The organism is Pseudomonas putida (genome assembly GCA_041879295.1).
In the GTDB taxonomy this organism is placed as follows: domain Bacteria; phylum Pseudomonadota; class Gammaproteobacteria; order Pseudomonadales; family Pseudomonadaceae; genus Aquipseudomonas; species Aquipseudomonas putida_Y.
Genome location: CP047152.1, coordinates 368,459 through 483,801 on the forward strand (window position 1 = coordinate 368,459; position 115,343 = coordinate 483,801).

The 115,343-nt window shown below is 62.3% G+C and carries 94 protein-coding genes and 1 tRNA gene (2 of these 95 running past the window's edge); 45 read left to right on the plus strand and 50 right to left on the minus strand.

Annotated elements, in window-relative coordinates; translation table 11 throughout:
• A protein-coding gene (gene gbcA / locus GST84_01675; protein XGB11135.1) for a glycine-betaine demethylase subunit GbcA crosses the window boundary here: on the minus strand, positions 1-171 show its start. It extends 1,122 nt beyond the left edge of the window; 171 of the gene's 1,293 nt are visible here — the first part of the coding sequence; it begins with the start codon at positions 169-171; the stop codon falls past the left edge of the window.
• A 295-nt stretch (positions 172-466) separates the two neighbouring features.
• Here gbcA and gbcB point away from each other — a divergent pair, with 295 nt between their 5' ends.
• From gbcB to GST84_01700, 5 genes are all read left to right on the plus strand, one after another.
• Positions 467-1,567, plus strand: a complete 1,101-nt coding sequence (gbcB, locus tag GST84_01680; protein ID XGB11136.1) for a glycine-betaine demethylase subunit GbcB — start codon at positions 467-469, stop codon at positions 1,565-1,567.
• A 116-nt stretch (positions 1,568-1,683) separates the two neighbouring features.
• A complete protein-coding gene (locus GST84_01685) occupies positions 1,684-2,424 on the plus strand; it encodes an RHS repeat-associated core domain-containing protein (protein XGB11137.1) in 741 nt (246 codons plus the stop codon).
• Positions 2,425-2,567: 143 nt separating this feature from the next.
• On the plus strand, positions 2,568-2,798 hold the full coding sequence (locus tag GST84_01690; protein XGB11138.1) for a hypothetical protein: 231 nt from the start codon (positions 2,568-2,570) through the stop codon (positions 2,796-2,798).
• A complete protein-coding gene (gene zapA, locus GST84_01695; GenBank protein ID XGB11139.1) occupies positions 2,795-3,097 on the plus strand; it encodes a cell division protein ZapA in 303 nt (100 codons plus the stop codon). Before GST84_01690 ends, zapA begins: the two co-directional genes overlap by 4 nt.
• A 180-nt stretch (positions 3,098-3,277) precedes the next feature.
• Positions 3,278-5,215: a HAMP domain-containing protein gene (locus GST84_01700; protein XGB11140.1), complete on the plus strand. Its 1,938-nt coding sequence runs from the start codon at positions 3,278-3,280 to the stop codon at positions 5,213-5,215.
• A gap of 34 nt (positions 5,216-5,249) precedes the next feature.
• Here the strand turns inward: GST84_01700 and GST84_01705 are convergent, their stop codons facing one another.
• Positions 5,250-6,290, minus strand: a complete 1,041-nt coding sequence (locus GST84_01705; GenBank protein XGB11141.1) for a threonine aldolase — start codon at positions 6,288-6,290, stop codon at positions 5,250-5,252.
• Between the two features lie 338 nt (positions 6,291-6,628).
• Here GST84_01705 and GST84_01710 point away from each other — a divergent pair, with 338 nt between their 5' ends.
• From GST84_01710 to fdhA, 7 genes are all read left to right on the plus strand, one after another.
• On the plus strand, positions 6,629-7,882 hold the full coding sequence (locus tag GST84_01710; protein XGB11142.1) for an aminotransferase class I/II-fold pyridoxal phosphate-dependent enzyme: 1,254 nt from the start codon (positions 6,629-6,631) through the stop codon (positions 7,880-7,882).
• 15 nt (positions 7,883-7,897) lie between these two features.
• A complete protein-coding gene (locus GST84_01715; protein XGB11143.1) occupies positions 7,898-9,148 on the plus strand; it encodes a sarcosine oxidase subunit beta family protein in 1,251 nt (416 codons plus the stop codon).
• A gap of 14 nt (positions 9,149-9,162) precedes the next feature.
• Positions 9,163-9,498, plus strand: coding sequence for a sarcosine oxidase subunit delta family protein (locus GST84_01720; GenBank protein ID XGB11144.1), 336 nt, complete (start codon positions 9,163-9,165; stop codon positions 9,496-9,498).
• Entirely contained in the window at positions 9,495-12,509 is a 3,015-nt protein-coding gene (locus GST84_01725; GenBank protein XGB11145.1) for a sarcosine oxidase subunit alpha family protein, read from the plus strand. The genes GST84_01720 and GST84_01725 overlap by 4 nt, the downstream gene beginning before the upstream one ends.
• 170 nt (positions 12,510-12,679) lie before the next feature.
• The gene (soxG, locus tag GST84_01730; GenBank protein XGB11146.1) at positions 12,680-13,312 is read left to right on the plus strand and encodes a sarcosine oxidase subunit gamma family protein; all 633 of its coding nucleotides are present in this window, start codon (positions 12,680-12,682) and stop codon (positions 13,310-13,312) included.
• A gap of 12 nt (positions 13,313-13,324) precedes the next feature.
• Positions 13,325-14,182 carry a formyltetrahydrofolate deformylase gene (purU, locus tag GST84_01735; protein ID XGB11147.1) on the plus strand — a complete coding sequence of 286 codons (858 nt, stop codon included), beginning with the start codon at positions 13,325-13,327 and terminating at the stop codon, positions 14,180-14,182.
• Positions 14,183-14,487: 305 nt separating this feature from the next.
• Positions 14,488-15,687 carry a formaldehyde dehydrogenase, glutathione-independent gene (gene fdhA / locus GST84_01740; GenBank protein ID XGB11148.1) on the plus strand — a complete coding sequence of 400 codons (1,200 nt, stop codon included), beginning with the start codon at positions 14,488-14,490 and terminating at the stop codon, positions 15,685-15,687.
• Between the two features lie 159 nt (positions 15,688-15,846).
• Here the strand turns inward: fdhA and GST84_01745 are convergent, their stop codons facing one another.
• Complete coding sequence (locus GST84_01745) at positions 15,847-16,635, minus strand: hypothetical protein (GenBank protein ID XGB11149.1); 789 nt, start codon at positions 16,633-16,635, stop codon at positions 15,847-15,849.
• A gap of 200 nt (positions 16,636-16,835) precedes the next feature.
• Between GST84_01745 and GST84_01750 the strand changes: the two genes are divergently transcribed.
• The gene (locus tag GST84_01750; protein ID XGB11150.1) at positions 16,836-17,411 is read left to right on the plus strand and encodes a DUF2780 domain-containing protein; all 576 of its coding nucleotides are present in this window, start codon (positions 16,836-16,838) and stop codon (positions 17,409-17,411) included.
• A gap of 85 nt (positions 17,412-17,496) precedes the next feature.
• On the opposite strand, the gene GST84_01755 is transcribed toward GST84_01750, so the two are convergent.
• On the minus strand, positions 17,497-18,384 hold the full coding sequence (locus GST84_01755; GenBank protein XGB11151.1) for an acyltransferase: 888 nt from the start codon (positions 18,382-18,384) through the stop codon (positions 17,497-17,499).
• Between the two features lie 181 nt (positions 18,385-18,565).
• Here GST84_01755 and GST84_01760 point away from each other — a divergent pair, with 181 nt between their 5' ends.
• The 4 genes from GST84_01760 (at position 18,566) to creD (ending at position 22,766) form a co-directional block, all read left to right on the plus strand.
• Positions 18,566-19,066 (plus strand): ATP-dependent zinc protease, encoded by a 501-nt coding sequence (locus GST84_01760; protein XGB11152.1) that lies wholly within the window; start codon positions 18,566-18,568, stop codon positions 19,064-19,066.
• A gap of 147 nt (positions 19,067-19,213) precedes the next feature.
• Entirely contained in the window at positions 19,214-19,894 is a 681-nt protein-coding gene (gene creB / locus GST84_01765; GenBank protein XGB11153.1) for a two-component system response regulator CreB, read from the plus strand.
• Positions 19,894-21,330 (plus strand): two-component system sensor histidine kinase CreC, encoded by a 1,437-nt coding sequence (gene creC / locus GST84_01770; GenBank protein ID XGB11154.1) that lies wholly within the window; start codon positions 19,894-19,896, stop codon positions 21,328-21,330. The genes creB and creC overlap by 1 nt, the downstream gene beginning before the upstream one ends.
• 107 nt (positions 21,331-21,437) lie before the next feature.
• Positions 21,438-22,766 carry a cell envelope integrity protein CreD gene (gene creD / locus GST84_01775; GenBank protein ID XGB11155.1) on the plus strand — a complete coding sequence of 443 codons (1,329 nt, stop codon included), beginning with the start codon at positions 21,438-21,440 and terminating at the stop codon, positions 22,764-22,766.
• A gap of 149 nt (positions 22,767-22,915) precedes the next feature.
• Here creD and GST84_01780 read toward each other — a convergent pair whose 3' ends face one another.
• The 5 genes from GST84_01780 to aceE form a co-directional block, all read right to left on the minus strand.
• The gene (locus GST84_01780; GenBank protein ID XGB11156.1) at positions 22,916-23,539 is read right to left on the minus strand and encodes a glutathione S-transferase; all 624 of its coding nucleotides are present in this window, start codon (positions 23,537-23,539) and stop codon (positions 22,916-22,918) included.
• Between the two features lie 3 nt (positions 23,540-23,542).
• Entirely contained in the window at positions 23,543-24,211 is a 669-nt protein-coding gene (msrA, locus tag GST84_01785) for a peptide-methionine (S)-S-oxide reductase MsrA (GenBank protein ID XGB11157.1), read from the minus strand.
• A 166-nt stretch (positions 24,212-24,377) separates the two neighbouring features.
• Entirely contained in the window at positions 24,378-27,068 is a 2,691-nt protein-coding gene (locus tag GST84_01790; protein ID XGB11158.1) for an EAL domain-containing protein, read from the minus strand.
• A gap of 507 nt (positions 27,069-27,575) precedes the next feature.
• Positions 27,576-29,219 carry a dihydrolipoyllysine-residue acetyltransferase gene (aceF, locus tag GST84_01795; protein ID XGB11159.1) on the minus strand — a complete coding sequence of 548 codons (1,644 nt, stop codon included), beginning with the start codon at positions 29,217-29,219 and terminating at the stop codon, positions 27,576-27,578.
• Between the two features lie 13 nt (positions 29,220-29,232).
• Entirely contained in the window at positions 29,233-31,878 is a 2,646-nt protein-coding gene (gene aceE, locus GST84_01800; GenBank protein XGB11160.1) for a pyruvate dehydrogenase (acetyl-transferring), homodimeric type, read from the minus strand.
• Between the two features lie 383 nt (positions 31,879-32,261).
• On the opposite strand from aceE, the gene glnE reads away from it, so the two are divergent.
• From glnE to GST84_01840, 8 genes are all read left to right on the plus strand, one after another.
• Positions 32,262-35,195: a bifunctional [glutamate--ammonia ligase]-adenylyl-L-tyrosine phosphorylase/[glutamate--ammonia-ligase] adenylyltransferase gene (gene glnE / locus GST84_01805; GenBank protein ID XGB11161.1), complete on the plus strand. Its 2,934-nt coding sequence runs from the start codon at positions 32,262-32,264 to the stop codon at positions 35,193-35,195.
• Between the two features lie 202 nt (positions 35,196-35,397).
• Positions 35,398-36,447 (plus strand): lipopolysaccharide heptosyltransferase II, encoded by a 1,050-nt coding sequence (gene waaF / locus GST84_01810; protein ID XGB11162.1) that lies wholly within the window; start codon positions 35,398-35,400, stop codon positions 36,445-36,447.
• Positions 36,448-37,506 carry a lipopolysaccharide heptosyltransferase I gene (waaC, locus tag GST84_01815; GenBank protein ID XGB11163.1) on the plus strand — a complete coding sequence of 353 codons (1,059 nt, stop codon included), beginning with the start codon at positions 36,448-36,450 and terminating at the stop codon, positions 37,504-37,506.
• Positions 37,506-38,630 (plus strand): glycosyltransferase, encoded by a 1,125-nt coding sequence (locus GST84_01820; protein ID XGB11164.1) that lies wholly within the window; start codon positions 37,506-37,508, stop codon positions 38,628-38,630. Before waaC ends, GST84_01820 begins: the two co-directional genes overlap by 1 nt.
• Entirely contained in the window at positions 38,627-39,433 is an 807-nt protein-coding gene (rfaP, locus tag GST84_01825; GenBank protein ID XGB11165.1) for a lipopolysaccharide core heptose(I) kinase RfaP, read from the plus strand. The genes GST84_01820 and rfaP overlap by 4 nt, the downstream gene beginning before the upstream one ends.
• Complete coding sequence (locus GST84_01830; GenBank protein ID XGB11166.1) at positions 39,433-40,167, plus strand: heptose kinase; 735 nt, start codon at positions 39,433-39,435, stop codon at positions 40,165-40,167. Before rfaP ends, GST84_01830 begins: the two co-directional genes overlap by 1 nt.
• Positions 40,164-40,916 (plus strand): lipopolysaccharide kinase, encoded by a 753-nt coding sequence (locus tag GST84_01835; protein ID XGB11167.1) that lies wholly within the window; start codon positions 40,164-40,166, stop codon positions 40,914-40,916. The genes GST84_01830 and GST84_01835 overlap by 4 nt, the downstream gene beginning before the upstream one ends.
• Entirely contained in the window at positions 40,916-42,358 is a 1,443-nt protein-coding gene (locus GST84_01840) for a serine/threonine protein kinase (protein ID XGB11168.1), read from the plus strand. Before GST84_01835 ends, GST84_01840 begins: the two co-directional genes overlap by 1 nt.
• An 18-nt stretch (positions 42,359-42,376) precedes the next feature.
• Here the strand turns inward: GST84_01840 and GST84_01845 are convergent, their stop codons facing one another.
• From GST84_01845 to GST84_01880, 8 genes are all read right to left on the minus strand, one after another.
• Positions 42,377-45,163, minus strand: a complete 2,787-nt coding sequence (locus tag GST84_01845; GenBank protein XGB11169.1) for a hypothetical protein — start codon at positions 45,161-45,163, stop codon at positions 42,377-42,379.
• A 66-nt stretch (positions 45,164-45,229) separates the two neighbouring features.
• Positions 45,230-45,415: a hypothetical protein gene (locus GST84_01850; protein XGB11170.1), complete on the minus strand. Its 186-nt coding sequence runs from the start codon at positions 45,413-45,415 to the stop codon at positions 45,230-45,232.
• Positions 45,412-46,524 carry a PepSY domain-containing protein gene (locus tag GST84_01855; protein ID XGB11171.1) on the minus strand — a complete coding sequence of 371 codons (1,113 nt, stop codon included), beginning with the start codon at positions 46,522-46,524 and terminating at the stop codon, positions 45,412-45,414. Before GST84_01855 ends, GST84_01850 begins: the two co-directional genes overlap by 4 nt.
• 56 nt (positions 46,525-46,580) lie before the next feature.
• Complete coding sequence (locus tag GST84_01860; GenBank protein XGB11172.1) at positions 46,581-49,013, minus strand: TonB-dependent siderophore receptor; 2,433 nt, start codon at positions 49,011-49,013, stop codon at positions 46,581-46,583.
• 251 nt (positions 49,014-49,264) lie between these two features.
• The gene (locus GST84_01865) at positions 49,265-50,221 is read right to left on the minus strand and encodes a DUF4880 domain-containing protein (GenBank protein XGB11173.1); all 957 of its coding nucleotides are present in this window, start codon (positions 50,219-50,221) and stop codon (positions 49,265-49,267) included.
• The gene (locus tag GST84_01870) at positions 50,218-50,736 is read right to left on the minus strand and encodes an RNA polymerase sigma factor (GenBank protein XGB11174.1); all 519 of its coding nucleotides are present in this window, start codon (positions 50,734-50,736) and stop codon (positions 50,218-50,220) included. The genes GST84_01865 and GST84_01870 overlap by 4 nt, the downstream gene beginning before the upstream one ends.
• 370 nt (positions 50,737-51,106) lie before the next feature.
• On the minus strand, positions 51,107-51,817 hold the full coding sequence (locus GST84_01875; protein ID XGB11175.1) for a 3'-5' exonuclease: 711 nt from the start codon (positions 51,815-51,817) through the stop codon (positions 51,107-51,109).
• A complete protein-coding gene (locus tag GST84_01880; protein ID XGB11176.1) occupies positions 51,814-53,751 on the minus strand; it encodes a CBS domain-containing protein in 1,938 nt (645 codons plus the stop codon). The genes GST84_01875 and GST84_01880 overlap by 4 nt, the downstream gene beginning before the upstream one ends.
• A gap of 116 nt (positions 53,752-53,867) precedes the next feature.
• On the opposite strand from GST84_01880, the gene GST84_01885 reads away from it, so the two are divergent.
• The gene (locus tag GST84_01885) at positions 53,868-54,413 is read left to right on the plus strand and encodes a response regulator (protein ID XGB11177.1); all 546 of its coding nucleotides are present in this window, start codon (positions 53,868-53,870) and stop codon (positions 54,411-54,413) included.
• A 46-nt stretch (positions 54,414-54,459) separates the two neighbouring features.
• Here GST84_01885 and GST84_01890 read toward each other — a convergent pair whose 3' ends face one another.
• Positions 54,460-56,637, minus strand: a complete 2,178-nt coding sequence (locus GST84_01890) for a malate synthase G (GenBank protein XGB11178.1) — start codon at positions 56,635-56,637, stop codon at positions 54,460-54,462.
• Between the two features lie 440 nt (positions 56,638-57,077).
• Here GST84_01890 and GST84_01895 point away from each other — a divergent pair, with 440 nt between their 5' ends.
• On the plus strand, positions 57,078-57,596 hold the full coding sequence (locus tag GST84_01895) for a glycine cleavage system protein R (GenBank protein XGB11179.1): 519 nt from the start codon (positions 57,078-57,080) through the stop codon (positions 57,594-57,596).
• A 224-nt stretch (positions 57,597-57,820) separates the two neighbouring features.
• Here the strand turns inward: GST84_01895 and rarD are convergent, their stop codons facing one another.
• The 4 genes from rarD to GST84_01915 form a co-directional block, all read right to left on the minus strand.
• Positions 57,821-58,708 (minus strand): EamA family transporter RarD, encoded by an 888-nt coding sequence (gene rarD, locus GST84_01900; GenBank protein ID XGB11180.1) that lies wholly within the window; start codon positions 58,706-58,708, stop codon positions 57,821-57,823.
• A gap of 64 nt (positions 58,709-58,772) precedes the next feature.
• On the minus strand, positions 58,773-59,747 hold the full coding sequence (locus tag GST84_01905; GenBank protein XGB11181.1) for a serine/threonine protein kinase: 975 nt from the start codon (positions 59,745-59,747) through the stop codon (positions 58,773-58,775).
• A gap of 101 nt (positions 59,748-59,848) precedes the next feature.
• The gene (locus tag GST84_01910; protein XGB11182.1) at positions 59,849-60,613 is read right to left on the minus strand and encodes a LysR family transcriptional regulator; all 765 of its coding nucleotides are present in this window, start codon (positions 60,611-60,613) and stop codon (positions 59,849-59,851) included.
• Positions 60,614-60,662: 49 nt separating this feature from the next.
• The gene (locus GST84_01915; GenBank protein XGB11183.1) at positions 60,663-61,394 is read right to left on the minus strand and encodes a ComF family protein; all 732 of its coding nucleotides are present in this window, start codon (positions 61,392-61,394) and stop codon (positions 60,663-60,665) included.
• Between the two features lie 89 nt (positions 61,395-61,483).
• Here GST84_01915 and bioB point away from each other — a divergent pair, with 89 nt between their 5' ends.
• The 9 genes from bioB to GST84_01960 all read left to right on the plus strand — a co-directional run bounded on the left by bioB (position 61,484) and on the right by GST84_01960 (position 71,877).
• Positions 61,484-62,542: a biotin synthase BioB gene (gene bioB, locus GST84_01920; protein ID XGB11184.1), complete on the plus strand. Its 1,059-nt coding sequence runs from the start codon at positions 61,484-61,486 to the stop codon at positions 62,540-62,542.
• 1 nt (position 62,543) lies between these two features.
• Positions 62,544-63,716 carry an 8-amino-7-oxononanoate synthase gene (gene bioF, locus GST84_01925; GenBank protein XGB11185.1) on the plus strand — a complete coding sequence of 391 codons (1,173 nt, stop codon included), beginning with the start codon at positions 62,544-62,546 and terminating at the stop codon, positions 63,714-63,716.
• Entirely contained in the window at positions 63,709-64,440 is a 732-nt protein-coding gene (locus GST84_01930) for an alpha/beta fold hydrolase (GenBank protein ID XGB11186.1), read from the plus strand. Before bioF ends, GST84_01930 begins: the two co-directional genes overlap by 8 nt.
• Complete coding sequence (gene bioC / locus GST84_01935) at positions 64,433-65,251, plus strand: malonyl-ACP O-methyltransferase BioC (GenBank protein XGB11187.1); 819 nt, start codon at positions 64,433-64,435, stop codon at positions 65,249-65,251. Before GST84_01930 ends, bioC begins: the two co-directional genes overlap by 8 nt.
• A gap of 10 nt (positions 65,252-65,261) precedes the next feature.
• Positions 65,262-65,942, plus strand: coding sequence for a dethiobiotin synthase (gene bioD / locus GST84_01940; protein XGB11188.1), 681 nt, complete (start codon positions 65,262-65,264; stop codon positions 65,940-65,942).
• 169 nt (positions 65,943-66,111) lie between these two features.
• Positions 66,112-66,408 (plus strand): pyrroloquinoline quinone biosynthesis protein PqqE, encoded by a 297-nt coding sequence (locus GST84_01945; GenBank protein XGB11189.1) that lies wholly within the window; start codon positions 66,112-66,114, stop codon positions 66,406-66,408.
• Between the two features lie 287 nt (positions 66,409-66,695).
• Positions 66,696-68,501: an acyl-CoA dehydrogenase gene (locus GST84_01950; GenBank protein XGB11190.1), complete on the plus strand. Its 1,806-nt coding sequence runs from the start codon at positions 66,696-66,698 to the stop codon at positions 68,499-68,501.
• Positions 68,502-68,690: 189 nt separating this feature from the next.
• Complete coding sequence (locus GST84_01955) at positions 68,691-69,974, plus strand: diguanylate cyclase (GenBank protein ID XGB11191.1); 1,284 nt, start codon at positions 68,691-68,693, stop codon at positions 69,972-69,974.
• A gap of 124 nt (positions 69,975-70,098) precedes the next feature.
• Positions 70,099-71,877 carry an acyl-CoA dehydrogenase gene (locus GST84_01960; protein ID XGB11192.1) on the plus strand — a complete coding sequence of 593 codons (1,779 nt, stop codon included), beginning with the start codon at positions 70,099-70,101 and terminating at the stop codon, positions 71,875-71,877.
• 275 nt (positions 71,878-72,152) lie between these two features.
• Here GST84_01960 and GST84_01965 read toward each other — a convergent pair whose 3' ends face one another.
• A complete protein-coding gene (locus GST84_01965) occupies positions 72,153-73,076 on the minus strand; it encodes a LysR family transcriptional regulator (protein XGB11193.1) in 924 nt (307 codons plus the stop codon).
• A 210-nt stretch (positions 73,077-73,286) separates the two neighbouring features.
• Between GST84_01965 and GST84_01970 the strand changes: the two genes are divergently transcribed.
• Together GST84_01970 and GST84_01975 are read left to right on the plus strand one after the other, a co-directional pair.
• The gene (locus GST84_01970) at positions 73,287-74,567 is read left to right on the plus strand and encodes an aminotransferase class III-fold pyridoxal phosphate-dependent enzyme (protein ID XGB11194.1); all 1,281 of its coding nucleotides are present in this window, start codon (positions 73,287-73,289) and stop codon (positions 74,565-74,567) included.
• Positions 74,568-74,713: 146 nt separating this feature from the next.
• Positions 74,714-74,872: a YqaE/Pmp3 family membrane protein gene (locus GST84_01975; GenBank protein XGB11195.1), complete on the plus strand. Its 159-nt coding sequence runs from the start codon at positions 74,714-74,716 to the stop codon at positions 74,870-74,872.
• Between the two features lie 61 nt (positions 74,873-74,933).
• Here GST84_01975 and GST84_01980 read toward each other — a convergent pair whose 3' ends face one another.
• From GST84_01980 to GST84_02025, 10 genes are all read right to left on the minus strand, one after another.
• Positions 74,934-76,757, minus strand: coding sequence for a prolyl oligopeptidase family serine peptidase (locus GST84_01980; GenBank protein ID XGB11196.1), 1,824 nt, complete (start codon positions 76,755-76,757; stop codon positions 74,934-74,936).
• Positions 76,723-77,883, minus strand: coding sequence for a pyrroloquinoline quinone biosynthesis protein PqqE (pqqE, locus tag GST84_01985; protein ID XGB11197.1), 1,161 nt, complete (start codon positions 77,881-77,883; stop codon positions 76,723-76,725). Before pqqE ends, GST84_01980 begins: the two co-directional genes overlap by 35 nt.
• Positions 77,855-78,130, minus strand: coding sequence for a pyrroloquinoline quinone biosynthesis peptide chaperone PqqD (pqqD, locus tag GST84_01990; protein ID XGB11198.1), 276 nt, complete (start codon positions 78,128-78,130; stop codon positions 77,855-77,857). The genes pqqE and pqqD overlap by 29 nt, the downstream gene beginning before the upstream one ends.
• Entirely contained in the window at positions 78,127-78,882 is a 756-nt protein-coding gene (gene pqqC, locus GST84_01995) for a pyrroloquinoline-quinone synthase PqqC (GenBank protein XGB11199.1), read from the minus strand. The genes pqqD and pqqC overlap by 4 nt, the downstream gene beginning before the upstream one ends.
• Positions 78,883-79,044: 162 nt before the next feature.
• Positions 79,045-79,956 carry a pyrroloquinoline quinone biosynthesis protein PqqB gene (pqqB, locus tag GST84_02000; protein ID XGB11200.1) on the minus strand — a complete coding sequence of 304 codons (912 nt, stop codon included), beginning with the start codon at positions 79,954-79,956 and terminating at the stop codon, positions 79,045-79,047.
• A gap of 79 nt (positions 79,957-80,035) precedes the next feature.
• The gene (pqqA, locus tag GST84_02005; protein XGB15694.1) at positions 80,036-80,107 is read right to left on the minus strand and encodes a pyrroloquinoline quinone precursor peptide PqqA; all 72 of its coding nucleotides are present in this window, start codon (positions 80,105-80,107) and stop codon (positions 80,036-80,038) included.
• A gap of 159 nt (positions 80,108-80,266) precedes the next feature.
• Entirely contained in the window at positions 80,267-82,567 is a 2,301-nt protein-coding gene (gene pqqF, locus GST84_02010; protein XGB11201.1) for a pyrroloquinoline quinone biosynthesis protein PqqF, read from the minus strand.
• Positions 82,568-82,708: 141 nt separating this feature from the next.
• On the minus strand, positions 82,709-83,503 hold the full coding sequence (locus GST84_02015) for a carbon-nitrogen hydrolase (protein ID XGB11202.1): 795 nt from the start codon (positions 83,501-83,503) through the stop codon (positions 82,709-82,711).
• A 14-nt stretch (positions 83,504-83,517) separates the two neighbouring features.
• Positions 83,518-85,200 carry an NAD(P)-binding protein gene (locus tag GST84_02020; protein ID XGB11203.1) on the minus strand — a complete coding sequence of 561 codons (1,683 nt, stop codon included), beginning with the start codon at positions 85,198-85,200 and terminating at the stop codon, positions 83,518-83,520.
• Between the two features lie 886 nt (positions 85,201-86,086).
• Positions 86,087-86,548: an AsnC family transcriptional regulator gene (locus tag GST84_02025; protein ID XGB11204.1), complete on the minus strand. Its 462-nt coding sequence runs from the start codon at positions 86,546-86,548 to the stop codon at positions 86,087-86,089.
• A 187-nt stretch (positions 86,549-86,735) separates the two neighbouring features.
• On the opposite strand from GST84_02025, the gene GST84_02030 reads away from it, so the two are divergent.
• Positions 86,736-87,290 carry a serine acetyltransferase gene (locus GST84_02030; protein XGB11205.1) on the plus strand — a complete coding sequence of 185 codons (555 nt, stop codon included), beginning with the start codon at positions 86,736-86,738 and terminating at the stop codon, positions 87,288-87,290.
• Positions 87,291-87,853: 563 nt separating this feature from the next.
• Here GST84_02030 and GST84_02035 read toward each other — a convergent pair.
• From GST84_02035 to rpsU, 5 genes are all read right to left on the minus strand, one after another.
• Positions 87,854-87,930 (minus strand) — tRNA-Ile (locus tag GST84_02035).
• A 16-nt stretch (positions 87,931-87,946) separates the two neighbouring features.
• Positions 87,947-91,690 carry an EAL domain-containing protein gene (locus tag GST84_02040; protein XGB11206.1) on the minus strand — a complete coding sequence of 1,248 codons (3,744 nt, stop codon included), beginning with the start codon at positions 91,688-91,690 and terminating at the stop codon, positions 87,947-87,949.
• 127 nt (positions 91,691-91,817) lie between these two features.
• Complete coding sequence (gene rpoD, locus GST84_02045; protein XGB11207.1) at positions 91,818-93,668, minus strand: RNA polymerase sigma factor RpoD; 1,851 nt, start codon at positions 93,666-93,668, stop codon at positions 91,818-91,820.
• A 67-nt stretch (positions 93,669-93,735) separates the two neighbouring features.
• Positions 93,736-95,718 (minus strand): DNA primase, encoded by a 1,983-nt coding sequence (locus tag GST84_02050; GenBank protein XGB11208.1) that lies wholly within the window; start codon positions 95,716-95,718, stop codon positions 93,736-93,738.
• Between the two features lie 301 nt (positions 95,719-96,019).
• A complete protein-coding gene (rpsU, locus tag GST84_02055) occupies positions 96,020-96,235 on the minus strand; it encodes a 30S ribosomal protein S21 (GenBank protein ID XGB11209.1) in 216 nt (71 codons plus the stop codon).
• Between the two features lie 204 nt (positions 96,236-96,439).
• Between rpsU and tsaD the strand changes: the two genes are divergently transcribed.
• Positions 96,440-97,465, plus strand: coding sequence for a tRNA (adenosine(37)-N6)-threonylcarbamoyltransferase complex transferase subunit TsaD (tsaD, locus tag GST84_02060; protein XGB11210.1), 1,026 nt, complete (start codon positions 96,440-96,442; stop codon positions 97,463-97,465).
• Positions 97,466-97,482: 17 nt separating this feature from the next.
• Here tsaD and plsY read toward each other — a convergent pair whose 3' ends face one another.
• Positions 97,483-98,052 (minus strand): glycerol-3-phosphate 1-O-acyltransferase PlsY, encoded by a 570-nt coding sequence (gene plsY / locus GST84_02065; protein XGB11211.1) that lies wholly within the window; start codon positions 98,050-98,052, stop codon positions 97,483-97,485.
• Between the two features lie 74 nt (positions 98,053-98,126).
• On the opposite strand from plsY, the gene folB reads away from it, so the two are divergent.
• Together folB and folK are read left to right on the plus strand one after the other, a co-directional pair.
• A complete protein-coding gene (folB, locus tag GST84_02070) occupies positions 98,127-98,483 on the plus strand; it encodes a dihydroneopterin aldolase (protein XGB11212.1) in 357 nt (118 codons plus the stop codon).
• Positions 98,474-98,983: a 2-amino-4-hydroxy-6-hydroxymethyldihydropteridine diphosphokinase gene (gene folK / locus GST84_02075; protein ID XGB11213.1), complete on the plus strand. Its 510-nt coding sequence runs from the start codon at positions 98,474-98,476 to the stop codon at positions 98,981-98,983. The genes folB and folK overlap by 10 nt, the downstream gene beginning before the upstream one ends.
• Positions 98,984-99,190: 207 nt before the next feature.
• On the opposite strand, the gene GST84_02080 is transcribed toward folK, so the two are convergent.
• The 11 genes from GST84_02080 to lptD all read right to left on the minus strand — a co-directional run bounded on the left by GST84_02080 (position 99,191) and on the right by lptD (position 113,171).
• Positions 99,191-100,297: a multifunctional CCA addition/repair protein gene (locus tag GST84_02080; GenBank protein XGB11214.1), complete on the minus strand. Its 1,107-nt coding sequence runs from the start codon at positions 100,295-100,297 to the stop codon at positions 99,191-99,193.
• 55 nt (positions 100,298-100,352) lie between these two features.
• Positions 100,353-101,921, minus strand: coding sequence for a SpoVR family protein (locus tag GST84_02085; GenBank protein XGB11215.1), 1,569 nt, complete (start codon positions 101,919-101,921; stop codon positions 100,353-100,355).
• Entirely contained in the window at positions 101,918-103,189 is a 1,272-nt protein-coding gene (locus GST84_02090; protein XGB11216.1) for a DUF444 family protein, read from the minus strand. Before GST84_02090 ends, GST84_02085 begins: the two co-directional genes overlap by 4 nt.
• Positions 103,190-103,344: 155 nt before the next feature.
• Positions 103,345-105,267, minus strand: a complete 1,923-nt coding sequence (locus GST84_02095) for a PrkA family serine protein kinase (GenBank protein ID XGB11217.1) — start codon at positions 105,265-105,267, stop codon at positions 103,345-103,347.
• Between the two features lie 282 nt (positions 105,268-105,549).
• Positions 105,550-105,882, minus strand: a complete 333-nt coding sequence (gene glpE, locus GST84_02100) for a thiosulfate sulfurtransferase GlpE (protein XGB11218.1) — start codon at positions 105,880-105,882, stop codon at positions 105,550-105,552.
• A 14-nt stretch (positions 105,883-105,896) separates the two neighbouring features.
• Entirely contained in the window at positions 105,897-106,763 is an 867-nt protein-coding gene (locus GST84_02105; GenBank protein XGB11219.1) for a symmetrical bis(5'-nucleosyl)-tetraphosphatase, read from the minus strand.
• On the minus strand, positions 106,763-107,143 hold the full coding sequence (gene apaG, locus GST84_02110) for a Co2+/Mg2+ efflux protein ApaG (protein ID XGB11220.1): 381 nt from the start codon (positions 107,141-107,143) through the stop codon (positions 106,763-106,765). Before apaG ends, GST84_02105 begins: the two co-directional genes overlap by 1 nt.
• A 140-nt stretch (positions 107,144-107,283) precedes the next feature.
• Entirely contained in the window at positions 107,284-108,087 is an 804-nt protein-coding gene (gene rsmA, locus GST84_02115) for a 16S rRNA (adenine(1518)-N(6)/adenine(1519)-N(6))-dimethyltransferase RsmA (GenBank protein ID XGB11221.1), read from the minus strand.
• Positions 108,084-109,073: a 4-hydroxythreonine-4-phosphate dehydrogenase PdxA gene (gene pdxA, locus GST84_02120; protein ID XGB11222.1), complete on the minus strand. Its 990-nt coding sequence runs from the start codon at positions 109,071-109,073 to the stop codon at positions 108,084-108,086. Before pdxA ends, rsmA begins: the two co-directional genes overlap by 4 nt.
• The gene (gene surA, locus GST84_02125; GenBank protein ID XGB11223.1) at positions 109,070-110,389 is read right to left on the minus strand and encodes a peptidylprolyl isomerase SurA; all 1,320 of its coding nucleotides are present in this window, start codon (positions 110,387-110,389) and stop codon (positions 109,070-109,072) included. The genes pdxA and surA overlap by 4 nt, the downstream gene beginning before the upstream one ends.
• On the minus strand, positions 110,370-113,171 hold the full coding sequence (gene lptD / locus GST84_02130; GenBank protein ID XGB11224.1) for an LPS assembly protein LptD: 2,802 nt from the start codon (positions 113,169-113,171) through the stop codon (positions 110,370-110,372). Before lptD ends, surA begins: the two co-directional genes overlap by 20 nt.
• Positions 113,172-113,301: 130 nt before the next feature.
• On the opposite strand from lptD, the gene GST84_02135 reads away from it, so the two are divergent.
• The 3 genes in view from GST84_02135 to GST84_02145 are tightly spaced (at most 1 nt apart) and all read left to right on the plus strand, a layout consistent with a single transcriptional unit that may run on beyond the window.
• Positions 113,302-114,321, plus strand: a complete 1,020-nt coding sequence (locus tag GST84_02135) for a phosphotransferase (GenBank protein XGB11225.1) — start codon at positions 113,302-113,304, stop codon at positions 114,319-114,321.
• Positions 114,318-114,989 carry an NTP transferase domain-containing protein gene (locus GST84_02140; protein XGB11226.1) on the plus strand — a complete coding sequence of 224 codons (672 nt, stop codon included), beginning with the start codon at positions 114,318-114,320 and terminating at the stop codon, positions 114,987-114,989. Before GST84_02135 ends, GST84_02140 begins: the two co-directional genes overlap by 4 nt.
• A gap of 1 nt (position 114,990) precedes the next feature.
• Positions 114,991-115,343, plus strand: partial view of a DnaJ domain-containing protein gene (locus tag GST84_02145; protein XGB11227.1) — the beginning only. The gene runs 415 nt beyond the window's last position; only the first 353 of its 768 coding nucleotides appear in the window; the start codon lies at positions 114,991-114,993; its stop codon lies beyond the right edge, outside the window.

A 115,343-nucleotide genomic window follows, 5' to 3' on the forward strand; every position in this document is an offset into this window, starting at 1 on the left:
CAACCATTCTTTATGGAAGATTTCCTGCATGTCGATCTGGAACAGACGCTCGTCGGTGTAGAAAGGCTGGGGTAGCGAGTAGGTGCGCTCGCGGGTCTGCAACATCTCGGCGGTGGCCTTGCGTGCAGGTTCAAGTGGATCGCCCAGGCTCAGGGTTGCGGTGACGTCCATCGTGTATTCCTCGGGGCCGTATGCGGCCGGCAAAAGGTGGCTAATCGTTGTTGTGGTGCCGCAAGGCTGCTTCAGATAAAACAGCTAGTTCTTTTGCCGTGGAGTGTGCGTCCGAAGACGCCGCGAACCGTATCCATGGGCGACATGGCCGATTTGAATAACGACGCGCCAGCCCTTGTGCCACGGGGCTGGTCGCGATAAGCACGTCGATGTCGCAGGCAGGAATGTACGTCGTCTTCAGCTTGCGCATTATCGCAGCCATGAAAAGGGCCATAGTCGGCCGCTGGAGAAGAACATGTCCGATACCTTCCTCAATCCGGTCACTACCCAGACCTGGGCCAACGGCCGCCACATTGTGCGCTGCGTCAAGGTCATCCAGGAGACCTGGGACGTGCGCACCTTCTGCTTCATGGCCGACCAGCCGATCATGTTCTTCTTCAAGCCGGGGCAGTTCGTCACCCTGGAGCTGGAGATCGAAGGCAAGCCCGTGATGCGGTCCTACACTATCTCCAGTTCGCCGTCAGTGCCCTACAGCTTCTCGATCACCGTCAAGCGCGTGCCGGGCGGCCTGGTGTCCAACTTCCTGCACGACACCATGCACGAAGGCCTCGAGCTGCCGGTGCACGGCCCTGTGGGCCTGTTCAATGCCATCGACTTCCCGTCGGGCAAGGTGCTGTACCTGTCGGGCGGTGTGGGCATTACTCCGGTGATGTCCATGGCGCGCTGGTTCTACGACACCAACGCCAATGTCGACATGGTGTTCGTGCACAGCGCCCGTTCGCCGAAGGACATTATCTACCACCGCGAGCTGGAGCAGATGGCTTCGCGCATCCCCAACTTCAGCCTGCACATTATTTGCGAAAAGCATGGCCTGGGCGAGCCGTGGGCGGGGTACCGCGGTTACCTGAATCAGCGGCTGATGGAGCTGATTGCGCCAGACTACATGGAGCGAGTGGTGTTCTGCTGCGGCCCTACGCCGTACATGACAGCGGTCAAGCGCCTGCTCGAAGCGGTCGGTTTCGACATGGCGAATTACCACGAAGAGTCGTTTGGCGCGACGCCGGCGGAAGCCAAGGCCGATGCCGTGGAGCACGCCGAGCAGGCGGCCGATGCACCGGAGCTGGATGCGTCCGACCTTAATCTGGTGGAGTTCATCGGTAGCGAAAAGAGCATCCGCATCGCCCCGGGCGAGACCGTGCACGCGGCGGCAGCCAAGGTTGGTCTGATGATTCCGAAAGCCTGCGGCATGGGTATCTGCGGCACCTGCAAGGTGCTCAAGCTGGGCGGCGAGGTGGAGATGGAGCACAACGGCGGGATTACCGAAGAAGACGAAGCCGAGGGCTACATCCTGTCGTGCTGCAGCGTGCCGAAAGGGGATGTGCGGATCGATTACTGATTCGAGATATCGGGGCTGCTTGCGCAGCCCTGTTCTATTGCAGGACTGGCATTTTTGCCAGTTTCAGAGTGCCTGGTGGCCGAGTAAGGTTGCCTGAAACCACTCTGGATGACTGTATGAACCAAAGCAATTCGCTTGCCGTGAGTATGTGCCGCTCAGCGCCATATGATCCCTACGGCGCGCAATTTGGCAATCATGCTTCTCTACTCGCATTCAATGGAGAGCTGCGCGACGCCCCCACTGGCAATTATCTGCTTGGCAATGGCAGAAGAGCATATAGCCCAACCTTGAGGCGATTTTTGTCTGCAGACCAACTAAGCCCGTTTTCCAAAGGTGGCATCAACGCTTATGCCTACTGCCTGGGAGACCCGCTCAACAGGCATGATCCAAGTGGAACGTCCAGCCTCTGGGTGCTGGCTAAACGAGTTGTATGGTTTGGATCGCGAATCAAAGCATTTTTTTCTGGCCGCGATCGGTTGAAGACGTTGGGCGAGGGCGCTACATGGTTGGCCGGCATCGGCGGCGCCATGGCCTCTTACGGAGTACCCGGTGCCAAAGAGTTGGCTGCTGTTGGCAGCGTCGTGAGGTTCAGCGTTAAAGTCGTTTCGGTCGGTAAGGCTCTGAAGAAGCATGTTGATCATTTGATCCCTGCCTCAGGACCTTATGTGATGGATCTGGCTGGTGCCGAATTTTCGCCGTTTGTTGGCCCATTTGCCGGTAATCCTCAAATTGACTCGCAAGCCAGTAAGTCGGTCGGACCGGTGGGGCTGCAAAGCGGCTTCAGTTCCTCAGCAATGCCCCCCCGCCCCATGCCCGTACCTCGGGCGAAGTTTGTGAGGCAGCTATCTTTTTCCTGACCGGCGGTTGACTCAAGTCGGAACAAGGTGCCGGTTATCCTGTCAATCTGCGGGTTCGACACCTTATGAATCCGATATTTAATGGCGATAGGGCGCACTTTTCTTTATCGTGTGTGCCCCTCGCAACAACCTGAGATAGACCCATGCTGGAAGCTTCCCTGAATCAAATCGAGCAACTGGTCAGCGACCTGATGCAGAAAAACGCTCAACTCATCGAGCAGAACACCGCCCTTGGCCAGGAACTGGCCCAGGCCAAGGAAGAGAACGAAACCCTGCAACTGTCGCTGATGGAGCAGGAAGAGAAGAACGGCGCTACCGCAGCACGCATCCAGGCCCTGGTCGAGCGTGCCAGCGCGGGCGTTGTTGGCGCATGAGACTGCAGGAGCAGCCGATCAATGTCGTGTCGATTCTCGGCATCGACTATTCGATCAAGGCGCCCGAAGGCCAGGAAGAAACCCTGGCCCAGGCGGTACGGATGCTCAACAAAGCCCTTAACGAGACCAAGCGTCAGTACCCGACCTTGATCGGTGACAAACTGCTGGTGCTGGCTGCCCTTAACCTGTGCTCCAAACAGGTTGAGCTGCAGAAAGAGCATCAGCAGACCCTTGCGCGTACTCAAGCGCAGATCGACGCCACGGTGGATGCCATCGTGCGGACCATTGCAGAGCAATAAGACCGCACACTTTCCCCTGTAGGAGCGGGTTTACCCGCGAATGCGTCAGTGGCTTCAACATCGCGTTCGCGGGTAAATCCGCTCCTGCGGGGTGCATCTGATTGCTTCAGATCACTGGATTAACTGGATACGCAAGTGTATACACTTTCCGCAGAACAATAATGTGCGGGGAGTAGGGGCATGCGTATCTGGCGTAAGAGCATCCAGTTGCAATTGATCACCAGCATGGGCGCTGCCTTGCTGGCGAGCATCCTGGTGGTGGTCATTATCTTCACCGTGGCGCTCAACCGTCTCACCGACCGCTACCTGGTCGACACTGCCCTGCCCGCCAGCGTCGAGGCCATCCGCAACGACATCGAGCGCATGCTGGGGCAACCGTTGGTCGCTGCCGCGGACATTGCCGGTAATACTCTGCTGCGCGACTGGCTTGCTGCCGGTGAAGATCCCGCGCAGGCACCCCAATTCATCGAATACCTGGCCGCCGCCAAACAGCGCAACCACGCTTTTACTGCGCTGTTCGCCTCGACCGAAACCGGCCACTACTACAGCGAGAAGGGCCTGGACCGTACCCTCAGCCGCAGCAACCCCAAGGACAATTGGTTTTACGGTTACATCGACAGCGGCGCCGAGCGGTTCATCAACATCGACATCGATGGTGCCACCGGCGAGCTGGCACTGTTCATCGATTATCGTGTGGAAAAGGAAGGCAAGCTGGTGGGTGTGGCCGGCATGGGCCTGCGCATGACCGAGTTGTCGAAGCTGATCCACGATTTCAGCTTTGGCGAGCACGGCAAAGTGTTTCTGGTGCGCAACGATGGTTTGATCCAGGTGCATCCCGATGGTGCCTTCAGTGGCAAGCGCCAGCTTGCCGAGCAGCTTGGCGCGGACGCAGCCAAAGGTGTCATGACCGGAGGCGCGAGCCTGCGTAGCAGCCGCTTCAGCCGTGACGGTGAGCGCTACCTGGCGCTGGGCTTGCCCTTGCGCGACCTCAACTGGACCCTTGTGGCCGAAGTGCCAGAGTCGGAAATTTACGCGCAAATGCATCAGGCCGTCTGGCTGACCAGCCTGATCGGTGGCGCCGTAGCGTTGGTGTCACTGCTGTTGGTGGTACTGCTGGCGCGAGGCCTGGTGCGGCCGATCCGCCGCGTTACCGCTGCATTGGTTCAGATTGGCGGTGGAGCGGGGGATCTCAGCCACCGTCTGGACGATTCGCGCCAGGATGAGCTGGGTGACCTGGCCCGTGGTTTCAACCGCTTTCTGGACAGCCAGCGCAGCCTGATCGGCGAGGTGTTGAGTACCTCCGAGCGGCTGCGGCGGGCCGTGGAGCAGGTAACCCAGGTGGTGGACAACACTGCCGAGCGCTCCGGGCGCCAGCAGGAGATGACCGAAATGGTCGCCACTGCTGTACACGAGATGGGCCTGACCGTGCAGGACATCGCCCGTAATGCCGGCGATGCGGCCCAGGCGTCGCAGTCGGCACGAGACGAGGCGTTGCAGGCGCGCGAGGTGGTGCAACGATCCATTCGTGGCATCGAGGGCATGTCGGGTGACATCGGCAAGGCGGCCGATGCGGTCAGCCAACTGGCTGACGAAGTCGCCTCGGTCGATGAAGTGCTCGCGGTAATCCGCAGCATTTCCGAGCAGACCAACCTGCTCGCGCTGAACGCTGCCATCGAGGCCGCGCGGGCAGGGGAGATGGGGCGCGGGTTCGCTGTGGTGGCCGATGAAGTACGTACGCTGGCCCGGCGCACACAGCTGTCCACCGATGAAGTGCAGCAGATGATCCAGCGCCTGAAGCTGGGGGCAGGTTCGGCGGTGAGTTCAATGCAGGCAGGGCAGCAGGCTACCGGCAGCGGCGTGGAATCGAGCCAGCGCACCGGGGCATCGCTGAGCGCGATTACCGACCAGGTAGAGCACATCAGTGACATGAATCACCAAGTGGCCACGGCTACCGAGGAGCAGTCGGCGGTGACCGAGGAAATCAACCGGACGGTGCAGGGGATTTCCGATTTGGCGCGTGAGACGGCGGCGGAGGTGCAAGGGTGCCGCGAGGAGTGCCAGGCGTTGCGTGGGTTGGCTGATGACCTGGCGCGGCAGATGGGTGGGTTCAGGCTTTAGATCGCCGGGGCCGCAAGGCGGCCCCAGCACTCGCTCAGCCACCAATGATCGTGCGGATATCCGCGGCCAGCTCACGCACCCGCGCTTCTTCGGTATCCCACGAGCACATGAAGCGCGCGCCACCGCTGCCGATAAAGGTATAGAAGCGCCAGCCCTTGCCCCGCAGCGCCTCGATGGCGTGCTCCGGCATCTGCAGGAACACCCCGTTGGCCTCCACCGGGAACATCAGCTCTACCCCCGGCAGGCCACTGACCAACGATGCCAGCAGCTGCGCGCAATGATTGGCGTGGTTTCCATGGCGTAACCAGGCGCCATCTTCCAGCAGCCCGACCCATGGCGCCGACAAGAAGCGCATTTTCGACGCCAGTTGCCCGGCTTGCTTGCAGCGATAATCGAAGTCTTCGGCCAACTGGCGGTTGAAGAACAGAATCGCCTCGCCCACCGCCATGCCGTTCTTGGTGCCGCCAAAGCACAGCACATCCACACCGGCCTTCCAGGTCAGTTCGGCCGGGCTGCAGCCCAGGAAAGCACAGGCGTTGGTAAAGCGTGCGCCGTCCATGTGCAGGTTCAGGCCCAGCTCCTTGCAGGTGGCGCTGATCGCCTTCAGCTCGTCTGGGCGGTACACCGTGCCCACTTCCGTGGCCTGGGTAATGGTCACCACGCGCGGCTTGGGGTAATGGATATCCTGGCGTTTGAGCGCCACTTCGCGGATCGACTGTGGCGTCAGCTTGCCGTTGACGCTGGCCGCTGTCAGCAGCTTGGAGCCGTTGGAGAAAAACTCCGGCGCACCGCATTCGTCGGTTTCGACGTGGGCGGTCTCGGAGCAGATCACGCTGTGGTAGCTCTGGCACAGCGACGCCAGGGCCAGGGAGTTGGCCGCGGTACCGTTGAAAGCGAAGAACACTTCGCAGTCGGTTTCGAACAGATTGCGGAAGTACTCCGATGCACGCTCGGTCCACTGGTCGTCGCCGTAGGCGCGGTCGTGGCCGCGGTTGGCTTTTTCCATCGCCGCCCAGGCTTCGGGGCAGATGCCGGAATAGTTGTCGCTGGCGAATTGTTGGCTCTTGTCTGTCATGGCACGGTCCTGTGAACGACGCAGAACAGCACTCTAAACCATCGATTCAGCACTTGCCTATACAACCCGTGCATCGGCTGATTTCTGTGTTGTCCGGGCTGGCCCTTTCGCGGGTGAACCCGCTCCCACAGGGCGCCGCAAGCCTTCAGAGCGCGACCGTACCTGTGGGAGCGGGTTCACCCGCGAAAGGGCCAGCACAAACAGCACAACAGCGAATGTCGTAAACGCGCCATTGCAAGGCGTGCGCAGGCATCTGACCCGACCCCACCAGTCATAACATCGCCACAAAGGGCCACAGTGCCCCACGACAAAAAATGATCGCTGCCGGGAGATACACAATGTTCAGCAAGCAAGACCAGATCCAGGGTTACGACGATGCACTGCTGGCGGCGATGAATGCCGAAGAACAGCGCCAGGAAGATCACATCGAGCTGATCGCCTCGGAGAACTACACCAGCAAGCGCGTCATGCAGGCCCAAGGCAGCGGCCTGACCAACAAGTACGCCGAAGGCTACCCGGGCAAGCGTTACTACGGTGGCTGCGAGCACGTAGACAAGGTAGAGGCCCTGGCTATCGAGCGCGCCAAGCAGCTGTTCGGTGCCGACTACGCAAACGTCCAGCCGCACTCCGGCTCGTCGGCCAACGGCGCGGTCTACCTGGCCCTGCTGCAAGCCGGTGACACCATCCTGGGCATGAGCCTGGCCCACGGTGGTCACCTGACCCACGGCGCCAAAGTGTCCTCCTCGGGCAAACTGTACAACGCTGTCCAGTACGGCATCGACACCAACACCGGCCTGATCGACTATGATGAAGTCGAGCGCCTGGCGGTCGAGCACAAGCCGAAAATGATCGTTGCCGGTTTCTCGGCCTACTCCAAGACCCTCGACTTCCCACGCTTCCGCGCCATCGCCGACAAAGTGGGCGCACTGCTGTTCGTCGACATGGCCCACGTTGCCGGCCTGGTTGCCGCTGGCCTGTACCCGAACCCGATCCCGTTCGCCGACGTGGTCACCACCACTACCCACAAGACCCTGCGCGGTCCACGTGGCGGCCTGATCCTGGCCAAGTCGAACGAAGAGATCGAGAAAAAGCTGAACGCCGCTGTATTCCCGGGCGCCCAGGGTGGCCCGCTGATGCACGTGATCGCTGCCAAGGCGGTGTGCTTCAAGGAAGCGCTGGAGCCTGAATTCAAGGCCTACCAGCAGCAAGTGATCGAAAACGCCCAGGCCATGGCCAAGGTGTTCATCGACCGTGGCTACGATGTGGTTTCCGGTGGTACCGACAACCACCTGTTCCTGGTCAGCCTGATCCGTCAGGGCCTGACTGGCAAAGACGCCGACGCCGCCCTGGGTCGTGCGCATATCACCGTCAACAAGAACGCCGTGCCGAACGACCCGCAGTCGCCGTTCGTCACTTCGGGTCTGCGTATCGGCACCCCGGCCGTCACCACCCGCGGCTTCAAGGTCGCTCAGTGTGTGGCATTGGCTGGCTGGATTTGCGACATCCTCGACAACCTCGGTGACGCAGACGTCGAAGCCGATGTGGCGAAGAACGTCGCGGCCCTGTGCGCAGATTTCCCTGTCTACCGCTGAGTGGAGTCACACACCATGCAACGTTACTCGGGCTTCGGCCTTTTCAAGCACTCCCTCAGCCACCACGAAAACTGGCAGCGGATGTGGCGCACGCCAACCCCTAAAAAGGTTTACGACGTGGTTATTGTCGGTGGTGGCGGCCATGGCCTGGCCACGGCCTACTACCTGGCCAAAGAGCACGGCATCACCAACGTTGCCGTGATCGAGAAGGGCTACCTGGGCGGCGGCAACACCGCCCGTAACACCACCATCGTGCGTTCCAACTACCTGTGGGACGAGTCGGCGCACCTGTACGAGCACGCCATGAAGCTGTGGGAGGGCCTGTCCCAGGACCTCAACTACAACGTGATGTTCTCCCAGCGCGGTGTTTACAACCTGTGTCACACCCTGCAGGACATGCGTGACTCCGAGCGTCGGGTCAGCGCCAACCGCCTCAACGGCGTGGATGGCGAGCTGCTGAATACTGCCCAGGTTGCGGCCGAAATCCCGTACCTGGACTGCTCCAAGAACACCCGCTACCCGATCCTCGGCGCCACCGTACAGCGCCGTGGCGGCGTTGCCCGTCACGATGCCGTGGCCTGGGGCTTCGCCCGCGCTGCCGACGCCTTGGGTGTCGACCTGATCCAGCAAACCGAAGTGATCGGCTTCCGCAAGGAAAACGGCGCGGTCATCGGTGTGGAAACCAACAAAGGCTTCATCGGCGCCAAGCGCGTCGGCGTGGTCACCGCCGGTAACTCCGGGCACATGGCCAAGCTGGCCGGCTTCCGCCTGCCGCTGGAATCGCACCCGCTCCAAGCGCTGGTATCCGAGCCGATCAAGCCGATCATCGACAGCGTGATCATGTCCAACGCCGTGCACGGCTACATCAGCCAGTCCGACAAAGGCGACCTGGTGATCGGTGCCGGTATCGACGGCTGGGTCGGCTACGGCCAGCGCGGTTCGTACCCGGTGATCGAGCACACCCTGCAGGCCATCGTCGAGATGTTCCCCAACCTTTCGCGTGTTCGCATGAACCGCCAGTGGGGCGGCATCGTAGACACCTCGCCGGACGCCTGCCCGATCATCACCAAAACCCCGGTCAAGAACATGTTCTTCAACTGCGGTTGGGGTACTGGCGGCTTCAAGGCGACCCCCGGTTCGGGCAACGTCTTCGCCGCGAGCCTGGCCAAGGGCGAAATGCACCCACTGGCCGCGCCGTTCTCCATGGACCGTTTCTACAACGGCGCACTGATCGACGAACACGGCGCCGCCGCCGTCGCCCACTAACCGGAGACACCGTCATGTTGCATATTTTCTGTCCCCACTGCGGCGAGCTGCGCTCCGAAGAAGAGTTCCACGCCTCTGGCCAGGCACACATCGCCCGCCCGCTGGACCCTAACGCCTGCTCCGACGAGGAGTGGGGTACCTACATGTTCTACCGTGACAACCCACGCGGTATTCACCATGAACTGTGGGACCACGTTGCCGGCTGCCGCCAGTACTTCAACGTCACCCGTGACACCGTGACCTACGAAATTCTGGAAACCTACAAGATTGGCGAGAAGCCGCAAGTGACCGCCAATGGCAAAGCCGCCAGCGCCACGTCGACCGTCAAAGGCCAAGGGGAAAAAGTATGAGCCAGACCTATCGCCTCGCCAGCGGCGGCCGTATCGACCGCAGCAAGGTCCTGAACTTCACCTTCAACGGCAAGACCTACCAGGGTTATGCCGGTGACAGCCTGGCCGCCGCGTTGCTGGCCAACGGCGTCGACATTGTCGGCCGTAGCTTCAAGTACTCGCGCCCGCGCGGCATCATCGCCGCCGGTACCGAAGAGCCGAACGCCATCCTGCAGATCGGCTCCAGCGAAGCTACCCAGATCCCCAACGTGCGTGCCACCCAGCAGGCGCTGTACGCAGGTCTTGTCGCCACCAGCACCAACGGCTGGCCGAACGTCAACAACGACGTCATGGGCATCCTCGGCAAGGTTGGCGGCAGCATGATGCCGCCGGGCTTCTACTACAAAACCTTCATGTACCCCAAATCGTTCTGGATGACTTACGAGAAGTACATCCGTAAAGCCGCCGGCCTGGGCCGTGCACCGCTGCAGAACGATCCTGACAGCTACGACTACATGAACCGGCACTGCGACGTGCTGATCGTCGGCGCCGGCCCTGCTGGCCTGGCTGCGGCATTGGCCGCTGCGCGCAGCGGTGCCCGCGTGATCCTGGCTGACGAGCAGGAAGAGTTCGGCGGCAGCCTGCTCGACACCCGCGAAACCCTCGACGGCAAGCCTGCCGCCGACTGGGTCAACGCAGTGGTCAAAGAGCTGGAAAGCCTGCCAGAAGTGACCCTGCTGCCACGTGCCACGGTCAACGGCTACCACGACCATAACTTCCTGACCATTCACGAGCGCCTCACCGACCACCTCGGCGATCGCGCCCCGATCGGCCAGGTTCGCCACCGCGTGCACCGCGTTCGCGCCAAGCGTGTGGTACTGGCTGCCGGCGCCCACGAGCGCCCGCTGGTGTACGGCAACAACGACGTGCCGGGCAACATGCTGGCCGGTGCTGTTTCCACCTATGTTCGCCGCTATGGCGTGGCCCCGGGTCGCAAGCTGGTACTGTCGACCAACAACGACCACGCCTATCGCGCCGCGCTGGACTGGCACGACGCAGGCCTGCAAGTGGTCGCCATTGCCGACGCCCGCCACAACCCGCGTGGTTCGCTGGTTGAAGAAGCGCGTGCCAAAGGCATTCGCATCCTCACCTCCAGCGCCGTGGTCGAGGCCAAAGGCAGCAAGCACGTCACCGGTGCCCGTGTGGCGGCCATCGATGTGCAGGCGCACAAAGTCACCAGCCCAGGCGAAGTCCTCGAGTGCGACCTGATCGCGTCCTCGGGCGGTTACAGCCCGATCGTGCACCTGGCTTCGCACCTGGGCGGTCGCCCGGTATGGCGTGACGATATCCTTGGCTTTGTGCCGGGCGATGCGCCGCAGAAGCGTGAGTGCGTCGGTGGTATCAACGGCGTGTATGCCTTGGGCGATGTGATTGCCGATGGCTTCGAAGGCGGCGTCCGCGCAGCCACTGAGGCCGGTTTCAAGGCCACTGTCGGCACCCTGCCAAAAACCGTGGCGCGCAAGGAAGAGGCCACTGTGGCACTGTTCCTGGTGCCGCACGACAAAGGCACCAAGGGGCCGAAGCAGTTCGTCGACCAGCAGAACGACGTGACCGCAGCCGGTATCGAACTGGCCACCCGTGAAGGCTTCGAGTCGGTCGAGCACGTCAAGCGCTACACCGCGCTGGGCTTCGGTACCGACCAGGGCAAACTGGGCAACATCAACGGCCTGGCCATCGCCGCCCGTTCGATCGGCATCACCATCCCGGAAATGGGTACCACCATGTTCCGCCCCAACTACACGCCGGTCACTTTCGGCGCGGTAGCGGGCCGTCACTGTGGTCACCTGTTCGAGCCCGTGCGCTTCACTGCCCTGCATGCCTGGCACGTGAAGAATGGCGCCGAGTTCGAAGACGTCGGCCAGTGGAAGCGCCCGTGGTACTTCCCGAAAGCCGGCGAAGACATCCATGCTGCCGTCACGCGTGAATGCAAGGCAGTGCGCGACAGCGTCGGCCTGCTGGACGCCTCGACCCTGGGCAAGATCGACATCCAGGGCCCGGACGCGCGCGAATTCCTCAACCGCATCTACACCAACGCCTGGACCAAGCTCGACGTGGGCAAGGCCCGCTACGGCCTGATGTGCAAGGAAGACGGCATGGTCTTCGACGACGGCGTAACCGCCTGCGTCGGCGACAACCACTTCATCATGACCACCACCACCGGCGGCGCTGCCCGCGTGCTGCAGTGGATGGAGCTGTATCACCAGACCGAGTGGCCAGAGCTGAAGGTGTATTTCACTTCGGTCACTGACCACTGGGCCACCATGACCCTGTCCGGCCCTAACAGCCGCAAGCTGCTGAGCGAGCTGACCGACATCGACATGGACAAGGAAGCCTTCCCGTTCATGACCTGGAAGGAAGGCAACGTCGGTGGCGTGCCGGCCCGTGTGTTCCGTATCTCGTTCACCGGCGAGCTGTCGTACGAAGTGAACGTGCAGGCCAACTACGCGATGGGCGTGCTGGAACAGATCATCGAGGCCGGCAAGAAGTACAACCTGACCCCGTACGGCACCGAGACCATGCACGTACTGCGTGCAGAGAAGGGCTTCATCATCGTGGGCCAGGACACCGATGGTTCGATGAACCCGGACGACCTGAACATGAGCTGGTGCGTTGGCCGCAACAAGCCGTTCTCGTGGATCGGCCTGCGTGGCATGAACCGCGAAGACTGCGTACGTGAGAACCGCAAGCAGCTGGTGGGCCTGAAGCCGGTCGACCCAACCAAGTGGCTGCCGGAAGGCGCCCAACTGGTGTTCGACCCGAAACAGCCAATCCCGATGGACATGGTCGGCCACGTCACCTCCAGCTACGCGTCCAACTCCCTGGGCTACTCGTTCGCCATGGGTGTGGTCAAAGGCGGCCGCAAGCGCATGGGCGAGCGTGTCTACTCGCCGCAGGCGGATGGCAGCGTGATCGAGGCGGAAATCGTGTCTTCGGTGTTCTTCGATCCGAAGGGTGAGCGGCAGAACGTCTAAGGCCCCCGGTCCAACCGGTGCCAGGCGTGGAATGAGGACTCTGTGGGAGCGGGCGTGCCCGCGAAGAGGGCGGTGAATTCAACATCGCATTCGCGGGCATGCCCGCTCCCACAGGATGGCCGTCTCCCGCAGGCATCGTGGTCGAATCCAGAATTCAAGGCAGGTAAGAAATGAGCGCTATCAACGTCTTCCAGCAAAACCCCGGCGCCGAGGCCAAAGCCCAGTCGCCACTGCACCATGCCGACCTGGCCAGCCTGGTAGGCAAAGGCCGCAAGAACGCAGGCGTGACCCTGCGTGAACGCAAGTTCCTCGGCCACCTCACCCTGCGCGGTGATGGCCACAACCCGGAATTCGCCGCCGGCGTGCACAAGGCCCTTGGCCTGGAGCTGCCAGTGGCGCTGACCGTGGTCGCCAACAAGGATATGTCGCTGCAATGGGTCGGCCCCGACGAGTGGTTGCTGATCGTACCCGGCGGTCAGGAGCTGGCAGTCGAGCAAAAGCTGCGCGCGGCCCTTGAAGGCCAGCACATTCAGGTAGTCAATGTCAGTGGCGGGCAAAGCCTGCTGGAACTGCGCGGCCCGAACGTGCGCGACGTGCTGATGAAGTCCACCAGCTATGATGTTCACCCGAACAACTTCCCGGTGGGCAAGGCTGTGGGCACCGTGTTCGCCAAGTCGCAGTTGGTGATCCGCCGCACTGCAGAAGACACCTGGGAGCTGGTGATTCGCCGCAGCTTTGCCGACTACTGGTGGCTGTGGCTGCAGGACGCTTCTGCCGAATACGGCTTGAGCATCGAAGCTTAAGGAGACCAGAACATGAGTCGGGCACCGGATACCTGGATTCTCACCGCCGACTGCCCGAGCATGCTCGGTACCGTCGACGTGGTGACGCGTTACCTCTTCGAGCAGCGCTGCTACGTGACGGAGCACCACTCCTTCGATGACCGGCAGTCGGGGCGCTTCTTCATTCGCGTCGAGTTTCGTCAGCCGGACGATTTCGACGAGGCGGGCTTCCGGGCCGGCCTCGCCGAGCGCAGCGAAGCGTTCGGCATGGCCTTCGAGCTGACCGCGCCCAACCACCGCCCCAAGGTGGTGATCATGGTGTCCAAGGCTGACCATTGCCTGAATGACCTGCTGTATCGCCAGCGCATTGGCCAATTGGGTATGGATGTGGTGGCCGTGGTGTCGAACCATCCGGACCTCGAACCCTTGGCGCATTGGCACAAGATTCCTTATTACCACTTCGCACTCGACCCCAAGGACAAGCCCGGGCAAGAGCGCAAGGTGCTGCAGGTGATCGAGGAGACCGGTGCTGAGCTGGTTATTCTTGCCCGCTATATGCAGGTACTGTCGCCCGAGCTTTGCCGCCGTCTGGATGGTTGGGCGATCAATATTCACCACTCGCTGTTGCCGGGTTTCAAAGGCGCCAAGCCTTATCACCAGGCCTACAACAAGGGTGTGAAAATGGTCGGTGCCACGGCGCACTACATCAACAACGACCTGGATGAAGGGCCGATCATTGCCCAGGGTGTCGAGGTGGTGGATCACAGTCACTATCCCGAAGACCTGATTGCCAAAGGGCGGGATATCGAATGCCTGACATTGGCGCGAGCGGTGGGTTATCACATCGAGCGACGGGTGTTCCTCAACGCCAACCGGACTGTGGTTCTCTAACACCTGTTCTGGCCTCTTCGCGGGCAAGCCCGCTCCTACAGGTACTGCGCCGCCTTCGGGCCCAGCACAGTCCTTGTGGGAGCGGGCTTGTCCACGAAGAGGCCAGTGCAGTTATGCGCCTCGGTATCTCCCTCATATCCTCCGACGACAGCCCTGCCGCGAAAAGGCATCTCCCTGTCGCTTCCAGTCAGTGCGTCCGGCCCCATCCGGCCCACAATTCCCTGCATTCCAGTAGTACATGCCGCCCACGGATGGCGGCGCTTCAACCAACGCTGCATAAATAATAATCAAGCGAGGTACAAGCAATGTCTGGCAATCGTGGAGTGGTATATCTCGGCGCCGGCAAGGTCGAAGTGCAACACATCGACTACCCGAAAATGCAGGACCCGCGCGGCAAGAAAATCGAACATGGCGTCATCCTGAAGGTGGTCTCCACCAACATCTGCGGTTCTGACCAGCACATGGTCCGTGGCCGCACCACTGCCCAGGTCGGCCTGGTCCTGGGCCACGAAATCACCGGTGAAATCGTCGAGAAGGGCCGCGATGTCGAGCGCATGCAGATCGGCGACCTGGTATCGGTCCCGTTCAACGTCGCTTGCGGCCGCTGCCGTTCCTGCAAAGAGATGCACACCGGTGTCTGCCTCACCGTCAACCCGGCGCGCGCCGGCGGTGCCTACGGCTACGTCGACATGGGCGACTGGACCGGCGGCCAGGCCGAATACGTGCTGGTGCCATACGCCGACTTCAACCTGCTGAAGCTGCCTGAGCGCGACAAGGCCATGGAAAAGATCCGTGACCTGACTTGCCTGTCCGACATCCTGCCCACCGGCTATCACGGTGCCGTGACTGCTGGCGTTGGCCCAGGCAGCACTGTCTACGTTGCCGGTGCTGGCCCGGTCGGCCTGGCCGCCGCTGCCTCGGCGCGCTTGCTGGGCGCCGCCTGCGTAATCGTCGGTGACCTCAACCCGGCCCGCCTGGCCCACGCCAAGTCGCAGGGCTTCGAAGTGGTCGACCTGTCCAAGGACACCCCGCTGCACGAGCAGATCGTCGACATCCTCGGCGAGCCGGAAGTGGACTGCGCTGTCGACGCCGTAGGCTTCGAGGCCCGTGGCCACGGCCATGAAGGTGCCAAGCACGAGGCCCCGGCCACCGTGCTGAACTCGCTGATGCAAGTGACCCGCGTAGCCGGCAACATCGGTATCCCGGGCCTGTACGTAACCGAAGACCCAGGCGCGGTGGATGCCGCTGCCAAGATCGGCGCACTGAGCATCCGCTTTGGCCTGGGCTGGGCGAAATCGCACAGCTTCCACACCGGCCAGACCCCGACCATGAAATACAACCGCCAGCTGATGCAAGCGATCATGTGGGATCGCATCAACATTGCTGAAGTGGTGGGTGTGCAGGTGATCAACCTGGATCAGGCGCCGGAAGGGTATGGCGAGTTTGATGCGGGTGTGCCGAAGAAGTTTGTGATTGACCCGCATAAGATGTGGGGCGCGGCGTAAAAAGCGCTAAATAGAAAGAGCCCCTCGATTCAGAGGGGCTCTTTTATGGCTGTTCTGGCTTATCGCATCTCAGCCAGCATCTGCACTTGTGATCGCGTTACTTTCGACAGCTGGTATAACGCTGCTCACATAACGCTCTTGGGTCGACTTTACTTCACGCTAATCTGCTAGCAACTCTCGGATGCGGGTTCCCTCTTGGCGCAATTGTTCGATATTCCGGCGAAGTTCTTCAGGGACATGCATGTCTCCACGTTCCAACCTTCTGAGTACCTGTTTCAACCGGCGATATCTATCGTGCATAGCCTGTAGCCTAACTCGGTATGCTCGAGCTTGATCTGGCGGAAGAGCAGCTTTTATCTCAGGCTGGGGTTCAGGTATCGGATATCTAGGTGGTCTAGGGGGGGGCAGAAATTTCGGGCCTTTATCAGTGGGCAACAGGGTAGGTGTGACAATGCGCTGATGCCCGGTTGGCAACTGCTCGGAATAGCTTGGAAGCGCTCCAAGGTTATAAGTGGGCGGAGTACCTGATGTCGAAAATACTGCGGGATGGGAGGTAAAGTAAGGCGGAGCATCCCGATGATAAGGTGTGTTGACTTGGGCCGGACTATCGAGTTGAAGCAGTGTCTGTGAGCGTGTCCGGGGCAATGGAAGTCGCCGCTTAACAATAGCTGCGCGTACACCGACATGGCCCGTGGGGTCACTGTTGTTGACTGGGTCGTTGCCGCAGTAGCAGTATGAATTAATGCCCCCTTCAGCAAATGGGCTTAAGCTGTCAGGTGATATGAAGCGCATCAGTTTGGTTTCATATGCTCTATATCCGGAACCTAGAAAGTAAAGCCCTGTCAGCGCGTCAGGGAACTCACCATTAAATCCTTGACATGCTTTTCCCGACGGCAATGTCGTTGCGTAACCATAGGCAGTATAGGTATGTGTTTGGTGTTTACTCATTGAATTTGACCTATAGCGGCTGTGAATTCACATTCGGCAGTGTCTGCCAATCCAGCGGAGTCCGCTACTGACAGAAATATCAGGTAGGCGATGCCGGCCCTTAATGGCCAAGAGTCCCGATAATTGACTTGGAACAAACCCCAAAACCACAAGTCAAATCGTCGTTTCCCAGGCCATCCCGGCCAACGAGGTCCCTCCCGATGAAAGCAATCACCCTGGCAACCCTGATGACCCTGGCCGCAAGCCCGGTGTTCGCCTTCAACCTCAGCGACGCCGCCAACGCCGTGTCCGCCATGCAGAACCAGCAACAACAAGGCCAGATACAGGCACCCGAAGCGCAGGCCAATTTGCTCAACACCTTGGGCAGCCAGTTGAACATTACCCCTGAACAGGCGGTAGGCGGAGCAGGAGCCATGCTGGGGCTGGCACGCAACAACCTTAGCAGCGATGACTATGGGCAACTGACCAAGGCGGTGCCAGGGCTGGACCTGCTGGCCGGTGCAAATGCGCTGGGCGGGTTAAGTGGGTTGGGTGATTTGCTGGGCAAGAGCAGCGAGAGCCAGTCGGCGTTGAGCAACGCACTGGGCAACAACGTGGAAAACCGTAGCGACCTGGACAATGCGTTCAAGGCGCTAGGCATGGATACCGGGATGATCGGGCAGTTTGCGCCGCTGCTGCTGCAGTACCTGGGGCAGCAGGGGATTGCCGGGGCGTTGTTGCAGAATCTGGGGAGTTTGTGGACCACACCGGCGCCATTGGCTCAGCCCTCGGTCTGAAGGTCGGGTGAGGATTCTTGCGCAGTCTGCCCGGGCCTCTTCGCAGGGTGCCCGCGAAGAGGCCCGGGCAGACACTTGAAAATTATCAGCTCATTTCCTGCCGCAGCTGCTCGATCCGCTGGTCCTTCGCCACCCACAGCTGGTTCACCCAAGCCTGCACCGTCTGCCGAAACTCGGGATCATTCTCGTAATCCCCCGCCCACAACGCCGGGTCCAGCTCCCGCACCTGAATGTCGATAATCACCCGGCTGATGCTGCCATTGAGCAAGTCCCAGAACCCCGGTGCTTTGTTGCCGGGGTACACGATGGTCACATCCAGCAGGGCATCCAACTGCTCGCCCAATGCCGCGAGCACAAACGCCACACCACCCGCCTTGGGCTTGAGCAGGTAGCGATACGGCGACTGCTGCTCCTGGCGCTTGGCTTCAGTAAACCGGGTGCCCTCCAGGTAATTGACCACGGTCACTGGCTGGCGCTTGAACAGCTCGCAGGCCGCCTTGGTGATTTCCAGGTCCTTGCCCCTGAGCTCCGGGTGCTTTTCCAGAAACGCCTTGCTGTAGCGCTTCATGAACGGGTAATCCAGCCCCCACCAGGCCAGGCCCAGCAACGGCACCCAGATCAGCTCCTTTTTCAGGAAGAACTTGAAGAACGGTGTACGGCGGTTGAGGCTTTCGATCAGCGCCGGGATGTCGACCCAGGTCTGGTGGTTGCTCACGGCCAGGTACGAGGTGTCCCTGCGCAGGTTTTCCACACCGCGGATGTCCCACTGGGTAGGGATGCACAGGGCGAAGATGGCTTTGTCGATTTCCGACCAGGTTTCGGCCACCCACATCACCGCCCACGACGCGTAGTCGCGGCCACGGCCTGGCAACACCAGCTTGAGCAGGGCGAAGACCAGCAGCGGGCAGATCAATACCACGGTATTGAGCAGCAGCAGGGTGGTAGTGAGAATGCCGGTCAGCAGGCGACGCATAAAGAGACTCTTGTTGTGGGAGATAAACGGTTGGCAATGATAAGCAGGGCGGTGGCCTACGCCAAATGTCCAATGCCCGGCGGCGGGAACAAATGTTTCACGTTATGTTGTTTAGTCTTGTGTAAGCGAACCTCTCTTGCCAGTGCAGTCTAAGCACTGACCCTTTCAAGGAAGCCTGCCTGTGAAACCACTGCTTGCCCTGTTGTCGTTGTTGGCGCTGCCGGTAATGGCAGCCGAACCCACTATATACGGCCGTTACGAGAACATTGCCCTGCCTGAACTGGGCGAAACCCTGAAAGCCAAGATGGATACCGGCGCCTTCACCGCGTCGCTGTCGGCCAAGGATATCGAGCTGTTCACCCGCGATGGCGACGAGTGGGTGCGCTTCCGCCTGGCGACCAAGGACTCGGACGGCAAGGTTTACGAGCACAAGGTCTCGCGCATCAGCAAGATCAAGGGCCGTGCCGATGAAGAGGACGAAGGGGATGCGCCAGAGGTCTCCAAGCGCCCGGTGGTCGACCTGGAGCTGTGCCTGGGGGATGTGAAGCGTACCGTCGAGGTGAATCTGGTGGACCGCAGCAACTTCAACTACCCGCTGCTGGTGGGTTCCAAGGCACTGCGCGAGTTCAAGGCGGCGGTAAACCCGGCGAAGAAGTTCACTGCTGGCAAGCCAGGCTGTTGATCTGAAGCGTGCGCCATACAATGTAGGAGCGGGCTTGCCCGCGAACACACATAATGTGGTGTCAGGCACCGGCTTCGCCGGTGTTCGCGGGCAAGCCCGCTCCTACACTGAGATGTGCCAACCTTCAAAACCGCAAGGCCGGACGCCATGCCTCATATCCTCATCGTCGAAGACGAAGCCGCCATCGCCGACACCCTGGTCTACGCCCTGCAGGCCGACGGTCACAGCACCGAATGGGTAACCCTGGGCAGTGCCGCCCTCGACCAGCAGCGCCAGCGCCCGGCCGACCTGGTCATCCTCGACATCGGCCTGCCCGACATCAGTGGCTTCGAAACCTGTCGCCAGCTGCGCCGGTTCACCGAGGTACCGGTGATGTTTCTCAGCGCGCGGGACGGTGAAATCGACCGCGTAGTGGGCCTGGAAATCGGCGCCGACGACTACGTAGTAAAACCTTTCAGCCCTCGTGAAGTGGCAGCGCGCGTTCGGGCGATCCTCAAACGCATGGCCCCGAGGGCCGAGGTTGTCGGCGAAACCACCTTGTTCCACCTCGACACCTTGCGCATGCAGATCACCTACCGCAGCCAGCCGCTCACGCTGACCCGGCATGAGTTCCGCTTGCTGCAATGCCTGCTCGAACAACCGCAGCGGGTGTTCAGCCGCGAACAGCTGCTCGACGCTTTGGGCGTGGCCTCCGATGTGGGCTATGAGCGCACCATCGACAGCCATATCAAGAGCCTGCGCGCCAAGCTGCGCCAGGTAGCGGGTGAAGCCGAGCCGATCCAGACCCATCGTGGCCTCGGTTACAGCTATAGCCCGGAGCACGCCTGATGCGCTTGGGTATTCGCATCTTCCTGGTGTACTTCCTGTTCGTCGGTTTGGCCGGTTACTTCTTGCTCAATACCGTACGCGAACAGATTCGACCGGTAGTGCGCCAATCCTCCGAAGAAACATTGGTAGACACTGCCAACCTGCTGGCAGAAATCCTGCGGGATGACGTCAAGGCCGGCACCCTGAACGAGGGCCGCTTGCTCGAGGTGCTCGAGGCCTACGGCTCGCGCAGCCCGGGCGCACAGATCTGGGGGCTGGCCAAGAACCAGGTCAGCCACCGCATCTATGTCACTGACGCCAAGGGCATCGTGTTGCTGGACTCCAGTGGCGAGGCCCTGGGCAAGGATTACTCGCAGTGGAATGACGTGCTGCTGACCCTGCGTGGCCAGTATGGCGCCCGCTCCACCCGCAGCGACCCCAACGACGAAAGCACCTCGGTGATGCACGTTGGCGCGCCGATCATCGACAACGGCAAGATCATCGGCGTTGTCACCGTCGCCAAGCCCAATAGCTCATTGCAACCCTACATCGACCGCTCCGAGCGGCGCCTGCTCAGCCTGGGGCTAGGGCTGATCGGCCTGGGCTTGCTGATCGGTGCGGCTCTGTCGTGGTGGCTTGCGCGCTCGCTGCGCAAGTTGGCAGGTTATGCGCAGGCGGTCAGCGAAGGGGAACGTGCGGAGCTTCCGCATTACAAGGGCGGCGAGCTGGCGAACCTGGCACAGGCAGTGGAGCGCATGCGCACCCAACTGGAAGGCAAGGCCTATGTCGAGCGCTACGTGCACACCCTGACTCACGAGCTGAAAAGCCCGCTGGCGGCCATCCGTGGTGCTTCGGAGCTGTTGCAGGCCGAGGACATGCCCGCTGATCAGCGGGCGCGCTTCGCCGGCAATATCGAGCGCGAGAGCGAGCGGTTGCAGCAGATGATCGAGCGGCTGCTCAACCTGGCCAGGGTCGAGCAGATGCAGGCGCTGGAGGACGAGCAGCAGGTGGCGCTGGCGGCGTTGGTCGATGAGTTGCTGCTGGCCCATGCAGCGCGTATCGAAGGCGCCCGTTTGCAGGTACGTCAGCGGGTGCCTGCCATTTTGCGCTTGCTCTGCGATCCGTTTCTGATGCGCCAGGCGTTGGCCAACCTGCTCGACAACGCACTGGACTTCACCCCGGAAGGGGGCACGCTGCTGTTCGACCTAGAGCGCGATGGCGAACGGGTGGCGTTGAGCTTGTTCAACCAGGGGCAAGCGATACCGGCCTACGCCATCGGGCGGGTCAGCGAGCGGTTCTACTCGCTGCCGCGACCCGGGAGCGGGCGCAAGAGCACCGGGCTGGGGCTGAACTTCGTGGCCGAGGTGATGCAGTTGCATGGCGGGGCATTGGCGGTGGACAACGTCGATGGCGGGGTGCGCGTGCGGTTGTGGCTGCCGGTTCGGCGCATCAGCTGAGACAGCCGGGGCTGCACAGCAGCCCCAAATACACTCAAATCACACAGTCTCTCCACAAAGCCTCCACGCAAGGCGCAGACACTGCGCCCACTGCCACAGGAGGCCACATGAACAAGACCCTCGGTTTCAAACTCGGCATGATCGCCATGCTGATGTTGCTGTTGCTCATCCCGCTACTGCTGATCAACGGCCTGATCGACGAACGCCAGGCCATGCGCGACGGCGTGCTGCGCGATATTGCCCAGAGCACCAGCTTCGACCAGCAACTCAGCGGCCCGCTGCTGGTGGTGCCGTACCGCAAGTACCAGCGCCGCTGGATCGAAAAGGACGGTGAGCGTACCCAGGAAACCAGCACCATCGCCGGCCACCTGTACTTCCTGCCGGAAACCTTCGACGCCGACCTGGGTGTGGACACCGAACTGCGCGCCCGCGGCATCTACCAGGCCCGGTTGTTTCACACCAAAGGCCGTATCAGCGGCCGCTTCAAGCTCCCGGCGCATTGGGGGATCGACAAGGACTTTGACGACTACCGCTTCGACACGCCGTTCCTGGTGGTGGGCATCAGTGATATCCGTGGTATCGATAGTGGTCTGGAGCTGAGCATGGATGAGCAAAAAGTGCCGTTCGAGGCCGGCACCCAGCTCGACTGGATGCGTGGCGGCGTGCACGCCAGCCTGCCGGGGCTGGACGGGCTACAGGCGCGAGCGTTCAGCTATGGCTTTGACCTGGCGCTGCAAGGTACCGGCCAGTTGCACGTGGTCCCCGTGGGCCGTACCAGCAGCGTGGACATGCGCGCCAACTGGCCGCACCCGAGCTTCGTCGGCAACTACTTGCCCAACCGCCGCGAAATCGATGCTCAAGGCTTCAGTGCCCATTGGCAAACCTCGTTCTTTGCCACCAACCTTGAGGATGCCATACGCCAGTGCGCTATCGCCGGGCAGTGTACGGATTTCAGTGAGCGCAGCTTTGGCGTGAGTTTTATAGACCCGGTGGACCAGTACCTGAAAAGCGAGCGGGCGATCAAATACGCGTTGTTGTTCATTGCCCTGACCTTTGCCGGCTTCTTCCTGTTCGAAGTAATGAAGAACCTGAGTGTGCACCCCGTGCAGTACATCCTGGTGGGCGTGGCGCTGGCGTTCTTCTATCTGCTGCTGCTGTCGTTGTCCGAGCACATTGGCTTTGGTCTGGCGTATGGGCTGTCGGCTTCGGGCTGTGTGCTGCTGATCGGCTTCTACCTGAGTCATGTTTTACGCAGCCTGTGGCGAGGGGTGGGTTTTGCAGCGGGTTTGGCGGCGTTGTACGCGCTGCTCTTCGGGCTGCTGAGTGCCGAAGACTATGCCCTGCTGATGGGGTCGCTGTTGTGTTTCGGCTTGCTTGGGGTGTTCATGGTGCTGACCCGGCGGCTGGACTGGGCGCGTGTGGGGAGGGCGGCATGAGGGAGGATAGAGAGATCGGGCGCTGGTTGGCGCTCAGGATCGGGCTGTTGTTTCCTGTGATACCTAGGTGAAGCTTTCGCGGGCAAGCCCGCTCCCACAGGTACGGCGCACACTACCTGTGGAGCGGGCTTGCCCGCGAAGGGGCCCTGTCAGGCCACTGGCGCTGTAGCGACCATCGATGGCCGCTTGACCACCTCGGCATACCACGCCGCCAACCCAGGCTGGTGCTCGCGCCAGCCAAACCCGGGCTGACGCAAATCCAGATAGCCCAGCGCACAGGCCACGCCAATCGCCGCCAGGTCGAAGCCGGAGATCAGCTCCGGCAAGTGCTCCTGCTCCAGGTTGGCCAGGCTACGGCGGATCTTGTCACCCTGTGCCTGCAGCCAGCCATCCCAGCGCTTGTCTTCTGGCCGCAGGAAGCTCTCATAACGGCTCGACACCGCCGCATCCATGATCGCATCGGCCTGTGATACCAAGGTCATGCGCCGCCAGCGCGCCGAGCCTTCTCGCGGCAGCAGCGGCAGGCCTACGTGCTGCATGTCGAGGTACTCGCAGATTACCCGGCTGTCATGCAGCACGGTGCCGTCTTCCAGGCGCAGGGCCGGGATCTTGCCAATCGGATTGTCCAGGTTGAGCTGCGGGTCGCCGCTCACCGGGCTGATGTTCACCGGCTGCAACTGCACACGCTCAAGCTGGCCGGTCTCGTGCAACACCACCATGACCTTGCGCACGAAAGGCGACAACGGCGAGTGGAACAGGGTCATCGTGCTCATGCGTCAGTTACCTTGCAGGCTGGGTGGCAGGCACACGCCGGTGCCGCCGATGCCGCAATAGCCGTCCGGGTTCTTGGCCAGGTACTGCTGATGGTAGGCCTCGGCGAAATATACGGTCGGTGCCTGGTCGATTTCGGTGGTGATCTCACCGAAGCCGGCCTTGCTCAGCTCGGCCTGGAAGGCGTCGCGGCTGGCCTTGGCCTGTTCCAGCTGTTCCGGGCTGGTGCAGTAGATGGCCGAGCGGTATTGGGTGCCGATGTCGTTGCCCTGGCGCATGCCTTGGGTGGGGTTGTGCAGCTCCCAGAACATTGCCAGCAGTTCGCGGTAGCTGACCTTGTCCTTGTCGAACACCACCAGCACCACTTCGGTGTGGCCGGTCAGGCCCGAGCAGACTTCTTCGTAGGTAGGGTGCGGGGTGAAGCCGCCGGCGTAGCCGACCACGGTGCTGACCACACCTTCACGCTGCCAGAAGCGGCGCTCTGCGCCCCAGAAGCAACCCAGGCCGAAGATGGCGAAGTCGATGGCGCCTTCGAAGAATGGGCCGAGCAGCGGGGTGTCTTTGAAGACGTAGTGGAACTCGGGCAGGCTCATTGGCGTGTCGCGGCCAGGCAGGGCCTGTTCCGCAGTTGGCATGACGTTTTTGTTCACCAGGATTTCCGAACGCAGGACCATGGCCGTTCCTCTGTATGTCATTGAGATGGGGGCTGGGGCCTTCGCGGGTAAACCCGCTCCCACAGTTGCCCCCACAAATACCGAATACTGTGGCGTACCTGTGGGAGCGGGTTTACCCGCGAAAGGGCCCGAATGGCTTCTATAGTGCCCGAGGATTACGCAGCTGTCAGGCCACCGGGCCACGCGGATAGCGCTTCAGCCGCTCGGCCAGCTCGCGCCCGGGAATCGGCCGGTCGAACAGGTAACCCTGGCCAACGTCGCAGCGGTGGCGGCGCAGGAACGCCAGCTGCTCCGGCGTCTCGATCCCTTCGGCCACCACCTTCAGCTTCAGGTTGTGGGCCATGGCCACCACCGCCGAGGTGATTTCCATGTCGTCCTGGTTGTCGGGGATTTCGTTGATGAAGCTGCGATCGATCTTGAGGATGTCGATCGGAAACTTCTTCAGGTAGCTCAGCGACGAATAACCGGTGCCGAAGTCGTCCATGGCCAAGGTCAGGCCCAGAGCCTTCAGCTCGTCCAGCTGGCGGTGGGTGTCTTCGCTGGCTTCCAGCAGCAGGCCTTCGGTCAACTCCAGCTCCAGCAGGTGCGGGGGCAGGGCTTCTTCCTTGAGGATGGTGCTGATCGACGCCACCAGGTCCGGGTCGGAGAACTGTTTGGGCGACAGGTTAATGGCTACATGCAGGTTGCCCAGGCCGGCCTTGCGCAGTTGCTGGCTCATGCAGCACGCCTGGCGCACTACCCATTTGCCGATAGGGATGATCAGGCCGGTTTCCTCGGCCACGCTGATGAACTGGTCCGGGCGGATCATGCCGCGTTCGGGGTGGTTCCAGCGCAGCAGCGCTTCCAGGCCCAGCAGGCGACCGCTGCGCAGGCACAGCTTGGGCTGGTAGAACACTTCCAGTTCGTTCTGGGTCAGGGCTCGGCGCAGGTTGTTCTCGACGAACAGCTTGTAGCTGGCTTCGGCGTTGAGCACTTCGGTAAACACCTGTACCTGGTGTTTACCGTTGGCCTTGGCCTTGTGCAATGCAAGGCCGGCATTCTTCATCAGGCTGGCCGGGTCGACGCCGTGCAACGGTGCACAGGCCAGGCCTACCGAGGCGGTGACGTTGATCAGCTGGTTGTCGACGAACATCGGCTTGTCGAGGGTGCACAGCAACTGCTGGGCAACGCCTTGGCCATCTTCAAGGCTGGTGTCGTCGAGCAGCACGGCGAATTCGTTACTGGCAAAGCGCGCCAGGATGCCACCGCTGTGCAGGCTGTTGCGCAGACGCCTGGCCAGGCTGATCAGCAGCTTGTCGCCGGTTTGGTGGCCAAGGCTGTCGTTGATGCGCTTGAAGTTGTCGATGTCCACCAGCAGCAGGCACATCGAGCTTTCGCCATCGCGGGCGAAGCGCTCGTCCAGGCTGCGGATGAACGCCGGGCGGTTGCCCAGGTTGGTGAGGTTGTCGGTGTAAGCCAGGCGTTCGATGCGTTGCTGGGCCAGCTTGGTCTGGGTGACGTCTTCGTAGATGCCGATGTAGTGGGTCAGCTCACGGTTGTCACCGTATACCTTGGAGATCGACAACTGGCCCCAGTACGGCTCCAGGTTCTTGCGCCGGCTCTTGAACTCGCCCTGCCAACTGTTGCCCATGGCCAGGCTCGACGGCGAGTCGAACAGCAGTTCGCTGAGGTTCTCCAGTGCCGGTAGCTCACCCAGCTGGCGGCCCTGCACTTCGTCGGTACTGTACTGGGTGATGGCGGTGAAGCTGGGGTTGACGTACTCCACCCGGCCGTCGCGATTCACCAGCAGGAAGGCACTGGCGCTTTGCTCGACCGCACGCTGGAACAGGTGCAGGGCGCTGGCCGCGGCACGCCGTTTGTGGTTTGTGATCACTTGGGCGAACTGGTCGGCCAGCTCGCCGGCAAAGGCAATCTCGTCCGACTGCCAGGCCCGTGGCTGGCCGGTTTGCTCCAGGCACAGCACGCCAATCACCTGGCCATCGACACGGATGCTGGCGTCGAGCATGGCCTTGTTTTCCGGGCGCATGCTTTGCGCCAGGGCGCGGGTGCGCGGGTCGTGGCCGGCGTTGTGAGCGTCGATGGCGCGGCTTGCGTGCAGTGCATCCAGGTAGTCCGGGAAGCGGCTGGCATCGATAGCTTCGGGCTGGCGGTGCTCTTGCGCGTCGCGGTACCAGGCGATGATCGGTTCCAGGCGTTGGTCTTCCAGGTGCCAGATGCTGGCGCTGTCGACCTTGTAGATTTCGCAGGCGCTCTGGGTAATCAGCTGGGCCGCTTCGAACAGCGAGTTTCCCGCGCTGTAACGCTGGCGGGCAAGGCGCAGGATAAGGTCCTGCTGGCCGCGTACGCGCTCCAGGTGCTCCAGCTGTTCTTGCTGCGTGCGCTGGTTCTGTTGCAGGGCCAGCTGCAGGCGGTTGTTGCGTGACTCCAGGTCGCTGGCGCCAAGTTCGCCGCTATCTTCCTGCTGATCGTCGAGCACGCTCAGGTAGCCGCGCAACAGTTGGCGGTTGTGTTGCTTGTAGGCTTCACCCGCCTCCAGCAGGCGTAGCGAGGTGTTCGGCGTGTGCAGGGTGTAGCGCACGCGGTAGTAGCCGCGCTGGGCCAGTTGCAACTGGATTTCGTCGTGCAGCCGGTAGCGTGCTTCGGGTTCCATCAGGCTGGCGTAGGGCGCGTCAATCAGGGCGCACAGCTCGCCGGGTTGCATGCCGAACTGGCGCTCACAGGCCGGGTCAAGGTAGAGCATGGCCCAGGTGGCTTCGTTGAGCCGTTCGAAACGCAACATGCCGAGCCGCGAGGGCACGGGTAATTGCGTCACGACCTCGGCCGCCACACGGCTGGCGGCATCGGGTTGGCTTTTCATCGAAGACTCGCTTGAAGAGGGAACGCTGCCTTTTGGCTGCGGCGAATTTGGCAAGGTTGCATCATGTCCCGAGGGCTGGCAAGCGGCCATGCTTGATGCTGTGGACAGGTTATCGGCGGGTGGGGCGGAAAACTTAGATCGCCTTGGGATTTTTGCCGCCTGGGAGATCGAGCGCCGCCCGCGCGGCGCATCGCGAGCTACGCTCGCTCCTACGTTTGTTTCGGGCCAGTACAGCCTGTGGCAGGCGCACGCGACCGCCGTGTTAGTACGACGCTATATCGCGCCATGTATCAAGGCGATCGCGCGCAAGTCCCACAGGAAAATTGGCCCGAAATAAACGTAGGAGCGAGCGTAGCTCGCGATGCGCCGCGCGGGCGGCGCTCGGTCTCCCAGGCGGCAAAACCCTATCGGCGGACAAAAAAAGCCCCGCCAATCGACGGGGTTGAGGTACGAGCGTGGCAGCTCGAAAAGGGAACTGCCCCTCGCAAGGAGGGGCAGTGTGCTGCCTTACAGCAGCATGGTGCGGATATCGCCCAGCACGTCGCCCAGGCGCTTGGTGAAGCGCGCGGCGGCAGCGCCGTTGATCACACGGTGATCGTAGGACAGCGACAGCGGCAGCATCAGCTTTGGCTGGAAAGCCTTGCCATCCCAGACTGGCTGCATGGTCGCCTTGGAGACGCCCAGAATAGCCACTTCCGGCGCATTGACGATCGGCGTGAAGCCGGTGCCGCCAATGTGGCCGAGGCTGGAGATGGTGAAGCAAGCGCCTTGCATCTCGTCGGCCGACAGCTTCTTGGTGCGCGCCTTCTCAGCCAGTGCAGCGGCTTCGGCAGCCAGTTGCAGCAGGCTCTTCTGGTCGACGTTCTTGATCACAGGGACCAGCAGGCCGTCCGGAGTGTCCACGGCGAAGCCGATGTGCACATACTTCTTGCGGATGATGGCCTTGCCGCTTGGCGCCAGCGAGCTGTTGAAGTCCGGCAGTTCCTTGAGCAGGAAGGCGCAGGCCTTGAGCAGCAGTGGCAGCACGGTCAGCTTCACCCCAGCCTTCTCGGCCACGGCCTTCTGCGCAACGCGGAAGGCTTCCAGCTCGGTGATGTCAGCGGAGTCGAACTGGGTGACGTGCGGCACGTTCAACCAGCTGCGGTGCAGGTTGGCAGCACCGACCTGCATCAGGCGGGTCAGGGCCACTTCTTCCACTTCACCGAACTTGCTGAAGTCCACGGCAGGGATCGGCGGGATGCCGGCGCCGCCGGTTGCGCCAGCGGCGGCCGGGGCTTCCTTGGCCTTCTGCATCATCGCCTTGACGTATACCTGCACGTCTTCTTTCAGGATGCGGCCATGCGGACCGGTGGCGGCAACAGCGCCCAGGTCGACACCAAATTCACGGGCCAGCTGGCGAACCGCCGGGCCAGCGTGAACCTTGGCATTGCTGCCAGCGGCCGGTGCGGTAGCAACCGGTGCAGCGGCAGCGGCCGGGGCAGCAGCTGGAGCGGGTGCGGCAGCCGGAGCAGCCTCAGCCTCAGCCTTGGCCGGGGCAGCAGCAGCTGGAGCCGCTGCAGCAGGCGCAGCGCCAGCAACCTTGAGCTTGAAGATCAGGTCGCCAGTACCGACTTCGTCTTCCAGCTTGCACAGAACTTCTTCAACCACGCCAGCAGCCGGCGACGGGATTTCCATGGAGGCCTTGTCGGACTCCAGGGTAATCAGCGACTGGTCAGCTTCGACGGTGTCGCCGACTTTGACCAGCACTTCGATGATCTTGGCTTTGCCCGACGAACCGATGTCCGGCACGTGGATGTCCTGCACGCTGGCAGCAGCCGGAGCTGCAGCCGGAGCAGGGGCGGCTTCGGCGGCCGGAGCCGGCGCAGCTGCCTGAGCAGGAGCGGCAGCAGCCGGCGCCTCAGGGGCCGCAGCAGCGGCGCCCTCGGCTTCCAGGACCAGCAGCTCGTCGCCTTCTTTCAGGCGGTCGCCCAGCTTGACCTTCAGCTCCTTGATGACGCCGGCCTTGGGCGCCGGGATTTCCATGGAGGCCTTGTCGGACTCCAGGGTCAGCAGGCTCTGGTCAGCCTCGATACGGTCACCGACCTTGACGAACAGCTCGATGATTTCACCTTCACCGCTGCCGATGTCAGGTACGCGAATGAGTTCGCTCACTTAAAAATACTCCTCAGCAGTCCAGTGGGTTGCGCTTGTCCGGGTCGATACCGAACTTGACGATAGCGTCTGCAACAACCTTGGGTTCGATCTCGCCACGGTCAGCCAGGGCTTCCAGGGCAGCCAGCACCACGAAGTGGCGGTCGACTTCGAAGAAGTGACGCAGCTTCTTGCGGCTGTCGCTGCGACCGTAACCGTCGGTACCCAGGACTTTGAACTCTTTGCTCGGTACCCACTGGCGAATCTGCTCGGCGAACAGCTTCATGTAGTCGGTAGAGGCGATGACCGGGCCTTTGCGACCGTTCAGGCACTGCTCGACGTAGGTCTGCTGTGGCTTCTGGCCAGGCTTCAGGCGGTTGGCGCGTTCCACGGCCAGGCCGTCGCGACGCAGTTCGTTGAAGCTGGTGACGCTCCACACGTCGGCACCGACGTTGAACTCTTCACGCAGGATCTTCGCGGCTTCGCGGACTTCGCGCAGGATGGTGCCGGAGCCCATCAGCTGTACGTGGTGTGCGGCTTCGCGGGTGTCCTCTTCCAGCAGGTACATGCCCTTGATGATGCCTTCCTCGACACCGGCCGGCATGGCTGGCTGCTGGTAGGATTCGTTCATCACGGTGATGTAGTAGAAGATGTCCTGTTGCTCTTCGGTCATCTTCTTCATGCCGTCCTGGATGATCACCGCCAGCTCGTAGCCGTAGGTCGGATCGTAGGTGCGGCAGTTCGGGATGGTGCCCGCCATCATGTGGCTGTGACCGTCTTCGTGCTGCAGGCCTTCACCGTTGAGGGTGGTACGGCCGGCGGTACCGCCGATCAGGAAACCACGGGTGCGGCTGTCGCCAGCGGCCCAGGCCAGGTCGCCAATACGCTGGAAACCGAACATCGAGTAGAAGATGTAGAACGGCAGCATCGGCTGGTTGTGGCAGCTGTACGAGGTACCGGCAGCGATGAACGACGACATGGCGCCGGCTTCGTTGATGCCTTCCTCGAGGATCTGGCCCTTCTTGTCTTCGCGGTAGAACATCACCTGGTCTTTATCGACTGGCTCGTAGAGCTGGCCGACCGACGAGTAGATGCCCAACTGGCGGAACATGCCTTCCATACCGAAGGTACGGGCTTCGTCCGGGATGATCGGAACGATGCGCTGGCCAATGTCCTTGTCCTTGACCAGCTGCGCCAGAATACGCACGAAGGCCATGGTGGTGGAGATTTCGCGGTCGCCCGAGCCGTCCAGGATCGCTTTCAGCGTTTCCAGTGGCGGGGTCGGCACGCTGAAGCTCTTGGCACGGCGCTGCGGTACGAAGCCACCCAGGGCTGCGCGGCGCTCGGCCAGGTACTTGGCTTCGGCAGAACCTTCTTCCGGCTTGAAGAACGGCAGGTTCTCCAGGTCGGCATCCTTGACCGGGATGTCGAAGCGGTCACGGAAGTGACGCAGGCTGTCGACGTCGACCTTCTTGGTGTTGTGCGCGGTGTTCTTGGCTTCGCCAGCACCGGTGCCGTAACCCTTGATGGTCTTGGCCAGGATGACGGTCGGCTGCTCTTTGTGGTTCACAGCCTGGTGATACGCCGCGTAGACCTTGTACGGGTCGTGACCGCCACGGTTGAGCTTCCAGATCTCTTCGTCGGACAGGTCTTCGACCATGGCCTTGAGTTCCGGGGTGTTGAAGAAGTGCTCGCGAACGTACGCGCCGTCTTTGGCTTTGTAGTTCTGGTATTCGCCGTCGATGACTTCGTCCATGCGGCGCTGCAGGGCACCGTTGGTGTCCTTGGCCAGCAGTGGGTCCCAGAAACGGCCCCAGACGACTTTGTTGACGTTCCAGCCACCGCCACGGAACACGCCTTCGAGTTCCTGGATGATCTTGCCGTTGCCGCGAACCGGGCCGTCGAGGCGCTGCAGGTTGCAGTTGATGACGAAGATCAGGTTGTCCAGCTTCTCGCGGCCGGCCAGGGCGATTGCACCCAGGGATTCCGGCTCGTCGCACTCACCGTCGCCCATGAAGCACCAGACCTTCTGCTTGCCGGCCGGGATGAAGCCACGGGCTTCCAGGTACTTCATGAAGCGTGCCTGGTAGATCGCCTGGATTGGGCCCAGACCCATCGAAACGGTCGGGAACTGCCAGAAGTCAGGCATCAACCATGGGTGCGGGTACGAAGACAGGCCGTTGCCGTCCACTTCCTGACGGAAGTTGTTCATCTGGTCTTCGCTGATACGGCCTTCCATGAAGGCACGGGCGTAGACGCCTGGCGAAGCGTGGCCCTGGAAGAAGACCAGGTCGCCGCCGTGTTCTTCGGTAGGGGCCTGGAAGAAGTAGTTGAAGCCGATGTCGTACAGAGTGGCACTGGAGGCGAAGCTAGAGATGTGTCCGCCCAGGTCCGAGTCTTTCAGGTTGGTACGCATGACCATGGCCAGCGCGTTCCAACGCACCATCGAGCGAATGCGGCGTTCCATGAACAGGTCGCCAGGCATGCGTGCTTCGTGGGTGACAGGGATGGTGTTGCGGTATGGCGTGGTGATCGCATACGGCAGCTGGGAGCCACTACGGGTGGCCAGCTCGCCCATACGGGTCATCAGGTAATGAGCGCGGTCTTCGCCTTCTTTGTCGAGGACCGACTCCAGGGCATCCAGCCATTCCTGGGTTTCGATTGGATCGAGGTCTTGCATGGCTTGCTCCAGGGCGGAAAGGCAACCAGAATCGATTGCCTGAGATTGCGACTGGCCTTATGGGCAGACGTCGTGAATTCTTGGATTACCGGGGTGTCTTCCGGCGCGTTGTAGTTTTACTACATTTGCTTTCGCATTTCATGCTTTTACACGACACGAGTAGTAGTAAAACTACATTTGTGCGACGTTTGGTCGCACCTTGGCTTGTGAGGAAAAACGTTCATGTTGGTTGGCATTGTGTCGCGAACGGGTGGTTCTTGATGTTTGTTGCCAAGTTTTCGTTTTTTTCAGCTATTTCCAACTTTTGTACGACAGTCCAACCGTGGTCCGGCTTCCCCTTGGCCGCTTTTTCCCCTCTATTTCACGCCGATCAAGGATAGACCATGCGCCTACCTTTGCCCTCCGATCTGCCTGCCACCTTGCAGCCGCTGGTCACTCGCAACCAGCAGTTCATCAGCGATGCCGTGGCCGGCCACCCCGAACTCGACCTGCAGGCCTGGAGCCCGCTGCACCGGCAGCAGTTCGACCAGGTGGCTGCTGCCAGCGAGTTCGTGCTCAGCCTGGCCCAGCGCGAGCCCGCCATGCTGTTCGCCCTGCTGGCCAGTGGCGAGCTGGAGCGGCGATACGCCCCGGGTGAGCTGCGCGGGCAAATCGCCGCAACAGCCCAGGCGGCACAGAGCGAGGACGAGCTGGCGCGCAATCTGCGCCGCGCGCGCAACCGCCAGCAGTTGCGCATTATCTGGCGCGACATTACCCGTCAGGCGGAACTTGGCGAAACCTGCCGGGACCTGTCGGACCTTGCCGATGCGGCCATCGACGAAGCCTACCAATGGCTGTACCCGCGCCATTGCCAGCAATTCGGGACGCCCATCGGCAACCGCAGCGGCCAGCCGCAGCACATGGTGGTGCTGGGCATGGGCAAACTGGGAGCGGTAGAGCTTAACCTGTCGTCGGACATCGACCTGATCTTCGGTTTCCCCGAGGGCGGTGAAACCGAAGGGGTGAAGCGCTCGCTGGACAACCAGGAGTTCTTCACGCGCCTGGGCCAAAGGCTGATCAAGGCGCTGGACCCGGTTACTGTCGACGGCTTTGTGTTTCGCGTTGACATGCGCCTGCGTCCCTATGGTTCGGCGGGTGCCCTGGTGCTCAGCTTCAATGCACTGGAGCAGTACTACCAGGACCAGGGCCGCGACTGGGAACGTTACGCGATGATCAAGGCGCGAGTGGTGGCCGGCGATCAGGCGGCCGGCGCGCAGTTGCAGGAAATGCTGCGCCCGTTCGTGTACCGCCGCTACCTGGACTTTTCCGCAATCGAAGCGTTGCGCACCATGAAGCAGCTGATCCAACAGGAAGTGCGGCGCAAGGGCATGGCCGAGAACATCAAGCTGGGTGCCGGTGGTATTCGCGAAGTGGAGTTCATCGCCCAGGCCTTCCAGCTGATCCACGGCGGGCGTGACCTCAGCCTGCAGCAGCGGCCGTTGCTCAAGGTGCTGGCCACCCTGGAAGGCCAAGGCTACCTGCCGCCGGCGGTGGTGGCCGAGCTGCGCGAGGGCTATGAGTTCCTGCGCTATACCGAGCACGCCATCCAGGCCATCGCCGACCGCCAGACGCAAATGTTGCCGGAAGGTGAAACCGATCAGGCACGAGTGGCCTACATGCTCGGCTTTGCCGACTGGCAGAGCTTCCATGACCAGTTGATGTACTGGCGTGGCCGCATAGACTGGCATTTCCGCCAGGTCATTGCCGACCCGGATGATGAAGACGGTGAAGGCGAACTGGTGGTGGGTGGCGAGTGGTCGCCGTTGTGGGAGCAGGCGCAGGATGAAGAAGCCGCTGGCCGGCAATTGCAAGAGGCTGGCTTCAAGCAACCCGCCGAAGCCTTGAGGCGCCTGGCCGGGCTGCGTTCCAGCCCGCAGTTGCGCTCGATGCAGCGCATCGGCCGTGAGCGACTTGACGCATTCATCCCACGGCTGCTGGCCCAGGCGGTGGAGCATGACAACCCTGACCTGGTGCTTGAGCGGGTGCTGCCATTGGTCGAGGCTGTGGCAAGGCGTTCTGCCTACCTGGTACTGCTGACCGAAAACCCCGGTGCCTTGCGCCGTTTGCTGACGCTGTGCGCCGCCAGCCCGTGGATTGCCGAGCAGATTGCCCTTTACCCGTTGCTGCTCGACGAACTGCTCAATGAGGGCCGCTTGTTCAGCCCGCCCTTGGCGCCAGAACTGGCCAGCGAGCTGCGCGAGCGCCTGACGCGCATCCCCGAGGACGACCTGGAGCAGCAGATGGAGGCGCTGCGCCATTTCAAGCTGGCCCACAGCCTGCGCGTGGCTGCCTCGGAAATCAGCGGCAATCTGCCGTTGATGAAAGTCAGCGATTACCTGACCTGGCTGGCTGAAGCCATCCTCGACCAGGTGCTGGCCCTGGCCTGGCGCCAGACCGTGGCCCGCCACGGCCAACCCAAGCGCAGCGACGGCAGCCTGTGCGACCCAGGTTTCATCATCATCGGTTACGGCAAGATGGGCGGCCTGGAGCTAGGCCACGGTTCGGACCTGGACCTGGTCTTCATCCATGATGGCGATCCGCAGGCGGAAACCGACGGTGCGAAGCCTATCGACAGTGCGCAGTTCTTCACGCGTCTGGGGCAGCGCATCATCCACTTGCTGACCACCCAGACCAACTCGGGCCAACTGTACGACGTGGATATGCGCCTGCGCCCGTCCGGCGCCTCGGGCCTGCTGGTCAGCTCGCTGGGCGCCTTCGAGCGCTACCAGCAGAACGAAGCCTGGACCTGGGAACACCAGGCGCTGGTGCGAGCCCGCGTGCTGGTGGGTTGCAAGCAGGTGGGTGCGGCGTTCGAAGGTGTGCGCGCCAAGGTTCTGGGCCAGGCGCGCGACCTGGAAAAACTGCGCGACGAGGTGAGTGAAATGCGCGCCAAGATGCGTGACAACCTCGGTACCAAGGCTACGGCTGCCGGTACCGCGGCGAACGCCTTCGACGCCGGTGTACCCTTCGATATCAAGCAGGATGCCGGCGGTATCGTCGATATCGAATTTATGGTGCAATACGCCGCTTTGGCCTGGTCCCATGACCATCCGGCCCTACTGCGATGGACCGATAACATCCGCATTCTGGAAGAGCTGGAGCAGGCGAACTTGATGCCGGCCAGTGACGCGGTGCTGTTGCGTGAAGTGTACAAGGCGTTCCGCTCGGCCTCCCACCGCCAGGCCTTGCAGAAGCAGGCCGGGGTGATCGATGCGGCGCAGTTTGCCGATGAACGCCGTGAAGTGCGGCGGATCTGGGGTGAGTTGGGTTTAAGCTGATACCGTGTTGGCTTATTCGTGGGCAAGCCCGCACCCACAGGTACTGCGCAGGCCCTGAGCAGTGTGCAATCCCTGTGGCAGCGGGCTTGCCCGCGAATAGGCCATGTGAGTGGTACACTGTCCGCCACATAGCCTGAATATAAAGAGGGGAGGCCAGGCTGTACCGCAGCCTGTAGCCTCCCCGAGCGTTTCTGGACTAAGCATGAGAATACTGATCATTGGCCCCAGCTGGGTCGGCGACATGGTGATGGCGCAAACCCTGTTCCAGTGCCTGAAACAGCAGCACCCCGACTGCGTGATCGACGTGCTGGCTCCTGAATGGAGCCGGCCGATCCTCGAACGCATGCCTGAAGTGCGTCAGGCCTTGAGCTTCCCGCTCGGCCACGGCGCGCTGGAGCTGGCCACGCGGCGGCGCATCGGCAAGTCCCTGGCCGGCCAGTACGACCAGGCCATCCTGCTGCCCAACTCGCTCAAGTCGGCGCTGGTGCCCTTTTTTGCCGGCATTCCAAAACGCACCGGCTGGCGTGGTGAAATGCGCTTCGGCCTGCTGAACGATGTGCGCAAGCTGGACAAGGCCCGCTACCCGCTGATGATCGAGCGCTTCATGGCCCTGGCTTACGCGCCCGACACCGAGCTGCCGCAGCCATACCCCCGCCCCAACCTGCAGATCGAAGCGCAAAGCCGTGACGCCGCCCTGGCCAAGTTCGGCCTGGAACTGGACCGTCCGGTACTGGCGCTGTGCCCTGGCGCCGAGTTTGGCGAAGCCAAGCGCTGGCCGGCAGAGCACTATGCCGCTGTGGCCGATGCGATGATTCGCCAAGGCTGGCAAGTGTGGCTGTTTGGCTCGAAGAACGATCATCCGGTCGGTGAGCAGATCCGCGACCGGCTGATTCCGGGGCTCCGTGAAGAGTCGTCCAACCTGGCCGGTGAGACCTCGCTGGCCGAGGCCATCGACCTGATGTCCTGCGCCCATGCCGTGGTGTCCAACGACTCCGGCCTGATGCACGTGGCCGCTGCGCTGAACCGTCCATTGGTGGCGGTGTACGGCTCGACTTCACCCGGCTTCACCCCGCCGCTGGCCGAACAGGTGGAAGTGGTGCGCACCGGTATCGAGTGCAGCCCGTGCTTTGACCGCACCTGTCGCTTCGGCCATTACAATTGCCTGCGTCTGCTGGAACCGGGCAAAGTGATCGCCGCCCTGCACAGCCTCAGCGGACCGGACCTGATCGATACCGTGGCCGAGGTCGACTAAGTGCGGGTACTGATCATCAAGACCTCGTCGCTGGGGGATGTAATCCACACCCTGCCGGCGCTTACCGATGCCGCCCATGCCATTCCCGGCATCCGTTTCGATTGGGTGGTGGAAGAAGGCTTCGCCGAAATCCCCGGTTGGCACCCCGCGGTCGACCAGGTCATCCCGGTGGCGATCCGTCGCTGGCGCAAGAACCTCTGGCAAACCATCAAGAGTGGCGAGTGGAAGGCGTTCAAGCAGCGCGTGCGCGAGCGCAAGTACGACCTTGTGATCGACGCCCAGGGCCTGGTCAAGTCGGCCTGGTTAACCCGTTACGTGAAGGCACCCGTAGCCGGCCTGGACCGCTACTCGGCGCGCGAAGGCTGGGCCAGCCGCTTCTACGACCGGCCTCTGTCGGTCGCTACCGGCCAGCACGCGGTGGAGCGGGTACGCCAGCTGTTTGCCATGGCCTTGGCCTATGACCTGCCAGAAGGCATCGGCAACTACGGCCTGGACCTCGACCGCCTGCAACTGCCGCCGGCTGCGCCCTATGTGGTGTTCCTGCATGGCACCACCTGGGCGACCAAGCATTGGCCCGAAGCCTACTGGCGCGAACTGGCCGAGCGCATGGGCCGGCGCAAGCTGGAAGTGCGCCTGCCCTGGGGTAATCCGGCCGAGAAGGCGCGGGCCGAGCGAATTGCCCAAGGCTTGAACAACTGCCAGGTGCTCCCCAAATTGAACCTTGCCGGCGTCGCTCGTGTACTGGCGGCGGCAAAGGCCTGCGTTGCGGTCGACACCGGCCTTGGCCACCTGGCGGCGGCACTCGATGTGCCTACTCTTTCGCTGTTTGGCCCTACCAACCCGGGCCTGACCGGCGCCTACGGACGGACCCAGATTCACCAGGCCAGTGACTGGCCTTGCGCTCCCTGCCTGCAGAAGAAGTGCACCTACAAACCGAGCGCCGATGACCTGGCCCGGTTCGATCTGAAACGCGAGTGGCCGCTGTGCTTCACTCGCTTGAATCCCGAGCATGTGGCGAGCCGCTTGAGCGCGTTGCTGCTGGCTGAGGATGTCCGTTGATGCAACTGGCTTTCGTGCTTTACAAATATTTCCCCTTCGGCGGGCTGCAGCGCGATTTCATGCGCATTGCCCTGGAATGCCAGAAGCGGGGCCACCAGATCCGCGTGTACACGCTGATCTGGGAGGGTGATATTCCACCGGGTTTCGAAGTGCTGGTGGCGCCGGTGAAGGCGATCTTCAATCACCGCCGCAACGAGAAGCTCAGCGCCTGGATGGCCGCCGACCTGGCCAAGCGCCCGGTCGACCGCCTGATCGGCTTCAACAAGATGCCGGGGCTGGACGTGTACTACGCCGCCGACGGCTGCTTCGAAGACAAGGCGCAGACCCTGCGCGGTGGCTTGTACCGTCGCTGGGGCCGCTACCGGCACTTTGCCGAGTACGAGCGTGCGGTGTTCGCCAAGGACGCCCATACCGAAGTGCTGATGATTTCCGAAGTGCAGCAGCCGCTGTTCATCAAGCATTACGGCACCCCGGTAGAACGCTTCCACCTGCTGCCGCCAGGCATTTCCCAGGATCGCCGTGCGCCGGCCAATGCCGCCGAGATCCGCGCCGAGTTCCGCAAGGAATTCAACCTGGGGGATGACGACCTGCTGCTGGTGCAGATTGGCTCAGGCTTCAAGACCAAAGGCGTGGACCGCAGCCTCAAGGCACTGGCCGCGCTGCCGTCAGCCTTGCGCAAACGCACCAGGCTGATGGTGATCGGCCAGGACGACCCCAAGGTATTCCAGCTGCAAAGCGCTACCCTGGGCTTGGGCGACCAGGTGCAGTTCCTCAAGGGCCGCAGCGATATCCCGCGCTTCCTGTTGGGCGCCGACCTGCTGATTCACCCGGCTTACAACGAGAATACCGGTACGGTGCTGCTCGAAGCGTTGGTCGCCGGCTTGCCGGTGCTGGTGTCCAAGGTGTGCGGTTATGCCCACTACATTGCCGAGGCCGACAGCGGCCTGGTGCTGGACGAGCCGTTCGAGCAAGAGCAGCTCAACGGCTACCTGCAGCGCATGCTCGAAGACCCGCAGGCCCGCGCCAGCTGGTCGCGCAATGGCCTGGCATTTGCCGATAGCGCCGATCTGTACAGCATGCCGCAGCATGCTGCCGACGTGATCCTGGGGCAAAGAACCGCATGAAGCTGATATTGGCCGAACCCTTCAAACGCCTGTGGGCCGGGCGTGATGCCTTCGACGCCGTGGAGGCGTTGCAAGGCGAGGTCTATCGCGAGCTGGAAGGGCGCCGCACACTGCGCACCGAAGTGGCTGGCGAGGGCTTTTTCGTCAAGATCCACCGTGGCATCGGCTGGGGCGAGATCTTCAAGAACCTGCTCACCGCCAAGCTGCCGGTGCTCGGTGCCGGCCAGGAATGGCGGGCGATCCAGCGCCTGCACGAGGTGGGTGTGCCGACCATGACCGCAGTCGCCTACGGCGAGCGTGGCAGCAACCCGGCCACGCAGCACTCATTCATCATCACTGAAGAACTGGCGCCGACCATCAGCCTGGAAGACTTCAGTATCGACTGGGTCAAGCAGCCGCCCGAGCCGCGTCTTAAGCGTGCACTTATCGCCGAGGTGGCGAAGATGACCGGCGGCATGCACCGCGCCGGGGTCAACCACCGCGATTGCTACATCTGCCATTTCCTGCTGCACACCGACCGACCGGTGACGGCGGATGACTTCAAGCTGTCGGTGATCGACCTGCACCGCGCGCAAACCCGTGCCAGAATCAGCCGCCGCTGGCGCGACAAGGACCTGGCTGCGCTGTACTTTTCGGCCCTGGACATCGGCCTGACTCAGCGCGACAAGCTGCGCTTCCTGCGCGGTTACTTCCAGCGTCCGCTGCGGCAGGTACTGAAGGACGAAGCCGCGCTGCTCGCCTGGCTGGAGCGCAAGGCACAGAAACTCTACGATCGCAAGCAACGCTATGGGGATGCACTCTGATGGCGAGTTGGACACTGGCGCCGGGGTACGAACACCTGGCGGCGGACTTCGGCAGCCTTGATGCGGTATTTGCCCTCCAGGGCGAACGCCTGACCCGCGACCCGCTCAGTGAGGTGGTACGCATCGAACGTGACGGGATCAACTACTACGTCAAGCGCTACACCGGGGCCGGCAAGCACATGCGACGGTATCTGGGGCGGCCACGCATCAAGGCCGAATGGCAAAACCTCAAGCAGTTCGCCAAATGGGGTATCCCCACCGCCGAAGTCGTGGCCTGGGGCCTGGAGCGCAACGGCCTGGCCTTTGGCCGTGGCGCGATGATCACCCGTGAACTGCCGCGCACCGAAGACCTGTCGGCCCTGGCCGAACAAAACGATCCGCGCTTGGCCGACCGCACCTGGGTCGACCATATCAGCCGTCAACTGGCGCGCCATACCCGGGTCATGCACGAGCACCGCTTCGCCCATAACGATTTGAAGTGGCGCAACCTGCTGGTCGATGACCAGGGCACGCTATTCTTCATCGACTGCCCCACCGGTGACTTCTGGCGCGGATTCATGTGGCGCCACCGGATGATCAAAGACCTGGCATGCCTGGACAAAGTGGCCAAATACCACCTGTCAGCTACCCAGCGCCTGCGCTTCTACCTGCAATACCGTGGCCGTGACCGGCTGAATGTGCGTGACAAGAAGCGCATTCGTCGGGTACTGGGCTTTTTCGAGGGAAGGGAATGACCGATTACCTGGCCAGCGCGGACCTCGCGCTGCTCAAGCGCCATGGCCTGGACGATTTCGAGGCGCTGTGGACGCTGCAACTTGATGCAGTGGACGAACCCAACACCGGTCGCGGTGGCTGGAGCAGCGTCTTCCGTCTGGAACTCGAAGGCAAGGGCTACTACCTCAAGCGCCAGAGCGACTACCTGACCCGGACCTTGCACCGGCCGTTCGGCGAGCCCACCTTCGCCCGCGAATTCCGCAACATCAGTCGCTACCAGAAGCTGCGCATTCCGGCATTGCAGGCGGTGTTCTACGGCGAGCGCAAGCAGGGTGGCAAGCACCGGGCCATCCTGATGACCCGCGCTCTGGACGAATGGGCCGACCTCGAAAGCCTGCTGGCGCAATGGTCGCGGTTGGGTGAGGCCGAGCGCACCGGCATCCTGCAGGCCTGCGGCCAGCTGGCGCGTACCCTGCACAGTGCCGGGCAGGTGCATGGCTGCTTCTACCCCAAGCACATTTTCTTGCGCCAACGGCGCGACGGCTGGGATGCGCAACTGATCGACCTGGAAAAGACCCGTCCCCTGTTGCTCGGCATGCGTGACCGTCTCAAGGACCTGGAGCCACTGCTGCGCCGCGCCCAGGCGTGGAGCGTGCAGGATGTACGTACTTTGCTGGCTACCTACCTGGGGCAGCCCGCCGACGGCGCGCTGGTCGATACCTGGCTGCAACGGTTGACGCAACGCCGTCGTGAAAAAGAGGCCCGCTGATGCGTTTGTCTGAATTGAAGGATGCCGGGCGCAGCCCATCGCTGCCCCTGAGCATCACGTTGGTTGATGCCGCCGGCAGCGCCGACTTGCAATTGCTCAGCCTGCTGCGCGTGTTGCCGGGCCAGCGTTATGTGGGCGCTGGTGTCTGGCGTGGTACACCGGTGCTGGCGAAGTTGCTGGTCGGTGGTAACGCCGCACGGCATTTCCAGCGCGAACTGCAGGGTGTGAAATTGCTGGCCGAACAAGGCCTGACCACGCCGAAGCTACTGGCCGACGGCCTCAAGGAAGGCGAGGGCGGCTGGCTGCTGTTCGAGTTCCTTGACGGTGCCCAAAGCCTGGCCGATGCCTGGGCCGCAGTGGAAAACCTGCCAGTGTTGGCGGACGAGCAGCACCTGGTACTGGGCGAAGCGCTCACGGCTGTGGCGCACATGCACGCCCAAGGCCTTTGGCAGGAAGACCTGCACCTGGACAACCTGCTGCGCCATGCCGGCAAGCTGTATCTGATCGATGGTGCGGGCATAAGGGCGGAAACACCCGGTCAGCAGTTGTCGCGTCCACGCGTGCTGGAAAACCTCGGGGTATTCTTCGCCCAGTTGCCCAAGCGCCTGGAGCCGTTCATAGAAGAGCTGCTGGTGCATTATCTGTTGGCCAACGCCGAGCATGCGTTGCCGCTGGAAGCCCTGCAGAAGCAGGTGGACAAGGTGCGCAACTGGCGGCAGAAGGACTATCTGGACAAGGCTGGCCGCGAGTGCAGCCTGTTCAGCGTCCAGCGCACCCTCTCGGGCTTGCAAGCGATCCGCCGCAGTGAGGTCGAGGCCATGCAGCCTGTACTGGAGCAGGCCGATACGCTGATCGACAAGGGCCATTTGTACAAGACCGGTGGCGCTGCCAGCGTGGCGCGCATCGAGGTCAATGGTCGCCAGTTGGTGATCAAGCGCTACAACATCAAGAACACCGCGCATTGGTTCAAGCGCTTCTGGCGCCCGAGCCGGGCCTGGCATTCCTGGATTGAAGGCCACCGCCTGGAGTTCCTCGACATCGCCACGCCACGCCCCCTCGCGGTGCTGGAACAGCGGGTGCTGGGCCTGCGCAGCCGTGCCTACCTGGTCACCGAGTATGTCGACGGCCCGGACCTGACGGCATGCTTCGCGCCCTACGTCGAAAGCGGCGATGCGCCCGAGGAGCAGGTGTATGCCTTGGTGCACGTGATGCAGCAACTGATTCGCGAGCGCATCAGCCACGGCGACTTCAAAGGCCATAACCTGTTCTGGCACAACGGCCAGTGGTCGCTGATCGACCTCGATGCCATGTGCCAGCACGCCACCCAGCTCAGCTTCGCCCCGGCCTATGCCCGTGACCGGGCGCGGCTGCTGCGCAACTGGCCCAATGGCAGTGCCTTGCATCAGCGGCTGGACCGGCTGTTGCCAAAACTGGTCGACTGAGGCCGCCGGTTCCGGCTGTCAGTGGGCCGGCGGTGGTTGATCTGGCAGTGTCAGCCAGTCACTGCTGCGCCCTGCCTGGCGAACGCGTATCAGCCACTGGCCGTTTTCGTGGCGCAGCACCGCCCACGGCACCACACCGGCGTTGCTGGCAACGGCAATCTGCAAGTGGTAATGATTCGGCAGCAAGTGGCGGCGCACAGGCAACTGCCCGTCCTTGAGCGCCAGGTACAGCTGATCGTCAGCCTGAAAAAGCCCTTGTTCGGTGTTTACCGGCAGGCCGGCCACAGGCGTTTGTAGATAGCAGTCCTGCAGTAATTGCTTCAGGTCGGGCAGCCCGTCGTACCAGAGCACCGGTGAGTCGATGACCCACTGCCCGTCGGCTTTGCGCTTGAGCGGTTGCTGCAGATAGGCATCTGGCTGGTCAGGGTCAATGGCTCGCCAGCGGTAGCCGTCGAAGCTGACCCGGTAATAGCGGTTGTCGTTGTCCTTGACGAAGTACAGCGATTGCCCACCAAACGCCGAGCTTTGCTCGTAGACACCTTCACCGTAGATACCGTCTATGCGATAGCGCAGGCTGCTGCTGCCCGGTTGTACCTGGAGGCGTGCGGGCAGCGGCAGTGGCGGTTGTTTGGGGATCCCGCGCAGGGATCGGCGTAGCACTCTGGAACCCAGAAAGCTGGTACCGGCATCGTTGAGGTGGCTAAGCGCCTGATAGGCATGCCGCATCACCCCTTCGACATCCTCTTGCTTGAAGGCCTCGGCGCCGTCCCAGATATCGATTGCCATGCGGCCGATCGACAGCACCAGCAGCGCACGGTTCGGCAGCAGCAGGCTGATGAAGTCCAGCAAGCGCCAGCTCAACGCCATGACCGACTCCGCATTCACTTCGCTGGTCGTCATGCTGTCGGCATCGGCCTGGGCGATCAGCGCCCGGGCCTCGGCCATGTAGTAGTCGAAGAAAAGGTCGTCTTTGACCTCGGGCGTGGTCAAATGCGTGCTCAGGCGCCCCTTGTCCAGCAACCGCTGCACCGTGGCGGCAGGCAGCAATGGCAGGCGCTGGGCTACGTATGCTCTCAACGTGGGCTGTTGGCGCAATGTGCGAAGCAGTTCGCGGGTCGTGCGAAACCGGCGCCAGGCCCTGCGGTCCGGGGCATCCGGGGTGTACAGCACGCATGCCGGAGACTTGTAAGGGATGCTGTTGAGCAGAAGCACGCCCTGCAAGGTATGACCCATGATGTTCAGCTGCCGAACAGTGACCGGGTAGCCTGCTACCGGCGCGCGCAAGGCATTGTGTGGTTGGTCCAGCACTGCGCGCACCCAGTTGTAACCATGTTCGAAAGGGTCTTCGCCAAAGTGCCCGGCGTAGCGCGCCTTGACTGCTTCAGCGTGCATGCGTGCACGGTTGACCTTGCTGTGCGCAGTCAGGCGCCATTTGCCCGCTCTGGAACTGATCAGTTGGGTGTGCAGGTACTTTGCGTAGCTGTCACCCACGTTCAGTTCCCGGACCATGTGCTTGACATACTGCGGCGTGAGCCCGGCGGGCATGGCTTTGTCGTGGGCGTGGATCACCCGGGCAGTCAGCCAGTAGTCGGTGTCGAACCACGGCAAGTTCTTGAGGGCGATCTCTTCGAGCGTGTTGATTTCCTCGACCATTTCCACCATCTCGTGGCCCACGCGTCGCATGCCTACATAGGTGACATAGGACGAGAGGGCGAAGGGATGCATGATGGCGCCCGTGCGGCGGGCGCGCACGACGATGATTTTGATCTCGCGAGGATCTGTGTCGTACCCCAGGTCATGGCTCAGGCGCTCGCGAAGGCGTGCGTTGGCCCAGGCCAGCAGGCTATTGCGTTGTTTGAAGTCGTTAAGGCTCAGTACTCCCGGGGCAGCAGCCTGCTCGGCGATTGCTACCAGCGTTTGCATTGCCTGCATCATATGGCTCAGGCCTTGCGCAGGTGTATTGCGCAGCCAGTTGGGCAGGTTCTTCTCAAGCAATTGGGAGTAGCGTGTTTGCAGGATGGGTTTGGCGCCGACTTCGTGCCATAGCACCAGGGCTTTATGTATTCGGGTGTGCTGGTCGGGTGAGTCGTTGCTCCACAAGCCGGTGTCACTCAGGCGTTGGCGTTGGGCTTCTACAACGCTGTCGATCTGGGCCTCCAGCAGGCTGTCGGCGTACCAGTCATAGCGCAGGCGCTGCGACCGGCGAGCGCGGTCCGCCTGCGTGTCAGTGTACAGATGCAGCAGCGGTCTGCTCTGGAGTGGGTCTTCCAGACGCTCGCAAAGCTCCAGGTGCAGTGCGGCAAGGGAGTCGAAGGCCTCGATGCCTTGTGACAGGCTGCACAGCAAGGCAGCGCCTGCGGCATCCTGAGGCGTGAGCATAGGGCCTTCGGTGGTACCGGCAACGATGATCAGTGTGCCTGGCAGGTAGCTGCGCCAGTTGGGCCTTATACCTTCCAGCAGCACGCGATACACCTGTGGCCTGCTGGCCAGTGGAAGATGCCTGCGCTGCGAGGGTAGCGGTTGTTCCAGGCAGGCCCGCAGTTGCTCGGCCGACCCGTTGGCCAAGGTCTGGTCGCCCAGGCGCAACTCAACCTCGGTCAGCATCAGCGCCTTGCGCAGTGCCAGCAGTTTTTGTCTGGGGGTTTCGCCTTGCTCATCGGCCGTGGTCCAGAAGCTGGCCAGTTCGCCGTGCAGCCAGGTGCGCGTGTCGGGGTTGATGGGGTGTTGAAGGTCGAGGGTCGGGAGGCCGTCGAGCAGGTCACCGATCTGTCGGTCGATCTGTTCCAGTTGTTCGAGGGGGCGCATGGGGCGGATCCTTGGTTGAGGAAACCCCATGCTTGGCAATAGCTGCGGTTGCGTGGTGGTAGCGGGCTAGCGCCCCCGACGCCAGAGTAGCCCGCGCAGGCTCAGCAGGACCGGCAGGCCCAGGCCGGCCCATGCCAGAACGTCCCAGCCACCGTCGCCGAGCAGCGCAGCGAACAGGCCCAGGAAGCCAAGCAGGGCAATCAACGCTGGCCAGGCGAAGAGGCGTGCAGTGGCTTGCGACCTGTGGCTCATGCGCGCGCCTCCCTGGGTTTGCGCAGCTTGCCCCACCACAGGTAGAGGCCGCTACCGAGCACGATGATTGTCAGCACGTCCAGTAACGCCCAGAGGATCTGCATCGGTCGCCCGCCGTAATCGCCGAAATGCAGTGGCTGCGACAGGCCCATCGCATCCATGTACCAGGGACGGTCGCCTACCGCAGTCACTGCAAGGGTGCGAGCATCGATCAGTACCGGCGTGAACAGGTGCGAACTCAGGTGGGTGGCACCGTTCATGAACACCGCATAGTGGTGCTCGCTGGAGAAACGCGTGCCAGGAAACGCGATGAAGTCCGGGCGCATGCCCGGTGCGGCCTGTTCGGCAATGTCCAGCAGGCGAGTGGCTGGGGCGCGCTCGACGAGCGGCGGGGCGTCGCGGTAGGGGGCAACCATCGCAGCCAGGCTGTCGTTGCGCCAGGCCGCGATGACCAGGTCGGACAGGGCGCTGATTACCCCGGTCACGCTCACCGTCAATGCCCAGGCCAGGGTGACCACGCCGATCAGGTTGTGAAGGTCGAGCCAGCGCAGGCGGCGGGATTTTTTGTGGCGTACGGTGCCGAACTCCAGGCGGCGCATGAATGGCGCATAGAGCACGGTGCCGGAAACGATGGCGACAATGAACAATACGCCCATTAAGGCCAGCAGCAGCTTGCCCGGCAGTCCTGCGAACATGTCCACATGCAGGCGCAGCATCATCATCATGAAACCGCCGTTGGCGGCCGGCATGGCCACCGCCTCGCCGGTGCGAGCATCGAGCATGAAGGTGTGCGACAGGTTGGGGTCGGTGCCGGCGGTGGCGGCGGTAATGGCGACCACGCCGTTGGGCTCGTCTTCATCGTAGCCGACGTACTGCATGACCTCGCCGGGGCGATGTTGTTCGGCCTTGAGCACCAGTTGCTGCAGGTCGAGGTGCGGGGTGCCTGCCGGCATTTCACGCAGTTCGGGGGCGTCGCCTAGCAGGTGTTCGAGTTCGTGGTGGAAGATCAGCGGCAGGCCGGTGACTGCCAGCAACAGCAGGAACAGGGTACAGACCAGGCTGCTCCAGGTGTGGATCAAGGACCAGCGGCGGATGGTGGGGCTTTTCATCACGGTACCGATTGTTGTCGGTTGGAACCCGGGGCCGCAAGGCGGCCCCTGCTCACTCAGAACTTGTAAGTGGCGCTGGCGACAACGCTGCGCTCATCGCCGTAGTAGCAGTAGTACGCGTCACAAGTAGAGAGGTAATCCTTGTTCAGCAGGTTGGTGGCGGTGACCGCTACCGACGCGCCCTTCAGGCTGCCGTTCAGGCGACCCAGGTCGTAATGCACCGACCCGTCGAAGACGGTGTAGGCCTTGGCCTTGCCCAGGTAGGTATTGCCTTGGTCGCCGTAGGTATTACCGGTATAACGCGCGCCCAGGCCGATGCCGAAGCCGTCGAGCACGCCCGAGTGCCAGGTATAGTCGCCCCAGATGGACGCTTGCTGGTTAGGCATCAGTTGCAGGCGGTTACCTTTGAAATCGCCATCCTGCACCTCGGACTTGGCCAGGGTGTAGGCGGCAATCACCTTCAGGTTGTCGGTCACATCGGAAACCGCTTCCAGCTCAAGGCCGCGGACTTTCACTTCACCGGTCTGGCTGGTGATGGTCACACCACCGACCGTGTTGGTGACCGAGACATTTTTCTGAGTCAGGTCGTACACGGCTGCCGACAACAGGGTGTTGGACCCCGGCGGCTGATACTTCACGCCCAGCTCCCACTGTTTGCCTTCGGTGGGCTTGAACGAGTCCGAGGCCGACACACTGGCATTGCTGGACGGCTGGAACGACTCGGCATAGGACAGGTACGGCACGAAGCCCGAGTCGAACACGTAGCTGATGGCTGCGTTGCCGCTGAACTTTTTGTCCCGCTGGGTATTGGTGGCATCGCCCTGGTTGAAGAACTTGGTGCCGGTATGCACCCAGTCTTCACGACCGCCCAGGGTCAGGCGCCAGTTACCAAGCGCCATCTGGTCCTGCACGTACAGGCCGGTCTGACGGGTTTTCTGGTTGTAGTCATAAAACGCGGTCGAGCGATCCGGGCGAGTGATCGGCAGTCCGTAGACCGGGTTGTTGACGTTGCTGTCCGGCACGTTGAAGTCGAAGATCGACAGGTAGTTGGTGTTGATGCGCTGGTGGTCCAGGCCGATCAACAGCATGTGGTCGATGTCCCCGGTAGCGAAGTCCGCCTGGAAGTTGTTGTCCACCGCAAACTGGCTGATGTCTTCATCAGTGTTGGTGGACATGCGGCTGACAGTGCCATCGTCCTGCACCGGCGGCGAGCTCTTGTTGTAACTGCCAGGGGTGATGGTCTGGAACGACAGGTCCGACTTGGTGTAGCGCAGGTTCTGGCGGAACTGCCAGACGTCATTGATGCGGTGTTCGAAGGCGTAACCCAGCGCGTAGTACGTGCGGTCGTAGAACTCGTAATCCGGGTCACCCAGGTTCTTGTGGTGTGAGATCTTGCCGAATGGCATGTCGATCTTGGTGCCCTGGATGGGCCGGAACTGGCTGGTGGCACCGGTATCGTCACGGGTGAACTGGGTGAGGAAGGTCAGCGTCGTGTCTTCGTCAATGTTCCAGGTCAGGCTTGGGGCGATGTTGTAGCGCTTGTTGTCGATGTGGTCAATCTGGGTGCCACTGTCACGGATAACGCCGCCGACGCCATAGAGAAAGCGACCTTCATCGTCGATCTTGCCGGTGCTGGCGAAGTTGATCTGGCGATGGTTGTCGCTGCCGTATTGAAGCTCGATTTCGTGAGCGCTTTCGGCTTGCGGACGGCGGCTGACCATGTCCAGCAGGCCACCAGGTGGGGTCTGGCCGTAGATCGAAGAGGCCGGGCCGCGCAGCAGGGCGAGGCGGTCGAGGTTCCAGGTTTCGGCTTTCGGGTTGGCATACACGCCGCGTGGCAGCGGCAGCCCATCCAGGAACTGCGTTGGCTCGAAGCCGCGCACGCGCATCCAGTCATAGCGCGTATCGCTGCCGAAGCTGGCGGAGACGATACCTGGCATGTAACGCACTGCATCATCCAGGCTGTGTACACCGCGGTCTTTCATTTGCTCGCGGGTGGCGACAGAGATGGAGCGGGGGACTTCCACAAGTGCCGTGTCAGTCTTGGTGCCAGCAGCGGTGCGTGAAGCCACGTAGCCTTCAACCGGGCCCCAGGCGCTTTCGCTGGCGCTGGTGGCATTGACTGTGGTTTCCGGCAAGGCCAGGGTGCCATCCGGCACGGCCACCAGGCTGTAGCTGCCCGCACTGCTTTGCTGCAACTGCAGGCCGGTACCGCTCAGGGCGGCTTGCAGGGCGCCCAGGCCGTCGTATTGGCCGCTGACCGGGGCCGAGGTACGGCCGCTGACCAGTGCCGGGTCGATGGCCAAGGCAATGCTGGCCTGGCTGGCGATCTGGTTGAGAGTGGTGGCCAGTGGCGCGCTTGGCAGATTGTAGGCGCGCGACGTGGATTGCTCGGCGGCGAACAAGGCAGGGCTGGTCAGCGGGGCAGCCAGGCCGATGGCCAGGGCCACCAGGCTGGGGCGCAGGATATGATCAACGGCACGGGACATGCGGCGGTTCCTCGACGGGTAAGTGCTTGCTGCTTCCTTGCCGAGCGAGATCTGAAAAGTGACAGGGTGAATCTGAAAAATATTGAGAATTATTTAAAAGAGGTTTTGCCAGCACCGCCCACTTCGCGGGTGAACCCGCTCCTACGACCACCCCGATGTGTGTCCACCACCGCGCAGGAGCGGGTTTACCCGCGAATACGGTGGCGGCGGCAGCGGTGAACGGCTGGTGGAGATTGGCCAGCAGGCCCGGCCTATTTGGAAGTGACGTTCACCCACCACTGGGTATGCCGCTCGATCTTCACCGGCAACGCCGGCACCAGCGAGGCGAGCGCCAGGTCGGTGTTGGTCAGCGGGAAGCTACCGGTCACGCGCAGGTCGGCGACCTTGGCATCCACCCCGAGGTAGCCGCTGCGGTACTGGCCCAATGTGGCGAGCAGGTCGGCCAGGCGTACGTTGTCGACCACCAGCATGCCGCGGGTCCAGGCACCGGCACCGGCGGGCACCGTGCCAACCTGGCCGAGGCCGTTGGCGTTCATCAACACTTGCTGGCCTTCGTGCAGCACCTGTTCGTCGCCGCTGTCATGCGGCATGGCGGCGACCGAGGCTTGCAGCACTTCCAGGCGCGTACCGCCGACTTCGCGGCGCACCAGGAAGCGCGTGCCCAGTGGCCGCAAGCGACCGTCTTCAGTGCGGACCAGCAGCGGGCGTGGGTCCTGGTGGCCGGTTTCGACCGAGATTTCGCCCTGGTGCAGCACGATCACCCGTTGTGCGCCGGCATAGTCGATGTCCACGGCGGTGTGGGTGTTCAGGCTGAGCAGTGTGCCGTCTTCCAGGCGCAAGGTACGCAATTCACCCGTGGCGGTGCGCTGGTCGGCCAGCCAGTAGCTGGGTGCCAGTGACGGCGCGCCGACCCATGCCAGCAGCGCCCCGAGCAGAAACGTGCCGGCCAGCCCGCCGCCAACCTTGCCAATGCGCCGCCGCAGGCTGGCGCGCGATTGCAGCAGCGCCTGGCGTGCCGGGCCAGCCGCCGCGCTAACGCGCTGTTCCATGGCGCCGAGCTGGCGCCAGGCACGCGCGTGCTCTTCGCTGGCGGCATGCCAGCGCATGAATTCATTGCGTTCATCAGGCGTGCCGCTGCTGTCGCCGAGGCTGAGTTTCCAGGCAATCGCGGCTTTCAGAACCCGAGACGAAACTGGGACGTTGCTCACGTCGGCTCCCCGTACAGGGCTACGTAGCACTGGCGCATGCCTTGGGCGATGTACTGGCGCACCCGTGATACCGAAACACCAAGGCGCTCGGCAATCTCGGCATGGCCCATGCCGTCCAGACGGCTGTGCAGAAACGCCGCGCGAGCCTTGCTCGACAGCTTGCCGAGCAGGCGGTCGATGGCTTTGAGATCTTCAAGGATCAGGTGCTGCATTTCTGGCGAGGGCTGTTCGGCTTCAGGGATCAATGCCAGCTCGGCCAGGTAGGCTTGTTCCAGCGCGGCGCGGCGGAAGTGGTCGAACATCAGCCCTTTGGCCACGGCGGCCAGAAACGCGCGGGGTTCGCGGGGTGTGTCCAGTTGCTCACGACCGAGCAGGCGCACGAAGGTGTCCTGGCTCAGGTCTTCAGCACGTTGGCGGCAGGCCATGCTGCGTTGCAGCCAGGCGAGCAGCCAGCCGCGGTGGTCGCGGTACAGCGCACCGACCAGATCGGCGTGTGGGCTCTGTGCAGAAGACAAGCAGCGTCCCCCCGGAACGAATGCATTAACTAACGATAATTATTCGCGATTGTGGCAGAGGGGAGAGGGTGGTGCAATGGACGCTTATCGGATTGCCATCATGGGGCTTGGTTTGAGTTGTGTGGCGCCAGTGAGATCCAGCGCCGCCCGCGCGGCGCGCATCGCGAGCTGCGCTCGCTCCTACGTTTGTTTCGGGGCCAGTAACGCCTGTGCCAGGCGCGCGCGATCGCCTTGTTCGTACGACGCGATATCGAGCCATGCGCCAAAGCGTTCGCGTGCAGATCCCACAGGAATGATTGGCCCGAAACAAACGTAGGAGCGAGCGCAGCTCGCGATGCGCGCCGCGCGGGCGGCGCTGCACATCCCGCCTCTACAAACCGTGATTCTGCATCTTGCGCCGTCGCCACCCGCGCAACCGTTGCTCCAGCTGCAGCGGGCTGTCCAACTGCTGGCGTCTGGCCTGGCTGAACAGGATCAGCGCCAGTTCTGCGGTCACCTGGGCATCGGCGCTGGCGTGGTGGCGCTCTTCAACCTGCAAGCCAAACCGCGCTACCCAGTCATCCAGCCCGGCCTCGCGCAGCACTGTGTCGGGGTTGAGCATCGGCGCCAGTTCGGCAATATCGAGGAACGGCGACTGCAAGCGGTAACCCAGGCTCTCCTTCAGCGCACGCGCCAGCATGCGCTGGTCGAATGGCGCGTGAAACGCCAGCACCGGGCTGTCGCCAATGAAATCGAGCAAATCCAGCAGGGCCTCGGCCGGGTCGCAACCGGCAGCCAGGGCGCTAGGGCCCAAGCCGTGGATCAGTACGCTGGCGTTGGTCTTCTGCAAAGGCCGGTGCAGCGTGCGTTCGAACTGCTGGGCAAAGTCGATGGCACCGTCTTCGATGGCCACCGCCCCGATCGACAGCACCTGATCACGGTTGGGGTTGAGCCCGCTGGTCTCCAGGTCCAGCACCACCCAGCGCTGCTCGCGCAGGGTACATACCCCCAGCGGCACGGGCTTGGGCAATCGGGCCAGGCGCTGGCGTGTGGTGTGGTCCAGTTCGGGTGCGCTGGGGCGCAGCCAGGTAAACAGGCTCACAACTGGTACCGCAAGGCCAGGCTGCTTTGCAAGCGTTGGGCCTGGCGCAGGGACTCGCGCAGGATGCGGCGGTCAAGGTGGTTGAGGCTGTCCGGGTCGACCCGGTTGGAATAGGGCAGGTTATCGCGTATCTGGCGCTGGTGCTGCTGCATGCGGGTTTGCTGGATGAAGTGGTAGGCCTCTTCATAGGCGGCGCCGTCCAATGGCTCGATCACGCCCTTGGCCACCAGTTGGCGCAGGCGCTCCAAGGTATTGCAGGCACCTATGCCATTGGCCAGGGCCAGCAAACGGGCACCATCGACGAAGGGCGTCAGCCCCTGGACCTTGAGGTCGAGGGTCGCCGCCTTGTCGTTGCCCTGGCGTGTCAGCACGAACTCGCGCAACCGTCCCACCGGAGGGCGTTGGCGCAGGGCGTTGTCAGCCATCATGCGCTGGAAGATGCGGTTGTCGGCTACCTGTGCCAGCAGGCCTTGGCGCAGTTGCTCGCAACCTTGCTCGTCACCCCACACCACCCGCAGGTCGAAGTAGATGCTCGAACCCAGCAGGTTCTCCGGGCTGGCTTCGCGAACAAACCCGGCAAAGCGCCGCGCCCACTCGCTGCGCGACAGGCACAGTTCGGGGTTGCCGGCCATGACGTTACCCATGCACAGGGTGAAACCGCACTGGGCCAGGCACTGGTTGATGTATTGCGCCAGCGGCAACAGGCGAGCGCGGATGGCGTCGGCCTCGGCGCTGTCGACCGCTTCGAAGAGGATGCCGTTGTCCTGGTCGGTGTGCAGGGTCTGCTCGCGTCGCCCCTCGCTGCCAAAGCACAGCCAGCTGAATGGCACGCCCGGGTCGCCACGTTCGGCCAGGGCCAGTTCGATGACCCGGCACACGGTATGGTCGTTGAGCAAGGTAATGATCTGGGTGATCTGCGTCGACGATGCGCCATGGGCCAGCATGCGTTCCACCAGCTGGCTGATTTCACCGCGCAGCGAGACCAGCGTATCCAGGCGTGGCGCATGGCGTATGGTGCGCGCCAGGTGAACCAGATCGACCCGTTGCAGTGAGAACAGGTCGCGCTCGGATACCACCCCGCACAGGCGTCCGTTTTCTACCAGACATACATGGGCAATATGCCGCTCGGTCATGGCCATGGCGGCATCGAAGGCACTGGCCTGGGGTGGGAGGTAGAACGGTTTGGCTGTCATGTGCCGGTCGATGGCGGCGCCCAGGTCGGCATCTGTTGCTGCCACCACCTGGCGCAGGTCGCGCAAGGTGAAAATACCGATGGGGTAGCGTTGCGGGTCGACCACCACGATGCTGCCCACCTGCTGCTCGTGCATCAGCCGCACGGCTTCGCGCAGGGGCGTATCGGCGCTGCACACCACCGGGTGACGCATGGCCAGTTCACCCAGGGGGGTGTTCAGCGAGTACTGGGTGCCGAGGGTTTCCACAGCGCGCTGGCGTACTTGCTGATTGACCTGATCAAGCAGGCTGCTGACACCGCGCAGGGCAAAATCCCGAAACACTTCAGACATCGAGAACACGCGGATGAATGCGGCCTTGTTCAGTTGCAGGCAGAAGGTGTCTTCACCGGCCAGGTGCTCGGTGCGGGTTGCCCGCTCACCCAGCAGGGCTGCCAGCGGGAAGCACTCGCCGCTGGTGATCTCGAACGTGGTCTCGACACCCGGTTTGGCCAGATGCTGGCGCTCGCCAACCACGCGGCCCTGCTTGACGATGTAGAAGTGCTCGACCGGCCCGTCAGCAGGTTTGACGATGCTTTCACCGCAGGCGTAGAAGCGCAGCTGGCACTGCTCGACCAAGAAGGCCAGGTGGCTGTGCTCCATCTGGTTGAACGGCGGAAAGCGCTGCAGGAACTGCAATGTGCCCTGGATGTTTTGCAGTACTGCCGTCTTGCCCGCCTGGCTGTAGGCGTCCTTTTTACTCATGAAACTGACCGTATCGCTATGCCGAACTATATATATCTATATATAGGTACCGGCCATGTTGTTCTCTGCCTCCATGGTCGGCTTGCGGCGAGGTGGTGCCCATTGGACGTAAGTCTATGAGCGCCCCTGTCAGAGACCCGACGAAAGGAGAAACGGGTTACGCAAGTACTGCGGTCCTAATGCTGAAGCGGAATTATTTTGACGAGACAAGCATGCCCGAGCACACCGACATCCTGAGCGACGCCGAGCGCGAGGCCTTGGCCGTGATAAACCAGAGTGCGCCTGTGGCTGCCAGGCCGTTGGTGCTTGTGGTGGATGACAACGCGGTTAACCGGGAGGCGCTGATTCTGTACCTGAAAAGCCGGGGCATCGATGCGGTTGGGGCGGATGGGGCCGAGGAAGCCAGGTTGTACCTGCACTACCAGAAGCGTATCGGGTTGATGATTACCGATTTGCGCATGCAGCCTGAAAGTGGGCTGGACTTGATCAGGACAATTCGCGCGTCGGAGCGGGCGGCGTTGTCGATCATTGTGGTGTCGGGCGACACCGATGTGGAAGAAGCAGTGGATGTGATGCACCTGGGCGTGGTGGATTTCCTGCTCAAGCCGGTGGATTTGGGCAAGCTGTTGGAGCTGGTGAAGAGAGAATTGAAAATGGATTGATGCGCAGTGGGGGCCGCAAAACGGCCCCCCTTGGCGCAGATGTAACTTACAACCCGTTACGTGCCTTGAACTCGCGGCGACGGCGGTGCAGTACCGGCTCGGTATAACCGTTCGGCTGCTTGCCACCTTCCACCACCAGCTCCACTGCCGCCTGGAACGCCACGTTGTCGTCGAAGTTCGGCGCCATCGGACGGTACAGGGCGTCGCCAGCGTTCTGCTGATCGACCACCACGGCCATGCGCTTGAGGCTTTCCAGCACCTGTTCCTGGCTGACCACGCCGTGGCGCAGCCAGTTGGCCAGCAGCTGGGCGGAGATGCGCAGGGTGGCACGGTCTTCCATCAGGCCGACGTTGTTGATGTCCGGCACCTTCGAGCAACCCACGCCCTGGTCGATCCAGCGCACCACGTAGCCGAGGATGCCCTGGGCGTTGTTGTCCAGCTCGTTGCGGATCTCTTCGGCCGACCAGTTGGTGTCCGCAGCCAGCGGAATGGCCAGAATGTCGTCCACCGACGCCGGGGTACGTGAGGCCAGTTCACGCTGGCGCGCCTGTACGTCCACCTTGTGGTAGTGCAGGGCGTGCAGGGTGGCGGCAGTTGGCGACGGCACCCAGGCGGTGTTGGCACCGGCCAGCGGGTGGGCGATCTTCTGCTCGAGCATGGCTGCCATCAGGTCAGGCATGGCCCACATGCCTTTGCCGATCTGCGCCCGGCCTTGCAGGCCGGTGGCCAGGCCAACGTCGACGTTGTTGTTTTCGTAGGCGCCGATCCACTTCTCGTTCTTCATGGCACCTTTGCGCACCACGGCGCCGGCTTCCATCGAGGTGTGGATTTCATCGCCAGTGCGGTCAAGGAAACCGGTGTTGATGAACGCCACGCGCTCGGCGGCTGCCTTGATGCAGGACTTGAGGTTGACCGTGGTACGGCGCTCCTCGTCCATGATGCCGACCTTGACGGTGTTGCGCGGCATGCCCAGCAAGTCTTCGACCTGGCTGAAGATCTCGGCGGCGAAGGCCACTTCCTCAGGGCCGTGCATCTTCGGCTTGACGATGTACACGCTGCCGCTGCGGGTATTCTTGCGGGTGGTGTTGCCGTTGAGGTTGTGCAGGGCGATCAGGTTGGTGAACAGCCCGTCCTGGATACCTTCGGGGATTTCGTTGCCTTGGGCATCGAGGATCGCCGGGTTGGTCATCAGGTGGCCAACGTTGCGCACGAACAGCAACGAACGACCGTGCAGGGTCACGCTGCCGCCGTTAGGCGCCGCGTACTCACGGTCCGGGTTCATGGTGCGGGTGAAGGTTTTGCCACCCTTGCTCACGCTTTCGGCCAGGTCGCCTTTCATCAGGCCCAGCCAGTTGCGGTAGACGATGACCTTGTCGTCAGCGTCTACGGCTGCAACCGAGTCTTCGCAGTCCATGATGGTGGTCAGTGCCGATTCCATCAGGATGTCTTTGACACCAGCGGCGTCGGTGCTGCCGACCGGGGTGCTGGCATCGACCTGGATTTCGAAGTGCAGGCCGTTGTGCTTGAGCAGCACGGCAGTGGGTGCCGCGGCGTCGCCGTGGAAGCCGATAAGTTGCGCATCGTCGCGCAGGCCAGTGTTGCTGCCGCCTTTCAGGGCAACAACCAGTTTGCCGCCTTCGATACGGTAGCCCGTGGAGTCAACGTGCGAGCCGGCTGCCAGTGGCGCGGCTTCGTCGAGGAAGGCGCGGGCGAAGGCGATGACCTTGTCGCCGCGCACCTTGTTGTAACCCTGGCCTTTTTCGGCACCGCCTTCATCGCTGATGGCGTCGGTGCCGTACAGGGCGTCGTACAGCGAACCCCAGCGAGCGTTGGCGGCGTTCAGGGCGAAGCGGGCGTTCATCACCGGCACGACCAGTTGTGGGCCGGCCATGTGGGCGATTTCTTCGTCCACGTTCTGGGTGGTGGCCTGGAAATCGTCGGCTTGTGGCAGCAGGTAGCCGATTTCCTGGAGGAATGCTTTGTAGGCTACGGCGTCGTGGGCCTGGCCTTTGCGTGCCTGGTGCCAGGCGTCGATCTTGGCTTGCAGCTCGTCGCGCTTGGCGAGCAGGGCTTTGTTCTTTGGAGCGAGGTCATTGATGATCTTCTCTGCACCCGCCCAGAACTGCTCGGCGACGATGCCGGTCCCGGGGATGGCTTCGTTGTTCACGAAGTCGTACAGGACCTTGGCGACCTGAAGGCCACCGACTTGAACGTATCCAGTCATTGCTTGCCTCACTCTGCTCAGCTATTTCGCTCTTCTGTATTAAGCCTGTAGCGCTTCTCTAAACACGGCACCAGTGCATGCCCCTTCGGGGCGGCTGGGTGCGGCCGGCCAGACAGGCTGGCAGACAGTGTGCGTATTTTCACAGGCGCCTTGGCAGACATCCAAACGACGTTTTGTAGTCCGCGCCACGGGATACTACATGAAGCAGTAGGCGGGGCAAAATCAGACTAAAAGCGCCGTTATGCGACCCGATGGTCGCGTATGGTCACGCTGGGAGTGGGTATGTTCGCAAAAAACAGGTGGATTGTTCCAGATAAATCTTGAAACAGTACACGATTAGCTGTGCGGATTGCCCTGCGGCAGGTTGCCGCGCCTTGCCTATACTGATTCGATCCCCCGATTTTCTGCCGCCCGGCGCGGTCCGACACGAGGAAGGGCTTGTGGATCATCTTGTACTGACTGTAATTGCCCCTGACAAGGCCGGCCAGGTCGAACGTATTGCCCAGTGCATCGCCGACCACAGTGGTAACTGGCTGGAAAGCCGCATGTCGCGTATGGCCGGGCAGTTTGCTGGCATTCTGCGGGTGGCGGTGCCGGCAGAGAATTACGCCGAGCTTGTGGCCTCGTTGCAGGGGCTGGCCAGGTATGACATTCGCGTGCTGATTGCCGAGAGCGGGATCGAGCCCTCGTGCACCTGGAAGCCAATTGCCATGGAGCTGGTGGGTAATGACCGGCCGGGGATCGTGCGGGACATTACCCGTTTGTTGGCGGACCTTGGGGTGAATCTGGAGCGGTTCACTACCGAAGTGCGGCCCGCGCCAATGAGCAGTGAGCCGTTGTTTCATGCCGATGCGTTGCTGGCGTTGCCGCTGGCCCTTTCGCTGGATGAATTGCAGCAGAAGCTGGAGAGTCTGGCGGATGATTTGATGGTGGAGTTGCAGTTGCGGCCGGAGGATTGATCCTGGCCGGAGGTTATCCCGATATCACGGGGAAGGCCCTGTGGATAACCTGGGGGCGTACCTCTCCAGCCCAGGCATCACGTGCCCTGCAGAGCTTTGCTCAAAAAACACCCAATTATCAGCAGCTTGTGCACAAAGCACGGGGACGAGGGTGTGGATAACCTATGGAGATGTTTCTGCAGGCCAGTAGCTACATGGCCTGCAGAGTTTTGATCGTTTTCTGATCAGCTACGTTTGCGCAAGCTCAGCCATGCATCCACGCTGTAAATCGCCAAACCTGCCCAGATGAACATGAAGGCCACCAAGGCGCTCGACGACAAATGCTCATCGAACAGCAGTACGGCCTGCAACAGCACCAAAGTCGGTGCCAGGTACTGCAGGAAGCCCAGCGTGGTGTACGGCAGGTGCCGCGCGGCGGCGTTGAAGCATACCAGCGGCACCAGCGTTACCGGCCCCGCCGCCATCAGCCACAGCGCCTCGCTGCTGGTATAGAACGCGCCCTGGGCACTCATCGCTGACGGGTGCAGCAGCAGCCAGCCAAGGGCCAGCGGTACCAGCATCCAGGTCTCCACCACCAGGCCCGGCAGTGCTGCTACCGGCGCCTGCTTACGGATCAGCCCATAGAAGCCGAAGCTCAACGCCAGCACCAGTGATACCCATGGCAGGCTGCCCACTTGCCACACCTGCTGCGCCACACCCACGGCGGCCATGCCCACCGCCAGCCATTGCAGGCGGCGCAGGCGCTCACCAAGAATGAGCATGCCCAGCAGTACGTTGATCAGCGGGTTGATGTAATAGCCCAGGCTGGCCTCGAGCATACGACCGTTGTTTACCGACCACACGTAGGTCAGCCAGTTACCGGCGATCAGTGCCCCGCTCAGTGCCAGGATGCCCAGCCGGCGCGGGTTGTTGCGCAGTTCGCGCCACCAGCCGGGGTGTTTCCACACCAGGAGCAGTAGCGAGCCGAACAGTGCTGACCAGAGCACCCGGTGGACAATGATCTCCACCGCCGGGACGCTCTGGATTGCCTTGAAGTAGATGGGGAAAAGGCCCCAGATGATGTAGGCGCTCAAGCCCAGTATGTACCCGCGGCGCGGGTTTGCGGCGTGCATGCAGAATCCTTGCTTAGGTTGCTAAATAAAGCGACGCCTATTGTAGACAGAGGTGGGCGCGCTTCTAGAACAATTTCAGCGGTGCTTCATCCAGCGCAGCCATTTGTTCGCGCAAGGCGAGAATCTGGTCGCCCCAGTAGCGTGGCTGGCCGAACCAAGGGAAGCTGGGCGGGAACGCCGGGTCGTCCCAGCGCCTTGCCAGCCAGGCGCTATAGTGCAGCTGGCGCAGGGCGCGCAGGGGCTCGATCAGGGCCAGCTCGCGCGGGTCGAAGTCGTGGAACTCGTTGTAGCCGTCGATCAGCTCGGCCAGTTGCCCCAGGCGCTCCTCGCGGTTGCCGGCCAACATCATCCACAGGTCTTGCACCGCTGGGCCCATGCGGCAATCGTCGAGGTCCACCACGTGGTACACCTCGTCACGGTGCATCAGGTTGCCGGGGTGCAGGTCGCCGTGCAGGCGGATGAGCTGGTGTGGTGTGCGAGCGTAGATGTCCTCCACCCGCTTGAGCAGGTCGCGTGCCACGGACTCGAACGCCGGCAACAGTTCACGCGGGACAAAATTACCTTCCAGCAAGGTATTCAGTGAGGCGTGGCCAAAGTTGTCCACAGCCAGTGCCTCGCGGTGCTTGAACGGTTTGCTGGCGCCCACGGCATGCATGCGACCGAGCAGTTGGCCCAGGCGATACAACTGGTCGAGGTTGCCAGGCTCGGGGGCGTGGCCGCCGCGACGGGGGAACAGCGTGAAGCGGAAGCCCTGGTGCTCGAACAAGGTGCGGTCATCGTGCTGCATGGGCGCAACCACCGGGACTTCGCAGTCGGCGAGCTCGGCCGTGAAGGCGTGTTCTTCAAGGATGGCTGCATCGCTCCAGCGGCCTGGGCGGTAGAACTTGGCAATCAGCGGCTGCGCGTCTTCGATGCCCACCTGGTACACGCGGTTTTCGTAGCTGTTCAGCGCCAGCACCCGCGCATCGCTGAGAAAGCCCAAGCTTTCCACTGCGTCCAGGACCAGGTCGGGGGTGAGGGTGTCGAAGGGGTGGGACATGGTGGCTCCGGAGGGTAAGCGGCGTGGGGCCATGGTAGCGCGTTATGCCTGTGCCGGCTTCTTCACAGGCATGCCCGCAATCCGCCCACCGCGTGGCGAGGCTAAGCCGGTATCCCGATCAGCACATAGGACGGATGGAACTGCACCCGCACCGAACTGCCGGCCGCCACCTGTTGCCCAGCCAACCACTGCGCCTCTGCAATGGCACACAACGTCTGCCCATTACCCAGCGCCAGCCTGACCTCGCTGGGGCCGTCCTCCTCGGCCAGCACTTCTTCCACCGTCGCGCTCAAACAGTTGCTGCCCTCCTCGGCTTCTTCCTCTTGCGCCAGCAACCGCACCCACCCGGCCTTTAGCAGCGCCACCACCATCGTTCCCGCTGTCAGCTCCAGCCGCGCAGTGCTGTCGTGGGTGATCAGCGCATCGATCTCCAGCCCGCCACTCAATGCCAGGCTGACGCGGTCATACCGGCCTTCTGGGCGCAGGCCGCTGACCTGGCCCTGCAACTGGTTGCGCGCACTGGTGCGCAGCATCAGGCGCCCGAGCAGGTCGAGGTCGCTGGATTCTTCGGCGGCTTCAAGGATTTGTGCCTGCAGGGCCTGCAGCCGTTGGTACAGGCGCAGCACCCGCTCGCCTTCCGGCGACAAGTGCGCACCGCCGCCGCCACGGCCACCGGTGCTGCGCTTGACCAAGGGCTGGCTGGCCAGATTGTTGAGCTCGTCGATGGCATCCCAGGCCGCCTTGTAGCTGATACCCGCTGCCTTGGCGGCGCGGGTGATCGAGCCTTGTTCGGCAATGTGTTGCAGCAGCGCGATGCGCTGTGGGCGGCGGGCGATGTGCTGGGTGAGAAGGGGGGGTAGGGACATGGGTATTCCGTATACAAGGGTGCTTTACAAATGGGCAGGTCGCGCCAGGTCATACATACCCCGGTTTTGGCGTACGTGCCAGGCAATACACATCCACCCGCCGTGCACCTGCCTTGCGCAGTGTCAGGGCAATAGCCTGCGCAGTGGCACCGGTGGTCAACACATCATCGACGATGGCGACATGCTTGCCTTCCAGCTCGCCCGTTACCGCGAACGCCTGGCGCAAATTGCGCCGTCGTGCCTTGGCGCCCAGATGTTGCTGTGCCGGTGTCTCGCGGATGCGGACCAGCAAACGCTCGTTGCATGTTACCCCGACGTGCGACGACAACCACCGCCCAAGCATCCCCGCCTGGTTGAACCCCCGCTCGCGCAGTCGACGCCTGGCCAAAGGCACAGGCAACAGCAGGTCAGGGCGGGGCAGCCCTTCGGCATAGCGATACAGCAGCCCCTGCCCGAGTAGCTCAGCCATCAGGCGCCCCAAAGGCCATTGGCGATTGTGCTTGAAGCGGCTGATCAACGTGTCCACCGGAAAGCCGAACTGCCACAGGGCAATGACCTGATCGAAGGCCGGCAAGCCGCGGCCGCAAACGGCGCAGGTCAGGCCGGCCATGGGCAAGGGCAGGGCGCAATGCCGGCACTGATCACCCAGCCAGGGCAGCGCCTGTTCGCAGGTGATGCACAGCGGGTAGTGCTGCTCGGCAGGCTCATCGCATAACAAACACTGCTGATCAATAAGTGAGCACTTGTAAACCAGTCGCTTCCAGTACAGTTGACAGTTCATAGGCCTTCCATGACTATGCGAGCTATCCGTGATGCGCTGGCGGGCTTTCCTGTCCCGGCGCCAGCTACAGCCTAAACAAGGAAACGCCGATGAGCGCCAGCACAACTGCAACAACACGTCACGACTGGTCCCTGGCCGAGGTCAAGGCGCTGTTCCAGCAACCGTTCAATGACTTGCTGTTCCAGGCGCAGACCGTGCACCGCGCGCATTTCGACCCCAACCGCGTGCAGGTTTCGACCTTGCTGTCGATCAAGACCGGTGCCTGCCCGGAAGATTGCAAATATTGTCCGCAGTCCGGCCACTACAACACCGGGCTGGAAAAACAGAAGCTGATGGAAGTGCAGAAGGTGCTGGAAGAAGCTGCCCGCGCCAAAGCCATCGGTTCTACCCGTTTCTGCATGGGGGCGGCGTGGAAGCACCCGTCGGCCAAAGACATGCCCTACGTGCTGGAGATGGTCAAAGGCGTCAAGGCCATGGGCCTGGAAACCTGCATGACCCTCGGCAAGCTCGACCAGGAGCAGACCAAAGCCCTGGCCCAGGCTGGCCTGGACTACTACAACCACAACCTCGACACCTCCCCGGAGTTCTACGGCAGCATCATCACCACGCGTACCTACAGCGAGCGCCTGCAGACCCTGGCCTACGTGCGCGATGCCGGGATGAAAATCTGCTCTGGTGGCATTCTGGGCATGGGTGAGTCGCTGGACGACCGTGCCGGCCTGCTGATCCAGCTGGCCAACCTGCCGGAGCACCCGGAGTCGGTGCCGATCAATATGCTGGTCAAGGTAGCCGGCACGCCGCTGGCTGAGGAAGAGGACGTCGACCCGTTCGACTTTATCCGTATGCTGGCCGTGGCCCGTATCCTCATGCCCAAGTCTCACGTGCGTCTGTCCGCCGGCCGCGAGCAGATGAACGAGCAGATGCAGGCCCTGGCCTTCATGGCGGGCGCCAACTCGATCTTCTACGGCGAAAAACTGCTGACCACCGCCAACCCCCAGGCCGACAAGGACATGCAGCTGTTCGCACGCCTGGGTATCAAGCCCGAAGCGCGTGAAGAGCACGCTGACGAAGTGCATCAGGCAGCCATCGAGCAAGCGCTGGTCGAGCAGCGCAGCAGCGAGATGTTCTACGACGCCGCGACAGCCTGACATGGCTTTCGATCTGGCTGCGCGCCTGGCCGAACGGCGCGCAGCAGACCTGTATCGGCAGCGGCCATTGCTGGAAAGCCCGCAGGGGCCGGAAGTGGTGGTCGACGGCCAGCGGTTGCTGGCCTTCTGCAGCAATGACTACCTGGGCCTGGCCAACCACCCCGAAGTGATCGCCGCCTGGCAGGCCGGCGCCGAGCGCTGGGGGGTGGGGGGTGGTGCCTCGCACCTGGTGGTTGGCCACAGCGCACCGCACCATCAGGTTGAAGAGGCACTGGCTGAACTCACCGGGCGCCCGCGCGCGCTGTTGTTCTCCACCGGCTACATGGCCAATCTGGGCGCCATCACCGCGCTGGTGGGGCAGGGCGACACGGTGCTGCAAGACCGCCTGAACCATGCGTCGCTGCTGGATGGCGGGCTGCTCAGTGGTGCCCGCTTCAACCGCTACCTGCACAACGACCCGGCCAGCCTGGCCAGCCGCCTGGACAAGGCGGTCGGCAATACCCTGGTGGTGACCGATGGCGTGTTCAGCATGGACGGTGACCTGGCCGACCTGCCGGCGCTGGCCGATGTCGCCCGTGCCCGCGGCGCATGGTTGATGGTTGACGATGCCCATGGCCTGGGTACCTTGGGCGCACAGGGCGGCGGTATCGTCGAACACTTTGGCCTGGGCGTAGATGACGTACCGGTGCTGATCGGCACGCTGGGCAAGGCTTGCGGCACTGCGGGCGCCTTTGTTGCTGGCAGCGAAGAGCTGATCGAGGCGCTGGTGCAGTTCGCCCGCCCCTACATCTACACCACCAGCCAGCCACCGGCGCTGGCCTGCGCCACACTCAAGAGCCTGGAGCTGCTGCGCCGTGAAACCTGGCGTCGTGAGCATCTGGCAGCCTTGATTCGCCAGTTCAGAAAAGGCGCGCAGCAGATGGGGCTGCAGTTGATGGACAGCCCGACGCCAATCCAGCCTATCGTGATCGGCGACAGTGCGAAGGCGTTGCGTCTGTCACGCCTGCTGCGTGAGCGCGGCTTGCTGGTGACGGCCATCCGCCCACCCACCGTGCCGGCTGGCAGCGCACGCCTGCGGGTGACCTTGAGCGCCGCGCACAGCGAGGCGCAGGTGCAGCTATTGTTGAATGCATTGGCCGAGTGTTATCCACAGTTGGAGAACGCCGATGCGTAATCGACTTGTTCTGTTGCCTGGCTGGGGCTTGGGAACTGCTGCGCTGGAGCCGCTGGCCGCTAGCCTGCGGGCCCAGGACGCCCGCCTGCAGGTAGAGCTGATGCCCCTGCCAGAACTGCCCCACAGCGATGTGCAGGCCTGGATCGACCATCTGGACCGCAAGCTGCCCAGCAATGCCTGGCTGGGTGGCTGGTCACTGGGTGGCATGTTGGCCAGCGCGCTGGCGCACAAGCGTGGCGACCACTGCTGCGGGCTGCTGACCTTGGCCAGCAACCCCAGCTTCCTGGCCCGGCCAGACTGGCCGCACGGCATGGCCGAAGACACCTTCGGCACCTTCCTCGACGGCTGCCGCAGCCATACCCAGGTCACCCTCAAGCGCTTCCGTACCTTGTGCAGCGACGGCGCCCTGCAGCCGCGTACCCTGTTGCGCCAACTGGGTGTCGGCGTGCCGGATACCGACCCGTTGTACCTGGCCACTGGCCTTGAAGTGCTGGCCAAGCTGGACACCCGCGAAGCTTTGCAAGCCTATGGAGGCCCGCAGCTGCATCTGTTTGCCGGCAGCGATGCGCTAGTGCCGGCAGAGGCGGCAAAGGCCTTGAGCGAGCTGTTGCCCGATGTGGAAGTGGGCCTGGTCGAAGACAGTTCCCACGCGTTCCTGCTGGAGTACCCGCAGGAGCTGGCGGCGGGCATCAAGAGTTTCCTGCATGAGAGTGGCGATGACTGACCTTTCCCGTCCGACCCTGCCCGGCGCATTGCCCGACAAGCGCCAGGTGGCGGCCTCGTTCTCCCGCGCCGCGGCCAGCTACGACAGCGTGGCGGCCCTTCAGCGCGCTGTAGGTCTGAGCCTGCTGGAGCAGTTACCGGCAGGCCTGCAGCCGTCACACTGGCTGGACCTGGGCAGCGGCACCGGCCATTTCAGCCGCATGCTGGCCGAGCGTTTCACCCAGGCCTGTGGCGTGGCGGTGGATATTGCCGAAGGCATGTTGCTGCACGCCCGTCATGTGAAGGGCGGGGCGCAGTATCACGTGGTTGGCGACGCCGAGCGTTTGCCGCTGCGCGATGGCAGCGTCGACCTGGTGTTTTCCAGCCTGGCGGTGCAGTGGTGCGATCAGTTCGCCAGTGTGCTGGCCGAGGCGCAGCGGGTGCTGCGCCCAGGCGGTGTACTGGCCTTCAGCAGCCTGTGCGTGGGCACCCTCGACGAACTGCGCGCCAGCTGGCAGGCGGTGGATGGTCTGGTGCATGTAAACCGCTTCCGCCGTTTCGAGGACTATCAGCGCCTGTGCGCAGCCAGCGGTTTTGAACAGCTTGAGCTGGAGCGGTGCCCGCATGTGCTGCACTACCCGGATGTGCGCAGCCTGACCCACGAACTGAAGGCGTTGGGGGCGCACAATCTGAACCCTGGGCGACCTTCCGGTCTCACCGGCCGGGCGCGAATGCAGGGCCTGCTGCAGGCCTATGAGGCATTTCGCCAGCCCGCAGGGCTGCCAGCCACCTATCAAGTGGTCTATGGTGTGTTGCGCAAACCACAGGCGTAAGGGGAGCACGATGAGCCAGGCCTTTTTCATTGCTGGTACCGATACCGATGTCGGCAAGACCACCATTGCCGCCGGCCTGTTGCATGCGGCACGTTTGCAGGGCATGAGCACGCTGGGTGCCAAGCCGGTTGCCTCGGGCTGTACGATGACGCCGAAAGGCTTGCGCAATAGTGATGCCCTGGCGCTGATCGACGAAAGCACGGTCAAGCTGCCCTATGAGCAGGTCAATCCGTTTGCCTTCGAGCCTGCTATTGCCCCGCATGTGGCGGCGCGCGAGGCAGGGGTGACGCTGGCCGTGCCAGAACTGCTCGCGGCGATGCGCAATGTGCTGCAACAAAATGCCGACTTCACCCTGATTGAGGGAGCCGGTGGCTGGCGCGTACCGCTGTCGGGCCTGGAGAACCTGTCCGACCTTGCCGTTGCCCTGCGGTTGCCGGTGATTCTGGTGGTAGGCGTGCGCTTGGGTTGCATCAGCCATGCCTTGCTTAGTGCCGAGGCGATCGAGCGTGATGGGCTGCAGTTGGCGGGTTGGGTGGCAAACATCATCGAGCCGCGTACCTCGCGCCTGGAAGAGAACCTGGCCAGCCTTGCAGAGCGCTTGCCGGCGCCATGTCTGGGGCGGGTGCCCAAGCTCAAGCAGGCCAGTGCCGACATGGTGGCTGAGCATCTGCAGCTGGATTTGCTGGATTAGTATGTTGCCGGCCCGGCCTCCTTGCGGGGGTTGCCCGCGAAGAGGCCAGTGCAGGAATACCCAAGGCCTATCAACTGGCATTGAGCCATTAGGGATTTAAACGGGCCTTTTCGCGCCCAGCCTGCTTTAATTGGGGCTGTTCGTCATCCAGCGTCAATGGAGTCCTGACATGGAAATCACCGGTAGCTCCGCCTACTACGCGGGCCTGAGCGCAATCCAGACCGGGCAGAACCGCGTCGATCAAGCCGCCAGCCAGATCGCCAACACCACTGCCGAACGCACCGCCACTAGCCAGTCCAGCGATTTTCAGGCCGAACGCCTGCGCGCGGTCGACCGCAGCCAGCAGATGGACATGGCCACCAGTGTCGTGCAACAGGCGGTGGGCAAGACCGAAGTCGAACTCGGCGCAAAGGTCGCTAAGGCATCCGACGAAATGCTTGGCCGGTTCATCGACACCTACGCCTGAACACTTGCGTCATCCCCTATTTCAACGCCTGCCCTTGTAGGAGCGGGCTTGCCCGCGAATGCGTCCGATCAGACAACAGTTTGGTTTGGTTGGAAGCATTCGCGGGCGAGCCCGCTCCTACAGGTGTTTTGCCGAGCGTTGGCGTATTTGCCATTTTTCGTGGCGGAAATGGCACCATAGTCCATCCTTGACAGAAAGCTGAGCTAAACGTAAGTTTCAAACAACTGTTTGATCGGCTTCCGCCAAGCGCGGGTCACCCCACAGAACTCACCTAGAGGTTCATCGCAATGCCTGACTACAAAGCCCCCTTGCGTGATATCCGCTTCGTTCGCGACGAGCTGCTTGGCTATGAGGCGCACTATCAGAGCCTGCCGGGCTGCCAGGACGCCACGCCCGACATGGTCGACGCGATCCTTGAAGAAGGCGCGAAGTTCTGTGAGCAGGTGTTGTCGCCGCTGAACCGCGTGGGTGACCAGGAAGGCTGCACCTGGAGCGAATCGGGGGTGAAAACCCCAACCGGCTTCAAGGAAGCCTACCAGCAGTTCGTCGAAGGCGGCTGGCCTAGCCTGGCACATGACGTCGAGCACGGCGGCCAAGGCCTGCCAGAGTCGCTGGGCCTGGCCCTGAGCGAAATGGTCGGTGGTTCGAACTGGTCGTGGGGCATGTACCCAGGCCTGTCGCATGGCGCGATGAACACTATTTCTGCGCATGGCACTGCCGAGCAGCAGCACACCTACCTGACCAAGCTGGTGTCTGGCGAGTGGACCGGCACCATGTGCCTGACCGAACCGCACTGCGGCACCGACCTGGGCATGCTGCGCACCAAGGCCGAGCCACAGGCCGACGGCAGCTACAAGGTGTCGGGCACCAAAATCTTCATTTCGGCCGGCGAACACGACATGGCCGACAACATCGTCCATATCGTTCTGGCCCGCCTGCCGGACGCACCGGCCGGTACCAAGGGTATTTCGCTGTTTATCGTGCCGAAGTTCCTGCCCAACGCCGAGGGTGGCGTGGGTGAGCGCAACGGCGTTAGCTGCGGCTCGATCGAACACAAGATGGGCATCCACGGTAACGCTACCTGCGTCATGAACTTCGATGCTGCCACCGGCTACCTGATCGGCCCGGCCAACAAAGGCCTGAACTGCATGTTCACCTTCATGAACACTGCTCGCCTGGGGACCGCACTGCAAGGCCTGGCCCACGCCGAAGTGGCGTTCCAGGGTGGCCTGAAGTACGCCCGTGAGCGCCTGCAAATGCGTTCCCTGACCGGCCCGAAAGCGCCGGACAAGGCTGCCGACCCGATCATCGTCCACCCGGACGTGCGTCGCATGCTGCTGACCATGAAGGCCTTCGCCGAAGGCAACCGCGCGATGGTGTACTTCACCGCCAAGCAGGTGGACATCGTCAAGTACAGCCAGGACGAAGAAGAGCGCAAGAAGGCCGATGCCCTGCTGGCGTTCCTGACCCCGATCGCCAAGGCATTCATGACCGAAGTCGGTTTCGAAGCCGCCAACCACGGCGTGCAGATCTACGGTGGCCATGGCTTCATCGCCGAATGGGGCATGGAGCAGAACGTGCGCGACAGCCGCATCTCCATGCTGTACGAAGGCACTACCGGAATTCAGGCCCTCGACTTGCTCGGTCGTAAAGTGCTTATGACTCAGGGCGAAGCACTGAAGGGCTTCACCAAGATCGTGCACAAGTTCTGCCAGGCGCAGGAAGGTAACGAAGCGGTCAAGGAGTTCGTCGAACCGCTGGCGGCCATCAACAAGGAGTGGGGCGAGCTGACCATGAAAGTGGGCATGGCTGCCATGAAGGACCGTGAAGAAGTGGGTGCGGCTTCGGTCGATTACCTGATGTACTCCGGCTATGCTTGCCTGGCCTACTTCTGGGCCGACATCGCCCGCCTGGCCGCTGAGAAACTGGCAGCTGGCACCAGCGAAGAGGCGTTCTATACCGCCAAGTTGCAGACTGCCCGCTTCTACTTCCAGCGTATTCTGCCGCGTACCCGTACCCACGTGGCGACCATGTTGTCGGGTGCCAACAACCTGATGGCGATGGACGAAGAGCACTTCGGCCTGTCGTACTGATACTGGCGCTGTACCCAAAACCCGCCTGCCCTGACCGGTAGGCGGGTTTTTTACGTCTTCGGGTTCAGCGCGGCCCCTTGCAGGCGACCGGAAGCTGGTAAATCCAACCGCAAATTCAACTGTTCCAGTGCACTGCCGATGAAGTGAGGGCACAATGCCATTATTGATCTGCCGGGTTGGAGATTACCCTTGTTTCGTCTTAACGCTGTTCGCGCAAGCCACTTCCTGCCGTCGCTGTTCTTGTTGCTGGCAGGGCTCGCCGCAGCCTATGTGAGAGACCTCAGCGTCTTTTTCACATCGCTGTTCAATGTCCTGCCTACCTTGGTTCTACTGCTGGGCGGCGCTTACTGCGCGGTCTACCGCCGCCAGCGTGAGCTGTTTCTGATGCTGACGGTGTACATCGCCTACTTCCTGCTCGATACCCAGACCGACTTCTATCGTGACCATGGCCGCGTGCGTGAGGACGCAGCGGTGATCTTCCACCTGGTCTGCCTGCTGCTGCCGGCGCTGTTCGGGCTGTATGGCGCCTGGCAGGAGCGTACGCACCTGCTGCAGGACCTGGTCGCCCGCGGTGCTGTGCTGTTTGCCGTGGGCAGCGTGGCGGTGGCCCTCCAGCAAAGCTACCCCGAGGCGTTGCTGACCTGGTTGGCGGAGATCCGCTGGCCGGCTTTGCATGGTCACTGGATGAGCCTGATCCAGATGGTCTACCCACTGTTCCTTGGTGTATTCATTCTGCTGGTGGTGCAGTACCTGCGTGCACCCCGGCCGCTGCACGCCGCGCAGTTGATCGGCCTGCTGGGCATTTTCTGGATGCTGCCGCAAACCTTCATCCTGCCGTTTACCCTGAACATCATGTGCAGCCAGGTAATGCTGATGATCGCCGCAGCAGTGGCGCACGAGGCTTATCAGATGGCTTTCCGTGACGAGCTGACTGGCCTGCCGGGGCGCCGTGCGCTGAACGAGCGCATGCAGCGCCTGGGGCGCAACTATGTCATCGCCATGACCGATGTCGACCATTTCAAGAAATTCAACGACACCCACGGCCACGATGTCGGTGACCAGGTGTTGCGGTTGGTCGCCAGCCGCTTGTCCAAGGTCACCGGCGGTGGTCGCGCTTACCGTTATGGTGGGGAAGAGTTCGCTTTGGTGTTCGCCGGCAAGACCGCCGAGGAGTGCGTGCCGCATGTGGAGGCCGTGCGTGAAGTAATCGCTAATTACGTGATGCACCTGCGCGACCAGCACAACCGCCCGCAGGACGATACCGCCGGGCGCCAGCGCCGCGCTGGCAGCGGCGGCGGCACGGTTTCGGTCACCATCAGTATCGGCGTGGCCGAGCGCCAGGCGGATCATCGCAACCCCGAGGCGGTGCTGAAATCCGCCGACCAGGCGCTTTACAGCGCCAAAGGTGCGGGGCGCAATTGTGTCATGGTGCATGGGCGACAATCGCCGCGTGGGGCAGTGCGTACAGCGTGACCGTGCGAGACTATATAGTCGATTGATGACCCTATGTCTCGCAAAAGTTGTTCGGTTACACTGCCAGTAACCCCAGTGTCGCGGTTCCCCGAGACCGCCCCGACCCGACTAGCGAGAGGTTGTCATGGCTGACTATAAAGCGCCCCTGCGCGACATGCGCTTCGTACTGAATGAAGTCTTCAACGTGGCCGAGCAGTGGACGCAGTTGCCCGGGCTGGCGGAGGTCGTCGATGCCGACACGGCCATGGCCGTGCTGGAAGAAGCCGGCAAGGTTACCGCCAAGACCATTGCGCCGCTCAGCCGCGCTGCCGACGAAGAGGGCTGCCACTGGGACAACGGCGTAGTACGCACCCCAGCCGGTTTCATCGAGGCCTACAACACCTACGCCGAAGGCGGCTGGGTGGGCGTGGGCGGTGACCCGCTGTTCGGCGGCATGGGTATGCCCAAGGCCATCTCGGCCCAGGTCGAGGAAATGGTCAACGCGTCCAGCCTGGCCTTCGGCCTGTACCCGATGCTGACCGCTGGCGCCTGTCTGTCGATCAACGCCCACGCCAGCGAGGCCTTGAAGGAAAAATACCTTCCGAACATGTATGCCGGCGTTTGGGCCGGCTCCATGTGCCTGACCGAGCCGCATGCCGGCACCGACCTGGGCATCATCCGCACCAAGGCCGAGCCCCAGGCTGACGGCAGCTACAAGGTCAGCGGCACCAAGATCTTCATCACCGGTGGCGAACACGACCTGACCGAGAACATCATCCATCTGGTACTGGCCAAGTTGCCGGATGCACCGGCGGGGCCGAAAGGTATTTCGCTGTTCCTGGTGCCAAAGTTCCTGGTCAATGAAGACGGTAGCCTCGGTGCGCGGAACCCGGCCACTTGCGGCTCGATCGAGCACAAAATGGGCATCCAGGCATCGGCTACTTGTGTGATGAACTTCGACGAAGCAGTCGGCTATATCGTCGGTGAGCCGAACAAGGGCCTGGCGGCCATGTTCACCATGATGAACTACGAGCGCCTGGGTGTCGGCATTCAAGGCCTGGCGTCAGCCGAGCGCTCCTATCAGAACGCCGTGGAGTACGCCCGCGATCGCCTGCAGAGCCGTGCCCCGACTGGCCCGCAAGCCAAGGACAAGGCTGCCGATCCGATCATCGTCCACCCGGACGTGCGTCGCATGCTGTTGACCATGAAGGCACTGATCGAAGGTGGCCGCGCGTTCTCCACTTACGTGGCCATGCAACTGGACAGTGCCAAGTACAGCGAAGACGCCAGCGTGCGCAAACGCAGCGAAGAGCTGGTGGCACTGCTGACGCCGGTGGCCAAGGCCTTCCTCACCGACCTGGGCCTGGAGTGCGCAGTGCATGGCCAGCAGGTATTTGGCGGGCATGGTTATATTCGTGAGTGGGGGCAGGAGCAGTTGGTGCGCGATGTGCGCATTACCCAAATCTACGAGGGGACCAATGGCATCCAGGCCCTCGACCTGATGGGCCGTAAAGTGGTGGCCAGCGGCGGGGCATACTACAAGCTGTTCTCTGATGAGATTCGCCAGTTCATTACTCATGCAGGCAGCGAACTGGACGAATTCACCAAGCCATTGCGTGCTTCGCTCGATCAGCTCGATGGGTTGACCGAGTGGGTATTGCAGCAGGCCAAGGGCAACCCGAATGAAATTGGCGCGGCTTCGGTCGAGTACCTGCATGCCTTCGGCTATGTTGCCTATGGCTATATGTGGGCACTGATGGCGCGGGCGGCGCAGGCGGGCGATGGGGATGCGGCGTTCTATTCGGGCAAGCTGGGTACGGCGCGGTTCTATTTTGCACGGTTGCTGCCACGGGTGGATTCGCTGGTGGCTTCGGTGAAGGCGGGGAGTGAGTCGCTTTACCTGCTGGATGCCGAGCAGTTCTGATATTGAGGGCTACCCAGTGGCCCGATTCCCCAGATATCTGGGTATGAATCCCTCGTGTAAGCTTTTTCCTACACGACGTGGTGACTTTTCACCACTGTTCTAAGATTGGATCCACGGTTAATCTTTACCACATGGACGTTGCGCAGGAAGCGCAAAGGACAGATCAAGGACGACGACGAAGGAACACCTGCCAGGATGGCGGGGCGATACGGATGTCACAGGGAAACAGTCTGGAAAACCCCGCTTCGGCGGGGTTTTCTTTGCGTGCGTGTTTTTCAGGCCAGCACATCCAGCGGTGATGCCCCCAACAGACGAGCGTCCGTCTCTTCCTCCAGCAACGTGCGCAGCAGCTCTACGGACGCCTGCTGGCGCTGGGCATCGCGGAAGACCAGGCCAACCTTCAGCGGCACGCGCGGCTCGCTGAGCGGCTTCCACAGCAGCCCCTGATCATCTTCGGCGGCCTCCTTGGCGCGCCCCGGCAGAATGGTAGCCAGCGCCGTGTGCGCGAGGCTATCGAGAATCCCTGCCATATTGTTCATCTCTGCCTGCACCTGCGGCCGTCGACCCTGGCTGGCCAACTGCGCCTGCCAGATCTGGCGGATCTGGAACTCCTCGCCCAGCATCAGCATGGGCAACTCGGCGGCCTGGCGGATGGACACCTTCTTGAAGTCCTTCAGCGGGTGGGTATCGGGTATGACCAGTTGCAGCTCATCTTCGTACAACAGCAGGCCATGCAGACCTGGCTGGCGCGGCGGCAAGTAGCTGATGCCGATGTCCAGGCTGCCGTTGAGCAGGCGCCGTTCGATCTCCAACCCCGACAACTCGTAAATCTGCACGACCAGGTGGGGTTGAGCCTTGCGCAGCCGTTCAAGCAGCTGCGGTATCAGGCTTGGCCGCACGGTCTGCAATACACCGATAGCCAAGGTGCGCAGCGACTGGCCCTTGAAGTTGCGCATAGCTTCGTGGGCACGCTGCAGGCCGTCGAGCAACGGCAGGGCATGGTTGTACAAGGTGTGGGCGGCCAAGGTCGGCAGCAAGCGTTTGTTGCTGCGCTCGAACAGGCTCAGGTCGAGGCTGTGCTCCAATTGGCGGATCTGCTGGGAAAGCGCCGGCTGTGACAGCGACAGGCGTTCGGCGGCACGGCCTACGTGGCCTTCTTCGTACACCGCGACGAAATAACGCAGTTGGCGGAAATCCATAAGTAATACTTATCGAAAATGCTGGAAAAACGAAATGGTCGAAAACCCTGTTGAAGCCTAGTCTATCGCCGTATTCCAAAGGGTTACAGCGATGATTCGGTCGATTGTTATCATGGATGAAAAACACTTTTGATAGGCAAGGCAAAATATCGAGTGCCGGCATCAAGACCGCACCGTGGCTGCCCTTTACCGTGATTGGTTGGAGCCCTGATGAACCTGTTCAACCTGCGCCGCTCGGCTTCTGCCGCCGCCGCCGAGCCCAAGCGTGCGCCGGTGATCGTGCCGCAAGCATCCGAGCTGTCGCTTGATCGCCTGATGCCCGGCGCCGAACGTGCGGCGCAGGTATTCGTGCGTGGCCAGGGCTCCTGGTTGTGGGACAACGAAGGGCATGCCTACCTGGACTTCACCCAAGGCGGCGCGGTCAACAGCTTGGGCCACAGCCCCAGCGTGCTGGTCAAAGCGTTGGGAGCCCAGGCTCAGGCGTTGATCAACCCGGGCTCGGGCTTTCACAACCGTGGCCTGCTGGGGCTGGTCAATCGGCTGTGTCAGAGTACCGGCAGTGACCAGGCCTACCTGCTCAACAGCGGTGCAGAGGCCTGTGAAGGGGCGATCAAGCTGGCGCGTAAGTGGGGCCAGCTGCACCGCAATGGCGCCTATCACATCATTACTGCCAGCCAAGCCTGCCATGGCCGTAGCCTGGGCGCGCTGTCCGCATCCGACCCGTTACCATGCAATCGCTGCGAACCTGGCCTGCCGGGTTTCAGCAAGGTGCCGTTCAACGACCTGGCGGCGCTGCACGCCGAGGTGGATTCACGCACCGTGGCGATCATGCTCGAGCCGATACAGGGTGAGGCGGGCGTTATTCCCGCTACTCAGGAATACCTCAAGGGCGTGGAAACGCTCTGCCGCGAACTGGGCATCCTGCTGATCCTTGATGAGGTGCAGACCGGTATTGGTCGCTGTGGTGCGCTGCTGGCCGAGGAGCTCTATGGCGTGCGCGCCGACATCATCACCTTGGGCAAGGGCCTGGGGGGCGGCGTGCCACTGGCCGCCTTGCTGGCCAGGGGCAAGGCATGCTGCGCCGAGCCTGGTGAGCTGGACGGCAGCCACCATGGCAACGCGCTGATGTGCGCCGCCGGCCTGGCGGTGCTGGACAGCGTGCTGGAACCTGGCTTTCTGGCCCAGGTTCAGGACAACGGTCGTCACCTGCGTGAAGGCCTGAGCCGCCTGACCGGGCGCTATGGTCAGGGTGAAGTGCGCGGTCACGGGCTGCTATGGGCCCTTCAACTGAAAGAAAACCTGGCCCGCGAGCTGGTGGCTGCGGCCCTGCACGAGGGCCTGCTGCTCAACGCGCCGCAAACGGATGTGGTGCGCTTTTCTCCGGCGCTGACTGTGAGCAAAGGCAACATCGACGAAATGCTGCTGCGCCTGGCGCGCGCTTTCGCCCGCCTGCATGCCCAGCAGCAGGCCCGCCGCGAAGTGCCGGCGTAGCGGCCTGCCAAAGAATTCAACGAACCGTCTGGCGTTCCTGCGCATCGCCCCTGGCCTGTTTCATTCGGCCCGGGGCGTTTTTTTTGCCTGTGGAACCTCTTCGGCTGGCAGCTAGTCTTTGATGTAACCCTTCAGGAGAAACTCGCATGGACTTTATCCGCATTATCATCGCCATTATCCTGCCGCCGCTGGGGGTGTTCCTTCAGGTCGGGTTTGGCGGGGCGTTCTGGCTGAATATCCTGCTGACCCTGCTGGGGTACATTCCGGGGATCGTGCATGCGGTGTACATCATCGCCAAGCGGTGACACAGGCTGAGCCCGCGCCTGCAGGAGCAGCGAAAGGTTGCTCCTGCAGGGGCGCCTGTAACTACTGCACCAACACCCGGCAATAGAATTTCCACTCTTCTTCCAAGGCATGCGCCAGGTTCTCCGCCTTGCGGAACCCATGCCGCTCCTCCGCATAAAAATGCCCTTCAGCGTCGATCCCGTTGGCCTGCAACGCAGCCAACATGGAGCGTGTCTGCTCCGGCACCACCACCGCATCCAGCTCACCCTGGAAGAAAATCACCGGTACCTTGATTCGCTCTGCATGCAGCAACGGCGTGCGCTGGCGATAGCGTTCAACGTCCCGCTGCGGGTCGCCGATCAGCCAGTCCAGGTAATCGCCTTCGAACTTGTGGGTGGCACGGGCCAGGGCTACCGGGTCACTGACCCCGTACAGGCTGGCGCCGGCGCGGAACACGTCTTGAAACGCCAAGGCGCACAGGGTGGTGTAACCCCCGGCGCTGCCGCCGCGGATGAATGCCTTGCGTTTGTCGACCAAGCCCTGAGCCGCCAGGTATTCGACCACCGCGCAGGCATCGGCCACATCGCTTTTGCCCCAGCGCTGATGCAGTGCCTGCCGGTACTCCCGGCCATAGCCGGTGCTGCCCCGGTAGTTGAGGTCGGCCACGGCAAAGCCGCGCTGGGTCCAATACTGAATGCGCGGGTCGAGCACGGGATAGCAGGCTGAGGTTGGCCCGCCGTGGATGAATACCACCAGCGGTGCGGCGCCTTGCGACTGCGCTGGGGGGTAGAAGAAACCATGGGCCTGCTCGCCGTCACTGTTGTAGTGGATCGGCTGCGGCAGGCTGATATTCCCTGCCGGCAGCACTTCGGCACCGCCGGCCAGCACGCGTACTTCGTGGTTGTTGCGGTCAATGGCAATGACTGCCGGTGGGCTGATGGGCGACGCGGCAATGGCATACAGGTGTTCGCTGTCCATGGTCAGGCTGCGAAAGCGTGTGTAGGCACTGGCAAAACGCTCCATACGGCCATCTTCACCACGCAGCCCCAATTGCCCGAAGCCGTCTTCGAACCAACTGGCCAGGTAGCTTTGCGGGCTCAGTGGCAACCAGGTGCAGGTCCCCAATTGCCAAGGCGCAGCAGCATGGTCCGCCGATGCGGCAGGCAACGCTTGCCATTGGCCATCGACCTCACCCCAGGGTTGCCAGAAGCCCTTGCGGTCGGAAAGGCAGTAGAGCCGACCTTGGGCATCGAAGCGTGGTTGTTGCAACGATTCTTCTGCGGCGGCTACACATTGCGCCGGCCCCCAGTGGCCGCTGGCATCGCGCGCGCGGCACATCAGCCGGGTGACGGTCCAGGGCTGTGCCGGGCGGTCCCATTCGATCCACGCCAGGCGCTGGCCATCGGCGCTGACAGCAGGCGAGGCGTAGAAGTCGGCGCCCTCGGCGAGGACTTCGCGGCTGCTGTTACCCAGAGCGACCAGGCGATGCTCTACCTGTTCGGCATGGCGCTCTTCGACGGCCAGCACCTGGCCGTCGTGCCACTGCACATCGCCATAGCGGCAGCTGGCATCCTGGGTCAGTGCACGTGGTAACAGATCGTCCAGCGGCTGGGTGTAGACCTGCTGGTCCTTTTCGTTGACGAACACCAGCCCGTCGCCGCCCAGGCAGAAGCTGCCGCCACCATATTCGTAGACCCGACTGCGCACGCTGAAGCCGTCCGGGGTCAGGCAGCGAGCTTGGTAGTGCAACCAGTGCCAGATACGGCAAGCACCGTCGGCCGGGCGGAATTCGTTCCAGAACAGCCCGTCGGCACTGACCTTGAGTTCGGCAAAGTCGGTGCCGGCGGCAACTGCCTGGGCCGCGCTGAATTCAGCCGCGGGCGATGACACGGGAGTTTCGATCATTGCGGAAGGTCATCTGTTCGATCGCGAGCTGGGCGGTTTCAGCCTCCTCGCGGGCCTTGAGAATGATGCCGTGCTCGGTCGACTTGGCGCACACCGGGTCGGCGTTGCTGGCATCGCCGGTGAGCATGAAGGCCTGGCAGCGACAGCCGCCGAAGTCCTTTTCTTTTTCGTCGCAGGAGCGGCAAGGTTCGCGCATCCACTCATAGCCACGGAAGCGGTTGAAACCGAACGATTCATACCAGATATGGTGCAAGTCGTGGTCGCGTACATTCGGGAACTGCACGGGCAGCTGGCGGGCGCCGTGGCAGGGCAATGCGGTGCCGTCCGGGGTGATGGTGAGGAACAGGTTGCCCCAGCCGTTCATACAGGCCTTGGGACGCTCTTCGTAGTAGTCAGGGGTAACGAAAATAAGCTTGCACGGGTTGCCCTCGGCCTTGAGCTTGTCCCTGTATTCGTTGGTGATACGTTCGGCCCGCTCGAGCTGCGCGCGGGTTGGCAGCAGTCCCAGGCGGTTGAGGTGCGCCCAGCCATAGAACTGGCACGTGGCGAGCTCGACGAAGTCGGCCTCCAGGGCAATGCACAACTCGATGATGCGGTCGATCTTGTCGATGTTGTGCCGATGAGTGACGAAGTTGAGCACCATCGGGTAGCCATGGGCTTTCACCGCGCGGGCCATTTCCAGCTTCTGTGCAAAGGCCTTCTTCGAGCCAGCCAGCAGGTTGTTCACCTGCTCGTCGCTGGCCTGGAAGCTGATCTGGATATGGTCCAGGCCAGCCTTCTTGAATTCGGCGATGCGTGCCTCGGTCAGGCCAATGCCCGAGGTGATCAGGTTGGTGTAGTAACCCAGGCGGCGGGCCTCTGCTATCAGCTGGGCAAGGTCCTGGCGTACCAGTGGTTCACCGCCGGAAAAGCCGATTTGTGCGGCACCCATTTCCCGCGCTTCAGCCATGACCTTGAACCACTGTTCGGTGCTCAGCTCCTGGCCCTGGGCGGCGAAGTCCAGCGGGTTGGAGCAGTAAGGGCACTGCAGCGGGCAGCGGTAGGTGAGTTCGGCCAGCAGCCACAGCGGCAGGCCGACCTCGGGGGTAGGCGGCAACTCAGGCGAGGACGATCCAGTGTTCGGCACGGGCCACCTCCATGAACTGCTCGATGTCGTCCGCCACTTGCGGGACACCGGGGAATTGCTGTTCGAGTTCGCTGATAATTGCTGCCACGTCGCGCTGGCCGTCGATCAGGCCACCGATCAGGCTCGCGCTGTCGTTGAGCTTGATCATGCCTTCGGGGTACAGCAACACATGGCCCTTTTGCGCCGGCTCGTACTGGAAACGATAGCCGGGGCGCCAGTTCGGTACCTGGTTACGGTCGAAACTCATAGGGTGATTCCCTTGTGCCACACCCGTTCCTGGGTGACGGAATGATAGGGTGGGCGGTTCAGTTCGTAGGCCATGCTCATGGCATCGAGCATGCTCCACAGGATATCCAGTTTGAACTGCAGTATCTCCAGCATACGCTCCTGGCCCGCACGGGTGGTGTAGTGCTGCAGGGTAATCGCCAGGCCGTGTTCCACATCGCGTCGAGCCTGGCCCAGGCGGGTACGGAAATACTCGTAGCCGGCGGGGTCGATCCACGGGTAGTGCTGTGGCCAGCTGTCCAGACGTGACTGGTGGATTTGCGGGGCGAACAGCTCGGTCAGCGAGCTGCTGGCGGCTTCCTGCCAGCTGGCGCGGCGGGCGAAGTTGACGTAGGCGTCCACGGCAAAGCGCACGCCAGGCAATACCAGTTCTTGCGAGCGCAATTGGTCCGGGTCCAGCCCGACAGCCTGGCCCAGGCGCAGCCAGGCTTCGATACCGCCATCCTCGCCGGGCGCACCATCGTGGTCGAGCAGGCGCTGGATCCACTCGCGGCGCACTTCGCGGTCCGGGCAGTTGGCCAGGATCGCAGCATCCTTCATCGGGATGTTGACCTGGTAGTAGAAGCGGTTGGCCACCCAGCCCTGGATCTGCTTGCGGGTGGCGCGACCTTGGTACATCGCCACGTGGTACGGGTGATGGATGTGATAATAGGCGCCCTTGGCGCGCAAGGCCTGCTCGAACTCGGCAGGGGACATTGGCAGTGCGTCGCTCATTCGGCTGGCTCCTGTAGAACGATTATCTGGCCTGGCACATCTCTCTCCCTTGTGGGAGCGGGCGTGCCCGCGAACACCGGCGAAGCCGGTGCCATAGACCGTGTTGGCATTTTCGCGGGCGTGCCCGCTCCCACAGGGTCTGGTCTCGCCTCACAGACTGTTTTACAACTCGATGCTCATGCCATCGAAGGCAACTTCGACGCCCCGGCGCAGGACTTCGGCGCGCTCGGGGGAGTTTTCATCGAGAATCGGGTTGGTGTTGTTGATGTGGATAAGCACTTTGCGCTGGCGCGGGAAACCGTCCAGCACTTCGAGCATGCCGCCCGGGCCGTTCTGCGCCAAGTGGCCCATCTCGCGGCCGGTGCGGGTGCCGACACCGCGGCGCTGCATTTCGTCGTCTTCCCACAGGGTGCCGTCGACCAGCAGGCAGTCGGCACCGTGCATCATCGCCAGCAGCTTTTCGTCTACCTGGCCCAGGCCCGGGGCGTAGAACAGCTTGCCGCCGGTGCGGGTGTCTTCGACCATCAAACCAAGGTTATCGCCCGGGTGCGGGTCGAAGCGGTGTGGCGAATAAGGCGGCGCGGCGCTGCGCAGGGGGAAGGGGGTGAACTTGAGGTTGGGGCAGGCGTCGATCACGAAGCTGCCTTCCAGCTCGATACGGTTCCACTGCAGGCCACCGTTCCAGTGGCTGAGCATGTTGAACAGCGGGAAACCGGTGGTCAGGTCCTGGTGGACCATGTCCGTGCACCACACCTGATGCGGGCAGCCTTCGCGCAGGCTGAGCAGGCCGGTGGTGTGGTCGATCTGGCTGTCCAGCAGGACGATGGCGTTGATGCCGGTGTCGCGCAGGGCCCGGGCCGGCTGCATCGGCGCAAAGGCCTGCAGTTGGGCGCGGATGTCGGGCGAGGCATTGCACAGTATCCAGTGCACACCGTCGTCGGACAGGGCGATGGATGACTGGGTGCGCGCCGTGGCTTGCAGGGTGCCATCACGGTAGCCCTTGCAGTTGACGCAGTTGCAGTTCCACTGCGGGAACCCGCCACCGGCGGCGGAGCCGAGAACCTGGATGTACATGGCCACTCTCTATGCAGAAACCGGATCGGAAAAAACGAAAACGCCCCGGCAGGCCGAGGCGTGAAACCCTAAACCTGGCTTAGCGGTTAGCGAAGTACATGGTAACTTCGAAGCCGATACGCAGGTCAGTGTATGCAGGTTTGGTCCACATGGAATTACTCCTTCCGAATGAGGGTTGGGTTGTTCAGCTACTACTTGGGTACCGCCATGCGCTGGCAGTTCCCTGAAACCGAGATTGCGCTATCTTACAAGAAAAATTTGAACCGGAAGGTTAATTATTCGAGAAGCGCCGTTGCAGTTCGCGTAATAATCATCGTTTTTCACCCTGCCAGGAAGTGTCTGGCGCGGCAGCGTTGGCCAAACATAGCCAAGCGAAACCTGGGGCGAGCAGGTCGCTCAGCAGGTGGTCCAGATCCGTCTGCCGCGTAGTCAGGATAGACCTGCGCAGCACATCCAGCTTATCGGGTTGTGTGGCCAAGTGTGTCTGCCACGCCCATTCGGCGACATCGGCATTGGCCATGGCGGGCTCGTCGAATTGCCCAGCCAATGCTTGGCGAGCGGCCGGGTCAAGGGTGACGCCATGGCGCAGCAGGCCGAGCAGGTGGTTGAGCACCTGTGCCGGACCGGTGTGGGGAGACTGCACGCCGAACAGCAGCCCACCAACACCCTCGACCTGACGAAAGGCGCTGAACACCGCATAGCCGAGTTGCAATTCTACCCGCAGGCGTTGGTAAACCGGCCCTTGCAGCAACTGGGCTAACAGGCGGCCTGCGGCTTCTTTGGCCGCAGGCAACGGGTAGAACAGCAGCAGGGCATGTTCGCTGCCTGGCACTTGGGCATGCTGCCAGCGGTGGTTTGCCCATGTAGGCAGGGGGGCAGGCCGCGAGCCTTGCCCAGGGCACTGCTGCAGCGCAGTGCCCAAGGCATTTAGCGCGGTATCCTCGAAGCCGGTAGCCATGCCATGCCATTCGGTGTGCAGCCACAGGCTGTCGAGTTGCTGCTGGTTCAGCGTGTCGGCGGGCACCGCTGCGGGCAGGCTACCCCGTACCGCGTCTGGCAGTTGCTTGAGCAGGGCCCTGATGGGGATCAGGGCCGGGGGCTGCGCCGTGCAGGGCAGCCAGCAACTGGCAGGTGGCTTGAGCATCAATGCCAAGGCTTGTTCCACTGCCCGCAGCACTGCTGCTGGCAGGCCGGCGCAGCGCAACTGCCAGTATTCTCCGGCGCTGCTGTACTGCAGTTGCACGGAGGCGCGGTCACAGCGTTCCTGCAGTGGTACCAGGGCCAGTTCCAGCACACGCTGTAGCTGCTGGCGCAAAGGCGAAGGTACATGCCAGCGCAGGTACAGCGCAGCGTATTGGCGCGCCGGCGGGAGCTGGTCACTGATCTTCAGCGCTGCCGGCAGCGGCTGCGCCTTGGCATGGCGCAGGTCAGCCTTCAGCAATGGGTCGACTGGCAAGCGCTGCCAATTGCCATGGTCGCTACCTGGCAGGCTTTCCAGCAGGGCGCCAAGCGCCTGCAACCCCTGGGCATCCAGCTTGGCGAACGGCTGGCCTGTGCTGTCCCGGCGGGCCAGTTCGAGTGCGCTGGCACTTTGCGCACGGCTGCACTGCAGCAAGCCGAATTGGTGGTTCAACTGGTCTCGGTCGGCCTGGCGGATGAACCTGAACCAACCTTGCAGCAGGGCGCAGGTTTCGTCCGGGCAAGCGTCGGCACTTAGCTTCAGGTCAAGGTGCCACAGCAGCTGACCGGCAAACGCGTACAGCTTTTCGGCCGTGAAGCTTTGTAGCCAGCCACGCTCGCGAAGCGCGCCCAGCCAGGTACCTGGGCGGCTGTCCTCCAGGTAAGCGATCAGCAGTTCCAAGGCGTGCTCGGCCCCGCTGGGGAGGCCTTGGTGAGTGAAGGTCAGAGCGTTAGCCAGTGCGGGCAGTGGCGGCGGCAGCGCTCGCGGCACGCGCTCACCTGCGGCGAACAGTTCGGCGTGCTGCCGGGCAAGGCGTTCAAGTTCATCCAGCGGCTGTGGCCCGCAAAGGCTCAAGCAGATCTGGCCGCCTTGGTAGAAGCGCTGATGAAAGCCCGCAAGCGCTTGCTGGAAAGCTGCGTCGTGCAAGGCCAGGGTGTATCGATTGCCAGCATGAAAAGCGCCCAGTGGATGCTTGTCTGAGACTGACTGCAGCAGGGCGAACTGCTGTTGGGCCGATGGATTGCGCGACCAGGCGATGAATTCGGCGTGGATCACTTCGCGTTCACGGCGTTGGCGTTCGATACCCAGATCCGGTTCTGACAGCATTTGGCACAGGCGCTCGAGACCGCCATCGAGCGCGTTGGGTGGCACCTCGAAGAAAAAGTCGGTGGCGCGTTCGCGGGTGCTGGCGTTGACCTGTCCGCCCACGGCTTGTACGTAGCGCATCAGGCCGTCTTCCAGCGGGAAGCGCGGTGTACCGAGGAAGAACAGGTGTTCGAGGAAGTGCGCCAGACCGGGCCATCTGGCAGCTGCGTCGTGGCTGCCCGCATGCACCCGCAGTGCGGCGGCCGAGCGTTTGAGGCGCGGGGCGTGGCGCAGGGTCAACTGCAAGCCGTTGGCGAGGGTGAGTTGGCGAGTGGTGTCAGACATGGGGGCTCCGGTGGCGGCTTTCCATGCTAACCGATTTGTTTGCAGGCTCGGCCTATTCGCGGGGTATGGCGCCGGTATGAAAGGCAGCGCAGATCCCGTGGGAGCGGGCGTGCCCGCGAATGGGCCGCATAGCGGCCCCTGTCAGCCTTTACGCAGGTGCAGCTCCTGGCGCAAATCGGTCAGGTAGGGAAACGCCGTGCGTCCCAGCACCACCCGCTCATGTTCCAGCTCTGCCAACAACTGGCACTCATCCCGCCCGGCCATGGCCAGCAAGCTGCCATCCGGGCCGATGATGCTGCTCTGCCCGCAATACTGGATCTCGTCTTCCGCACCGCAGTAGTTGGCATACACCAGATAGCACTGGTTTTCCTGCGCCCGGGCTCTCACAGTCACCTGGCAGGTAAAGTCGTACGGCGTCATGTTCGCCGTCGGCACCAGGATCAGCTCGGCGCCATCCAGCGCCAGGCGCCGGGCGTTCTCCGGGAACTCGATGTCGTAGCAGATCAGCAGGCCAACCTTCCAGCCTTCCAGTTCCACCACCGGGAAATAGTCGGCGCCTGGGCTGAACATCGAACGGTCCAGTTCACCGAACAGGTGGGTCTTGCGGTAATTGCTCAGGCTGCGGCCATGCGCATCGATCAACTGCACGCTGTTGTAGATCGCCCCGTCATCGCCGCGCTCAGGGTAGCCATAGACAATGGCGATGCGGTGCGCCTGGGCGATCTCCACCACGGTCATGGCTGCCGGGCCATCGGCGGCCTCGGCCAGGCGCTCGACCTGGGCCAGGCCGATGTTGTAGCCGGTCAGGAACATCTCCGGGCAAACCAGCAACTGCGCGCCGCGTTCGGCTGCCAACTGCGCCTGGTGACGCAGCCGTTGCAGGCTGCCGGGCACATCCAGTGGCTTGGGTGCACCTTGGTACAGAGCGATGCGCATGGTGCCTCCTTGTCTCAATCCGCCAGGGCGATCGGGCCGATTTCGTTGAACACATCGCCTGGGCCGGGGTTGTCGGGGTGGGTGTGGCCACCAAAGTGGTTCATGATACCCCACACCGCATTCAGCGACGTCTGCACCGCGCCTTCAACCCAGGCGGGGGTCCATGACACGTCGTCACCGGCAATGAAGATACCGCGCTGCTCCGCCGGCATGTCCTGCTGCATGAAGTGCGCATACATGCGCTGGTTGTAGCGGTAATGGCCCGGCAGCGCGCCTTTGAAGGCACCGAGGAAGTACGGGTCGGCCTCCCAGGAAACCGTGATCGGGTCGCCGATGATATGGCCGGCGATATCGGTCTTTGGGTAGATCTTCTTCAGCGCATCCAGGGCCAGTTGTACACGCTTCTCCACCGGGTGCGGCAGCATCTTCAGCGCGTCGCTCATCCACGAGTACGACAGGCAGATCACCCCGGGCTTGTCGTTGCCGTTGTCGAACAGGTAAGTGCCGCGGGTGAGGCGGTCGGTGAGGGTCATGCTCAACAGGTCACGGCCGGTTTCCGGGTCCTTGTCCTTCCAGAACGGGCGGTCGACCATGACGAAGGTTTTCGACGACTGCATGTAGCGGGTACGGTCCAGGGCCATCCACATCTTTTGCGAGAACAGCGATTCCTCGCAGTCGATCTGGGTGGTCAGCAACCAGGTCTGGCAGGTGGCGAGTACTGCGCTGTAGTGGCGGGTATCGCCCCAGTTGTCGGTGACCGCCAGGCGGCCATCGGCGGCGCGGGCAATGCGCTTGACCCCGGTACGTGGTGCGCCGCCATGCAGCGTGCTCAGGCTGGTGCCCTCCGGCCAATGCACGCAGCGTTCCGGTACGTGGCGCCAGATGCCTTGTGGCACTTGTTCCACGCCCCCGACCACCAGGTGCTGATGGTCGTCGCAGTTGGTCATCACCACGCGGAAGATTTCCAGCATCGAGTTGGGGAAGTCCGAGTCCCAACCGCCGGTGCCGAAACCGACCTGACCGAACACTTCGCGGTGCTGGAAGCTCAGCTTGGCGAACGAGCGCGAGGTGGCGACGAAGTCGTAGAAGGTGCGGTCGTCCCACAGCGGCACCAGCTTGTTCCAGAGTTCCTTCAGGCGCGGTACATCACGGTCGCGGATGGCCTGCTGGATATCGGCGAACTGGGCGCCGCTCTCCAGCGCATCGGCCCAGGCGTCGGCTACCTCATGAAACAGTTGTGGCAGGTCGGTGGGTTTCTCGGCGTAGTAGGTCTGGCCTTCCAGGTCGATAACTGTGCTGCCCGAGGCCGGGGTCAGCGGGTTGGGGAAGGGCTTGGTTTCCAGGCCCAGCTTGTCGACGTAGTGGTAGAAGGCGGTGGACGACACCGGGAAGCGCATGCCACCCAGCTCGGCAACGATCCCGTCAGTGCCATTGAAGGCTTGCGAGCGCAGCCGGCCGCCTAGCTTGGACGCCTCGTACACCACCGGCTTGAGGCCCAGCTTCATTAGCTCGTAGGCCGCTACCAGGCCGGCGATACCGGCACCGACAATGGCTACCTCTTCCCCATGGCGCTCAGCTGGAATGCTGCCCAGGCCTGCCGGGTGTTCCAGCCAGTCGTCGAAAGCAAAAGGGAAGTCCGGGCCGAAAATGGTGATCGGCTTCTTGCCGTCGGCGGGGTGGCGGTTCTTCTTGTTCATGAAATGACCTTGCCAGAGAGGCTGCGCGAGGAGCGGAGCCTGAGTATAGGAGATGCCTGGAGGTCATTTTAGGGCGTGGGGTGTTCGTTATTAAGGTTTAGAGTGTTGTCTTAATGTAGTTTATTTCGTCGAAATTATAATAGTGAGGTTGTTTATGACGACGTGCTTGTCTTGGGCTTTGGGGGGCTGTGAGATCGAGCGCCGCCCGCGCGGCGCATCGCGAGCTGCGCTCGCTCCTACGTTTGTTTCGGGCCAGGTACGCCTGTGACAGGCGCGCGCGACCGCCTTGTTTGTACGACGCGATATCGCGCCATGCACCGAGGGGATCGCGCGCAATTCCCTCAGGAATAATTGGCCCGAAACAAACGTAGGAGCGAGCGCAGCTCGCGATGCGCCGCGCGGGCGGCGCTCGATTTCTGCAACACCATAAAACCCAAGGCAAACACACCCGGCCATTGCGCAACGTCATGCCAGGCGGTGTAGCCTTAAGGGTATGGCGGTAGAGGTGCGCCGCCTGGGAGACCGAGCGCCGCCTGTATGGCGGTAGAGGTGCGTCGCCTGTGAGATCGAGCGCCGCCTGTATGGCGGTAGAGGTGCGTCGCCTGTGAGATCGAGCGCCGCCCGCGCGGCGCATCGCGAGCTGCGCTCGCTCCTACGTTTGTTTCGGGCCAGTTATTCCTGGGGGAATTGCGCGCGATCCCCTTGGCGCATGGCGCGATATCGCGTCGTACAAACAAGGCGGTCGCGCGCGGCTGTCACAGGCGTCACTGGCCCGAAACAAACGTAGGAGCGAGCGCAGCTCGCGATGCGCCGCGCGGGCGGCGCTCGATCTCACAGCCCCCCCAAAGCTCAAGACAAGCCCTTCGACGAGCAGGAGGCCTGATTATCAGAGCGGCTGACCGCGGTCCACCTTGCTGCTGAGAATGATCGACGTGGTGGTCTTCTCCACCCCGTCGACACTGCCGATCTGGTCGAGTAATTGGTCCAGTTGTTCAGGCGAGTCCGTACGCAACCAGGCCACATAGTCGAACTCGCCGCTTACCGCACACAACTGCTGCACCTGGCCCATGGCACTCAGGCGCCGCACCACGTCCTTGCCGGAGCGTGGCTGCACCTTGATCCCCACGTACGCTTGCAGCCCACCGCCTATCACACCCTGGCCCAGGCGTACGCCATAGCCGGAGATAACCTTGTTTTTCTCCAGCCGCTCCAGGCGCGAATTGACGGTGGTGCGGGCGATACCCAACTGGCGGGCGAGGGTGGCGACGCTTTCGCGGGCGTTGATCTGCAGCAGGGCGATCAGCTGGCGATCGATTTCATCCAGCGTGATGGAGCGGGAATCCGACATGGCGAGTCTCTACGGTTGGCCCGCTAGCCTAGCCAGCCTGTGCCAATCAGGGCAAGGCCAGGTGCAGTCGATCACCGTTGACGGCGTCGGCTTGGCACTTTGGGTGAGAAGGGCCGTGCATGTCCGAAGGCTGCGTCTTCGGCACTAATTCGGCATGATGAAGCGCTAGTCCAACGGAAATCTCAGCGTGAACCTCGACCACCTGCTCGAATGCTGGCGACTGGAAGTCTCCAACAAGAAAAGACCCGGACGCCCTATCAGCCTGCTGTTCAACGTGCTGCGCCGCGCACGCAAGGACAACAAACTGCGTTTCCTTTTCGCCTATCGCTTGGCCCAGTACCTCGACGCCCGCGGCGGCCTGGCCCGGCGCCACGCCAGGCGCATGCAGCAGCGGCTCAACCTCAAGTATGGGGTGGACATCGACATCGGCGCCCAGATCGCCCCCGGCCTGCGCATCGCGCACCTGCCGGGGGTGGTGGTTACCCGGCATGTAAGCATCGGGCGCAACTTCTTCATCCGGCAGAACTGCTCGATCGGCATCAAGACCCTGGGGTTGCAGGAGTACGCACTGCGCATTGGCGACAACGTGAGCATGGGGGCCAACAGTTGCATCGTTGCTGATCGCATCGACATTGGCGATGACGTGGTGATTGGCGCGATGTCGTTGGTTACGCGGGATATTCCGCCTGGCATGACCTTCTACAACCCACGGCAGGTCGAGATGCGTCCTGGAGGGGGTTAACTGACAGCGGTACATTTGCGGACGTTGGCAGAGGGGGTGGTGGAGCAGACTGGGAGGGTTCTTATGGGGTTGCCCATGGTTGATGGCCATCATCGCCCGATGGACTGGAACGTGCAGTGGTGCGGCCTCCTTCGTTTAGCCCAGGCGCCGCGCTAGTGATGAGCGCACCGAACGAATACGCAAAGGCTTGAGGCAGTTGGCTCTGTAGCCAGCTTCCTGGCGTCCGTTGTCACGGGGCAGGCCCAGGTTCATTCATGGGCTTGCTCATCTGTGAGCCGATTAGCGAGCATATTCGGCTCATTTTGTGAGCTGATAATGGCGCCTATTCGGCTCATTGTCTGATCCTCAAGCTAGGGTGTTTGGCTTGAAGTATCGATAGGGCACCTTTCCGCGATTATCGGCGTGCTGGGTGATCGGCTTCTTGGTGGGCTGATTTCGCTGAGATACCGTTTCAGCGCTACTTCCAAGGTCATGCGGCCGGCGCCGCTGCGCTGGATGTACACGCCCCCGAACATTTATTTCTTGCGGGCATGAAAAAGCCGCGCAATGCGCGGCTTGTAAGCTGGTGGGCCCACACGGACTCGAACCGTGGACCAAAGGATTATGAGTCCTCTGCTCTAACCAACTGAGCTATAGGCCCTCAGTAAGTGGGCGGATTATAACGAGGGTTTCGCACCTGTGCCATCTGAAAGATCCGATAGTGCTATGCGAAGAAACGCGGCCGCGAATTCCTCTGGCGGTAGAGGGAGGCTGACGATGTAGCCCTGGATCTGCTCGCAGCCCTCGGCCGCCAGAAAACGCTGCTGGGCCTGGTTCTCCACGCCTTCGGCAATGATGGTCAACTGCATGCTGCGGCCCAGGGCAATGATCGCCCGGGCGATGGCGGCGTCGTGTGGGTCGTCGGGCAGGCCGCGGATGAACGACTTGTCGATCTTGAGGATGTCCAGCGGCAGGCGCTTCAGGTAGCTCAGCGACGAATAGCCGGTGCCAAAATCGTCGATGGCTAGCTGTACGCCGAGTTTCTTCAACTGGTACAGCACGGCCAGGGCCTCTTCTGCCTGGCTCATGATGAAGTTCTCGGTGATTTCCAGCTGCAGGTCACCGGCCCTCAGCTGGTAGTGCTTGAGCAGTTGTTCGATGCGCCGTGCCAGGTGTGGGTGGCGCAGCTGGGCGCCGGCAAGGTTGATCGACAGCGGGCCGAAGGGTTCATAGTGCTGCTTCCAGGCCTGCATCTGCCGGCAGGCTTGCTCCAGTACCCAGTCGCCGAGCTGCAGGATGGTGCCGTTCTCTTCCGCCAGGTGGATGAAGTGTTCCGGCGGTACCTCACCAAAGGTCGGGTGGCTCCAGCGGATCAGCGCTTCGGCACCCACCAGGCTCTGGGTCTTCAGGCTGAGCTTGGGCTGGAAGCACAGGCTCATTTCGTTGCGTTCGACGGCCCGGCGCAGCTCATGCTCCAGGGCGATGCGCTCGCTGGCCTGGGCGGTGAGGTCGCGGGTGTAGGCTTCGACGCGGTTGCGGCCTTTGGCTTTGGAGCGGTACATGGCAGCGTCGGCGTTGCGGATCAGTGTGGAGACGTCAGTGCCATCCTGTGGGTAAAGACTGATGCCGATGCTGGCGCTGGTGAAAAACTCGTGCTCGCCGGCCTGGAACGGTGCGTTGAAGCAGGCCAATAGCTTGTTGGCGATAGTGCTGGCGTCACTGGGCTTGTGCAGGCCGGGCAGCAGAATGATGAATTCGTCGCCACCCAGGCGGGCTACGGTGTCAACGTCGCGTACCTGTTCTTTCAGGCGCTGGGCGATGCCCTTGAGCAGCAGGTCGCCGACCGGGTGGCCAAGGCTGTCGTTGATATGCTTGAAGCGGTCGAGGTCCAGGAACAGCACTGCGCCCTGGCGGTTGGACACCTGCGCGCAGGTGAGCACACCCTGTAGCCGGTTTTCGAACAGGGTGCGATTGGGCAGGCCGGTCAGCGGGTCGTGGTGGGCCTGATAGTCGAGTTTGGCCTGGGCGTGCTTGATGCTGGAGATGTCAGCAAAAACCGCCACGAAGTGAGTGACCTCGCGGTCGCTGTTGCGCACGGCGCTGATGGTCAGCCAGCTTGGGTAAAGCTCGCCGTTCTTGCGCTTGTTGTAGATTTCGCCCTGCCAGTGGCCCTCGTCTGTAAGCTGGTGCCACATGGCCAGATAGAAAGCGCTGTCGTGCTGGCCCGAGGCGAGCAGGCGCGGAGTCTGGCCGAGGGCCTCGATCTCGCTGTAGCCGGTGATCTCGCTGAAGGCGCGGTTGACGGCACTGATGCGCTGGTCAATGTCGGTGATCAGCACGCCTTCGGCGGTGTTCTCGAACACGGTGGCGGCCAGCTGCAGTTTTTCTTGCATCAGGTGACGCTCGGTGATGTCGCGGGCGATGGTCAGCATGCAGTCGACGCCGGTAATCGGCAGGGGGCGGGCGGACAGCTCGCAAAGGCGGATCTGCCCGTCGCTGCGACGGATATGGCAGGTGAAGTCGCGCACGAAGCCGTCGCGGTTGAGCTGGTCAACCAGGTGTTTGCGCTCGTTGAGGTCGACCCAGATACCCAGGTCTAGCGAGGTCTGGTCGATGGTTGGGTTGAGGGCGTAGCCGGTGAGGCGACAGAAGCCCTCGTTCACCTCCAGCAGCAACCCGTCGCTCTGGCGCGATAGCAGCAGGCCGTCGGGCGAGGCGTGGAAGGCCTTTGCGAACTTTTCTTCTGAAGTTTGCAGCTGCTGCTGGGTCTCCTTCAGCTGGCTGATGTCGCGTACTGCCACAACTAGCGCGGGTGTGCCGTCCAGTTCGAAGGTTTCGGCCGAAGTCAGGCCGGTGAACAGTTGGCCGTTGCTGCGGCGGAAGCTCATTTCCAGGTTGCGGATACCACCTTGGTGCAACCTTTCAAGCAGGAGCGGGCCACTGCCTTCTACGCCCCAAAGGCCAAGGTCGGTGGCGGTGCGGCCAATGACCTGGTCTGGCGGCAGGCCGATCTGCTCTTCGAAAGCCTCGTTCACCTCCAGCAGGCAGCCATCGCTGTGGCGCGCGATCAGCAATATATCGGGACACTGCTGGAATACCGAGGCGAACTTCTGTTCGGACAGGCGCAGGGCGTCCTCAGTGCGCTTGGTTTCGCTGATGTCGATCATCAGCCCGCGCATCACGGGCTGGTGGCCGTGTTCGATCATGCTGACGATGTTGCGTACCCAGAGGGGCTGGCCATCAGCCCGGATCACTCGGTAGTCCAGGCTGTGGTCGCGCCCCGCTGCGGTCTCGCTGTCGCAGTAGGCCTGTGCCCAGAGCGCGTCCTCCGGATGCAGGATGCTGCGCCAGAAACCGGGCCTGAGCCAGTCACTCAATGGGTAGCCGAGCAGGTCTTCGGCATGGGGTGAAACGTAGCTGTAGGTGAAGTCGTTGGCATCGGCTTCCCAGGCGATGGCTGACAGGCTCTCGACCAGGCCGCGATAGTGGTATTCGCTGCTGCGCAGCTCTTGCTCCAGGGCGATGCGCCGGGATATTTCCGAGCTGAGTCGGCGGTTGATGCGAATGACCACTGCCAGCACAGCCATCAGCAACAGCACCGCTGGCAGGCCATACACCAGCAGGTCGGACCAGAACATCCGCTGGTCGACTACATTGCCCACCCAGTGCTGCTGGATCTGGCTGATTTCGCTGCTGCTCATGTCGGCCATCACTTTATCGAGAATGCCGACCAGCACGCTCTTGTCGCGGGGGACGGCCATCGCCAGCTGATAACGGTAGGGCGTTTCGCCGCTGACGTAGAGGCCTTCGAGCTTGAGTTGGCGCAGGCTCCAGATACTGGAAGCGAGGTCACCGACCACGGCATCCACCTGGTCGGTGGCCAGTGCTTGCAGCGTGGAGCTGACGTTTGGCAGGGCAACCAGGTTGAGGTCCGGGTGGTGGGTACGCAGCAACTCGTGCGGGGCGTAGTTTTCTACTACGGCGATTTTCAAGCCGTACAGGTCAGCCAGCTTTCGCGGTTGTGCGCCGCCTTTGTGCGCGAGGATGACAATGGGGAAGTCGAGGTACGGGCGAGTGAAGGCCAGAAAGCCCTGGCGTTCCGGAGTGGACATGATGCCGGGCAGCAGGTCGATACGGCTTTCCCGCGCCTGCGCCAGCACCTCGGTCCAACTGCTGGGCTCGACCGGTTTGAACGTCACACCCAGGCGCTGCTGGATCATGGCAATGTAGTCGGCGGCCAATCCCTGGTAACGGCCCTCCTGGTCGCGAAACTCGAACGGTGGCCAAGAGGCGTCTACGCCCAGGTTGAGCTGCGGGTGGGCAGCCAGCCAGGTTTTCTCCTCGTCTGTCAGGGTCAGGGCGCCGGCCGTTGTGTTCCACAGAATCAGGATCAGCAACAGAATGGCCGGCTTCAAGGACATGGCAGCCTCGCACTCAGGTGGTCTGAAGTCGAGTGTAGACGGGCATTGCTGCAGGCGTGCAACGGAAGGGGGGCTTTATGTGGCGGGCCACTAAAGAAAAACCCCGGCCTGGGCCGGGGTTTTGTCATCACTCGTCGAGGAAGGAGCGCAGGTGCTCGCTGCGGGTCGGGTGGCGCAGTTTGCGCAACGCCTTCGCTTCGATCTGACGGATCCGCTCACGCGTTACGTCAAACTGCTTGCCCACCTCTTCGAGGGTGTGGTCGGTGTTCATGTCGATACCGAAACGCATGCGCAGCACCTTGGCTTCGCGTGCAGTCAGGCCCGAGAGCACGTCACGGGTGGCTTCCTTGAGGCTTTCGACTGTGGCCACGTCGATCGGGGACTGCATGGTCGAGTCCTCGATGAAGTCGCCCAGGTGCGAATCTTCGTCGTCACCGATCGGGGTTTCCATGGAGATCGGCTCTTTGGCGATCTTCAGTACCTTGCGGATCTTGTCCTCAGGCATTTCCATGCGCTCGCCCAGCTCTTCCGGCGTCGGTTCACGACCCATTTCCTGCAGCATCTGGCGGGAAATACGGTTGAGCTTGTTGATCGTCTCGATCATGTGCACCGGAATCCGGATGGTGCGTGCCTGGTCGGCGATCGAACGGGTGATCGCCTGACGGATCCACCAGGTGGCATAGGTCGAGAACTTGTAGCCGCGACGGTATTCGAACTTGTCCACCGCTTTCATCAAGCCGATGTTGCCTTCCTGGATCAGATCGAGGAACTGCAGGCCACGGTTGGTGTACTTCTTGGCGATGGAAATCACCAGACGCAGGTTCGCCTCGACCATTTCTTTCTTGGCGCGGCGGGCCTTGGCTTCACCGATCGACATGCGACGGTTGATTTCCTTGATCTCGGCAACGGTCAGGCCGGTTTCGGTCTCAAGGTCGATCAGCTTCTGCTGGCAAGCGACGATGGCAGCGTTCTTTTCACCCAGGGCGGCAGCCCACTTGGTGTTGCGCTTGGCCAGGTCACCGCTCCAGGTCTGGTCGGTTTCGTTGCTTGGGAACATGCGCAGGAAGTCGGCTCGCGGCATGCGGGCGTCACGTACGCACAACTGCATGATGGCGCGTTCTTGCTGTCGCAGACGGCTCAGGGCGTCACGTACACGCTCGACCAGTACCTCGAACTGCTTCGGTACCAGCTTGATCGGCATGAACAGGTCGGCCAGGGCCTGCAGGGCCTCGATGCTTTCCTTGTGGCTACGACCATTCTTCTTCAGGACCTTGGAGGTTACCTGAAGCTGATCGGATACCGCACCGAAGCGCTGGGCCGCGACTACCGGGTCCGGGCCGCTTTCGGCCTCTTCCTCGTCGTCACCGCTTTCGGATTCTTCTTCGTCGTCGTCGGACTCTTCCTTCGCCGCAGCGGCCTTGGCGCCCGGGATCGGCACTTCTTCGGTTGGCGCGGCAATGTTGTCGTCAGGGTCGATGTAACCGCTGAGAACGTCCGACAGGCGGCCACCCTCGGTGGTGACGCGGTCATATTCGCCGAGAATGTAGTCGACAGTGCCCGGGAAGTGGGCGATGGCGCCCATGACTTCACGAATGCCTTCCTCGATACGCTTGGCGATTTCGATCTCGCCTTCGCGGGTCAGCAGCTCGACAGTACCCATTTCGCGCATATACATGCGCACCGGGTCGGTCGTGCGGCCGATATCGGTTTCAACTGCCGCCAACGCAGCAGCGGCTTCTTCGGCCGCAGCTTCATCGGTGTCGGCTTCCGCCAACAGAAGGGCATCCGCATCCGGAGCACTCTCGAATACGTTGATCCCCATGTCGTTGATCATGCGGATGATGTCTTCCACCTGTTCCGGATCTGAAATATCCTCAGGCAGGTGGTCGTTGACCTCCGCGTAAGTCAGGTAGCCCTGCTCACGACCGCGGGTGATCAACTCTTTGATACGAGACTGCTGTTGCGCTTTTCCGGACATAACACCCTATCCACTGAAGGTCTTGGCGGGCAAAAAACAAGCCGAGGATTATACCCGAGCATGGGCCTCACGCGCCAGATGAGGTCGGCGTTTGTGCGGGAACATTTCGGCTCAGCAGGGCGAGGAGCTGGTTTTTTTCCTCGCTGGTCAATTCGCTTTGACGTGATTTCCTGAGCAGTTGTTCCAGGCTGCGCTCGCGTTGGCGGGCGGACAAGCTAGTTATAGTGTCGAAAAACTGTTGTTCAAGGTTGTCGGCTACGATAAGCCATTCCTTTTCCGCCAGGGCCCGCAGCAGGCGGCCTTGTTCGGTGCCGTGCCAACGTGCGATCAACTGCATTGAGCTTAGCCCAGGATTTTTCTGCGCGGCTTCGATCAACGCCACCAGCAGTTGGCTGTACAGGTGCTCTTCGTCGGCGAAGTGGCTGGCATCTTCCACCTTGCCGGCCAGCAGCGGGTGGTGCAGCAAGGTGCGCAGGGCGGCCAGGGTCGGTGGCTCGACCGGTGCTGGCACGCGCGGAGGTGCTTCGTCGCGTTGTTGCCAGGGCTTGCCGCCCTTGCGGTTCTTGTCCCAGGGTTTGTCGCTCCACGGCTTCTTGCTGCCACCCTTGCTGGGTTTCCACGCCTGCTCCTGATGAACGGGGGCAAAATCGTGCTGCGGCATGTCGCCGTAGTCGGGGGTGTAGCTGGCCATGGCGTCGTAGTCGTAGCCAGGGTCATAGTCCGGCATGCTGCTGGCCGCCGGGGCTTGTTGCGCCAGCTGCTCGACCTGCTGCGGGTCGAGGCCGGTGATTTCCTTCAGGCGGTTGCGCATCAGCTGACGCAGGTTGGCGCCGGGGATCTTTTCGATCAACGGTGCGGCCAAGGTCGCCATATGCGCCTTGCCTTCCAGTGAGCGCGGGTCGGCCTCGACGCCAAGTTGCTCGAAGAAGTAGTCGGCCAGCGGTTGGGCGTGCTGGTTGATACGGGCCATGAAAGCGTCGGTACCTTCGGCGCGCACCAGGCTGTCCGGGTCTTCGCCTTCGGGCAGGAACAGGAAGCGCGCGCGACGGCCGTCCTGCAGGTTCGACAATGTCGATTCCAGTGCGCGCCAGGCCGCCTTGCGCCCGGCCTGGTCGCCGTCAAAACAGAACAGCACGCTGGGCACCACGCGGAACAGGCGCTTGAGGTGCTCTTCGCTGGTGGAGGTGCCAAGGGTAGCCACGGCATTGCGCAGACCTTGCTGGGCCAGGGCAATGACGTCCATGTAGCCCTCGACGACGATGATCTCGTCAAGGTTGCGGTTGTGCTTGCGCGCCTCGTACAGCCCGTACAGTTCCTGCCCCTTGTGGAACACAGGTGTTTCCGGGGAGTTCAGGTACTTGGGCTTGTCGTCGCCGAGCACCCGGCCACCGAAGGCGATGATGCGCCCGCGGCTGTCACGTATCGGGAACATTACCCGGTCGCGGAAGCGGTCGTAGCGCTTGCCGCTCTCGGCGTTCTCGATCAGCAGGCCGGCATCGATCATCACCTTCTGCTGCAGGGTGTCGGCACCCAGGTGCTTGAGCAGGTTGTCCCAGCCGGGCGGGGCAAAGCCCAGGCCGAAGTCGCGGGCAATTTCCCCGGACAGGCCGCGGCCCTTGAGGTAGTCCACCGCTGCCTTGCGTGACGGGTGGCTGCGCAGAGCCTGGCGGTAAAACTCCGAGGCGGCGTCCAGTAGCGGGTACAGTGGCGAGTCAGTTGGCTGGCGCGGCTTCTGGTCGCGGCGGCCTTGCTCGCGGGGCACTTCCATGCCGGCGGCGCGGGCCAGTTCCTCGACGGCCTGGGGGAAGTCCAGGTTGTCGTGGTCCATGACAAAGCCCAAGGCGTTGCCACCGGCGCCACAGCCGAAGCAGTAGTAGAACTGCTTGTCGGGGCTGACCGTGAAGGACGGGGTTTTTTCTTTGTGGAACGGGCAGCAGGCGGAGTAGTTCTTGCCGGTTTTTTTCAGCTGGACGCGCGAACTCACCACGTCGACGATGTCGAGGCGGTTGATCAGGTCGTCAATGAAACTCTGGGGAATCAGCCCGGCCATGGCAGTCTCGTCATCTGGCAACTGGCAAGTCTAATCGCTCACGCGCCGAATGGGGCGAGTGCTGCTTGGGGAAGTGCGAGGGAATGTGCTCGTCGCCAGCCCCTAAGGGCTCGTCAGTCGGACGTGCACGTCTGGTCATACAGCAAGGAGGACCAGCTCTGACGTTTCAGGCAGGTTGCCCATGTGCAGTCCGCATGAAGCTTGTGCAGGGCCTTGAGCTAGCTGCTCAAGTTTGAAGCGACCACTGCCATCGCCCGGGGGTTAGCCGGGCAGGGCAGAAGCTTTGCGTTGAACGCCTGTATTAGTACAGACGAACGGCGCGGCGCTGTTCGCGCTGAACTTTCTTGGCGTGACGCTTAACAGCAGCAGCTGCTTTGCGCTTACGCTCTGCGGTCGGCTTCTCGTAAAACTCGCGGCTACGAACTTCAGCCAGTACACCGGCTTTTTCGCAGGAGCGCTTGAAACGACGCAGAGCTACGTCGAAGGGTTCGTTCTCTTTAACTTTGACGGCTGGCATCCAGGGCTACCTTAATTCATTACCGGGGTAGACGTGCTCCTGGCAAAACAAAGGTGTGCTGGAGAACGTCGGTTTTCAAGGGTTGCGGATGTTAACCCTTAGCAAGCCGGAATGCAAAGCCTCTGATCGAAAACCGCTGGTCGGCACCCGACACGGGGACTATCATGCGCGGCTTCGAATTCAGCCCCCACAAGGGACGAGCCCATGCTAGTACTGGGATTGGAAACATCCTGCGACGAAACTGGCGTCGCATTATACGACAGTGAACGGGGTTTGTTGGCCGACGCACTGTTCAGCCAGATCGACCTGCACCGCGTCTTCGGTGGCGTGGTGCCCGAGCTTGCCTCGCGTGATCACGTCAAGCGCATGCTGCCGCTCATCCGCCAGGTGCTGGACGAGGCAGGCTGCGTTGCCACCGAAATCGACGCCATCGCCTACACCGCGGGCCCCGGCCTGGTCGGCGCCTTGCTGGTGGGCGCTTCCTGCGCCCAGGCGCTGGCCTTTGCCTGGGACATCCCGGCGATCGGTGTGCACCACATGGAAGGCCACCTGCTGGCGCCCATGCTGGAAGAAAACCCGCCCGAGTTTCCGTTCGTCGCTTTGTTGGTTTCCGGTGGCCATACCCAGCTGGTCCGGGTCGATGGTATCGGTCAGTACGAACTGTTGGGCGAGAGCCTGGACGACGCTGCCGGTGAAGCGTTCGACAAGACCGCCAAGCTGATCGGCCTCAATTATCCCGGTGGTCCGGAAATCGCGCGTCTGGCCGAACAGGGTGTGGCCGGGCGCTTCGTGTTCCCGCGGCCAATGACCGATCGGCCAGGCCTGGAATTCAGCTTCAGTGGCCTCAAGACCTTCGCCCTGAACACCTGGCAGCAATGCAAGAATGCTGGCGACGACAGTGAGCAAACCCGTTGCGACCTGTCTCTGGCATTCCAGCAGGCGGTGGTGGAGACTTTGACCATCAAGTGCAAGCGGGCGCTCAAGCAGACCGGCCTCAAGCGCCTGGTCATCGCGGGTGGCGTGAGTGCCAACAAGGCCCTGCGCGCGTCCCTGGAGGACATGCTCGGTAGCATCAAGGGCAACGTGTACTACGCGCGCCCGCAATTCTGTACCGACAATGGTGCGATGATCGCCTACGCCGGTTGCCAGCGCCTGTTGGCCGGGCAGCAGCAAGACCTGGCGATCAGCGTGCAGGCACGCTGGCCGATGGAGCAGTTGCCGCCGCTGTAAGGTAGGGCGTCGAAGGTTCAGAAGTGCCGTTCGCGCCCTGCAAACAAGTCGCGCAGGTTGTTGCGGTGGCGCCACACGATCATCAAAGTCAGTACGCTGATCGGCAGCAGGGCCTCGGGCTCGCGCCAGGCCAGCAATGGCAGGGTGAGTGGCGTGGCAATCAGTGCCGCCAGTGAGCTGGTGCGCGTGAGGTAGAAGGTCAGCAGCCAGGCGCCGATGGCCAGCAGCGCGGCCGGGAAATACAGGCCCATGAGCATGCCGGCAGCCGTCGCCACGCCCTTGCCGCCCTTGAAGCGGAAGTACAGGGGGAACAGGTGACCCAGCACCGCGCATATGCCCACCCAGGCCTGCGCGTGCAGGTCCAGCCCGGCAGCGCGGGCGAGCAATACCGGCAAAAGGCCCTTGCACAGGTCGCCAAGCAGGGTCAGGATCGCCAGTTTACGGCCTGCCAGGCGTAGCATGTTGGTGGCGCCGGCATTGCCTGAACCGCTGGAACGCGGGTCCGGGCTGCCCGAAAGGCGGCTGAGAACAATGGCGAAGGACAGCGAGCCGAGCAGGTAGGCGAGCAACGCCAGTAACCAAAACATGCTAACTATTCCGGGCGAGGACGCCCTGATTCTAACGGCGCCAGTCGCCCTTGTCGTGCTGTGGAGAGAAGTGCTTGGACAGAGTGTTCATCGAAGGCCTGGAAGTCGATACCGTCATCGGTGCCTATGACTGGGAGCGGGATATTCGCCAGTGCTTGCGCCTGGACCTGAGCTTTGCCTGGGACAACCGCCCGGCTGCCGCCGGAGACGACCTGAACCTGGCGCTGGACTATGCCAGTGTGTCGGCGCGCATCCAGGCGTTTGCCGAACAGGCCCGTTTCGAGCTGGTTGAAACATTTGCCGAGCGCCTGGTGGCCACCTTGATGGACGAGTTCCACATCCCCTGGGTGCGGTTGAAGCTGACCAAGCCGGGCGCGGTGCCGGCGGCCCGTGGTGGTGTAGGCGTGGAGATCGAGCGCGGATGTCTTTGAACACGGTTTACCTGGGCCTGGGCAGCAATATCGACCGTGAGGCGCATTTGTGCGCCGGGCTCGATGCGTTGGCTGGCATCCTGACCGACATGCGCTGTTCGCCGGCTTTCGAAAGCCAGGCGGTGGGTATCAAGAGCGGGCCGTTCATCAACTTCGTGGTGACCGGGCAAACCGCATTGCCGTTGATCGAGCTGGACCGCCGGCTGAAGTTCATCGAGGCCGACAATGGCCGCTATGCACCGGACCGCAAAGGGTTGCCGCTGGATATCGACGTGCTGATGTATGGCGATTTGCACGGTACCTTCGATGGGCTGGTACTGCCCCGGGCCGAGATCCTGAAGAACGCCTTTGTGCTGTGGCCGCTTTCGTTGCTGGCGCCCGACCTGGTGCATCCGGGGGTGGGCAAGCGCATGGCGCAGCTGTGGCAGGAAGCGCAGATCGATCAGGTGCTGGCTCCGGTCGCCTTTGAGTGGCGCGGGTTGCAGTTGACGCCCGCTTAAGCCTGCATCGGCCTCTTCGCGGGTAAACCCGCCCCTACAACGGCCTGTGCCCAACCTCTGATGTGTGCCCCCTGTAGGAGCGGGTTACCCGCGAATACGGTGGTGACTGCGACGGTGAACAGCGGTCGGAAATTGGCCAGCAGGCCCGGCCCTTTCGCGGGTGAACCCGCTCCTACAGCGGCTTCAGCCGCGAAGAGGCCGGGAGGTCTAACCGCGCTGGTAAGCCTCGAGCGCTTTCAGCCGTTCACCTTTGAGTGCTTCGCCCAGCGCCTGACCCGTCAGCCCGGCTTGCACCAACGGCTTCACATCCACCGCTCGCGCCGCCGCTGCTGCGCCTCGCAGGTAATCGGCCTGTGGGTAACCCTGCTCGCCATCGCCCAACGCCGCCATCTCGCAAACGACCACAAAATCCTCGAACCGCTGCGGCCGTCGGTAGACATCGAACTTCTGCAACAGCTCCAGCAGTGCCGTGGCCGGCAGTTCGAGCGCCTGATTGCCCTGCGCCAGGCACTCCCCTGTCAGCATGGCCAGTTCCTGGCATTCACGCGGTGCCTTCAGGCGCTGGTTGACGGTTTTGATCGATGTCGGTGTCAGCCCGCGCAACAGGCAGGCCCAGCGCACGTGCAGCGGTTGTTCGTGCGCCGCCGCCTGCTCCAGCGCCGACAGTGTCCGGGAGCCGTCATCGAGCTCAGGCAGCAGCTCCTGCAGGGCCCCGCACGCGCTCAGCACCTTGAAGAATACCTGTGGTTGCACTTCCATCAGCGCGCGTTCGATTTCCTTCCAGCTGCGCTCGGCAGTGAGTGCCTGCAGTTCGCCCGAGGCGCTGATCTGGCGCATCAGCGTCAAGGTTTCATCGGCAACCCGGAAACCCAGTGGCGCATAGCGGGCAGCAAAGCGGGCAACACGCAGCACGCGTAGAGGATCTTCGGCGAATGCCGGGGAAACATGGCGTAGCAGGCGTTGATCCAGATCTTTCTTGCCTTGGTAGGGGTCGTATAGCGTGCCGGCTTCATCCTCGGCCATCGCATTTATGGTCAGGTCGCGACGGATCAGGTCCTCTTCCAGGGTTACGTCGGGGCTGGCGTGAAAAGTGAACCCGCCGTAGCCTCGCCCACTCTTGCGCTCGGTGCGCGCCAGGGCGTATTCCTCGCCGGTTTTCGGGTGCAGGAACACCGGGAAATCGGCGCCCACCGGCCGATAGCCCTTGGCGAGCATTTCTTCGACTGTGGCGCCCACCACCAGCCAGTCGATATCGCTGACAGGGCGGCCGAGCAGGCGGTCGCGCACGGCGCCGCCAACTTTGTAGATGTGCATGTGCAGCTCTCCATAACTGCCGACAGGATAACCCGTCGGCGGTCATGGAGTTGCATCAGAGGTGGTGGATAACGGCCAGGTCCATGCGGCCGTAGTCGGCGCTTTCGCTATGCTCGCCGCGCGGCGGCATGTGGTGAGTACTCATCACTTGCTCGCCTTGCACGGTCTCCAGGTGGATATCGAAGCCCCACAGGCGATGCAGGTGCTTGAGCACTTCGTCGGTCGAGTCCCCCAGCGGTTTGCGGTTATGTTGCTGGTGTCGCAGGGTTAGTGAGCGGTCTCCGCGGCGGTCGACGCTCCAGATCTGTACGTTCGGTTCACGGTTGCCCAGGTTGTACTGCGCTGCCAGTTGCTCCCGAATCACCCGGTAGCCGGCCTCATCATGGATGGCAGGCACCAGCAGGTCGTCGCGCTGGTCGTCATCGAGGATGCTGAACAACTTGAGGTCGCGCATCACCTTGGGCGACAGGTACTGCAGGATGAAGCTCTCGTCCTTGAAGCTGCTCATGGCGAACTTGATGGTAGAAAGCCAGTCGCTGCCGGCAATTTCGGGGAACCAGTGGCGATCTTCTTCGGTGGGGTTTTCGCACATGCGGCGGATGTCGGTGTACATCGCAAAGCCCAGCGCGTAGGGGTTGATGCCGCTGTAGTACGGGCTGTCGAAGCCGGGCTGGAACACCACGCTGGTGTGCGACTGCAAGAACTCCATCATGAAGCCTTCGGTAATCAGCCCCTCGTCGTACAGGTCGTTCATCAGGGTGTAGTGCCAGAAGGTTGCCCAACCTTCGTTCATCACCTGGGTCTGGCGCTGGGGGTAGAAGTACTGGGCGATCTTGCGCACGATGCGCACTACCTCACGTTGCCAGGGTTCAAGCAGCGGGGCGTTTTTTTCGATGAAATACAGGATGTTTTCCTGCGGTTCGGCGGGGAAACGCCCCTCATCGCGGTCGTTGCCCTTTTCGGCGTTCTTCGGAATTGTCCGCCAAAGGTCGTTGATCTGACGCTGAAGATGCTCTTCGCGCTCCTGTTGCCGGCGCCGCTCTTCTTCGGCAGAAATAGGATAGGGCCGCTTGTAGCGGTCGACACCGTAGTTCATCAGGGCATGGCAGGAGTCGATCAGGTCCTCCACTGCATCAATACCGTGGCGCTCTTCGCACTGGGCGATGTACTGCTTGGCGAACACCAGGTAGTCGATGATCGAACTGGCGTCAGTCCAGGTGCGGAACAGGTAATTGCCCTTGAAAAAGCTGTTATGGCCGTAGCAAGCGTGGGCAATCACCAGTGCCTGCATGCACATGGTGTTTTCTTCCATCAGGTAGGCGATACAAGGGTCGGAGTTGATCACGATCTCGTAGGCCAGGCCCATCTGGCCGCGGCTGTAGGACTTTTCCGTGCTGAGGAACTGCTTGCCGTAGGACCAGTGGTGGTAGCCCAGCGGCATGCCGACCGAGGCGTAGGCGTCCATCATCTGCTCGGCAGTGATTACCTCGATCTGGTTGGGGTAGGTGTCCAGGGCGTAACGCTCGGCCAGACGGCTGATTTCCCGGTCGTAGGTCTGGATCAGCTCGAACGTCCACTCGGACCCAGTGGAAATGGGTTGGCGTCTCTGTGCTCTGGCGGTCATGTGGCTAACCTGCGCTGGAAGAGTTCACGGAAGACCGGGTAGATGTCGCCGGCCGATACCAGCTGCTGTTGGGCGAACGTGTCGGGGAAAGCATCGCCGATACGCTCGTACTCATACCACAGCGCCTGGTGTTCACGGGGGGTGATCTCAACGTAAGTGTAGTACTGCACATGCGGCATGATCTGTTTGGAGAGGATGTCGCGGCAGATCGGCGAGTCGTCGTTCCAGTTGTCGCCATCGGAAGCTTGCGCGGCATAAATATTCCAGTCGCTGGCCGGGTAGCGCTCGGCCATGATCTCCTGCATCAGCTTGAGGGCACTGGAAACGATGGTGCCGCCGGTTTCCCGCGAGTAGAAGAACTCTTCTTCATCGACTTCCCGGGCGCTGGTGTGGTGGCGAATGAAAACGACTTCGATGCGCTCGTAGTTACGCTTGAGGAACAGGTACAGCAGGATGAAGAAGCGCTTTGCGATGTCCTTGGTGGCCTGGGTCATCGAGCCGGATACGTCCATCAGGCAGAACATCACCGCCTTCGAGCTTGGGTTGGGTTGCTTGACCAGCAGGTTGTACTTGAGGTCGAAGGTGTCGAGGAAGGGCAGGCGGTTGATACGCGCTTTCAGGCGCTCGATTTCCTGTTCGATTTCCTGGATATCGGTGAAATTGTCCGGCTCTTCGACCCGCAGGCGGTCGAGTTCCTTTTGTGCTTCGCGCAGCAGGGCGCGGCTGCTGCCGGTCAGGGCGATACGCCGGGCATGGGCCGAGCGCAGGGTGCGCACGATGTTGATGCGTGACGGGTTGCCTTCGTTGGCGATGCCGGCCCGAACGGTCTTGAAGGTGTCGGCGCCAGTCAGGTGACGTTTGACCAGGTTGGGTAGCTCAAGGTCCTCGAACATGAATTCGAGAAATTCTTCCTGGGTGATCTGGAAGACGAACTCGTCCATGCCCTCGCCGGAATTGCCGGCCTTGCCGCGACCGCCACCACCTCCACCGCCTTGCGGCCGTGGGATGTGTTCACCTGCCGTGAATTCTTTGTTGCCAGGGTGCACGATGGTCTGTTTGCCCCCACGACCATGATGCAAGACCGGTTCGTCGATGTCGCGTCCGGGAATACTGATCTGCTCGCCGTGTTCCATATCCATGATGGAGCGGCGGCTCACCGCCTCTTCGACGGCCTTTTTGATATGTTCGCGGTACCGCCGCAGGAAGCGCTGGCGGTTGACCGTGCTCTTGTTCTTGCCGTTCAGGCGTCGGTCTATAACGTAGCTCATGGTCCCTCCGGTGACTGGATGCAGCTGCAACCCACAAGCTGCAAGCCACAAGCTTCAAGCTGCAAGAAAGAGCAGCCACCGCCGCTGCAAGCTGTGACGCGGGCGGCAATGCCAACGCCAGGCAGCTTGCAGCTTGCGGCTCGTAGCTTGCCGCTTTATTGCGATTTCCTGACCCGCAGGTACCATTCCGACAGCAGGCGCACCTGTTTGTCGGTATAGCCACGCTCCACCATCCGGGTGACGAAGTCGTTGTGTTTCTTCTGGTCCTCTTTGCTGGCCTTGGCGTTGAAGCTGATGACGGGCAGCAGGTCTTCGGTGTTGGAGAACATTTTCTTCTCGATCACGACCCGCAGCTTTTCATAACTCAGCCAGCTTGGATTCTTGCCATTGTTGTTGGCGCGTGCGCGCAGTACGAAGTTGACGATCTCGTTGCGGAAGTCTTTCGGGTTGCTGATACCTGCCGGTTTCTCGATCTTCTCCAGTTCTTCGTTGAGCGCAATGCGGTTAAGAATTTCGCCGGTTTCCGGGTCGCGGTATTCCTGATCCTGGATCCAGAAGTCTGCGTACAGCACGTAGCGGTCGAAGATGTTCTGGCCGTATTCGCTGTAGGACTCGAGGTAGGCGGTCTGGATTTCCTTGCCGATAAACTCGATGTAGCGCGGCGCCAGGTATTCCTTCAGGTAGCGCAGATAGCGTTCGCGCACTTCAGCCGGGAACTGTTCCTGTTCGATCTGCTGTTCGAGCACATACAGCAGGTGCACCGGGTTGGCGGCAATTTCGTGTGGGTCGAAGTTGAACACCTTGGACAGGATCTTGAAGGCGAAGCGAGTCGATAGGCCGTTCATGCCTTCGTCGACACCCGCGGCGTCCCGGTATTCCTGAATCGACTTGGCCTTTGGATCGGTGTCCTTGAGGTTTTCCCCGTCGTAAACGCGCATCTTGGAATAGATATTGGAGTTCTCTGGCTCTTTCAGGCGCGAAAGCACAGTGAACTGAGCCAACATCTTGAGCGTGTCTGGCGCACAGTGGGCCTTGGACAGTGAGCTGTTGATCAGCAACTTGTCGTAGATCTTGATTTCATCGCTGACCCGCAGGCAGTACGGCACCTTGACGATATAGATCCTGTCGATGAACGCTTCGTTGTTCTTGTTGTTGCGGAAGGTGTGCCACTCCGATTCGTTGGAGTGCGCCAACAGAATACCGGTATAGGGGATCGCCCCAAGGCCTTCGGTACTGTTGTAGTTGCCTTCCTGAGTGGCGGTGAGCAAGGGGTGCAGGACCTTGATCGGCGCCTTGAACATTTCGACGAATTCCATCAGGCCCTGGTTGGCCCGGCACAGCGCGCCCGAGTAGCTATAAGCATCGGCGTCGTTCTGTGGGTATTCCTCAAGTTTGCGGATATCGACCTTGCCGACCAGGGCAGAAATGTCCTGGTTGTTTTCATCGCCGGGTTCGGTCTTGGCAATGGCGATCTGGTTAAGAATCGACGGGTACAGCTTCACCACCTTGAACTTGGAGATGTCACCGCCAAATTCCTGCAGGCGCTTGGTGGCCCAAGGCGACATGATGGTGTTGAGGTAGCGCCGTGGGATACCGAACTCTTCCTCGAGAATGGCCCCATCTTCGGTGGCATTGAACAAGCCCAGAGGTGACTCGAAGACCGGCGAGCCCTTGATCGCGTAGAACGGCACCTTTTCCATCAGCTGCTTGAGTTTTTCCGCCAGCGAGGACTTGCCGCCGCCTACCGGGCCCAGCAGATAGAGGATCTGTTTCTTCTCTTCCAGGCCTTGGGCGGCGTGGCGGAAGTACGACACGATCTGGTCGATGCACTCTTCCATGCCATGGAAGTCGGCAAAGGCCGGATAGCGGCGGATAACCTTGTTGGAGAAGATGCGCGACAGCCTGGAGTTGGTAGAGGTGTCGATCAGCTCTGGCTCACCGATGGCCAGCAACAGCCGTTCGGCCGCCGATGCGTAGGCACTGCGATCCTCTTTGCACAGCTCGAGGTACTCCTGCAGCGAGAGTTCTTCCTGGCGCGTAGACTCGAAACGTTGTTGGAAGTGGCTAAAAATACTCATGACGTCACCTCGCTCGATACGTGGAGACGACGCCGGATCAGTCAGCTGATGCTGGCATGCAACCGGGTTGGCCGATTGCTGTATACCCCCCAGAACACCCTGTAACGCTACCGATGACCCGCACGCCGGTGTACCGGCTCTCCCCTTTTTGGATGGCCTGAGCTTAAGCGTAGTTGGTTATCTGCAAGATCAAGGGGCGAGAAAGGCAGAAGTGACGAACGACCGTTCGTCAGATAAGCCGCAAGCCCGCGCGGGGCACGGGCTGCAGGGGAAAATAAAAAATTATTCAGCGTTGCCCTGAGCGGTCTCGGCCGGGTAGGTCGCGCGCCACAGTTCGAAGCCGCCGTCCACGCTGTAAACGTCGGAGAAACCTTGGCCTACCAGGTAGGCGGCAGCGCTTTGGCTGGAATTGCCGTGATAGCAGACCACCAGGGTTGGCGCGTCGAGGTCGGCGTTGCGGATGAAATCGGCGACCGAGTGGTTGTCCAGGTGCCGGGCGCCGGTGATGTGGCCGGCGGCAAAGGCCTGCGGGTCGCGAATGTCGACCACGACCGCACCTTCTTTCTTGCGAAGCTCCAAGGCCTGCTCAGGAGGGATGCGCTTGAATTCGCTCATGGGTACTACTTCCTTCAGGTGTGGTCGTTGAGTGTAGTGGGTTGTGCCGGTTGGCGCAGGGTGCCGTCGTCGGCGCAGTCGCAGCGGTGGTATTCACCGCTGTCAACGTTGTACAGGGTCATGGCGCCACCCCATACACAGCCAGTGTCCAGGGCGATGACGTCGGGCTGGGTGACCTCACCCTGCAGAGCGGCCCAATGGCCAAAGATGATCTTCACGTGGCGTGAGCGGCGGTCTTTGTGCGCGTACCAGGCTTTGTAGCCTTTGGGCGCGCTACCCAGGCCTTCCTTGCTCTTGAGGTCGAGTTTGCCATCGGCAGTGCAAAAGCGCATGCGGGTGAAGTAGTTGGTGATGACCCGTAGGCGTTCGACGCCGGCGAGGTTCTTGCGCCACTTGTTCGGCTCGTTACCATACATGCCTTCGAGGTACAGCTGCAGGCGGGTGTCGTCACGCAGCACTTCCTCGACCTCGGCGGCGAGTTCCAGGGCTTTGCCAAGGGTCCATTGTGGCGGTATGCCGGCGTGAACCAGGGCGATGCCGCGGGGCTCGTCGTAATGCAGCAGCTTTTGCTGGCGTAGCCAGTCGAGCAGCTGGTCGGCGTCCGGCGCTTCAATGATCTCGCGCAGTGTGTCGCTTTTCTTGAGCCGCTCGACGTTGTGCCAGGCGGCCAGCAGGTGCAGGTCATGGTTGCCCAGCACGCAGACCAGTGAATGACGGATCGAGTACAGGAAGCGCAGGGTTTCCAGTGACTCGGGGCCGCGGTTGACCAGGTCGCCGACCAGCCACAGGCGGTCGACGGCGGGGTTGAAACTGACGCGATCGAGCAGGCATTTGAGTGGCTGCAGGCAGCCCTGCAGGTCACCGACGGCGTAGGTAGCCATCAGTGCAGCGCCCCGGGCACTGCCAGGCGGAAGGGGGCAATCTCGGCGTCGAAGCGCTTACCGTCTTCGGCGAACATCTGGTAGCTGCCCTGCATGGTGCCAACGCGGGTGCTGATGACGGCACCACTGCTGTAAGTATGGCTCTGGCCAGGGTCGATGTTGGGTTGCTGGCCGACCACACCGGCACCGCGTACTTCCTCAACCTCGCCGTCACCGTTGGTGATCAGCCAGTGGCGCGACAGCAGCTTGGCCGTGAGCGAGCCATTGTTCTGCACGGTAATGGTGTAGGCGAAAGCGAAACGACTGTTTTCGGGGTCGGATTGTTCTTTCAGGTAGCGGGTCACGACGCTGACGTCGATTTGATAGCGGGGGTCGGACATGCAAGGGCCTTGGGCGAACTGACGCAATAATGCAGTCTAGGCCATTGGGAGGGGGGAGGGCCAGCGGTGATCGGGCTTGGGGTGTTGACTATGCCGGCCCCTTCGCGGGTTTAACCGCGATAAGGCCGGTACAGGCTAAATCAGGCTTGTTGCTGATCAGCCAGTTGGTCAGCCAGGCGCACGAAGGCTGCCAGGTCGAGCTGTTCAGGGCGCAGGCTGCCATCAACGCCGGCAGCCTCGATGGCGGCGCTGTCCAGCAGGCCTTTCATGGTGTTGCGCAGGGTCTTGCGGCGCTGGTTGAACGCTTCGCGAACGACGCGCTCCAGCAGCAGGTGGTCCTGGGCCGGGAACGGCAGCACTTCGTGCGGCACCAGGCGGACGATCGCCGAATCCACTTTCGGTGGCGGGTTGAAGGCACCAGGGCCGACATTGAACAGGTGCTCCACGCGGCAGTGGTACTGCACCATGATCGACAGGCGCCCCCAGTCACCACCGCCAGGGCCGGCGGCCATGCGCTCGACCACTTCCTTCTGCAGCATGAAGTGCATGTCGCGGATCAACCCAGCATGGCTGAGCAGGTGGAAGATCAGCGGGGTGGAGATGTTGTAGGGCAGGTTGCCAACCACCTTGAGGCTGCGCGGCGGCACGCCCAGTTGGTTGAAGTCGAACTTCAGGGCGTCGCCCTGATGCAGGCGGAAGTTGCTGCGATCAGCGAACTTGTGCTGGAGGATCGGCACCAGGTCTTTGTCCAGCTCCACCACGTCCAGCTGTGCGCCGCTGCCCAGCAGGCCTTCGGTCAGGGCGCCTTGGCCCGGGCCGATTTCCAGCAGGTGTTCACCGGCCTTGGCGTTGATGGCACGCAGGATGCGGTCGATGATACCGGCGTCGTGCAGGAAGTTCTGGCCGAAGCGCTTGCGCGCCCGGTGTTGGTATTGCTCGTTCATGGTCGGTTCTCGGCCATCTGGTAGGCGGTTTCCAGTGCGACGCGCAGGCTGCCGGTGTCGACTTTGCCAGTGCCGGCCAGGTCCAGGGCGGTGCCGTGGTCAACCGACGTGCGGATGATCGGCAGGCCCAGGGTCACGTTCACTGCAGCGCCGAAGCCTTTGTACTTGAGTACGGGAAGGCCCTGGTCGTGGTACATCGCCAGCACTGCATCGCAGTGCTCCAGATATTTGGGGGTAAACAGGGTATCGGCCGGCAGTGGCCCGCGCAGGTCCATGCCTTCGGTGCGCAGGCGGGCCAGGGTCGGCTCGATGATGTCGATTTCTTCGCGGCCCAGGTGGCCGCCCTCGCCCGCGTGCGGGTTGAGGCCGCACACGAGGATACGCGGGTTGGCAATGCCGAACTTGTCGCGCATGTCGGCATGCAGGATACGGGTTACACGTTCGACGCGCTCGGCAGTGATAGCGTCGGCAATATCACGCAGTGGCAGGTGCGTGGTCACCAGGGCCACGCGCAGGCCGCGGGTGGCCAGCATCATTACCACTTGTGCGGTGCGGGTCAGTTCGGCAAGGAATTCGGTATGCCCGGAAAAGGCGATACCGCTTTCGTTGATCACACCCTTGTGTACCGGGGCAGTGATCATCCCGGCGAAGTGCCCGTCCAGGCAGCCTTGCCCGGCGCGGGTCAGGGTTTCCAACACGAACGCCGCGTTGGCCTTGTCGAGCTGGCCTGGCACCACCGGGGCCGCCAGGGGGGTATCCCAGACGTACAGGCTTCCTGCGGGGGCAGGGTGGTCTGGCCATTGGCCCGGGGCTACCGGCAGCAGGCTGACGGCCAGCCCCAGCTGCGTGGCCCGCTCGGCGAGCAGGTCACGGCTGGTGATGGCGATCAGGGGATGGGGCTGGGCGTCTGCGGCGAGCAGCAGGCACAGGTCGGGGCCTATGCCGGCCGGCTCGCCGGGGGTGACGGCGAAGCGCAGGGGCTTCACTGGGCGGCCTGGTCAGCGCCAGGCAGCTTGATTTCAACGTAGGCTTCGTCGCGGATCTGGCGCAGCCAGGTTTGCAGCTCTTCGTCGTACTTGCGATTGCGCAGTACGCTCAGTGCCTGCTGTTCGCGAGCCTGCTCGGTGCTGTCGGTGGCGCGGCGGCCCAGCACTTCCAGAACGTGCCAGCCGTATTGGGTCTTGAACGGTTTGGTCACTACGCCTTGCTGGGCATTGGCCATCTGTTCACGGAACTCCGGTACCAGGGTGTTCGGGTCGACCCAGTTGAGGTCGCCACCGTTGAGTGCCGAACCCGGGTCTTCCGAGAAGTTCTTGGCCAGTTCGCCGAAGTCTTCGCCGCTCTTGATCCTCTCGTACAGGCGCTCGGCCAGCTGCTTGGTGGCCGCCTCGCTGCGGATCTCGCTTGGCTTGATCAGGATGTGGCGTACATGCACTTCGTCACGCAGCACGTTCTCGCTGCCACCGCGCTTCTCCTCGAGCTTGAGGATGATGAAGCCGTTGGGGATGCGAATAGGCTGGGTAATTTCGCCCACTGGCATGCTGCTGAGCATCTTGGCGAAGTCAGGTGGCAGCTGGCCGGCTTTACGCCAGCCCATCTCGCCGCCTTCCAGTGCGTTTTCGCTGGCGGAATTGGCAATCGCCATCTGGCCGAAGTCCGCGCCCTGGCGCAGTTGCTGGTACACGTCACCGACCTTGCGGGCCGCTTTCTGGATATCGTCCGAGTTGGCGGCTTCCGGGGTCGGGATGAGGATGTTGGCCAGGCGGTACTCTTCCGACATCTGCATCTTGCCCAGATCCGAGGCCAGGAAGTTCTTCACTTCCTGCTCGGACACCTGAATGCGTTCGGCAACGCGGCGTTGGCGCACGCGGCTGATGATCATCTCGCGCTTGACCTGCTCGCGAGCGTCGTCGAACGACAGGCCGTCATGGGCCAGCGCCGCGCGGAACTGGTCCAGCGACATACCATTGCGCTGGGCAATGGTACCAATGGCCTGGTTCAGCTCTTCGTCGGTGATGCGGATGCCGGAGCGCTCGCCGATCTGCAACTGCAGGTTCTCGACGATCAGGCGTTCCAGTACCTGCGGTTCCAGGGCGCTGGTCGGCGGTACGCCGCCGCCGCGCTTGGCGATTGTTCGCTGGACTTCATGGACACGCTGTTCCAGTTGGCTTTGCATGACCACGTCGTTGTCGACGATAGCCACCACGCGATCAAGAGGTTGCACCGCGGCATGCACCGCGCCACTCAGCAAAGCGGCGCCCAGCAACACTGGGCGCAGACGATCAATAAGCTTGGTCTTCACGTTCACGGTAACCTTGAATGCCTTGGTCGAGGAAAGACTCGACCTTGTTGCCAACTACGCCGCCGAGGCCTTTCAGGACGATCTGAAGGAAGACACCGTGGTCGCCTTTTTCGTTCTGTGGAAGGGCCTGGCTGAAATCGTCGTAGTCGATCCAGTAACGGTTGATCAGGCGCAGCTTCCAGCAGCAGTTGTCGTATTCGAAACCGCCCATGGCTTCCAGGGTGCGGTTGCGGTTGTAGTCATGCTGCCAGCGGGCGATAACGTTCCACTGTGGAACGATCGGCCAGATGACCGAGAAGTCATGCTGCTGGATCTTGTAGTAGTCCTTCACGTAGTTAGGGCTGCCCGGGGTGCCATAGTCACCGCCGCCCACTTTCCAGGTACCGGTCGCGGAGTCATAGGCGATGGTGTCGTTACGGTAGCGATAACCGAGGTTGACCACCTTGTTCGGGTTGTCTTCAGGCTGGTAGTGGAACATCGCGGCGCCCGAGCGTGGGCTGCGGGTGTCCGGGTCCCAGTTGTAGTTCGAATTGAAGCGCCAGTCGCGGTTGAAGTAGTAGTTGTACATCAGCGCGTACGGCGACACGTCGGACTGCGAGTCGGTGCGGGTGCGGTAGTCGATACCCGGCAACTGGACTTTGCGATCCTTGAAGTAATAGGCCTGGCCGATGCTGAAGTTCTGCCGCTCGAAGCCATTCTCTTCGATCCAGCGGGTTGTCACGCCCAGCGACAGTTTGTTCTCGTCGCCGATACGGTCGGTACCGCTGAAGCGGTTGTCACGGAAAAGCGAATCGTAGCTGAACAGCGTTTCGCCCGAGTCGAAGAGCGGGATGTCCCTCTGGTCTTTGTACGGGACGTAGAGGTAGAACAGGCGCGGTTCGAGAGTCTGTTTGTAGTCGGTACCGAACATCGATGTCTTGCGGTCGAAGTAGAGGCCGCTGTCCACGCTGAAAATAGGTACGTCCCGGTTCAGCGAACTGTTGTAGCTGCCGTACGCAGGATTGGCCGACTGGGTGACGGCCTGGGCCTTGCCCTGGCTGTCCAGGTCCAGGTCATAGTGCGTGTACGCGTATTTCAGCTTCGGAGTCAGGAAACCGTAGCTGGCTTCCATCGGCAGGCTGATCGACGGTGCAACGTTGAAGCGGTTGCCGTTGGCGCGGGCAATACCGCTGACGTTCTCGTCCAGACGGCGGCCTGCTGCACCGGCAGAGAAGTCCGGGTTACCGTCCTCGTCCAGAACGAAGTCGTTTTTCAGGTCGCGATCAAAGCGAACGGCTTCGGTTTCATATCCGAAGTTCAAGCCACCCGGCTCGAACGGCAGCTTACCGTTCAGGGTAATCTGCGGCAGGCGGTCGTACGGCGTGATCTTCGAAATGGTCGCCATTTCGTAGGCATGCACGTTCAACCTTGCGGTGTAGCCGTTGCCACGGTAGGTCAGCGCACCCTGCTGGTCCAGCAGGTCTTTGCTCTCAACACCGATCTGGTCGGACTCCAGGTCCTGGAAGTAGAACGGGTCGCTGATGTCGGTGTAGTCCACCTCGGCCATCAGGCGCTCGTCCAGCCCGCCCTTGTGCTGCCAGTTGACCATCCAGCGCTGATCTTTGTAATCAGTCTGGTCTTTGCGGTCGTCGTTCTTGTCGTTCAGGTAGGCGCCGCCGAACTGGCCTTCGCTGGAAGGCGTCAGATAGCGGAACTCGCCTTCCATCAGCAGGCCGCGCTTGGCCATGTAACGCGGGTACAACGTGGCGTCGTAGTTTGGCGCCAGGTTGAAGTAATACGGCGTGACCAGCATGAAGCCGGTGTCGCTGCTGGTGCTGAACGATGGCGGCAGGAAACCGGACTGGCGACGGTCGTCGATCGGGAAGTAGATGTACGGTGTGTAGAACACCGGGAAATCCTTGACCCGCAGCGTGACGTTGGTCGCGGTACCGAAACCGGTTGCCGGGTTCAGGGTGATGTTGTTGCCCTTCAACTGCCAGGCGTTGCTGCCCGGTTCGCAGGTGGTGTACGTACCGTCCTTGAGGCGGATGATGGCGTTTTCGCTGCGCTTGGCGTACAGGGCATTGCCGCGAATGTGCGACTTGTGCATCACGTATTCGGCGTTGTCGACCTGGGCTTCGCCAGTATCGAGCTGGATCTGTGCCTCGTCACCGACCACCAGCGAACCGTTGTCACGGATCTTGACGTTGCCCTTGAGCTCGCCACGGTTTTCGGCCTGGTAGAGGTTGGCCTCGTCGGCTTCGGCCTGCATGCTGCCCTGGCGCATCACCACGTCACCGGCGAGGGTGGCGATCTGTTGCTCCTGCTGGTACTTGGATACCTTGGCATTGATGTAGGTCGGCGACTCATCCTTCGGCGTGGTGTCGGCCATGCCCGGGCGGGTTGGCTCGATATACGCGCCACCGCAGTAGGGGCCGGTTTCAGCCAGCTGCGCGGCGGTGAGCTTTTCACGCGGAACCCAGTCCAGGTGGCTGTAGTCTTCACTGCGCGACTTCAGGCCACGGCCCTTGGCCTCGGTAACCAGCATGGGCCGGTCCGCAGTTTCGGCTTCGCCCGCAGCTTCGGTACCGGAACTGACGGCTGCACCTTCGTGCACCGGGCGCGGTGGCAGGTTGTTGACTGGGGTTTTGGGCTTGCAGTCCCAACCACCGGCGGCGGACACTTGGCAGTCGAATTGTTCGGCTGCCACTACGTATGAGGTGGCCAGAGGTTGCAGGGCCAGCAGACCGCCGGTTACCAGCAACGGAAACTTTCTACGAAACGCGGGGGATTTCAATGCCATCTTATTAGTCCGGGCTTCCTGCGTGCCATCTGCCCGCGTGTGGGGCCGCACGCCTCTCGATGGTCTGAAAAAGATGCTGGATAATAAAGCATGACCCGCTTGACGGCTAGGGCCGTCGGAGACCCTTGCAATGCCTGAACACGATGTACGCCTGCAACAACTGTCGGTCTGGCTCGATGAGCAGCTCAATGATCTTTTCCGCGACAACGCCTGGGGCGAAGTGCCTGCAGGCAGCTTGACTGCTGCCAGCAGCGACGCCAGCTTCCGCCGCTATTTCCGCTGGCAGGGCGCTGGCCACAGCTTCGTGATCATGGATGCGCCCCCCCCGCAGGAGAATTGCCGACCGTTCGTCGCCATCGACCACCTGCTGGCCGGCGCTGACGTGCATGTGCCGCTGATCCACGCCCAGGACCTGGAACGCGGCTTTTTGCTGCTCGGGGATCTGGGCACTCAGACATACCTTGACATCATCAATGCCGACAACGCCGATGGCCTGTTCGCCGACGCCATCGATGCCCTTCTGAAGTTCCAGCGTTTGCCGATGGACGCGCCGCTGCCCAGCTACGACGACGCCCTGCTGCGCCGTGAAGTGGAATTGTTCCCCGAATGGTACGTGGGGCGTGAGCTGGGCCTGACCTTCACCGATACACAGAAGGCCACCTGGCAGCGCGTCAGCCAGTTGCTGATCGACAGCGCCCTGGCGCAACCCAAGGTGCTGGTACACCGTGACTACATGCCGCGCAACCTGATGCAGAGCAGCCCCAACCCTGGTGTGCTGGACTTTCAGGATGCGGTATATGGCCCGGTCACCTACGACATTACCTGCCTGTTCAAGGACGCCTTTGTCAGCTGGCCGCAGGCGCGGGTCGAAGGCTGGCTGAGCGACTACTGGCAGCAGGCGCAGGCGGCCGGCATCCCGGTGCACGCCGAGTTCGAAGCCTTCCACCGCGCCAGTGACCTGATGGGCGTGCAGCGCCACCTGAAGGTGATCGGCATCTTCGCCCGTATCTGCCACCGCGACGGCAAGCCGCGTTACCTGGGCGACGTACCGCGTTTCTTCGCCTATATAGATGAAGTGATCGGTCGCCGGCCCGAATTGGCGGAGCTGGGTGAGCTGATTGCCGAGTTGCAGGCCGGAGCGCGTGCATGAAGGCCATGATCCTGGCTGCGGGGAAGGGCGAGCGCATGCGCCCGCTGACCCTGCACACCCCAAAACCGTTGGTCCCGGTCGCCGGCCAGCCGCTGATCGAGTACCACCTGCGCGCCCTGGCGGCAGCGGGGGTGACCGAAGTGGTGATCAACCATGCCTGGCTTGGCCAGCAGATCGAAGAACACTTGGGTGACGGTAGCCGCTTCGGCCTGAGCATCCGCTATTCACCTGAGGGTGAACCGCTGGAAACCGGCGGCGGCATCTTCAAGGCCCTGCCTTTGTTGGGTGATGCGCCGTTCCTGCTGGTGAATGGCGATGTCTGGACCGACTACGACTTCGCGCGTCTGCAGGCTCCCCTGCAAGGTCTGGCTCACCTGGTGCTGGTCGACAACCCTGGCCATCACGGCCGCGGTGATTTCCGCCTGATGGGCGAGCAGGTCGTTGACGGCGATGACGCGCCAGGCACGCTGACCTTCAGCGGCATTTCGGTGCTGCACCCGGCGCTGTTCGAAGGTTGTCAGGCCGGCGCCTTCAAGCTGGCACCGTTGCTGCGTCAGGCGATGGCGGCTGGCAAGGTTTCTGGCGAACACTATCGTGGCCACTGGGTGGATGTTGGCACGCTTGAACGCCTGGCCGAGGCTGAGTCTCTGATCGGCGAGCGCGCCTGACATGTGGTGGCCAAGCACAGTGATTGGGGTGGGTGCCGGCTTTGCTGTTGCGAGCATACCGGGTGCCTTGCTCGGTGCGTTGCTTGGGCAGGCCATCGATCGCCGGCTGCGCTTGCAAGGCTGGGAAGACATGCGCGAACGCCTGGGTGGGCGCCCTGCATTACGCGACGATGAATTGTTGTTCGTAATGCTCGGGCGCCTGGCCAAGTGCGATGGTCGGGTAGCCGAGCAGCACATTCAGCAGGCGCGCCAGGAGATGGTGCGCCTGGACCTGGCCGAGGCTGCCCGGCTGCGCGCCATCAGTGCGTTCAACCGTGGCAAGGCGGGCAAGGACCGCCTTGGCGGGCACCTGCG

Coding starts and splice junctions, on each gene's coding strand:
- pqqB (XGB11200.1), bottom strand. CDS start 79,956: ATGTACATCCAGGTTCTCGGCTCCGCCGCCGGTGGCGGGTTCCCGCAG.
- GST84_01855 (XGB11171.1), bottom strand. CDS start 46,524: ATGAAAAGCCCCACCATCCGCCGCTGGTCCTTGATCCACACCTGGAGC.
- creD (XGB11155.1), top strand. CDS start 21,438: ATGAACAAGACCCTCGGTTTCAAACTCGGCATGATCGCCATGCTGATG.
- GST84_01905 (XGB11181.1), bottom strand. CDS start 59,747: ATGTCCCACCCCTTCGACACCCTCACCCCCGACCTGGTCCTGGACGCA.
- pqqC (XGB11199.1), bottom strand. CDS start 78,882: ATGAGCGACGCACTGCCAATGTCCCCTGCCGAGTTCGAGCAGGCCTTG.
- GST84_01835 (XGB11167.1), top strand. CDS start 40,164: ATGACCGATTACCTGGCCAGCGCGGACCTCGCGCTGCTCAAGCGCCAT.
- GST84_02105 (XGB11219.1), bottom strand. CDS start 106,763: ATGGCTACCTACGCCGTCGGTGACCTGCAGGGCTGCCTGCAGCCACTC.
- folK (XGB11213.1), top strand. CDS start 98,474: ATGTCTTTGAACACGGTTTACCTGGGCCTGGGCAGCAATATCGACCGT.
- bioF (XGB11185.1), top strand. CDS start 62,544: ATGGCTTTCGATCTGGCTGCGCGCCTGGCCGAACGGCGCGCAGCAGAC.
- msrA (XGB11157.1), bottom strand. CDS start 24,211: ATGGTCCTGCGTTCGGAAATCCTGGTGAACAAAAACGTCATGCCAACT.
- purU (XGB11147.1), top strand. CDS start 13,325: ATGAGTCGGGCACCGGATACCTGGATTCTCACCGCCGACTGCCCGAGC.
- bioC (XGB11187.1), top strand. CDS start 64,433: ATGACTGACCTTTCCCGTCCGACCCTGCCCGGCGCATTGCCCGACAAG.
- GST84_01840 (XGB11168.1), top strand. CDS start 40,916: ATGCGTTTGTCTGAATTGAAGGATGCCGGGCGCAGCCCATCGCTGCCC.
- GST84_01915 (XGB11183.1), bottom strand. CDS start 61,394: ATGAACTGTCAACTGTACTGGAAGCGACTGGTTTACAAGTGCTCACTT.
- GST84_01690 (XGB11138.1), top strand. CDS start 2,568: ATGCTGGAAGCTTCCCTGAATCAAATCGAGCAACTGGTCAGCGACCTG.
- GST84_01960 (XGB11192.1), top strand. CDS start 70,099: ATGGCTGACTATAAAGCGCCCCTGCGCGACATGCGCTTCGTACTGAAT.
- GST84_01720 (XGB11144.1), top strand. CDS start 9,163: ATGTTGCATATTTTCTGTCCCCACTGCGGCGAGCTGCGCTCCGAAGAA.
- GST84_01845 (XGB11169.1), bottom strand. CDS start 45,163: ATGCGCCCCCTCGAACAACTGGAACAGATCGACCGACAGATCGGTGAC.
- GST84_01745 (XGB11149.1), bottom strand. CDS start 16,635: ATGAGTAAACACCAAACACATACCTATACTGCCTATGGTTACGCAACG.
- GST84_02135 (XGB11225.1), top strand. CDS start 113,302: ATGCCTGAACACGATGTACGCCTGCAACAACTGTCGGTCTGGCTCGAT.
- GST84_02040 (XGB11206.1), bottom strand. CDS start 91,690: ATGTCCTTGAAGCCGGCCATTCTGTTGCTGATCCTGATTCTGTGGAAC.
- rpsU (XGB11209.1), bottom strand. CDS start 96,235: ATGCCAGCCGTCAAAGTTAAAGAGAACGAACCCTTCGACGTAGCTCTG.
- rsmA (XGB11221.1), bottom strand. CDS start 108,087: ATGAACGAGCAATACCAACACCGGGCGCGCAAGCGCTTCGGCCAGAAC.
- GST84_01975 (XGB11195.1), top strand. CDS start 74,714: ATGGACTTTATCCGCATTATCATCGCCATTATCCTGCCGCCGCTGGGG.
- rarD (XGB11180.1), bottom strand. CDS start 58,708: ATGCACGCCGCAAACCCGCGCCGCGGGTACATACTGGGCTTGAGCGCC.
- GST84_01910 (XGB11182.1), bottom strand. CDS start 60,613: ATGTCCCTACCCCCCCTTCTCACCCAGCACATCGCCCGCCGCCCACAG.
- GST84_01685 (XGB11137.1), top strand. CDS start 1,684: ATGAACCAAAGCAATTCGCTTGCCGTGAGTATGTGCCGCTCAGCGCCA.
- plsY (XGB11211.1), bottom strand. CDS start 98,052: ATGTTTTGGTTACTGGCGTTGCTCGCCTACCTGCTCGGCTCGCTGTCC.
- tsaD (XGB11210.1), top strand. CDS start 96,440: ATGCTAGTACTGGGATTGGAAACATCCTGCGACGAAACTGGCGTCGCA.
- lptD (XGB11224.1), bottom strand. CDS start 113,171: ATGGCATTGAAATCCCCCGCGTTTCGTAGAAAGTTTCCGTTGCTGGTA.
- glnE (XGB11161.1), top strand. CDS start 32,262: ATGCGCCTACCTTTGCCCTCCGATCTGCCTGCCACCTTGCAGCCGCTG.
- GST84_02080 (XGB11214.1), bottom strand. CDS start 100,297: ATGCACATCTACAAAGTTGGCGGCGCCGTGCGCGACCGCCTGCTCGGC.
- GST84_02140 (XGB11226.1), top strand. CDS start 114,318: ATGAAGGCCATGATCCTGGCTGCGGGGAAGGGCGAGCGCATGCGCCCG.
- GST84_02090 (XGB11216.1), bottom strand. CDS start 103,189: ATGAGCTACGTTATAGACCGACGCCTGAACGGCAAGAACAAGAGCACG.
- GST84_01725 (XGB11145.1), top strand. CDS start 9,495: ATGAGCCAGACCTATCGCCTCGCCAGCGGCGGCCGTATCGACCGCAGC.
- fdhA (XGB11148.1), top strand. CDS start 14,488: ATGTCTGGCAATCGTGGAGTGGTATATCTCGGCGCCGGCAAGGTCGAA.
- GST84_01710 (XGB11142.1), top strand. CDS start 6,629: ATGTTCAGCAAGCAAGACCAGATCCAGGGTTACGACGATGCACTGCTG.
- GST84_01880 (XGB11176.1), bottom strand. CDS start 53,751: ATGAGTAAAAAGGACGCCTACAGCCAGGCGGGCAAGACGGCAGTACTG.
- rfaP (XGB11165.1), top strand. CDS start 38,627: ATGAAGCTGATATTGGCCGAACCCTTCAAACGCCTGTGGGCCGGGCGT.
- GST84_01930 (XGB11186.1), top strand. CDS start 63,709: ATGCGTAATCGACTTGTTCTGTTGCCTGGCTGGGGCTTGGGAACTGCT.
- GST84_01950 (XGB11190.1), top strand. CDS start 66,696: ATGCCTGACTACAAAGCCCCCTTGCGTGATATCCGCTTCGTTCGCGAC.
- glpE (XGB11218.1), bottom strand. CDS start 105,882: ATGAGCGAATTCAAGCGCATCCCTCCTGAGCAGGCCTTGGAGCTTCGC.
- GST84_01820 (XGB11164.1), top strand. CDS start 37,506: ATGCAACTGGCTTTCGTGCTTTACAAATATTTCCCCTTCGGCGGGCTG.
- GST84_01850 (XGB11170.1), bottom strand. CDS start 45,415: ATGAGCCACAGGTCGCAAGCCACTGCACGCCTCTTCGCCTGGCCAGCG.
- pqqF (XGB11201.1), bottom strand. CDS start 82,567: ATGTCTGACACCACTCGCCAACTCACCCTCGCCAACGGCTTGCAGTTG.
- GST84_01790 (XGB11158.1), bottom strand. CDS start 27,068: ATGAAAAGCCAACCCGATGCCGCCAGCCGTGTGGCGGCCGAGGTCGTG.
- GST84_02085 (XGB11215.1), bottom strand. CDS start 101,921: ATGACCGCCAGAGCACAGAGACGCCAACCCATTTCCACTGGGTCCGAG.
- zapA (XGB11139.1), top strand. CDS start 2,795: ATGAGACTGCAGGAGCAGCCGATCAATGTCGTGTCGATTCTCGGCATC.
- GST84_01885 (XGB11177.1), top strand. CDS start 53,868: ATGAGCGCCCCTGTCAGAGACCCGACGAAAGGAGAAACGGGTTACGCA.
- GST84_02020 (XGB11203.1), bottom strand. CDS start 85,200: ATGAACAAGAAGAACCGCCACCCCGCCGACGGCAAGAAGCCGATCACC.
- GST84_02015 (XGB11202.1), bottom strand. CDS start 83,503: ATGCGCATCGCTCTGTACCAAGGTGCACCCAAGCCACTGGATGTGCCC.
- aceE (XGB11160.1), bottom strand. CDS start 31,878: ATGCAAGACCTCGATCCAATCGAAACCCAGGAATGGCTGGATGCCCTG.
- GST84_01890 (XGB11178.1), bottom strand. CDS start 56,637: ATGACTGGATACGTTCAAGTCGGTGGCCTTCAGGTCGCCAAGGTCCTG.
- GST84_01830 (XGB11166.1), top strand. CDS start 39,433: ATGGCGAGTTGGACACTGGCGCCGGGGTACGAACACCTGGCGGCGGAC.
- GST84_01970 (XGB11194.1), top strand. CDS start 73,287: ATGAACCTGTTCAACCTGCGCCGCTCGGCTTCTGCCGCCGCCGCCGAG.
- GST84_01700 (XGB11140.1), top strand. CDS start 3,278: ATGCGTATCTGGCGTAAGAGCATCCAGTTGCAATTGATCACCAGCATG.
- GST84_01980 (XGB11196.1), bottom strand. CDS start 76,757: ATGATCGAAACTCCCGTGTCATCGCCCGCGGCTGAATTCAGCGCGGCC.
- GST84_02025 (XGB11204.1), bottom strand. CDS start 86,548: ATGTCGGATTCCCGCTCCATCACGCTGGATGAAATCGATCGCCAGCTG.
- rpoD (XGB11207.1), bottom strand. CDS start 93,668: ATGTCCGGAAAAGCGCAACAGCAGTCTCGTATCAAAGAGTTGATCACC.
- apaG (XGB11220.1), bottom strand. CDS start 107,143: ATGTCCGACCCCCGCTATCAAATCGACGTCAGCGTCGTGACCCGCTAC.
- GST84_01780 (XGB11156.1), bottom strand. CDS start 23,539: ATGAGCACGATGACCCTGTTCCACTCGCCGTTGTCGCCTTTCGTGCGC.
- bioB (XGB11184.1), top strand. CDS start 61,484: ATGAGCGCCAGCACAACTGCAACAACACGTCACGACTGGTCCCTGGCC.
- GST84_01860 (XGB11172.1), bottom strand. CDS start 49,013: ATGTCCCGTGCCGTTGATCATATCCTGCGCCCCAGCCTGGTGGCCCTG.
- creB (XGB11153.1), top strand. CDS start 19,214: ATGCCTCATATCCTCATCGTCGAAGACGAAGCCGCCATCGCCGACACC.
- GST84_02095 (XGB11217.1), bottom strand. CDS start 105,267: ATGAGTATTTTTAGCCACTTCCAACAACGTTTCGAGTCTACGCGCCAG.
- gbcB (XGB11136.1), top strand. CDS start 467: ATGTCCGATACCTTCCTCAATCCGGTCACTACCCAGACCTGGGCCAAC.
- waaF (XGB11162.1), top strand. CDS start 35,398: ATGAGAATACTGATCATTGGCCCCAGCTGGGTCGGCGACATGGTGATG.
- GST84_01945 (XGB11189.1), top strand. CDS start 66,112: ATGGAAATCACCGGTAGCTCCGCCTACTACGCGGGCCTGAGCGCAATC.
- GST84_01750 (XGB11150.1), top strand. CDS start 16,836: ATGAAAGCAATCACCCTGGCAACCCTGATGACCCTGGCCGCAAGCCCG.
- pqqD (XGB11198.1), bottom strand. CDS start 78,130: ATGAGTTTCGACCGTAACCAGGTACCGAACTGGCGCCCCGGCTATCGT.
- soxG (XGB11146.1), top strand. CDS start 12,680: ATGAGCGCTATCAACGTCTTCCAGCAAAACCCCGGCGCCGAGGCCAAA.
- GST84_01715 (XGB11143.1), top strand. CDS start 7,898: ATGCAACGTTACTCGGGCTTCGGCCTTTTCAAGCACTCCCTCAGCCAC.
- GST84_02050 (XGB11208.1), bottom strand. CDS start 95,718: ATGGCCGGGCTGATTCCCCAGAGTTTCATTGACGACCTGATCAACCGC.
- bioD (XGB11188.1), top strand. CDS start 65,262: ATGAGCCAGGCCTTTTTCATTGCTGGTACCGATACCGATGTCGGCAAG.
- GST84_01755 (XGB11151.1), bottom strand. CDS start 18,384: ATGCGTCGCCTGCTGACCGGCATTCTCACTACCACCCTGCTGCTGCTC.
- GST84_01965 (XGB11193.1), bottom strand. CDS start 73,076: ATGGATTTCCGCCAACTGCGTTATTTCGTCGCGGTGTACGAAGAAGGC.
- creC (XGB11154.1), top strand. CDS start 19,894: ATGCGCTTGGGTATTCGCATCTTCCTGGTGTACTTCCTGTTCGTCGGT.
- GST84_01705 (XGB11141.1), bottom strand. CDS start 6,290: ATGACAGACAAGAGCCAACAATTCGCCAGCGACAACTATTCCGGCATC.